The 112,304-nt window shown below is 73.2% G+C and carries 104 protein-coding genes (2 of these 104 cut by a window edge); 45 read left to right on the plus strand and 59 right to left on the minus strand.

Annotated features, from left to right (window positions below; genetic code table 11):
- The 6 genes from ACIPN7_RS05140 to ACIPN7_RS05165 form a co-directional block, all read left to right on the plus strand.
- On the plus strand, positions 1–138 hold the 3' portion of the coding sequence (locus ACIPN7_RS05140; RefSeq protein ID WP_400538655.1) for a pseudouridine synthase. 852 nt of this gene lie to the left of the window's left edge; only the last 138 of its 990 coding nucleotides appear in the window; its start codon lies beyond the left edge, outside the window; it ends in the stop codon at positions 136–138.
- Positions 139–158: 20 nt separating this feature from the next.
- Positions 159–1,394: an alanine racemase gene (alr, locus tag ACIPN7_RS05145; RefSeq protein WP_400538657.1), complete on the plus strand. Its 1,236-nt coding sequence runs from the start codon at positions 159–161 to the stop codon at positions 1,392–1,394.
- Positions 1,391–1,963 carry a tRNA (adenosine(37)-N6)-threonylcarbamoyltransferase complex ATPase subunit type 1 TsaE gene (gene tsaE, locus ACIPN7_RS05150; RefSeq protein ID WP_400538659.1) on the plus strand — a complete coding sequence of 191 codons (573 nt, stop codon included), beginning with the start codon at positions 1,391–1,393 and terminating at the stop codon, positions 1,961–1,963. The genes alr and tsaE overlap by 4 nt, the downstream gene beginning before the upstream one ends.
- 100 nt (positions 1,964–2,063) lie before the next feature.
- Entirely contained in the window at positions 2,064–2,834 is a 771-nt protein-coding gene (gene tsaB, locus ACIPN7_RS05155) for a tRNA (adenosine(37)-N6)-threonylcarbamoyltransferase complex dimerization subunit type 1 TsaB (RefSeq protein WP_400538661.1), read from the plus strand.
- Positions 2,831–3,391 carry a ribosomal protein S18-alanine N-acetyltransferase gene (rimI, locus tag ACIPN7_RS05160; RefSeq protein ID WP_400538663.1) on the plus strand — a complete coding sequence of 187 codons (561 nt, stop codon included), beginning with the start codon at positions 2,831–2,833 and terminating at the stop codon, positions 3,389–3,391. The genes tsaB and rimI overlap by 4 nt, the downstream gene beginning before the upstream one ends.
- 115 nt (positions 3,392–3,506) lie before the next feature.
- Positions 3,507–4,379 carry a sulfurtransferase gene (locus ACIPN7_RS05165; protein WP_400538665.1) on the plus strand — a complete coding sequence of 291 codons (873 nt, stop codon included), beginning with the start codon at positions 3,507–3,509 and terminating at the stop codon, positions 4,377–4,379.
- A gap of 22 nt (positions 4,380–4,401) precedes the next feature.
- Here ACIPN7_RS05165 and ACIPN7_RS05170 read toward each other — a convergent pair whose 3' ends face one another.
- Together ACIPN7_RS05170 and tsaD are read right to left on the minus strand one after the other, a co-directional pair.
- Positions 4,402–5,133 carry a hypothetical protein gene (locus ACIPN7_RS05170; RefSeq protein ID WP_400538667.1) on the minus strand — a complete coding sequence of 244 codons (732 nt, stop codon included), beginning with the start codon at positions 5,131–5,133 and terminating at the stop codon, positions 4,402–4,404.
- Between the two features lie 43 nt (positions 5,134–5,176).
- On the minus strand, positions 5,177–6,220 hold the full coding sequence (tsaD, locus tag ACIPN7_RS05175) for a tRNA (adenosine(37)-N6)-threonylcarbamoyltransferase complex transferase subunit TsaD (RefSeq protein ID WP_400538669.1): 1,044 nt from the start codon (positions 6,218–6,220) through the stop codon (positions 5,177–5,179).
- A gap of 122 nt (positions 6,221–6,342) precedes the next feature.
- On the opposite strand from tsaD, the gene ACIPN7_RS05180 reads away from it, so the two are divergent.
- Positions 6,343–6,960 (plus strand): malonic semialdehyde reductase, encoded by a 618-nt coding sequence (locus ACIPN7_RS05180; protein WP_377230365.1) that lies wholly within the window; start codon positions 6,343–6,345, stop codon positions 6,958–6,960.
- Between the two features lie 28 nt (positions 6,961–6,988).
- Here the strand turns inward: ACIPN7_RS05180 and ACIPN7_RS05185 are convergent, their stop codons facing one another.
- Positions 6,989–8,164 (minus strand): glutamate--cysteine ligase, encoded by a 1,176-nt coding sequence (locus ACIPN7_RS05185; RefSeq protein ID WP_400538671.1) that lies wholly within the window; start codon positions 8,162–8,164, stop codon positions 6,989–6,991.
- Positions 8,161–9,429 (minus strand): SAM-dependent methyltransferase, encoded by a 1,269-nt coding sequence (locus tag ACIPN7_RS05190; protein WP_400538673.1) that lies wholly within the window; start codon positions 9,427–9,429, stop codon positions 8,161–8,163. The genes ACIPN7_RS05185 and ACIPN7_RS05190 overlap by 4 nt, the downstream gene beginning before the upstream one ends.
- A gap of 336 nt (positions 9,430–9,765) precedes the next feature.
- On the opposite strand from ACIPN7_RS05190, the gene groES reads away from it, so the two are divergent.
- A complete protein-coding gene (groES, locus tag ACIPN7_RS05195) occupies positions 9,766–10,062 on the plus strand; it encodes a co-chaperone GroES (RefSeq protein ID WP_020016178.1) in 297 nt (98 codons plus the stop codon).
- A 198-nt stretch (positions 10,063–10,260) separates the two neighbouring features.
- Here the strand turns inward: groES and ACIPN7_RS05200 are convergent, their stop codons facing one another.
- Positions 10,261–10,548: a WhiB family transcriptional regulator gene (locus tag ACIPN7_RS05200; RefSeq protein ID WP_020016179.1), complete on the minus strand. Its 288-nt coding sequence runs from the start codon at positions 10,546–10,548 to the stop codon at positions 10,261–10,263.
- A gap of 190 nt (positions 10,549–10,738) precedes the next feature.
- Between ACIPN7_RS05200 and ACIPN7_RS05205 the strand changes: the two genes are divergently transcribed.
- Together ACIPN7_RS05205 and guaB are read left to right on the plus strand one after the other, a co-directional pair.
- Positions 10,739–11,995: a MerR family transcriptional regulator gene (locus ACIPN7_RS05205; RefSeq protein ID WP_400538676.1), complete on the plus strand. Its 1,257-nt coding sequence runs from the start codon at positions 10,739–10,741 to the stop codon at positions 11,993–11,995.
- Between the two features lie 67 nt (positions 11,996–12,062).
- A complete protein-coding gene (guaB, locus tag ACIPN7_RS05210; RefSeq protein ID WP_400538677.1) occupies positions 12,063–13,577 on the plus strand; it encodes an IMP dehydrogenase in 1,515 nt (504 codons plus the stop codon).
- A 117-nt stretch (positions 13,578–13,694) separates the two neighbouring features.
- Here guaB and ACIPN7_RS05215 read toward each other — a convergent pair whose 3' ends face one another.
- Positions 13,695–15,308: an FAD-dependent oxidoreductase gene (locus ACIPN7_RS05215; protein ID WP_400538679.1), complete on the minus strand. Its 1,614-nt coding sequence runs from the start codon at positions 15,306–15,308 to the stop codon at positions 13,695–13,697.
- Between the two features lie 350 nt (positions 15,309–15,658).
- Here ACIPN7_RS05215 and ACIPN7_RS05220 point away from each other — a divergent pair, with 350 nt between their 5' ends.
- A complete protein-coding gene (locus ACIPN7_RS05220; protein WP_400538681.1) occupies positions 15,659–16,297 on the plus strand; it encodes a Rid family hydrolase in 639 nt (212 codons plus the stop codon).
- A 48-nt stretch (positions 16,298–16,345) separates the two neighbouring features.
- Here the strand turns inward: ACIPN7_RS05220 and ACIPN7_RS05225 are convergent, their stop codons facing one another.
- Entirely contained in the window at positions 16,346–17,068 is a 723-nt protein-coding gene (locus ACIPN7_RS05225) for an exonuclease domain-containing protein (protein WP_400538683.1), read from the minus strand.
- 139 nt (positions 17,069–17,207) lie between these two features.
- On the opposite strand from ACIPN7_RS05225, the gene ACIPN7_RS05230 reads away from it, so the two are divergent.
- The 4 genes from ACIPN7_RS05230 to ACIPN7_RS05245 all read left to right on the plus strand — a co-directional run bounded on the left by ACIPN7_RS05230 (position 17,208) and on the right by ACIPN7_RS05245 (position 21,125).
- Entirely contained in the window at positions 17,208–18,332 is a 1,125-nt protein-coding gene (locus ACIPN7_RS05230) for a GuaB3 family IMP dehydrogenase-related protein (RefSeq protein WP_285101083.1), read from the plus strand.
- Positions 18,329–18,808: a GNAT family acetyltransferase gene (locus ACIPN7_RS05235; protein WP_400538685.1), complete on the plus strand. Its 480-nt coding sequence runs from the start codon at positions 18,329–18,331 to the stop codon at positions 18,806–18,808. The genes ACIPN7_RS05230 and ACIPN7_RS05235 overlap by 4 nt, the downstream gene beginning before the upstream one ends.
- A gap of 113 nt (positions 18,809–18,921) precedes the next feature.
- Positions 18,922–20,556 (plus strand): succinic semialdehyde dehydrogenase, encoded by a 1,635-nt coding sequence (locus tag ACIPN7_RS05240; protein ID WP_400538687.1) that lies wholly within the window; start codon positions 18,922–18,924, stop codon positions 20,554–20,556.
- An 86-nt stretch (positions 20,557–20,642) separates the two neighbouring features.
- Positions 20,643–21,125: a hotdog fold domain-containing protein gene (locus ACIPN7_RS05245; RefSeq protein ID WP_400538689.1), complete on the plus strand. Its 483-nt coding sequence runs from the start codon at positions 20,643–20,645 to the stop codon at positions 21,123–21,125.
- 1 nt (position 21,126) lies between these two features.
- Here the strand turns inward: ACIPN7_RS05245 and ACIPN7_RS05250 are convergent, their stop codons facing one another.
- Complete coding sequence (locus ACIPN7_RS05250; RefSeq protein WP_400538691.1) at positions 21,127–21,750, minus strand: vancomycin high temperature exclusion protein; 624 nt, start codon at positions 21,748–21,750, stop codon at positions 21,127–21,129.
- A 37-nt stretch (positions 21,751–21,787) separates the two neighbouring features.
- Entirely contained in the window at positions 21,788–22,699 is a 912-nt protein-coding gene (locus ACIPN7_RS05255) for a DUF4031 domain-containing protein (protein ID WP_400538693.1), read from the minus strand.
- A gap of 192 nt (positions 22,700–22,891) precedes the next feature.
- Between ACIPN7_RS05255 and ACIPN7_RS05260 the strand changes: the two genes are divergently transcribed.
- A complete protein-coding gene (locus tag ACIPN7_RS05260; RefSeq protein ID WP_400538695.1) occupies positions 22,892–23,329 on the plus strand; it encodes a hypothetical protein in 438 nt (145 codons plus the stop codon).
- Positions 23,330–23,368: 39 nt separating this feature from the next.
- Here the strand turns inward: ACIPN7_RS05260 and ACIPN7_RS05265 are convergent, their stop codons facing one another.
- The 3 genes from ACIPN7_RS05265 to ACIPN7_RS05275 are packed head-to-tail and all read right to left on the minus strand — an operon-like array spanning position 23,369 to position 25,583.
- Positions 23,369–23,830: a GNAT family N-acetyltransferase gene (locus tag ACIPN7_RS05265; protein ID WP_400538696.1), complete on the minus strand. Its 462-nt coding sequence runs from the start codon at positions 23,828–23,830 to the stop codon at positions 23,369–23,371.
- Positions 23,827–24,492, minus strand: a complete 666-nt coding sequence (locus ACIPN7_RS05270; RefSeq protein ID WP_400538698.1) for an NADPH-dependent F420 reductase — start codon at positions 24,490–24,492, stop codon at positions 23,827–23,829. Before ACIPN7_RS05270 ends, ACIPN7_RS05265 begins: the two co-directional genes overlap by 4 nt.
- Positions 24,489–25,583: an LLM class flavin-dependent oxidoreductase gene (locus ACIPN7_RS05275; RefSeq protein WP_400538700.1), complete on the minus strand. Its 1,095-nt coding sequence runs from the start codon at positions 25,581–25,583 to the stop codon at positions 24,489–24,491. Before ACIPN7_RS05275 ends, ACIPN7_RS05270 begins: the two co-directional genes overlap by 4 nt.
- Positions 25,584–25,647: 64 nt before the next feature.
- Between ACIPN7_RS05275 and ACIPN7_RS05280 the strand changes: the two genes are divergently transcribed.
- Complete coding sequence (locus tag ACIPN7_RS05280; protein ID WP_400538702.1) at positions 25,648–26,175, plus strand: MarR family winged helix-turn-helix transcriptional regulator; 528 nt, start codon at positions 25,648–25,650, stop codon at positions 26,173–26,175.
- On the opposite strand, the gene ACIPN7_RS05285 is transcribed toward ACIPN7_RS05280, so the two are convergent.
- Genes ACIPN7_RS05285 through ACIPN7_RS05295 form a run of 3 tightly spaced genes read right to left on the minus strand, consistent with a single transcriptional unit; the run spans position 26,172 to position 32,018 of the window.
- Positions 26,172–27,392 carry an acetate/propionate family kinase gene (locus tag ACIPN7_RS05285; RefSeq protein WP_400538704.1) on the minus strand — a complete coding sequence of 407 codons (1,221 nt, stop codon included), beginning with the start codon at positions 27,390–27,392 and terminating at the stop codon, positions 26,172–26,174. The two genes, ACIPN7_RS05280 and ACIPN7_RS05285, sit on opposite strands and share 4 nt — an antisense overlap.
- Entirely contained in the window at positions 27,389–29,494 is a 2,106-nt protein-coding gene (gene pta / locus ACIPN7_RS05290; protein WP_400538706.1) for a phosphate acetyltransferase, read from the minus strand. Before pta ends, ACIPN7_RS05285 begins: the two co-directional genes overlap by 4 nt.
- 34 nt (positions 29,495–29,528) lie before the next feature.
- Positions 29,529–32,018, minus strand: a complete 2,490-nt coding sequence (locus ACIPN7_RS05295; RefSeq protein WP_400538708.1) for a phosphoketolase — start codon at positions 32,016–32,018, stop codon at positions 29,529–29,531.
- 198 nt (positions 32,019–32,216) lie between these two features.
- On the opposite strand from ACIPN7_RS05295, the gene ACIPN7_RS05300 reads away from it, so the two are divergent.
- Entirely contained in the window at positions 32,217–33,119 is a 903-nt protein-coding gene (locus ACIPN7_RS05300) for an SURF1 family protein (RefSeq protein ID WP_400538710.1), read from the plus strand.
- A 78-nt stretch (positions 33,120–33,197) separates the two neighbouring features.
- On the opposite strand, the gene ACIPN7_RS05305 is transcribed toward ACIPN7_RS05300, so the two are convergent.
- From ACIPN7_RS05305 to ACIPN7_RS05315, 3 genes are all read right to left on the minus strand, one after another.
- Entirely contained in the window at positions 33,198–34,364 is a 1,167-nt protein-coding gene (locus ACIPN7_RS05305; protein WP_400538712.1) for a MalY/PatB family protein, read from the minus strand.
- A 70-nt stretch (positions 34,365–34,434) separates the two neighbouring features.
- Complete coding sequence (locus ACIPN7_RS05310; RefSeq protein WP_400538714.1) at positions 34,435–35,115, minus strand: YceI family protein; 681 nt, start codon at positions 35,113–35,115, stop codon at positions 34,435–34,437.
- Between the two features lie 21 nt (positions 35,116–35,136).
- Positions 35,137–35,544, minus strand: coding sequence for a DUF3817 domain-containing protein (locus tag ACIPN7_RS05315; RefSeq protein WP_400538716.1), 408 nt, complete (start codon positions 35,542–35,544; stop codon positions 35,137–35,139).
- 63 nt (positions 35,545–35,607) lie between these two features.
- Here ACIPN7_RS05315 and ACIPN7_RS05320 point away from each other — a divergent pair, with 63 nt between their 5' ends.
- The 4 genes from ACIPN7_RS05320 to ACIPN7_RS05335 all read left to right on the plus strand — a co-directional run bounded on the left by ACIPN7_RS05320 (position 35,608) and on the right by ACIPN7_RS05335 (position 40,669).
- On the plus strand, positions 35,608–37,479 hold the full coding sequence (locus ACIPN7_RS05320; RefSeq protein ID WP_400538718.1) for an ABC transporter ATP-binding protein: 1,872 nt from the start codon (positions 35,608–35,610) through the stop codon (positions 37,477–37,479).
- Complete coding sequence (locus ACIPN7_RS05325; protein WP_400538720.1) at positions 37,476–39,221, plus strand: ABC transporter ATP-binding protein; 1,746 nt, start codon at positions 37,476–37,478, stop codon at positions 39,219–39,221. Before ACIPN7_RS05320 ends, ACIPN7_RS05325 begins: the two co-directional genes overlap by 4 nt.
- 147 nt (positions 39,222–39,368) lie before the next feature.
- Positions 39,369–40,013, plus strand: coding sequence for a hypothetical protein (locus ACIPN7_RS05330; protein ID WP_400538722.1), 645 nt, complete (start codon positions 39,369–39,371; stop codon positions 40,011–40,013).
- The gene (locus ACIPN7_RS05335; protein ID WP_400538724.1) at positions 40,010–40,669 is read left to right on the plus strand and encodes an OmpA family protein; all 660 of its coding nucleotides are present in this window, start codon (positions 40,010–40,012) and stop codon (positions 40,667–40,669) included. The genes ACIPN7_RS05330 and ACIPN7_RS05335 overlap by 4 nt, the downstream gene beginning before the upstream one ends.
- Before the next feature lie 35 nt (positions 40,670–40,704).
- On the opposite strand, the gene ACIPN7_RS05340 is transcribed toward ACIPN7_RS05335, so the two are convergent.
- Positions 40,705–41,526: an IclR family transcriptional regulator gene (locus tag ACIPN7_RS05340; protein ID WP_400538726.1), complete on the minus strand. Its 822-nt coding sequence runs from the start codon at positions 41,524–41,526 to the stop codon at positions 40,705–40,707.
- 68 nt (positions 41,527–41,594) lie between these two features.
- On the opposite strand from ACIPN7_RS05340, the gene ACIPN7_RS05345 reads away from it, so the two are divergent.
- Genes ACIPN7_RS05345 through guaA form a run of 4 tightly spaced genes read left to right on the plus strand, consistent with a single transcriptional unit; the run spans position 41,595 to position 46,051 of the window.
- Positions 41,595–42,638 carry a 2-dehydro-3-deoxygalactonokinase gene (locus tag ACIPN7_RS05345; RefSeq protein WP_400538728.1) on the plus strand — a complete coding sequence of 348 codons (1,044 nt, stop codon included), beginning with the start codon at positions 41,595–41,597 and terminating at the stop codon, positions 42,636–42,638.
- Positions 42,635–43,246 (plus strand): 2-dehydro-3-deoxy-6-phosphogalactonate aldolase, encoded by a 612-nt coding sequence (locus tag ACIPN7_RS05350; RefSeq protein ID WP_400538730.1) that lies wholly within the window; start codon positions 42,635–42,637, stop codon positions 43,244–43,246. The genes ACIPN7_RS05345 and ACIPN7_RS05350 overlap by 4 nt, the downstream gene beginning before the upstream one ends.
- A gap of 10 nt (positions 43,247–43,256) precedes the next feature.
- Positions 43,257–44,405, plus strand: a complete 1,149-nt coding sequence (gene dgoD / locus ACIPN7_RS05355) for a galactonate dehydratase (RefSeq protein WP_400538732.1) — start codon at positions 43,257–43,259, stop codon at positions 44,403–44,405.
- Between the two features lie 53 nt (positions 44,406–44,458).
- Positions 44,459–46,051, plus strand: a complete 1,593-nt coding sequence (gene guaA / locus ACIPN7_RS05360) for a glutamine-hydrolyzing GMP synthase (RefSeq protein ID WP_400538734.1) — start codon at positions 44,459–44,461, stop codon at positions 46,049–46,051.
- 43 nt (positions 46,052–46,094) lie between these two features.
- Here guaA and ACIPN7_RS05365 read toward each other — a convergent pair whose 3' ends face one another.
- Positions 46,095–46,721 carry a prepilin peptidase gene (locus ACIPN7_RS05365; RefSeq protein WP_400538736.1) on the minus strand — a complete coding sequence of 209 codons (627 nt, stop codon included), beginning with the start codon at positions 46,719–46,721 and terminating at the stop codon, positions 46,095–46,097.
- Between the two features lie 131 nt (positions 46,722–46,852).
- Between ACIPN7_RS05365 and ACIPN7_RS05370 the strand changes: the two genes are divergently transcribed.
- Positions 46,853–47,563 (plus strand): DUF3800 domain-containing protein, encoded by a 711-nt coding sequence (locus ACIPN7_RS05370; protein ID WP_400538738.1) that lies wholly within the window; start codon positions 46,853–46,855, stop codon positions 47,561–47,563.
- Positions 47,564–47,674: 111 nt separating this feature from the next.
- Here ACIPN7_RS05370 and ACIPN7_RS05375 read toward each other — a convergent pair whose 3' ends face one another.
- Positions 47,675–48,829, minus strand: a complete 1,155-nt coding sequence (locus ACIPN7_RS05375) for a glycosyltransferase family 4 protein (RefSeq protein WP_400538739.1) — start codon at positions 48,827–48,829, stop codon at positions 47,675–47,677.
- A gap of 80 nt (positions 48,830–48,909) precedes the next feature.
- Here ACIPN7_RS05375 and ACIPN7_RS05380 point away from each other — a divergent pair, with 80 nt between their 5' ends.
- Positions 48,910–49,353 carry an aromatic ring-opening dioxygenase LigA gene (locus ACIPN7_RS05380; RefSeq protein ID WP_400538741.1) on the plus strand — a complete coding sequence of 148 codons (444 nt, stop codon included), beginning with the start codon at positions 48,910–48,912 and terminating at the stop codon, positions 49,351–49,353.
- On the opposite strand, the gene ACIPN7_RS05385 is transcribed toward ACIPN7_RS05380, so the two are convergent.
- Complete coding sequence (locus tag ACIPN7_RS05385) at positions 49,350–49,979, minus strand: hypothetical protein (protein WP_400538743.1); 630 nt, start codon at positions 49,977–49,979, stop codon at positions 49,350–49,352. The two genes, ACIPN7_RS05380 and ACIPN7_RS05385, sit on opposite strands and share 4 nt — an antisense overlap.
- An 11-nt stretch (positions 49,980–49,990) precedes the next feature.
- On the minus strand, positions 49,991–51,625 hold the full coding sequence (locus tag ACIPN7_RS05390) for a PspC domain-containing protein (RefSeq protein ID WP_400538745.1): 1,635 nt from the start codon (positions 51,623–51,625) through the stop codon (positions 49,991–49,993).
- A 136-nt stretch (positions 51,626–51,761) separates the two neighbouring features.
- On the opposite strand from ACIPN7_RS05390, the gene ACIPN7_RS05395 reads away from it, so the two are divergent.
- Positions 51,762–53,264 carry a PspC domain-containing protein gene (locus ACIPN7_RS05395; RefSeq protein ID WP_400538747.1) on the plus strand — a complete coding sequence of 501 codons (1,503 nt, stop codon included), beginning with the start codon at positions 51,762–51,764 and terminating at the stop codon, positions 53,262–53,264.
- Positions 53,261–53,956 carry a response regulator transcription factor gene (locus ACIPN7_RS05400; protein WP_285101140.1) on the plus strand — a complete coding sequence of 232 codons (696 nt, stop codon included), beginning with the start codon at positions 53,261–53,263 and terminating at the stop codon, positions 53,954–53,956. The genes ACIPN7_RS05395 and ACIPN7_RS05400 overlap by 4 nt, the downstream gene beginning before the upstream one ends.
- Positions 53,957–54,026: 70 nt before the next feature.
- Here ACIPN7_RS05400 and cobA read toward each other — a convergent pair whose 3' ends face one another.
- Genes cobA through ACIPN7_RS05415 form a run of 3 tightly spaced genes read right to left on the minus strand, consistent with a single transcriptional unit; the run spans position 54,027 to position 57,950 of the window.
- Positions 54,027–55,355 carry a uroporphyrinogen-III C-methyltransferase gene (cobA, locus tag ACIPN7_RS05405; RefSeq protein ID WP_400538749.1) on the minus strand — a complete coding sequence of 443 codons (1,329 nt, stop codon included), beginning with the start codon at positions 55,353–55,355 and terminating at the stop codon, positions 54,027–54,029.
- On the minus strand, positions 55,348–56,208 hold the full coding sequence (locus tag ACIPN7_RS05410; RefSeq protein WP_400538751.1) for a phosphoadenylyl-sulfate reductase: 861 nt from the start codon (positions 56,206–56,208) through the stop codon (positions 55,348–55,350). The genes cobA and ACIPN7_RS05410 overlap by 8 nt, the downstream gene beginning before the upstream one ends.
- Complete coding sequence (locus ACIPN7_RS05415; protein ID WP_400538753.1) at positions 56,205–57,950, minus strand: nitrite/sulfite reductase; 1,746 nt, start codon at positions 57,948–57,950, stop codon at positions 56,205–56,207. The genes ACIPN7_RS05410 and ACIPN7_RS05415 overlap by 4 nt, the downstream gene beginning before the upstream one ends.
- Positions 57,951–58,432: 482 nt before the next feature.
- Between ACIPN7_RS05415 and ACIPN7_RS05420 the strand changes: the two genes are divergently transcribed.
- Positions 58,433–58,786 carry a hypothetical protein gene (locus ACIPN7_RS05420; protein WP_400538755.1) on the plus strand — a complete coding sequence of 118 codons (354 nt, stop codon included), beginning with the start codon at positions 58,433–58,435 and terminating at the stop codon, positions 58,784–58,786.
- 31 nt (positions 58,787–58,817) lie between these two features.
- Here the strand turns inward: ACIPN7_RS05420 and ACIPN7_RS05425 are convergent, their stop codons facing one another.
- A complete protein-coding gene (locus tag ACIPN7_RS05425; protein WP_400538757.1) occupies positions 58,818–59,660 on the minus strand; it encodes an arylamine N-acetyltransferase in 843 nt (280 codons plus the stop codon).
- Positions 59,661–59,721: 61 nt separating this feature from the next.
- Between ACIPN7_RS05425 and ACIPN7_RS05430 the strand changes: the two genes are divergently transcribed.
- Positions 59,722–60,207, plus strand: coding sequence for a DUF456 domain-containing protein (locus ACIPN7_RS05430; protein ID WP_400538759.1), 486 nt, complete (start codon positions 59,722–59,724; stop codon positions 60,205–60,207).
- Positions 60,208–60,408: 201 nt separating this feature from the next.
- Here ACIPN7_RS05430 and ACIPN7_RS05435 read toward each other — a convergent pair whose 3' ends face one another.
- Positions 60,409–60,978 carry a PaaI family thioesterase gene (locus tag ACIPN7_RS05435; protein ID WP_400538761.1) on the minus strand — a complete coding sequence of 190 codons (570 nt, stop codon included), beginning with the start codon at positions 60,976–60,978 and terminating at the stop codon, positions 60,409–60,411.
- A 24-nt stretch (positions 60,979–61,002) separates the two neighbouring features.
- On the opposite strand from ACIPN7_RS05435, the gene ACIPN7_RS05440 reads away from it, so the two are divergent.
- From ACIPN7_RS05440 to ACIPN7_RS05450, 3 genes are read left to right on the plus strand one after another with little or no spacing between them, the layout of a single operon-like run.
- On the plus strand, positions 61,003–63,021 hold the full coding sequence (locus ACIPN7_RS05440; protein ID WP_400538763.1) for a S9 family peptidase: 2,019 nt from the start codon (positions 61,003–61,005) through the stop codon (positions 63,019–63,021).
- A gap of 34 nt (positions 63,022–63,055) precedes the next feature.
- Complete coding sequence (locus ACIPN7_RS05445; protein WP_400538765.1) at positions 63,056–63,535, plus strand: GNAT family N-acetyltransferase; 480 nt, start codon at positions 63,056–63,058, stop codon at positions 63,533–63,535.
- Between the two features lie 51 nt (positions 63,536–63,586).
- Positions 63,587–64,420 (plus strand): class I SAM-dependent DNA methyltransferase, encoded by an 834-nt coding sequence (locus ACIPN7_RS05450; RefSeq protein ID WP_400538767.1) that lies wholly within the window; start codon positions 63,587–63,589, stop codon positions 64,418–64,420.
- A 49-nt stretch (positions 64,421–64,469) separates the two neighbouring features.
- On the opposite strand, the gene ACIPN7_RS05455 is transcribed toward ACIPN7_RS05450, so the two are convergent.
- The 6 genes from ACIPN7_RS05455 to ACIPN7_RS05480 all read right to left on the minus strand — a co-directional run bounded on the left by ACIPN7_RS05455 (position 64,470) and on the right by ACIPN7_RS05480 (position 71,295).
- Positions 64,470–65,924, minus strand: coding sequence for a sugar transferase (locus ACIPN7_RS05455; RefSeq protein ID WP_400538769.1), 1,455 nt, complete (start codon positions 65,922–65,924; stop codon positions 64,470–64,472).
- Positions 65,925–66,340: 416 nt separating this feature from the next.
- The gene (locus tag ACIPN7_RS05460) at positions 66,341–66,973 is read right to left on the minus strand and encodes an acyltransferase (RefSeq protein WP_400538771.1); all 633 of its coding nucleotides are present in this window, start codon (positions 66,971–66,973) and stop codon (positions 66,341–66,343) included.
- A 10-nt stretch (positions 66,974–66,983) separates the two neighbouring features.
- The gene (locus tag ACIPN7_RS05465) at positions 66,984–67,277 is read right to left on the minus strand and encodes an acyl carrier protein (RefSeq protein WP_400538773.1); all 294 of its coding nucleotides are present in this window, start codon (positions 67,275–67,277) and stop codon (positions 66,984–66,986) included.
- Between the two features lie 44 nt (positions 67,278–67,321).
- Positions 67,322–68,566 (minus strand): pyridoxal-dependent decarboxylase, exosortase A system-associated, encoded by a 1,245-nt coding sequence (locus ACIPN7_RS05470; RefSeq protein ID WP_400538775.1) that lies wholly within the window; start codon positions 68,564–68,566, stop codon positions 67,322–67,324.
- A complete protein-coding gene (locus ACIPN7_RS05475) occupies positions 68,563–70,182 on the minus strand; it encodes an acyl-CoA ligase (AMP-forming), exosortase A system-associated (RefSeq protein WP_400538777.1) in 1,620 nt (539 codons plus the stop codon). Before ACIPN7_RS05475 ends, ACIPN7_RS05470 begins: the two co-directional genes overlap by 4 nt.
- Before the next feature lie 246 nt (positions 70,183–70,428).
- Positions 70,429–71,295: a hypothetical protein gene (locus ACIPN7_RS05480; protein ID WP_400538778.1), complete on the minus strand. Its 867-nt coding sequence runs from the start codon at positions 71,293–71,295 to the stop codon at positions 70,429–70,431.
- 175 nt (positions 71,296–71,470) lie between these two features.
- Here ACIPN7_RS05480 and ACIPN7_RS05485 point away from each other — a divergent pair, with 175 nt between their 5' ends.
- Both ACIPN7_RS05485 and ACIPN7_RS05490 read left to right on the plus strand, forming a co-directional pair.
- On the plus strand, positions 71,471–72,733 hold the full coding sequence (locus tag ACIPN7_RS05485) for a glycosyltransferase family 4 protein (RefSeq protein ID WP_400538780.1): 1,263 nt from the start codon (positions 71,471–71,473) through the stop codon (positions 72,731–72,733).
- Positions 72,734–72,765: 32 nt separating this feature from the next.
- Positions 72,766–73,743: a hypothetical protein gene (locus ACIPN7_RS05490; protein ID WP_400538782.1), complete on the plus strand. Its 978-nt coding sequence runs from the start codon at positions 72,766–72,768 to the stop codon at positions 73,741–73,743.
- 51 nt (positions 73,744–73,794) lie between these two features.
- Here the strand turns inward: ACIPN7_RS05490 and ACIPN7_RS05495 are convergent, their stop codons facing one another.
- The 5 genes from ACIPN7_RS05495 to ACIPN7_RS05515 form a co-directional block, all read right to left on the minus strand.
- A complete protein-coding gene (locus ACIPN7_RS05495) occupies positions 73,795–74,631 on the minus strand; it encodes a glycosyltransferase (RefSeq protein WP_400538784.1) in 837 nt (278 codons plus the stop codon).
- The gene (locus tag ACIPN7_RS05500; RefSeq protein ID WP_400538786.1) at positions 74,628–75,527 is read right to left on the minus strand and encodes a glycosyltransferase; all 900 of its coding nucleotides are present in this window, start codon (positions 75,525–75,527) and stop codon (positions 74,628–74,630) included. The genes ACIPN7_RS05495 and ACIPN7_RS05500 overlap by 4 nt, the downstream gene beginning before the upstream one ends.
- Positions 75,527–76,180: a polysaccharide deacetylase family protein gene (locus ACIPN7_RS05505; RefSeq protein WP_400538788.1), complete on the minus strand. Its 654-nt coding sequence runs from the start codon at positions 76,178–76,180 to the stop codon at positions 75,527–75,529. The genes ACIPN7_RS05500 and ACIPN7_RS05505 overlap by 1 nt, the downstream gene beginning before the upstream one ends.
- Positions 76,181–76,264: 84 nt before the next feature.
- The gene (locus ACIPN7_RS05510) at positions 76,265–77,578 is read right to left on the minus strand and encodes an O-antigen ligase family protein (RefSeq protein WP_400538790.1); all 1,314 of its coding nucleotides are present in this window, start codon (positions 77,576–77,578) and stop codon (positions 76,265–76,267) included.
- The gene (locus ACIPN7_RS05515; RefSeq protein WP_400538792.1) at positions 77,575–78,510 is read right to left on the minus strand and encodes a hypothetical protein; all 936 of its coding nucleotides are present in this window, start codon (positions 78,508–78,510) and stop codon (positions 77,575–77,577) included. The genes ACIPN7_RS05510 and ACIPN7_RS05515 overlap by 4 nt, the downstream gene beginning before the upstream one ends.
- 125 nt (positions 78,511–78,635) lie before the next feature.
- Between ACIPN7_RS05515 and ACIPN7_RS05520 the strand changes: the two genes are divergently transcribed.
- On the plus strand, positions 78,636–79,268 hold the full coding sequence (locus ACIPN7_RS05520; RefSeq protein ID WP_400538794.1) for a hypothetical protein: 633 nt from the start codon (positions 78,636–78,638) through the stop codon (positions 79,266–79,268).
- 13 nt (positions 79,269–79,281) lie between these two features.
- On the opposite strand, the gene ACIPN7_RS05525 is transcribed toward ACIPN7_RS05520, so the two are convergent.
- The 14 genes from ACIPN7_RS05525 to ACIPN7_RS05590 all read right to left on the minus strand — a co-directional run bounded on the left by ACIPN7_RS05525 (position 79,282) and on the right by ACIPN7_RS05590 (position 94,615).
- Positions 79,282–80,499 (minus strand): glycosyltransferase family 1 protein, encoded by a 1,218-nt coding sequence (locus ACIPN7_RS05525; protein ID WP_400538796.1) that lies wholly within the window; start codon positions 80,497–80,499, stop codon positions 79,282–79,284.
- A 31-nt stretch (positions 80,500–80,530) separates the two neighbouring features.
- Complete coding sequence (locus tag ACIPN7_RS05530; RefSeq protein WP_400538798.1) at positions 80,531–81,739, minus strand: glycosyltransferase family 2 protein; 1,209 nt, start codon at positions 81,737–81,739, stop codon at positions 80,531–80,533.
- Complete coding sequence (locus ACIPN7_RS05535) at positions 81,736–82,917, minus strand: DegT/DnrJ/EryC1/StrS family aminotransferase (protein WP_400538800.1); 1,182 nt, start codon at positions 82,915–82,917, stop codon at positions 81,736–81,738. The genes ACIPN7_RS05530 and ACIPN7_RS05535 overlap by 4 nt, the downstream gene beginning before the upstream one ends.
- Positions 82,914–84,455 carry an oligosaccharide flippase family protein gene (locus tag ACIPN7_RS05540; RefSeq protein WP_400538802.1) on the minus strand — a complete coding sequence of 514 codons (1,542 nt, stop codon included), beginning with the start codon at positions 84,453–84,455 and terminating at the stop codon, positions 82,914–82,916. Before ACIPN7_RS05540 ends, ACIPN7_RS05535 begins: the two co-directional genes overlap by 4 nt.
- Positions 84,452–85,501 carry a glycosyltransferase family 2 protein gene (locus tag ACIPN7_RS05545; protein ID WP_400538804.1) on the minus strand — a complete coding sequence of 350 codons (1,050 nt, stop codon included), beginning with the start codon at positions 85,499–85,501 and terminating at the stop codon, positions 84,452–84,454. Before ACIPN7_RS05545 ends, ACIPN7_RS05540 begins: the two co-directional genes overlap by 4 nt.
- Positions 85,498–86,142 carry an acetyltransferase gene (locus ACIPN7_RS05550; protein ID WP_400538806.1) on the minus strand — a complete coding sequence of 215 codons (645 nt, stop codon included), beginning with the start codon at positions 86,140–86,142 and terminating at the stop codon, positions 85,498–85,500. Before ACIPN7_RS05550 ends, ACIPN7_RS05545 begins: the two co-directional genes overlap by 4 nt.
- Position 86,143: 1 nt before the next feature.
- Positions 86,144–87,298, minus strand: a complete 1,155-nt coding sequence (locus tag ACIPN7_RS05555; protein ID WP_400538808.1) for a DegT/DnrJ/EryC1/StrS family aminotransferase — start codon at positions 87,296–87,298, stop codon at positions 86,144–86,146.
- Positions 87,295–88,350, minus strand: coding sequence for a dTDP-glucose 4,6-dehydratase (locus tag ACIPN7_RS05560; RefSeq protein WP_400538810.1), 1,056 nt, complete (start codon positions 88,348–88,350; stop codon positions 87,295–87,297). The genes ACIPN7_RS05555 and ACIPN7_RS05560 overlap by 4 nt, the downstream gene beginning before the upstream one ends.
- A complete protein-coding gene (locus ACIPN7_RS05565; RefSeq protein ID WP_400538812.1) occupies positions 88,347–89,441 on the minus strand; it encodes a Gfo/Idh/MocA family protein in 1,095 nt (364 codons plus the stop codon). The genes ACIPN7_RS05560 and ACIPN7_RS05565 overlap by 4 nt, the downstream gene beginning before the upstream one ends.
- Positions 89,442–89,641: 200 nt before the next feature.
- The gene (locus tag ACIPN7_RS05570) at positions 89,642–90,838 is read right to left on the minus strand and encodes a glycosyltransferase family 4 protein (protein WP_400538814.1); all 1,197 of its coding nucleotides are present in this window, start codon (positions 90,836–90,838) and stop codon (positions 89,642–89,644) included.
- Between the two features lie 215 nt (positions 90,839–91,053).
- Complete coding sequence (locus tag ACIPN7_RS05575; protein WP_400538816.1) at positions 91,054–91,989, minus strand: hypothetical protein; 936 nt, start codon at positions 91,987–91,989, stop codon at positions 91,054–91,056.
- A complete protein-coding gene (locus ACIPN7_RS05580; RefSeq protein ID WP_400538818.1) occupies positions 91,986–92,471 on the minus strand; it encodes a hypothetical protein in 486 nt (161 codons plus the stop codon). The genes ACIPN7_RS05575 and ACIPN7_RS05580 overlap by 4 nt, the downstream gene beginning before the upstream one ends.
- A 3-nt stretch (positions 92,472–92,474) precedes the next feature.
- Positions 92,475–93,689 carry a macrolide family glycosyltransferase gene (locus ACIPN7_RS05585; protein ID WP_400538820.1) on the minus strand — a complete coding sequence of 405 codons (1,215 nt, stop codon included), beginning with the start codon at positions 93,687–93,689 and terminating at the stop codon, positions 92,475–92,477.
- Positions 93,686–94,615 carry a patatin-like phospholipase family protein gene (locus ACIPN7_RS05590; RefSeq protein ID WP_400538822.1) on the minus strand — a complete coding sequence of 310 codons (930 nt, stop codon included), beginning with the start codon at positions 94,613–94,615 and terminating at the stop codon, positions 93,686–93,688. The genes ACIPN7_RS05585 and ACIPN7_RS05590 overlap by 4 nt, the downstream gene beginning before the upstream one ends.
- Positions 94,616–94,757: 142 nt before the next feature.
- Between ACIPN7_RS05590 and ACIPN7_RS05595 the strand changes: the two genes are divergently transcribed.
- The 3 genes from ACIPN7_RS05595 to ACIPN7_RS05605 all read left to right on the plus strand — a co-directional run bounded on the left by ACIPN7_RS05595 (position 94,758) and on the right by ACIPN7_RS05605 (position 101,135).
- A complete protein-coding gene (locus tag ACIPN7_RS05595) occupies positions 94,758–97,493 on the plus strand; it encodes a UvrD-helicase domain-containing protein (protein ID WP_400538824.1) in 2,736 nt (911 codons plus the stop codon).
- Positions 97,494–97,761: 268 nt separating this feature from the next.
- Entirely contained in the window at positions 97,762–99,741 is a 1,980-nt protein-coding gene (locus ACIPN7_RS05600; protein ID WP_400538826.1) for an acyltransferase family protein, read from the plus strand.
- Positions 99,742–99,797: 56 nt separating this feature from the next.
- A complete protein-coding gene (locus ACIPN7_RS05605; RefSeq protein WP_400538828.1) occupies positions 99,798–101,135 on the plus strand; it encodes a hypothetical protein in 1,338 nt (445 codons plus the stop codon).
- On the opposite strand, the gene ACIPN7_RS05610 is transcribed toward ACIPN7_RS05605, so the two are convergent.
- The 6 genes from ACIPN7_RS05610 to ACIPN7_RS05635 form a co-directional block, all read right to left on the minus strand.
- Entirely contained in the window at positions 101,116–101,856 is a 741-nt protein-coding gene (locus ACIPN7_RS05610; protein ID WP_400538830.1) for a hypothetical protein, read from the minus strand. The two genes, ACIPN7_RS05605 and ACIPN7_RS05610, sit on opposite strands and share 20 nt — an antisense overlap.
- Positions 101,853–102,473, minus strand: a complete 621-nt coding sequence (locus ACIPN7_RS05615; protein WP_400538832.1) for a hypothetical protein — start codon at positions 102,471–102,473, stop codon at positions 101,853–101,855. Before ACIPN7_RS05615 ends, ACIPN7_RS05610 begins: the two co-directional genes overlap by 4 nt.
- Entirely contained in the window at positions 102,470–103,273 is an 804-nt protein-coding gene (locus ACIPN7_RS05620; protein ID WP_400538834.1) for a hypothetical protein, read from the minus strand. The genes ACIPN7_RS05615 and ACIPN7_RS05620 overlap by 4 nt, the downstream gene beginning before the upstream one ends.
- Before the next feature lie 165 nt (positions 103,274–103,438).
- Positions 103,439–107,188 (minus strand): S8 family serine peptidase, encoded by a 3,750-nt coding sequence (locus tag ACIPN7_RS05625; protein WP_400538836.1) that lies wholly within the window; start codon positions 107,186–107,188, stop codon positions 103,439–103,441.
- A gap of 168 nt (positions 107,189–107,356) precedes the next feature.
- Positions 107,357–107,899 carry a Clp protease N-terminal domain-containing protein gene (locus tag ACIPN7_RS05630; RefSeq protein WP_400538838.1) on the minus strand — a complete coding sequence of 181 codons (543 nt, stop codon included), beginning with the start codon at positions 107,897–107,899 and terminating at the stop codon, positions 107,357–107,359.
- Positions 107,899–108,108 carry a helix-turn-helix domain-containing protein gene (locus ACIPN7_RS05635; RefSeq protein WP_285101212.1) on the minus strand — a complete coding sequence of 70 codons (210 nt, stop codon included), beginning with the start codon at positions 108,106–108,108 and terminating at the stop codon, positions 107,899–107,901. The genes ACIPN7_RS05630 and ACIPN7_RS05635 overlap by 1 nt, the downstream gene beginning before the upstream one ends.
- A gap of 240 nt (positions 108,109–108,348) precedes the next feature.
- On the opposite strand from ACIPN7_RS05635, the gene sucC reads away from it, so the two are divergent.
- From sucC to ACIPN7_RS05655, 4 genes are all read left to right on the plus strand, one after another.
- Positions 108,349–109,518, plus strand: coding sequence for an ADP-forming succinate--CoA ligase subunit beta (gene sucC, locus ACIPN7_RS05640; protein WP_400538840.1), 1,170 nt, complete (start codon positions 108,349–108,351; stop codon positions 109,516–109,518).
- A gap of 39 nt (positions 109,519–109,557) precedes the next feature.
- Positions 109,558–110,454 (plus strand): succinate--CoA ligase subunit alpha, encoded by an 897-nt coding sequence (gene sucD / locus ACIPN7_RS05645; RefSeq protein WP_285101215.1) that lies wholly within the window; start codon positions 109,558–109,560, stop codon positions 110,452–110,454.
- A gap of 139 nt (positions 110,455–110,593) precedes the next feature.
- Positions 110,594–110,884: a hypothetical protein gene (locus ACIPN7_RS05650; protein ID WP_400538842.1), complete on the plus strand. Its 291-nt coding sequence runs from the start codon at positions 110,594–110,596 to the stop codon at positions 110,882–110,884.
- A 76-nt stretch (positions 110,885–110,960) separates the two neighbouring features.
- Positions 110,961–112,304, plus strand: partial view of a DUF6350 family protein gene (locus ACIPN7_RS05655; protein ID WP_400538844.1) — the 5' portion only. It continues 300 nt past the right edge of the window; the window shows 1,344 of its 1,644 coding nt (coding positions 1–1,344); the start codon lies at positions 110,961–110,963; its stop codon lies off the right edge, out of view.

A 112,304-nucleotide genomic window follows, 5' to 3' on the forward strand; every position in this document is an offset into this window, starting at 1 on the left:
TTCGACCGGCCGCTGCAGCTCCTGTCCCGCTCCCTGGAGCTCACGGACCCGCTGTCCGGCCTGCCCCGCCGCTTCGAGTCCCGCCGGGCGCTCAGCGAATGGGCCCCTCGGAGCTCTGACACGTCCGCCAGGATCTGACAGGTGCAAGAATCGGTGCGATGAGTACCGCCCCCGACTATCCCGCCCGCGCGGTCGTCGACCTCGACGCGATCCGCGACAACGTGCGCGCCCTGCGGGCGACCGCCGCGACCGCCCAGGTCATGGCCGTCGTCAAGGCCGACGCGTACGGGCACGGGCTGGCCCCCGCGGCCCGGGCGGCGCTCGCGGGCGGCGCGACCTGGCTGGGGGCGGCGCAGAGCGTGGAGGCGCTCGCGATCCGAGCCGCCGTCGGACCCGGGCCGCGCATCCTGACCTGGCTCTACGCGCCTGGCGCGCCCCTGGCCGACTTGGTGCGCGACGACATCGACGTCGCCGTCGCCGCGGCCTGGGCCCTCGACGAGGTGGCCGACGGCGCCCGCGTCGCGGGCCGCACCGCCCGCGTGCACCTCAAGGTGGACACCGGGCTGGGCCGCAACGGGATCATGCCCGACGACCTGCCGGCCGTCCTCGACCGCGTCAAGGCGCTGCAGGCGGAGGGCGCGCTCGCGATCGTCGGCGTCATGTCGCACTACGCGCTCGCGGACGAGCCCGACGACCCGTCGGTGAAGATGCAGACCCACGTGTTCGACGACGCGGTCCGCACCGTCGAGGCGGCCGGGATCGACCTCGAGGTGCGACACATCGCCAACTCGGCGGCGACCCTGACCAACCCGGCCGCCCACTACGACCTGGTGCGCCCGGGCATCGCCGTCTACGGCCTCTCGCCGGTGCCGCAGCTCGGTGTGCCGGGCGACTACGGCCTGCGGCCGGCGATGACGCTGGAGGCGCGGCTCGCCACGGTCAAGCGCGTGCCGGAGGGCCACGGCGTCTCCTACGGGCACTTCTACGTCACACCGCAGGACACGGTGCTCGGCGTCGTCCCGCTCGGCTACTCGGACGGGATCCCGCGCCACGCGTCCGGCGGCTCGCTCGGCCCGGGCGGGCCGGTGCTGGTGGGCGGGGGCGTGGACGACGTCGCGAGCCCCGAGACCGGACTCGGCACCGCCCGCGTGCTGCGCGTCGCGGGCCGGGTGTGCATGGACCAGATCATGCTCGACCTCGGGCCCTATGCACCCGAGCAGGCCGGAGACGTGGTCACATTGTTCGGGGCGTCGGACGGCCTGGCCCGTGCCGGAGCGCCCAACGCCGAGGACTGGGCGCAGGCCGCCGGCACCATCAGCTACGAGATCGTGACGCGCCTCGGCGCGCGTGTGCCCCGTGTGTTCGTGGGCACGGCAGGAAGGGAGACCGCGTGAGCGGGGCAGTGAACGGACCGGGGGACATCTCGACCTCGGAGGCGGTGGTCATCGAGCTGCCCGACGCCGACACGACGCGCGCCTTCGGGGCCGCGCTCGCCGGGGTGCTGCGGTCCGGGGACCTGGTGATCCTCACCGGTGACCTCGGTGCGGGCAAGACGACCCTGACCCAGGGGATCGGGGCGGCGCTGAACGTGCGCGGCCAGGTGGCGTCGCCCACCTTCATCGTGGCGCGCGAGCACCCGCCGCTGCCGCGCGAGGACGGCACGCGCGGACCCGGGCTGGTGCACGTCGACGCGTACCGCCTCGGCGGGCTGGGCGAGCTCGACGCGCTGGACCTGGACTCGTCGCTGGAGGATTCTGTGACGGTCGTGGAGTGGGGGCGCGGCCTGGCCGAGACGCTCGCCGACGACCGCCTGGAGATCGACCTGGAGCGGCCGCGGGGTGCTGCACCGGCGTTCGACCCTGGCGTGGAGACGGCCGAGGACCCGGAGGCGGGGACGCGGAAGGTGACGATCCGCGCGGTGGGGCCGCGGTGGGCCGGCGTGGACTTGCGCTCCCTGGTGTGATCGGTAGTTCGTCACGTGATCGGCAGGGCGGAGTCATACGGTCACCTGACGAACTACCGATCACACCGGTACGAGGCACCCGCCGTAATACCCTGGTCGCGTGGCCGTTCTAGCTCTCGATACCTCCGCAGCCGTCGCCGTCTCACTCGTCGACGAGGACGGCACGCGCCTCGCGTCCCGCTCCTCCGACGAGCGCCGCAGGCACGCCGAGTCGCTCGCGCCCCTGATCACCGAGGTCCTCGACGAGGCCGGGATCGAGCGCACCGACCTGACCGCCGTTGTCGCCGGTACGGGGCCGGCCCCGTTCACGGGGCTGCGCGTCGGGCTGGTGACCGCCCGCACGCTTGCGCTCTCCCTCGGCATCCCGGTGCTCGGGGTACCCAGCCTCGATGCCCTGGCTGTGCAGGCCGTCAGCGACCTCGGGCTGCGCGCGGGTCAGGAGATCCTGGCCACCTCCGACGCCCGCCGCAAGGAGGTCTACTGGGCGCGCTACCGCGTGGTCGCGCACGAGGGGCCGCACGGCGTCCCCGTCGTGGAGCGGACCGCGGGGCCCGACGTCGACCGGGCCGGCTTCGTCGCACAGGGCCAGCTCCCGACGCCGGACGCCGGCGACACGCCGCTGCCCGTCGTGGTCGGCGAGGGCGCGATGCTCTACCCCGAGTTCCTCCCGGTGGCCGACGACGCCCCGCTGGTCCCCGACGCGACCGTGCTCGCCCGCCTGGCGCTCGTCCGTCGCGCGGCGGGTGAGGACCTGCCCACCGAGCCGCTGTACCTGCGGCGTCCGGACGTGCACGAGCCGGGCTCCCCGACGGGCACGGGCGCCGGCTCCGGCGCCGGATCGGCGACGGCTGCCACGGGTGGTGCCGCATGATCACTGAGGTGCGGCTGCGCCCGCTGCGCAACGCCGACTTCGACCGTGTGCTACAGCTCGAACGACAGCTCTTCGGCCGAGGCGCCTGGACCTACGGCATGCTCGCCGACGAGCTCGCCGGCCTGGGCCGCTGGTACATCGTGGCGGAGCCGGAGCGGCTCGACCGCGCGGGGGAGCAGCCCGTCGTCGGCTACGCCGGGCTGTGGTTCGACGGCGACGTCACGCAGATCATGACCATCGGCGTGGACCCCGACGTACAGCGCCACGGCGTGGGGCGGCAGCTCATGGACGCGCTCATCGAGCGCTCCCGCAAGGTCAAGGCCGAGGCTGTGCTGCTGGAGGTCCGGGTCGACAACCAGCCCGCGATCGAGATGTACCGGGACTTCGGCTTCCAGGTCCTGGGCGTGCGCAAGCGCTACTACCAGCCCGAGGACGTGGACGCGTACACGATGCGCCTGGAGCTGGCCGAGGCCGCGCACCCCACGGACGCCCCGGTGGAGTCGCCGGTCGACGCTCCGAACGACACCCCCGACGACGCCACGGGAGACGCGGCCTGAGGCAGCCGAAACTACCTACCCGAACCTGCTAAACGTACTAATCCGAGGCTCGGAATAGTACGTTTAGCAAGTTCGACCGTCCATATTGGTGACCGATGATGAGGGATGCCACGGCATGAGGGAACGAGTTCTGGTCGACGCCGCCACGCTGGCCGCCGACCTCCAGGTCGGCGCCGGCCCGGACCCGGTCGAGGGCCGACCCGTCGTGCTCGACGTCCGCTGGGCGCTCGGCATGACCGACGGCCACGACCAGTATCGCGCCGGCCACGTCCCGGGCGCCGTGTACGTGGACCTGGAGACCGAGCTGGCCGCGCACGGCTCGCCCGCCGACGGCCGGCACCCGCTGCCCTCGGCGTCGGCGTTCCAGCAGGCCGCGCGCCGCTGGAGCGTCTCGGCGGACTCGCGCGTCGTGGTCTACGACTCCGTGGGCGGCACGTCGGCCGCGCGCGCCTGGTGGCTGCTGCGGTACTTCGGCGTACAGGATGTCCGCATTCTCGACGGCGGCCTCGCCGCCTGGACGGCCCGGGGGAGCGCCCTCGAACCGGGTGACGTCACGCCCGAGCCGGGCGACGTCGTGGTGCAGCCGGGCGGGATGCCCGTGCTCGACGCTGACGCCGCCGGCGAGCTGGCCGACGGCGCGGGCCTGCTCCTGGACGCCCGCGCCGCAGAGCGGTACCGCGGCGAGGTGGAGCCCGTGGACCCGCAGGCCGGGCACGTGCCGGGCGCCGTCAGCGCGCCGACCACCGAGAACCTGGGTGCGGACGGCCGGTTCCTGCCGACGGGGGACCTGAAGCGGCGCTTCGGCGCGCTGGGGGTCTCGACGGGATCGACCGACGGCGGGACCGTCGGCGTCTACTGCGGCTCGGGCGTCACGGCGTCGCACGAGGTGGCGGCCCTCGCGATCGTCGGTGTGGACGCGGCCCTGTACCCGGGTTCGTGGTCGCAGTGGTCGAACGACCCGGCGCGGCCCGTCGCGACCGGGGCCTGAGCGCGCGGCGCGGACCACGGCGTCAGGACATGGCGTCCGGAGTCATCCGCCCCTCGTTGAGCACGAAGATCTTCTGCCACACCTTGCGCGACATGCCCATGGTGAGCGTCTCGATGGTCGACACCGTGGTGAGCACGACGTCGTCCTGCGACTCCTCCGCGCACAGCGCCGCGGCCTTGCTCACGATGGACAGGAGCTCGGTGCAGTACTCCAGGTAGTACTCGACCTGCTCGGCGGTGAGGTCGACGTCGTCGTCCAGGCTGCCCGCGAAGGCGTCCCGGAGGCTCTCCGGCTCCTTGGTGAGCTGGTGCATGTCGATGATGTGGGCCAGCGACCGCAGCCGGTGCAGCTTGGCCAGGAGGTCCGAGCGCTGCACGCGTTCGGGGAACGAGTGCAGCACGACGACCGCGATCGCGACGAACACCACGTCGTTCACCGCGCTCTCGATGAGCGGGAGCCAGTCCAGGCCGTTGTCGGGCGCCTCGGTGAACGCGGCCTCGACGGCAAAACCGAACGTGACCAGCGCGATTAGCACGACGACGGCGATCATGCCGCGCGACCCGGTCCGGACGAGGCGGCTGCGCCGGCGGGTCCCGGCGGAGGTGTCCGCCACCTGCTCGGTCAGAGCCACGAGCTCCTGCGCGACGCGGTGGATACCCCGGTCGGGGAACCGCGCGCCGATGCGGTCGCACAGACGGCGCGCGGTCTCGATGACGGGTACGGGCTCAAGCTTCCCGAGTGTGCTGACGGCCACGGGACGCAGCGTAGAGCCACCCGCCGACAGCGCGGCTTCCGGCTCAGACGGTGATCGTCGTCAGCGGCATCGACGAGTCCACCGGGATGTCCAGGTCGCTCGGTGCCACCCCGGCGCGCACCACGGCGGAGCCGAGCGCCGCGATCATCGCGCCGTTGTCCGTGCAGTAGCGGATCGGCGGGATGCGCAGGTCGATGCCGGCCTCGGCGCAGCGCTTGGCCGCCATCTCGCGCAGCTGGCTGTTGGCGGAGAACCCGCCGCCGACCACCAGCGTGTCCACACCGTGCTTGTGGCAGGCGGCGATCGTCTTGGCCGTGAGCACGTCGGCGACGGCCTCGGCGAACGACGCCGCGACGTCGTGCACGGGGATCTCCTGGCCGGTGTCCGTGCGGGCCTCGACCCAGCGGGCCACCGCCGTCTTGAGGCCGGAGAACGAGAAGTCGTAGGCGTGCTTGGCCTGGTCCTTCGCGGCGGTGAGGCCGCGGGGGAACCGGATGGCCGTGGGGTCGCCCTCGCGCGCGAGGCGGTCGATGTGCGGGCCGCCGGGGTAGGGGAGGCCCAGCAGTCGGCCGACCTTGTCGAAGGCCTCGCCCGCGGCGTCGTCGAGCGTGGAGCCGAGCTCGGTGACGTTCGTGGCGATGTCGTCCACCAGCAGCAGCGAGCTGTGCCCGCCGCTCACCACGAGCGCGATCGCCCGCTCCGGCAGGGGGCCGTCCACGAGCTGGTCCACGCACGCGTGGCCGATCACGTGGTTCACGCCGTACAGCGGCTTGTTCAGGCCGATGGACAGGGCCTTCGCGGCGGACGCGCCGATCGTGAGCGGCCCGACGAGCCCTGGCCCGGCGGTGACCGCGACGGCGTCGACCTCGGACAGGTCGACGTCGGCCTCGCCGAGGGCCTTCTGGATCGTGGGGATCATCGCCTCGAGGTGGGCCCGGCTGGCGACCTCGGGGATGATGCCGCCGTAGCGAGCGTGCTCCTCCATCGAGCTGGCCACGGCGTCGACCAGCAGGTCGTTTCCGCGGACCAGCGCCACGCCGGTCTCGTCGCAGGAGGTCTCGATACCGAGCACCAGTGGATCTGCCATGTGCTCCAGCCTAGTTCCCCGACGTCGGTGAGCGGGGAACCGGACGGGATGTGACACGCGGACGTGCGGGACGTCACGGTTGAATCTGGAACTATCGCTTGGAGCAACTTGTTGTCGCGCGTATGACCGACACCGTTCTTGAGGCCCAGGGCCTCGCCATCGACGACGCGACCGCCGACCGTCTGTTCCGCACCGCGCGGACCGTGACCACCTTCGCCGAGTCGGAGGTGACCGACGAGCAGCTCGCCGCCGTCTACGACCTCGTCAAGTGGGGCCCGACGGCCATGAACACGAGCCCGCTGCGCATGCTCGTCGTCCGCACGCCGGAGGCCCGGGAGCGCCTTGTCGCCCGGGTGCCCGAGGGCAACCAGGAGCGCGTGCGGAACGCGCCCGTCACCCTCGTGCTCGCGTACGACACCGACTTCCACGAGCACCTCGACCGGCTGATCCCGCACATGCCGGGCGCGCGCGACATGTTCGCCGGCGACGCCGGGGCGCGCGCCGAGATGGCGCGCACCAGCGCCCTCATCCAGGCCGGCTACCTGATCGTCGGCCTGCGCGCCGCCGGCCTCGCCGTCGGCCCGATGCACGGGATCTACGACCAGATCGACGCCGAGTTCTTCGCCGAGAACGGCTGGAAGGGCCTCCTCGTCGTCAACGTCAGCGCGGCCGACGGCGCCGACACCACCCGCCCCCGCGCCCCGCGCCTGAGCTTCGACGACGCCGCGCAGGTCATCTGACCGGACGCTGCGGGAGCGGGCGGCGTCGTCAGCCGGGCAACGGCCGGCCGGTCCGCATCTCCGCCAGCATGGCGCGGACCACCGGCACCAGGTCGCCGTCGTGCGCGGCGGCGACCTGCTCCTGCCGCCGGTACGACGGCCCGGTGCGGAGGATGTCCCGCACCCCGGCGAGCTCCGCCGCGCAGCCCAGCCGGTGCGCCACCGGCTCCAGCTCGACCAGCAGCTTGCCGATCGCGTCGGCGACCGGCCCCTGGTTGCCGTGGGCGTCGAGGATCACCGTGGCGTCCAGCCCGTAGCGGGCCGAACGGAACTTGTTCTCCGCCACGAACCACGGCGGCAGCTCAACCAGCTCCCGGCCGTGGTCCAGCTGCGTGGACAGGTGCTCCACGAGGCAGTGCACCAGCGCGGCCAGCGTGAGGGCTTCCGTGAGGTTGGTCGGGCCGTCGCACACCCGGACCTCGAGCGTGCCGAACTTCGGTGAGGGGCGGACGTCCCAGTGGACCTCGTTGAACGCCTCGACGGCTCCGATGTGCAGCATGTCGCCTGCGTACGCCTCGAGCTCCTGCCAGGTCTCGAACGCGACCGGCAGCCCGGAGCTCGGGATCTGCTGGAACAGCAGTGACCGGTTGGACGCGAATCCCGTGTGCTCACCGGCCCAGTACGGCGACCCCGCCGACAGCGCTTGCAGGTGCGGGAAGTACTTGAGCATCGCGCGCATCAGTGGCAGCGCCTTGTCCCGGTGCTCGATCCCGACGTGGACGTGCAGCCCCCAGATGATGAGCTGCGCGCCCCACACGCCCGTGCGCTCGCGGATGCGGGCGTAGCGCTCCTTCTCGCCGATCTCCTGGTCGGCTCCCTTTGCGAACGGGTGGGTGCCGCCGCCCATGAGCTCCAGGCCCATCGGGTCCGTGACCGTTCGCACGCGGTCGAGCGTGCGGCTGAGGTCCGCCCCGGCGTCGGCCACGGTCCGCCCGACCCCGGAGACCAGCTCGATGGTGTTCTTCATGAACTCGCCGGTGACGTGCGCGGTGTAGCCCGCGGGACCCTGCTGCTGGTTGCCGCCGCCGCGCGCGAGAGCCTCGAGCACCTCCGGACCTGCCTGGCACAGGTCGGCGGTGCCGGGCTCGACGAGCCCGATCTCCCACTCGAGGCCTACGGTCGATCGTGGGGATGCGCCGAAGCCGAGCCGTAGCGGCGAGCTCATACGGCTCCCAGCGGTTCGACGAGGAGTACCTGTTGGTTGCCTGCCACACGGGTGAGCACGATCGTCGCCTCCTCGGTTCCGGTGAGCACGAGCTGCTTGCGAAGTTGTTCAGGCACCACCGCGGTGCCCCGCTTCTTGATCGTGATGCGCCCGACGTTCCGGTCGCGGAGATAGGACTTGAGCCGCTTCAGGCCGAACGGCATGGTGTCGAGCACCCGGTACCCGGTCGCGATCGGAGCCTGCGCACCGGCGGCCTCGGCGGGCCGGGCCGGCGGCAGCGCGGCGGGGTCATCGGTCGTGACGTACGCGATGGTCGGGTCGACGAGGCGTCCGCCCAGCTCGGCGGCCGCCTCGCCCACGAGCCCGGCGCGGATCACCGCGCCGTCGGGCTCGTAGAGGTAGTGCCCGACGCCGCCGACGTCCGGCTGCGTGCCGTCGCCGCGCAGGGTGCGGCCGAGGGTGTGCTCCTTGCCGTCGTCGTCGGTGAAGGTGCGCAGCACGAGTGCCGAGCGGCCGGGGCCGTCGGGCGCGAGCGGGCCGAACCAGAGCCCGGCCTCGACCACGTCGCCGTTGACGGAGACCCACTGGGTCTCGGCGTCGTCGGGCAGGCCCTCGTGCGCGATGCCAGGACCCACCTTGATGCCGACGGCCGGCACCGACTCCCGCAGCGCCCAGACGGCGTCGAGCGGGGGCTCGTAGGCGCGCGGGTCGAAGATGCGGCTGCTGCGGCCGCCCCTGCCGCCGCGCACGCGCCGGGCGGGGTCGGCGTAGACGGCGTCGATGCCCTCGGCGCGCAGGTCGAGCGTGAGGCCGTCGGCGTGCCGCACCTCCGCCTCGGGGAAGTGGCGCAGGTTCCACTGCGCGATGGCGGCCGTGCACTCGTCGAGGTCGGTGGCGACGACGCGCAGCCCCGTCCCGGCGAAGGCGAGAGAGTCTGCGCCGATGCCGCAGGTGAGGTCGGCGAGGGCGGTCACGCCCGCGTCGAGGTACCGTCGGGCGTGCAGCGCCGCGACGACGAGCCGCGTCGCCTGCTCCAGACCGTCCGCGGTGAAGAGCATCCCGTCGGCGAAGTCACCGAACTTGGCCCGTGCCCGGGCGCGCAGCCGGGACTGGGTGACCACGGCGGCCGCGAGGTCCGCCGCCACGCCCTGGGAGCGCAGGGTAGTCACGGTCTTCATCGCGTCGCGCTCGTCGTACGGCGGAAGAGCCGCAAGCAGGGCCCAGCCGTCGGGGCTGAGGAGTTTGCTCAGAATCGCCGCATCCATGGGAAGATCTTTCCACGTTTGTCCAGGTCATGACGAGTGGCCGGACGCAACCTTTTCGTAGAGATGGCGAGATCTCGAAGTGCGGACGGCGCGTCGCGCGCCGGGCGTGTGAGGTGCTCCACGCGATTGGCACTCGCCTTGACCGAGTGCTAGCGCCGACCTAGATTTGGGGTTGTTCATCGCCGCGGATCCCGGTAACCGGGGCCTTCGGCGGAGGACCCAGACGTTCGTGCCCGCCGGCACCCGCGACGACGGCGGACCGTCGAACGTTCGAGCCCCTGAAGTCAACCATGCAGCTGATCACTCGATCCGCTCAACGAAAGAGGGAGGTCCGACGTGTCGGTCCCCATCAAGCCGCTCGAGGACCGGATCGTCGTCAAGGCTCTCGAAGCCGAGACCACGACCGCTTCCGGCCTGGTCATCCCGGACACCGCCAAGGAGAAGCCCCAGGAGGGCGAGGTTCTGGCCGTGGGCCAGGGCCGCATCGACGACAACGGCAACCGTGTGCCGCTGGACGTCGCCGTCGGTGACAAGGTGATCTACTCCAAGTACGGCGGCACCGAGGTCAAGTACGCGGGCGAGGAGTACCTGGTGCTCTCGACCCGCGACGTCCTCGCGGTGGTCGTGGGCTGATTCCAGCCCGCGCCAGATAGGCGAAGGCCCCGCACCAGATCGGTGCGGGGCCTTCGTCTTGTCCGGAGACCGTTGTGGCCACTACTGGTTACCGCTTCGGCGTCGAAGCGGCCATGCGTTCGAAGCGGGCGTCCATCAGAAGCGGGCGTGCGGCAGAAGCGCGTCACGCCGCACGCGTCAGAAGTTGTGCACCCGGGGTCAGGCGGAGACGGACTTGCCGGCGAGGATCGCCGACCGCTCGTCCTCGCTGAGCCCGCCCCACACGCCGTACGGCTCGCGCACGCGGAGCGACTGCTCGCGGCACTGCATCATCACGGGGCAGGAGCGGCAGATCGCCTTGGCGGCCTCGGCGCGCCGCCGGCGGGTCGATCCACGCTCACCCTCGGGGTGGAAGAAGAGGGTGTCGTCCGCGTCGCGGCACGCGCCCTGGTACTGCCATTCCCACAGTTCCATCACCGGACCGGGAAGCCTCGAGATCTCCGTCATGGCGAACAACTTACAAGTTGTGCAGAAGTTGTTCAAGGGGCAGTTTCGCGTCATCGGGTTCAATCGGGTCAACGAGAAGCAGGTCGGCACTGACCGGATTTGTATGATTGTGAACCGAAATCCACCGAGATCGGCGGCACGCCGGGTTTCGCAGTGGCGCGGAGAGGGCCGGGTCGGCAGAATCGAGTCCATGACTTCTTCGCGACCCGCCCAGAACTCGGGCGGGTCACGTGCATCCAGCCCCGGACTGGCTGTCGCCGCCGTTGCCCGGCGCCTCGGGGTCGCTCCCGCGACCCTGCGCACGTGGGACCGCCGCTACGGCCTCGGGCCCTCGGGCCGCACCGCCGGATCGCACCGCCGCTACACGCCGGACGACGTCGCCCGGCTCCTGGTGATGCGCCGACTGACCCTGGAGGGCGTGGCGCCGGTGGACGCCGCCCGCGCCGCCGTCGAGGCGGGGGATGCCGAGCTCGAGGTCGCCACCCGCACCGCCCCGGCGCTGCCCGCGGTCCAGGTCGAGGGCGGGGCGGACGCCGACGAGCACGACTTCGCGGAGCGGTTCGTCGGCACCGTCGAGGTTCCGGCCGGCCCCGAGGACGAGGCCGCCCCGGCGGACACGACGCCGCCCGGCTCCGGGGACGAGGCCGACGACCCCGCCCCGGCGTCCGGCGACGAGCGGACCGAGGAGCCTCGTGGCCGTGCGCGCCTGCGTGCGCTGCCCGGCGGCGCGACCGGCGGCGGTGCTCCGGCACCGGCCGGCGGGCCGCGGTCCGCAGCCGCCCCGGCGCCGACGTCGGGCCGGGTGTCCGCCCTGGTCGATGCCGCCCTGGCGTACAGCCGGACCGCCTGCGACAACCTGCTCGTGCTCGGCCCGGACGGCGACCCCGCCACCTGGTGGACCGAGCTCGTCGAGCCGGCCTGGCTCCGGCTGTCCGAACGGACGGTCCTCGCGGGCCCGGGCGAGATGCCCGAGGTGGTGCTCGCGACGGCCGCGCTGCGCGCGCTGCGCAACTACATCGAGGAGTTCGAGCGGGTCATGGTCGAGGCGGGCGGTCCGCCGGCCAACCACCCGAGCCGGATGCGCAAGATCGTGCTGGTCTTCGCCGCGCCCGACGAGGTGGTGCCGCTCTCGGCGCACGCCCTCGCGGCCGCGCTGGCCGCCCAGGGCTCGATGGCGCGGATCGTCACGGGTCCCGCGAGCACCCACCGCTCGGTCGAACTGGTCACGATGGTCCGCCCGACGGCGGTGGTGCTGGCGACGACGCAGAACAAGCCGGACCTCGACGTCGTGCACGCGGTGAACGAGAGCTATCCGGAGCTGCCGATCTTCGTGGGACTGCGGGCCGACGCGGCCGCGACGGAGCTGCCGTTCGGGCCCACGGTGCAGCGGGTGCGCTCGTTCACGGGGCTGCTGCACGAGGTGCTCGCCGTCATCAAGGCGAGGTGACGCACGCCTCGGGCCGGTACCACGGCCCGGCCGAGATCTGCGGTCGCGGCGGCCGTAGACTTGCTGCATGACGGACCAGACCTCGCCGGGCGACCCGTTCGGTTTCCTCGGGCTCACCTATGACGACGTCCTGCTGCTGCCGGGTTACTCCGACCTGGCGCCGTCGGACATCGACACGACGTCTCGCCTCACGCGCGAGATCTCGCTCAAGATCCCGCTGATCTCAGCGGCGATGGACACGGTCACCGAGTCGGCCATGGCGATCGCCATGGCGCGTCAGGGTGGCCTCGGCGTGCTGCACCGCAACCTCTCCATCGAGGACCAGGCCACCCAGGTCGACCTCGTGAAGCGGACGCAGACCGGCATCATCACGAACCCCGTCACGATCGGCCCGGACGCCACGCTCGAGGAGCTCGACACCCTCGCGGGCCAGTTCCGGATCTCCGGCTTCCCGGTGGTCGACACCGAGAACAAGCTCATCGGCATGGTCACCAACCGCGACCTGCGCTTCACGCCCGTCGCCGAGTGGGCCACCACCAAGGTGGACGAGGTGATGACGCCGCAGCCGCTCATCACCGGCCCGGCCGGGATCTCGCGGGACGACGCCACGCTGCTGCTGCGCAAGCACAAGCTGGAGCGGCTCCCGCTGATCGACCCCGACGGCCGCATCACGGGGCTCATCACGGTCAAGGACTTCGTGAAGTCCGAGCAGTTCCCGAACTCGTCCAAGGACGGCCAGGGCCGCCTCATGGTGGGCGCGGCGATCGGCTACTTCGGCGACGCGTGGCAGCGTGCCACCGCCCTGATCGACGCCGGCGTGGACGTGCTCGTAGCCGACACGGCGCACGGCAACGTGCGCATGCTGATCGACATGGTCAAGCGGCTCAAGACCGACCCGGCCACCAAGGACGTCCAGGTGATCGGCGGGAACGTCGCCACGCGCCAGGGCGCGCAGGCGTTCGTCGACGCCGGGGCCGACGCCGTGAAGGTGGGCGTGGGACCGGGCTCCATCTGCACCACCCGCGTCGTGACGGGCGTGGGCGTGCCGCAGATCACCGCCGTCTACGAGGCGTCGCTCGCGTGCAAGCCGGCGGGCGTGCCGGTCATCGCCGACGGCGGCCTCAAGCACTCCGGCGAGATCGGCAAGGCCATCGTGGCCGGCGCCGAGTCCGTGATGCTGGGCTCGCTGTTCGCGGGCTGCGAGGAGACCCCGGGCGACCTGGTGCTCGTCAACGGCAAGCAGTTCAAGACCTACCGCGGCATGGGCTCGATGGGTGCCATGTCCTCGCGCGGCAAGAAGTCCTACTCCAAGGACCGGTACTTCCAGGCCGAGGTCACCAGCGACGACAAGATCGTGCCCGAGGGCATCGAGGGCCAGGTCGCGTACAAGGGGCCGCTGGCCACCGTGGCGCACCAGCTCATCGGCGGTCTGCACCAGACGATGTTCTACACCGGTGCGCGGACCGTCCCGGAGCTGCAGCAGAACGGCCGGTTCGTCCGCATCACGTCGGCGTCGCTCAAGGAGAGCCACCCGCACGACGTGCAGATGACGGTCGAGGCGCCGAACTACAGCGGGTTCTGACCTCGCAGGTCCGCCGAAGGAGAACGGTGGCGAGATAGAACCGGGGGCCGGAGCGCTGATCAGCGCTCCGGCCCCCGTTCTATCTCGCCACCGTTCTCCTTCGGCGAAACGCCCTCGTCAGCTCGACATGACGCGCGCGTGCAGGGACTGCACCGCGTAGCGGGCGGACCAGAAGGCGCCGTGCTGCCACGCGGACACCTCTGACATCCAGTCGCCCGCGAAGTACACGTTGCCCGCGCCCTGCTGCAGCAGCCGGAAGCCCGCCGAGGAGGTGTTCGGGTAGGCCCAGGCGCCCTCGATGTACGGCACCTTGTGCCAGGCGATGGAGAACGAGCTCTCCAGCTCGCTGCGGTACTTCTCGCCGTGGATCTTCACGCCCTGCTCGACGGCGCGGAGCTCGCGCTGCTTGGGCGTCAGGTCGGCGTACGTGCGGGCGTTGGTGCCGGTGTTGTAGTAGCCCACGACCAGGCCCTTGCGCTCGCCGTACCCGTAGGACGGGTACCAGACGTGGGCCAGGTCCATGTCGGTCTCGGTGATCCCGCCGAAGATCCGGTGGTCGTCCTCCCAGAACCGCGACCGGTACTGCAGGCCGATCTTGCCCGCGGGGGAGCCGACGGCGAACTCGCCGAGCGCCGCGTCGATCTCCGGGCCCCAGTTGGTGTCCCACCGCCGCATGAGGCCCGCCGGCGCCGCGACGACGGCGAAGTCCGCCTCGATCTGCCGCGCCCTGCCGTTCTTGGGCGTGTACGTGACCCTGACCCCGCGGCCGGTGTTCTCCACCCCGGTGACGGGCGACTCGAACTGCACGTTGTGGGAGCCGATGGCCCGCACCAGGTACTGGTACGTCGTGTCCATGCCGCCCTTGGGCTGGAACATGAGCATCGACTGTTCCCAGTTGATCTCGAACGGGAAGTACTGGCCCACCTTCGAGGCCAGCACCTCGGAGACCGTGCCCGGTCCCGGCAGGGGAGTGCCGTGCTCGTTCCAGGCCGACGGGTAGACGTCGAAGCCGCGGTTGCTCCCGCCGGCGTAGGTGCCGTCGGGCTTGAGCGAGCCCCAGCTCCGCAGGAAGGAGCGCAGGTTGTCCTTGTCCGCGGCGGTCAGCTTCTGGTCCAGGGCGCCCTGGTCGGTGGCGTGGTGCAACAGCTCCGAGGTGTAGCCGAAGACGTCCGCCTTGGCGGTGCGGTACCGCACGGGGTTGCCCGGCGTCGCACCGGACCGTTCGTTGTAGAGGTAGGCGTCGGCGTTCGCGTTGGTGAACACCTCGTACGGCACGCCCAGCTCGCGGATGTAGTCCATGGTGACCATCCACTGGGCGATGCGGCCCGCGCCCGCGTTCATGTAGATGCCGTCGGGGAATCGCGCGGTCTGCCGCACGCCGTTGACATCGGTCTCGCTGTCGCCGCCGCGGATCGTCAGGGTGCGCCCGCCGGGGCGGTGCCGCGCCTCGAGCACGGTTACCCGGTAGCCGGCCTTCTGGAGCTCGTAGGCGGTGGCGAGGCCGGCGGGACCGGCCCCGACGACGACGACCTTCTTGGCGGACCGGCCGGTCAGCGTGAAGTCGCCGCCCCGCGGGGGGACCCAGGACTCGGCCCTGGGCTGGGCGGCCGCGGTGGGGGCCAGCCCCATCGCGCCCATCGTCGCGAACATGACGCCGGCGCTGGACCCCGCGCCGACGGCCTGCAGGAAGTTGCGGCGGGAGACGCCGGAGGTGCTCTTCTCGGTGACCACGGTCCCTACCCCTCGTGTCGACAGGCCTGACGGGCGGCTTGCCCTGGTGGGGGAGCCAGGAACCGCCGTCAGCGCCGAGCCGGACGCTAGGGAGCGCAGGTCACCACTGCGAGTCTCCGTCGTTTCTGCGCAGTTGCGCCTAGTAACCATGTTGTTTCCGGATCTCGCCGCAGGTCGGCGTTTGTGCAGGAACGATTCGATCAGCGGGGCGAAGGCGTTCCCGATCCGACCCGAAGCGGACATCCCTCGGAAACTCCCCGTGGCTAGCGTCCGCGCCACCCGGTGCCGACCGCCGGGCCACCACGTCCGGGCGCCGTCGCCGCACCCGGCCGGCCAGATGGAGGAGCACCATGAAGAACCGTGCCGCGCTGATCACCGCCGTCGTTCTCACCGCCGCGATCGCGGTCCCCGGGACCGCTTTCGCCGCCGCCCACGCCTTCCGGCCCGATCCCACCCGAGCCCACTCCTTCGTCACGGGAGACACCCCGCTCATCGCCGACGGCGTGGCCATCGGCAAGAACGTCTCCTGGTACAAGTCCTCCGGCCTCGGCCCGGCCGCCCGCAACACGACGCCAGGGGTGACTGCGGAGCAGAGGTACATCCCCACCGACGTCTTCCCCGGTGGTGAGCTGCCCGCCGGCGTCACCCTCACGGAGGCGCAGAGCATCAACGCCCTGATGCGGATCGGCGAGAACCTGGACAAGGCCGGGCTGTCCTACGACGACGTCGTCTCGATGCGCGTGTTCCTGCAGAACCCGGCGGGCGCGGAGAAGATGGACTTCGCCGGGTGGAACCGGGCCTACCGCCAGTTCTTCGCCAACACGAACCTGGCCACCGGCGAGACGCTCGACGTGCAGCTCGGGTCGGCCACGACCGAACCGATGGTCGTCAACGAGGCCCGGCCGTCGCGTTTCGCACTGGAGGTCGAGAACCTGCCGGTGGACGGCTGGCTCGTCGAGGTCGAGGTCGACGCCGTCTACCCGCGCTGAGCAGGGCCGCGCCCCGGTGTCCCGGGGCGCGGCTGCCCTTCTGCCCGGTCAGGCGATCGACGCGTGCTGCACCGGCCAGGCGCCGGACGCGTCGGGTCCGGTCAGGCCCTGCTCGCGGCGCCACTCGTTGAAGCTCACCGCCCACTGGCGGTGCGCGCCGATCTGCTGCTGGTGCAGGTCCGCGAGCGGCATGCGCGCGAGCTGCGGGAACCGGCGGGCCAGCGCCTCCAGCACGTCGAGCGTGGCGAGCACGTCCACCTCGGCGGTGTGCAGGTCGCCCTCGGAGGTGACGCCGTACCACTGGGACAGGTCTCCGAGCCGGCGCTTGCCCGGCCGGTACCGGTCCAGCCAGCGGTCGATGACCAGCGGGTCCACGACGGGCTCGACCGCGCGGCCCAGGCGCTGGGGCAGGGTCTTGAGCCCGTGGCGCTGCAGCTCGGCGTCGAGCAGCGAGAGGTCGAAGGCCGCGTTGTAGGCGACGACGGGGACGCCGTCGGCCAGGTGCGTGGCGAGCTCGGTCGCGATCTCCTCCAGCGCCTCCAGGGGCGCGACGCCGTGGGCGCGCGCGTGCTCGGTCGAGATGCCGTGGATGGCCGCGGCCTCCTCCGGGATCTCGACCCCCGGATCCATCAGCCACGTGCGGACCTCGGTGCCCGCTCCGGGCGTGCGCAGCACGAGGGCTGCCGTGACGATGCGGTCGCCCGTGACGTCCACCCCTGTGGTCTCGGTGTCGAAGCCCAGCAGCGGCCTGTGGATCCAGGTCTCGTTCATGGTGTCCTCCCTGCTCGTCCGGGTTTCCCGGTGCGTCCAGGGAGAACCCTGCCACCGGTCACTGACACTGTGGTTCGTGCCACCCCGCACATCACGAGACACTGCGCGCCGGGTCAGCAGCGATGGGTAGGCTTGGCGGGTGAGCAACGAGATCGAGATCGGACGCGGCAAGCGTGGGCGGCGCGCCTATTCCTTCGACGACATCGCGGTGGTGCCGTCCCGGCGCACACGCGACCCGAAGGACGTCTCGGTCGGCTGGCAGATCGACGCGTACCACTTCGACCTGCCGATCGTCGCGGCCCCGATGGACTCCGTGATGACGCCGGACAGCGCGGTCGCGCTGGGCCGGTTCGGCGGGCTGGGCGTGCTCGACCTCGAGGGCCTGTGGACCCGGTACGAGTCGCCCGAGCCGCTGCTGGCCGAGATCGCCGAGCTGCCGGCCGACGAGGCGACGCACCGGATGCAGGCGATCTACTCCGAGCCGATCAAGCCGGAGCTGATCACGCAGCGCCTCAAGGAGATCCGGTCCGCGGGCGTCACGGTCGCCGGCGCGCTCACCCCGCAGCGCACGCAGGAGTTCTACAAGACGGTGGTCGACGCCGGCGTCGACCTGTTCGTCATCCGCGGCACCACGGTCTCGGCCGAGCACGTGTCGGGCAACGCCGAGCCGCTCAACCTCAAGCGGTTCATCTACGAGCTGGACGTGCCCGTCGTCGTCGGCGGGGCCTCGACGTACACCGCGGCGCTGCACCTGATGCGCACCGGCGCGGCGGGCGTGCTCGTCGGCTTCGGCGGCGGTGCCGCCCACACCACGCGGGTGAGCCTCGGCATCCACGCGCCCATGGCCACCTCGGTGGCCGACGTCGCCGCGGCCCGCCGCGACTACCTCGACGAGTCGGGCGGCCGGTACGTGCACGTGATCGCCGACGGCGGCGTGGGCCACTCCGGCGACATCGTCAAGGCCGTGGCCTGCGGCGCGGACGCCGTCATGCTCGGTGCCGCGCTCGCGCGGGCCGCCGAGGCGCCCGGGAAGGGCTTCCACTGGGGCCCCGAGGCGCACCACCCGCAGCTCCCGCGCGGCGAGCGCGTCGAGGTGGGCACGGTCGGCACGCTGGAGGAGATCCTCTTCGGGCCGGGCAAGCAGGCCGACGGCACCCTCAACCTCGTGGGTGCCCTGCGCCGGGCCATGGCCACGACCGGCTACTCCGACCTCAAGGAGTTCCAGCGGGTCGAGGTCGTCGTCTCCCCGTACCAGCCCCGGTGAGCGCCGTGCGGAGCGGCGAGCCGCTCGCCCCGGTCCTCGCCGCCGCGCCCGCGGCCGACGGCGAGTTCGTCGAGATCACCGACGCCGACGTCGACCAGGTGGTGGAGCTCTGGCGGGAGTGCGGGCTGACCCGGCCGTGGAACGACCCGCACCGCGACATCGCCGACGCCCGCGCGGGCACCGGCTCGACGGTCCTCGTCGCGCGGGTCGACGGCCGCGTGGCGGCGTCCGCGATGGCCGGGCACGACGGGCACCGCGGCTGGCTCTACTACGTGGCCGTCGCGCCCGGCCTGCAGGGCAGCGGGCTGGGCCGGGCGGCCGTCGTGGCCGCCGAGGCGTGGCTGGTGTCGCAGGGCGCGCGCAAGATCCAGCTCATGGTGCGCACCACCAACACGGACGTGCTCGGCTTCTACGAGCGGCTCGGTTACGCCGACCAGGAGTGCTCCGTGCTGGGCCGCTGGGTCGAGCCGAACTGAGCCGCTGACGCGGATCGAGGCGAGATCGCGGCCGTTGCGAGCAACCGCTATGAAAGTCAGTTTCACACATCTATCAATACGTGGTGCAGGGTTTTGCGCGTAGGGTGGCCGCCATGATCGACGACACAGCAGCCGACGCAGCCGCGAGTGGTGCCGTCGGCGGGGTGCTCGACCCCGAGCACCCGCAGGGAACCTTCGTCCTCGAGCCCGGCGTGATGGCGCCGCTCGTGGCGCGGATCGCGACGTCCGAGGCTTCCGGCACGCACCGCTCGATGTGCCCGTTCACGGGTGCTCCCCTCGTGACCTTTCCGATCTCCTCCGCCGACGACGTGGCCGCTTCCGTCGTCCGCGCCCGGGTGGCGCAGCGCGGCTGGGCGCGCCTCTCGGTGCGCGATCGTGCCGGGGTGCTCCAGCGGCTCGGCCGCATCGTCCTGGAGAGACAGTCCGAGGCGCTCGACCTGATCCAGCTCGAGACCGGCAAGTCGCGCCGCGCCGCCTTCGAGGAGATCGCGGACATCGCGCAGGTGGCCCGGCACTACGCCGTGCGCGGCGAGCGCTACCTCGCGTCCCGCCGGTCCGGGGGCATGGTCCCGCTGCTCACAGGCGTGCAGGTGCACCGCCGGCCGGTCGGCGTCGTGGGCGCCATCGCGCCCTGGAACTACCCGCTGGTGCTCGCGCTCTCGGAGGCGCTCCCCGCGCTCCTGGCCGGCAACGCCGTGGTGCTCAAGCCGGACCCGCAGACCACGCTCACCGCCCTGTGGGCGGCCGAGGCCCTGGACGACGCCGGCCTGCCGGCGGGCCTGTTCCAGGTGGTCGCCGGCGGCCCCGACGTGGGCGAGGCGCTCGTCGAGCACGTCGACCACGTCGCGTTCACCGGGTCCACCGCCACGGGGCGCAAGGTCGCGGCGCGGGCCGGCGAGCGGCTGATCGGGGCCACACTGGAGCTCGGCGGTAAGAACGCGCTCTACGTGGCGGAGGACGTCGACGTCGACGCGGTGGTGCCCGGCATCGTTCGGGCCTGCTTCTCGAACGCGGGCCAGCTGTGCGTGTCCGTCGAACGTCTGGTGGTGCACGAGGCGATCGCCGACGAGTTCGTCGCGAAGTTCGTGCGCGCGGTCCGGAACCTGCGGCTCAGCCCGGCCCTCGACTACTCCGCCGACATCGGCTCGCTCACCTCCGCGGCGCAGCTCGACAAGGTGACGGCGCACGTGGACGACGCGCTGGCCCGGGGCGCCCGGGTGCTCGCCGGCGGGGTGCACCGCGCCGACGTCGGCCCTTACTTCTACGCGCCCACCGTGCTCGACGATGTGCCGGCGCAAGCCGTGGTGTCCCGCGAGGAGACGTTCGGGCCGGTCGTCACGATCACGCGGGTCGACTGCGACGAGGACGCCGTCACCGTCATCAACGACACCGAGTACGGACTGCACGCCGCGGTCTGGTCCAGGGACGTGGGCCGGGCGCGCCGGGTGGCCGCGCGGATCGAGACCGGGTCGGTCGCGATCAACGACGGCTACACGATGACCTGGGGCTCGGTCTCCGCGCCGCTCGGCGGCTGGAAGGCCTCGGGGCTCGGCGGGCGGCACGGGGCGGCGTCGATCGCCGGCCTGACCCGGCAGCAGACCGTGGTGACGTCGCGTGGCGCCCGCATCGGCGCCACGTTCGACAACCTCTACGGCCTGGGCGGGGACACCCCGAGCCGGGTGCTCACCACGGCGCTGGGGGTCATGCGCAAGCTGCGCATGTCCTGAGCGATCGTGTTGGCCGTCGGGGGCGGCGACCGAACTGGTCGTCGAAGGAGTGAACGGTCGTCACCGGGGCGAGTACGCTCACCCGCATGACGACGCAGCTCCACGCCTTCTGGAAGTCCGCCAACTCGCTGCCGGTGATCGGCGGGCTGCTCGGGAAGCGGATCTTCAGCGTGGCCTACAGCCTCAAGGCCCCGTACTTCGGCACCATCGCCCCGCGCGTGGTCGACATGCGGCCGAACTACGGCGAGGTGGTCGTCCCCAACCGGTGGCGCAACCGCAACCACATCGGCACCGTGCACGCGATCGCCGTCTGCAACGGGCTGGAGATGGCCATGGGCTCCCTCGCGGAGGCCACCGTGCCCGACGACAAGCGGTGGCTGCCCAAGGGCATGGAGGTGTCCTACCTCGCCAAGTCGACCGGTGACGTGACCTGCGTGGCCGAGACCGACCAGGCGCAGTGGGACGGCGACGACAAGGACCTGCCCGTGCGCGTGCGCGGCGTGCTCGCGGACGGGACCGTGGTGGTCGAGGGCACGATCCACCTGTGGGTCACCCCGAAGAAGAAGTGAGTCAGCGGAGGCGGCGTCGGCCCAGCGAGCGGACCGCCGCCTTCCAGCTCGCCGGCAGCTCGCGGACGTGCCACCAGGCCCACTGCACCGGCTGGACGCTCGTGGCGCTCACGCCGACACCCACGGCGTCCAGCCCGGCCTCCACGCAGGAGTAGAGCGTGCGGCGCAGGTGGTAGTCCTGCGTGACGACGACGGCGGTGCGTACCCCGTACAGGTCGTGCGCGCGGCGGCAGGTGGCCGTGGTGTTGAAGCCCTCGCGGTCCAGCACGATCGCGTCGTCGGGGACGCCGAGGTCGTTGTCGAGGAGCCAGGCACGCATCGAGGCGGGCTCGTCGTAGCGGGTGCCGTCGGGGTTGTCGTGCGCGTCGCCGCTCAGGATCACCGTGGGCGCGACGCCCGCGCGGTACAGCTCGGCGCCGCCCTCGACCCGGCGGCGCAGGTAGGTCGACGGCGTGCCGTCGCTGCGGAGCCCGGCCCCGAGCACGATGACGGCGTCGGCCTTCTCGATCTCGCTCGCGTCGTTGCGCACGCGGGCGTTCCCGGTGGCCTGAACTGCGACGACAGGGACGGTGAAGGCGACGGCGAGCACGCCCGCGACGATCGCGGAGACCTTGAGGGGAGTCACGACGGGAACGGTACCGTCTCCGGTGCCGGTCCTCGGCTCACGCCGCGAGGGACGCCAGCTCGGCCGTCAGGTTGGAGTGCGCGGCGTCCTGCCAGCGGGCGGTGCCCGGGGCGGTGCGGAACAGGGGGCCGCCCGCCAGCAGGGTGCGGAGCACCTCGGACCGGCCGGCGCGGAACAGCGGGTCGGGCACGTCGCAGTACTCGGCGCGGACCTGGTGGGTGTAGCGCGTATAGACGACGGGGCTGCCGCCCAGCACAGCGAGGTCGGCGTCGCTGACCAGGCCGCCGATGACGTCGTCGTCGGCCGGGGCGTGGTCGGCGGTGACCATGACCAGGCGTGCGGTCTCGTCGATGTCCTCGGTGGTGACGCCCGCTTCAGTGAGCGGGCCGAGCAGCTCGGCCACGAGCTCGGCGGAGCGTTCCTCGTCCTGCTGGGCTACGCCGTCGTGCACCGCGTCGTGGAACCAGAGGGCGAGGCGGGCGCGCCGGTGGTCGTGCTCGGACACGGTGGTCTCGGCCGCCACGACGTCGAGCGCGTCCAGGGCCGCGGCCAGGTGGAACGTCGTGTGGTAGACCCGGTGTGGCTCGCGCCAGCGGTCGACGAGTTCCTCGCCGGCCTTGCGTGCCAGGCCCGGGTCGGGCCAGAGGGCCTCCCAGCGAGTCAGGAGGGTGGCCCGCTTCGCGCGGTTGCGCTCGGCACCCGAGACGCGCAGTCCGGAGGCAGCCAGGCGTCGGGCCAGGTCGCCGCCGTCGACGGGCACGGCACCCGCCGCGACGAGGTCGTCGTAGCGCGACGCCGGGACGTCGTAGTGGTCGAGGTCGAGCGCCCGGTCGGGGATCTCGGCGGCGCGGGCGAAGAGGCGGAGCTCCTGCAGCGACCCGTCCGAGACCAGGTGGGAGAAGAGCGTCCCGTGCGCGGGCCAGGCCGGCGGGTCGATGAAGAGGGTCACGGGGTGAGGCTAGCGCTCCGGGGAGGGCGGGGCGGACGTCGGCGGTGGCGGCGCGGCACCGCGGGTGAACTTCCGGAGGAACACCCGTCGGGCGGCCGATCTGGTCGGCGTGACCCCCGCTCACGCCTTAAGGTCCTCCAGGCCGCTGATGGCTCGCGGCGCTACCCCCCCGTACTACGTGAAGGAACGATCGTGCCTGACGAAGCTGTTGGCCCACTCTTCATCATTCTCGGCATCGTGCTCAGCGGCCTGGTGGCGCAGTGGAGCTTCCGGCACCGCGCGGTCAGGCGCACCGGATCGGGCACCGCGGAGATCGTCGTCTGGGCCCGCTCCGGTCACGTTCCCGGGCTCGCCCGAAAGAAGAAGTGGGTCAAGGCCAAGGCCGGTGTGGACGAGTCCGGTCGGCTGGTGTGGGTCAAGCCCGCCGGCGAGGCCGTGACGTTGACGCTACGCAGCCGGGAGTCCCGTCCGCGCGACAAGGGCGACCTCTGGTTCCTCGACCCGGGCACCCCGATCTGGGATGCCGTCACGGCCGACGGCCAGGAGCTGGGCATCGTCATCCCGCAGGCGCGTGAGCACTGGTTGGTCGAGAAGCTGCCGGTAGGCGGCCTGTCGGTGATGAAGCCGTAGCTGGGTGACGCGGCCGAGGACGCCTGCGGCGAAGCGCCGCTACCCCTGGTCGCTCGGCCGGTCCGCTCGCCTCGACGCCGCGCGGTGCTCCCGCACCGCCTGGGTGACCTGCGCGATGTCGTCCTTGGTCGGCTGGCGGAACGCCCCGCCGTCCGCCACGTACTCGTCGCCGTGCTTCTCCAGGTGTGCCGCGAACACCGGGCACACCGGGACGACCACGATGTTCCTGCGGATGCTGTCGGCCAGGGCCTCGCGCACCAGGATGCCCGCGAGGCCGCGTCCGCCGTACGCCTCGTCGACCTCGGTGTGGAAGAAGATCCGGTCGTGGTCGACGCCGCCCTCGTCGCCCACACCCACACCGCCGTCAACGCCGTCCTCGCTCGGGTCGACGAAGTCGGCCCTCCCGACCACGGGCCCACCCTCGACGTGCACGGCGTACGCCCCGATCGGCCCACCCGTGTTCAGTGTGACGGTGACGGACTCGCCGGTCCTGTCCTTCATGAGACCTCCAGAACGGTCGTGGGCGCGGGTGTCCCGGTCAGCGTACGCAGTTCGTCGAGGCCCACGTTCGCGCCGAACGCCGGAGTGCCGGGCTCGAGCCGGGCACCCGCCGCGAGGTCGCCGATCACGAGCGGGTCGAACCCGAGAGCGTCGATGACCGAGGCGACGGCCGCGAGGTCGTCGGCGGAGTCCCCGGCGAGCGCGATGGCCTTGCGCTCGACGGCGCCCGCGGGGCGGGAACCGTCTTCCAGGTCGTGATAACCCATGTGGTTGAAGGCCTTCACGATCCGCGCGCCGGGCAGCATCCGCGCCACGAACTCGCTGGACGAGACGTCGGGCGGGACGATCTCATCGCGCGGACCGTCGATCTCCCACCAGTGGTTCATGGCGTCGACGACGAGCCGGCTCGCCAGCTCCGCGACCGGCAGGCCGTCGTGCTTGCCGAGCGGGAGCGCGAGGACGACGACGTCGGCGGCCGCGGCCTCGGCGGGCCACACCGCCGTCGCTCCGGGGGTGAGCACCTCGATGGTCAGCGCGATCTTCTCCGGATCGCCCGACCCCGAGATCAGCACGCGGTAGCCGGCGGCGACGGCGAGCCGCGCCAGGACGGTGCCCACCTTGCCGGCCCCGAGGATCCCGATGGTGGTCCCCGCGGGGTTCAACGCGCCGCCCCGGCCGTGCTCGGCTGCTCGGCGAGCAGCTCGCGCACCCGCGGGATGACCTGCGTGCCGTACAGCTCGACCGACCGCAGCCGCGCCTCGGCGGACACCGCGCCGGCCGAGGAGTAGATCATGTCGAACCGGCCGACATCCAGGACGCGGATCGCCCGCGCCATCTTGCGCGCGACCGTGTCGACCGACCCGACGTACAGCGAACCCTGCTCCACGTCGGCCTCGAACTCGTCCCGGCGCAGGGGCGGCCAGCCGCGCAGCGCGCCGATCCGGTCGCGGATCTCCCGGTACCCGGGGTAGAACAGCTCCTTCGCCTCCTCGTCCGTGGCGGCGACGAAGCCCGGCGAGTGCATCCCGACCGGCTGCGGCGTGGTGCCGAGCTTCTCGTGCGCCCGCCGGTAGAGCTCCACGTACTGCGCGAACCGGTCGGGCGGCCCGCCGATGATGGCGAGCATGAGTCCGAACCCGTAGTAGGCGGTGCGAAGCACCGACTGCGGCGTCCCGCCCACGCCGACCCAGGTCTTGAGCCGCCCGGACTCGGTCTTCGGGAAGACGTCGGCCTCCTGCAGCGACGCGCGCATGGTGCCCTCCCAGGTGACCGGCTTCTCGTCGAGGAGGTGGCTGAAGAGGTCGATCTTCTCCTCGAACAGCGTGTCGTAGTCCTTCAGGTCGTACCCGAACAGCGGGAACGACTCGGTGAAGGAGCCGCGGCCGAGGATCACCTCGGCGCGCCCGTTCGAGAGTGCGTCGACGGTCGCGAAGCGCTGGAAGACCCGGACCGGGTCGTCCGACGACAGCACCGTCACGCCCGACGCGAGCTTGATGCGCTTTGTCGCTGTCGCGATGCCGGCGAGGACGGTCTCCGGGCTCGAGATCGCGTACTCGGGCCGGTGGTGCTCGCCCAGCGCGATGACGTCGATGCCCACCTGGTCCGCGAGGACCGCCTCGGCGACGACAGCCCGGATCGCCTCCGCGTGCGAGACGACGTCGCCGTGCTCGTCGCGCGGCAGGTCGCCGAAGCTGTCGATACCGAACTCGATCTGCGAGACATCCACCATGACCAGCCCCTTCTGGGTGCTCATTTGATTGACACGTGAATCATCTCGCCATATAGTTCACATGTCAATAACTCACCGAGGAGGGTCGATGACGACGTCGAAGCGCCGCATGCCTACGCGACGTGAGCTCGCGATCTGGCGGGGGTACATCGAGACCTACGACATCCTCCGCAACCGCCTCGAGGCGCGCCTGCACCAGGACTCGGAGCTCTCCAACGGCGACTACCGGGTGCTGCTGGCGCTGAGCGAGGCGGAGGAACACACGCTCCGCTCGTCCGCCCTGGCCGCGCACATCGAGTGGGAGCGCAGCCGGCTCTCCGGCCACCTGGGCCGGATGGAGAAGCGCGGCCTGGTGCGGCGCGAGCCGTGTGCCGAGGACGCCCGCGGGTCGCAGGTGGTGCTCACCGACGAGGGGGCGCGCGCATTCCGGGCGAGCACGGTGCCGCACCTGCAGGCGATCAAGGAGACCTTCCTCGACGCGTTCACCGACGAGCAGCTCGACGTCCTGGGCGAGGCCACCGTGGCGTTGCGTGCGCACCTCGGGCTTCCCCCGATCGCTTCCGACGGGAAGGCCTCGGCGTCGGGGACGCCGACGGCCGCGCCGCCCGCGTCCTAGCCGGCCGCGACCAGCGCGGCCGCCTGCCGGGCGATCGCCAGCTCCTCGTTGGTCGGCACCACCATGACCAGCGGCGCCTCCGCGCCCGCTCCGGCCGAGACGACCCGCGCCTCGCTCGAAGCCGCCTCGTTCGCCGCCGGGTCGATCGTGAGCCCCAGGAACTTCAGGTCCCGCACCACGCCCGACCGGACGGTGTGGTCGTTCTCGCCCACGCCCGCGGTGAACGTCAGCACGTCGATGCCGCCGAGCACCGCCGCGTACGCGCCGACGTACTTGCGCAGCCGGTGCAGGTAGACGTCGCGCGCGAGGCGCGCGTCGGCGTCGCCCGCGGCGACGAGGTTGCGCAGCTCGCGCATGTCGCTGACGCCGGACAGGCCGAGCACGCCGGACTTCTTGTTGAGCAGGGTGTCGACGTCGCTGCCGGACAGCCCGCCCCGCATGAGGTGGAACACGACGCCCGGATCGATGTCGCCGGAGCGCGTGCCCATGACGAGCCCCTCCAACGGCGTCAGGCCCATCGAGGTGTCCAGGGGCCGCCCGCCCAGGATCGCCGACGCCGACGCGCCGTTGCCCAGGTGCAGCACCACCTGCCGCAGCGTCTCCGGGTCGCGCCCCTCGGCCTCCAGCTTCGCGACCACGGCGGGGTGCGCGGCCACCGCCGTCGACACGAACTGGTGCGACGTGCCGTGGAAGCCGTACCGGCGCACGCCGTGCTCCGCGGCGACCTTGCGGTCCAGCGCGTAGGTCGAGGCGGCGGCCGGCAGGGAGGCGAAGAACGCGGTGTCGAACACCGCGACGTGCGGCACGTGCAGCAGCTCGCGCGCCACCTCGATCCCGGTCACGTTCGCGGGGTTGTGCAGCGGCGCGAGGGGAATGAGCGCGCGGATCGCCTCGACGGCGTCGTCGTCGAGCAGGGCCGGGGCCGAGAAGACGTCGCCACCGTGCACCACCCGGTGCCCGACCGCGACGACGTCCGCGTCCGCCAGCCGCGGCCCCACCTCGTTGAACATGCCGGCGACGATCCGCAGCGCCTCGCCGTGGTCCGGCACGGCCAGGTCGCGCACGACCTTCTCACCGCCCGTCTCGTGCTTGACCGTGCCCGAGGACTGGCCGATCCGGTCGACGATGCCGCCCGCCACGGCCTCGCCCGAGTCGGGGTCGACGAGCTGGTACTTGAGCGACGAGGACCCGGAGTTGAGGACGAGGACGGTGCTCATTCAGCTGTCTCCTTGCTCTGCGCCTGGATGGCCGTGATCGCCACGGTGTTCACGATGTCCTGCACCAGCGCCCCGCGCGACAGGTCGTTGACCGGCTTGTTCAGGCCCTGCAGCACCGGCCCGACGGCGACGGCGCCCGCCGACCGCTGCACCGCCTTGTACGTGTTGTTGCCCGTGTTCAGGTCGGGGAAGACGAACACGGTGGCGCGCCCGGCGACGTCGGACCCGGGGAGCTTGGACGCCGCAACGGAGGCGTCCACCGCGGCGTCGTACTGGATGGGGCCCTCGACGTCCAGCTCGGGCGTGCGCTCGCGGACCAGGCCCGTGGCCGTGCGCACCTTGTCGACGTCGGCGCCCGTGCCGGACTCGCCCGTGGAGTAGGACAGCATGGCGATGCGCGGCTCGACGCCGAACTGGCGGGCGGTGGCCGCCGAGGAGACGGCGATGTCGGCGAGCTCCTCCGACGTCGGATCGGGGATGACGGCGCAGTCGCCGTACACGAGCACCCGGTCCTCCAGGCACATGAGGAACACCGACGACACGGACGAGGTGCCCGGCTTGGTCTTGATGATCTCGAACGACGGCCGGATGGTGTGCGCGGTCGAGTGGGCCGCACCCGAGACCATGCCGTCGGCCAGCCCCAGGTGCACCATCATCGTGCCGAAGTAGGAGACGTCGGTGACGATCTCCCGCGCCCGCTCGACCGTCATGCCCTTGTGGGCGCGCAGCCGGGCGTACTCGGCGGAGAACTTCTCGACGTGCTCGTGGTCGTGCGGCGACAGGACGCGCGCGGCCTCGATGTCCAGGCCCAGCTCGGCGGCGCGGGCACGGATCGGCTCCTCGTCGCCGAGGATCGTGAGGTCCGCGATCTGCCGGGCCAGCACCGTGGAGGCCGCGCGCAGGATCCGGTCGTCGGAACCCTCGGGGAGCACGATGTGGCGTCGGTCGGCGCGCGCCCGCTCGATGAGCTGGTACTCGAACATGAGCGGCGTGACCACCTCCGGCCGGGGCAGGTCCAGGCGCGCGGCCAGCGCGGCGGAGTCGACGTTGCGCTCGAACAGGGCGCGCGCCGTCTCGACCTTGCGCACCGAGTTCTTGTCGACCCGCCCGCGGGTGGTCGCCGCCGCGCGGGCCGTGCGGTAGGTGCCGAGCTCGGTCGTGATGATCGGCAGCTTGGGGCGCATGGCCTCCAGGAGCTGCGCCGGCCGACCCTGCGGGTAGAACCCGCCGTTCAGGATGATCCCGGCCAGGGAGGGGAACGACGGCGTCATGTGCGTCGCGAGCAGCCCGATCAGCAGGTCGGTGCGGTCGCCGGGCGTGATGACCACGCCGCCGTCGGTCAGCCGCTCCAGCAGGTGCTCGAAGCTCATGGCGCCCACCTGCACGTCCAGGGCCTCGCGGCCCAGCAGCTCCGGGTCGCCCAGCACGAGCGTGCCGTCCACGGCCTCCAGGAGCTGGCCGACGGTCGGGGCCTGGAGGAACGGCTCCTCGGGGATGGTCCACACGGGCAGGTCGGGCTGGGCCTCGGCCAGCACGGTCCGGATCTCTCGCGCGCTGTGGGTGTCCGAGCGGTTCACGACCAGGCCGATCGCCTGGGCGTGGTGCGCCGCCAGCTCGGCCAGGCTCACGTCCGCCAGCGCTCGCACGCCGTCCGGGGTGCGCTCGCGGCCCGAGACGACCAGCAGCACCGGGGCGCCCAGGTTCGCCGCGATGCGCGCGTTGAACGAGAGCTCGGTAGGCCCGGCGACGTCGGTGTAGTCGGTGCCGAGGATCACCACCGAGTCGCAGCGCGCGGCCAGGTCGTGGAACCGGGACACGATGCGGCTCAGCGCGTCCTCGGGGTCGGTGTGCAGGTCGGCGTACTTCACGCCGACGGCGTCGTCGTAGGAGATGTCGACGCCGTCGTGCTCCAGGAGGAGCTCCAGCACGTGGTCGCGCTCGCCGCTCGAGTCCTCGGCCTCGGTCGCGCGCGAGACGGGCCGGTAGACCCCGACCCGCTGGCCCTTGCGGACCAGCAGGTCGAGGACGCCGAGTGCGACGGTCGACTTTCCGCTCTCGCCCTCCGGGCTGGCGATGACGATGCTGCGGGTTGCGCCGGTCACGTGTCGCTCCGTGTTCACTTCGTGGGATTTGCTGCTACTCGTTGTCTCCACCGGTGCCGAGCGTAGCGTCAACCTGACCGGCGTCGGACTGGTCCTGCGCGTCGGGCCACACCCAGTCGCGCACCTCGGGGAGGTCGTCCCCGTGCTCCCGGGTCCATGCACGTGCACGAAGCCGCGCGTCCTGCATCCGCTGGCGCAGCCCGGCCTGGGCGCTGCCGAGCTGCGGCACCCGGTCGATGACATCGATCACAAGGTGGTACCGGTCCAGGTCGTTCAGCATGACCATGTCGAACGGCGTCGTCGTCGTGCCCTCCTCCTTGTACCCGCGCACGTGCCAGTTGACGTGGCCCGTGCGCCGGTAGGTGAGGCGGTGGATGAGCCACGGGTAGCCGTGGTAGGCGAAGACGACGGGCCGGCCGGCCGTGAACAGGCCGTCGAACTCGGTGTCGGTGAGGCCATGCGGGTGTTCCTTGGCGTCCTGCAGCCGCATGAGGTCCACGACGTTGACCACGCGCACCTTGAGGTCGGGCAGCTCCCGGCGCAGGATGTCGGCCGCGGCGAGCACCTCCAGCGTGGGCACGTCGCCCGCACAGCCGAGGACGACGTCGGGCTGCTCGCCCGCCACCTCCGTGCCCGCCCACTCCCAGATGCCGAGGCCGCGCGTGCAGTGCTCGATCGCGGTGGGCATGTCCAGGAAGTTGGGCGCGGGCTGCTTGCCGGCCACCACGACGTTCACGTACTGCCGGCTGCGCAGGCAGTGGTCGTAGGTGGACAGCAGGGTGTTGGCGTCCGGCGGGAGGTAGACCCGCACGATCTCCGCCTTCTTGTTCACCACGTGGTCGATGAACCCGGGGTCCTGGTGGCTGAACCCGTTGTGGTCCTGCCGCCACACGTGGCTGGACAGCAAGTAGTTCAGCGAGGCGATGGGCCGCCGCCACGGGATGTGGTTGGTGACCTTGAGCCACTTGGCGTGCTGGTTGAACATCGAGTCGACGATGTGGATGAACGCTTCGTAGCTGGTCAGCAGCCCGTGCCGGCCGGTCAGGAGGTAGCCCTCCAGCCAGCCCTGCACCTGGTGCTCGCTCAGCATCTCCATGACCCGACCGGCGCGGGCCAGGTGCTCGTCCACCTCGGGCCCGATGTACTCGGCGTTCCACTGCTTGTCCGTCACCTCGTACACGGCCTGCAGGCGGTTCGACGCCGTCTCGTCCGGCCCGAAGATCCGGAAGTTGTCGGGGTTGAGCCGGATCACGTCGGTCAGCCACTGGCCCAGCACGCGCGGCGCCTCCGACGTCGACCCGCCGGGGACGGGCACGTCCACCGCGTAGTCGCGGAAGTCCGGCAGGCGCAGGTCCTTGAGCAGCAGCCCGCCGTTCGCGTGGGGGTTGGCGCTCATCCGCAGCGCGCCGGTCGGGGCGAGCTCGGTGATCTCGGGCAGCACGCGGCCGTCGGCGTCGAACAGCTCCTCCGGCCGGTAGGACCGCAGCCAGTCCTCCAGGACCTTCAGGTGCTCCTGCGTGTCTCGCGCGTTCGCGAGCGGCACCTGGTGCGCACGCCACGACCCCGTCGTCTTCTTGCCGTCGATCTCCGCCGGACCGCTCCACCCCTTGGGCGTGCGGAACACGATCATGGGCCACATCGGGCGGCTGAGGTCGCCTTCCGCGGCGCGGGCCTTGATCGCCGCGATCTCGTCGAGCACCTCGTCCAGCAGCGCCGCGAACCGGCGGTGCGTGTCCAGCGGCGACTCGTTCTCGTCGTACCCGCCGTCGAAGAAGTACGGCTTGTGGCCGTAGCCGACCATGAGGTCGTTCAGCTCGTGGTGCGAGATGCGCGCCAGGACGGTCGGGTTGGCGATCTTGTACCCGTTGAGATGCAGGATCGGCAGCACGACGCCGTCCTGGGCCGGGTTGACGAACTTGTTCGAGTGCCAGGAGGTGGCCAGCGGGCCGGTCTCGGCCTCGCCGTCGCCCACCACCGCCGCGACCAGCAGGTCGGGGTTGTCGAAGACCGCGCCGTAGGCGTGGCTCAGGGCGTAGCCGAGCTCACCGCCCTCGTGGATCGACCCCGGCGTCTCGGGCGCCACGTGGCTCGGGATGCCGCCCGGGAAGGAGAACTGCCGGAACAGGCGCTTGACGCCCTCCGAGTCCTCCGTGATGTCGCTGTAGACCTCGGAGTACGTGCCGTCCAGGTACGCGGAGGCGACCAGCCCCGGGCCGCCGTGGCCGGGGCCCGTGACGTACACCGTCTGCTGCTCGCGCTCCTTGATGGCGCGGTTCAGGTGTGCGTACAGGAAGTTCAGCCCCGGCGTGGTGCCCCAGTGGCCCAGCAGGCGCGGCTTGACGTGGTCCGCGGTCAGGGGCTCGCGCAGGAGCGGGTTGTCCAGGAGGTAGATCTGGCCCACCGAGAGGAAGTTCGCGGCCCGCCACCAGGCGTCGATGCGCTCCAGGTCGGCGGGGGCTAGCTCGGCGACACCGGTGGTGCGCCATCCGGTGGCGGGGGAGTCGGGGACTGTGGTCGTCGTCATCACTCACGCTCCTACTGCGGTTTGCGTGTGAACCCTGCGGTTACGTGTGGATCCGTGCCGGTCTGCTGCCCGTTCATTCGAACGCACAACCGCCGTACACGCGAGACGACCGCCCGGCCCGGTCATCTGTGACGCGTCCGACAGAACGACCGGGTGACCTGTGCCGCGGACCCGCCGACGGCGGCTACCGTTGAGGCTATGCCCGTCAGTGCCCCCAGCACATCCCCGTCGAAGGTGATCGACGTCGAACCCACCACCGAACGTCGCACCTTTCTCCAGGTGGCCACGCAGCCCCGGATGATCGGGCTGCTGCTCGTGTTCGTGCTGGCGGCGTTCGTGTGCGGCCGGCTGGGCGCCTGGCAGCTCGACCGCGCCTACGAGCGGGCGGAGCTGGCCGCGCAGCAGGAGGCGGCCGAGACCGCCGCCGCGGGCCCGGCCTGGCTGGGCGACGTGCTGACGCCGCAGGAGAGCTTTCCCGGCGAGCTCGTCGGCCGCGAGGTGCGCGTGACCGGCGAGTACGAGCCGTCCGGCACGCTGCTCGTCCCGGGCCGCGTGCTGGAGGGCCGCGTCGGCTACCTCGTCCTGACCCCCTTCCGGGTGTCCGACGACGGGACCGACGGCGCGTCCTGGGCCGACCTGTCCGGCGCGCCGGTGCTCGCACTCGTCGAGGGCTGGGTGGCAACGCCCGCGGACGCCGAGACGCTGGCGCTGCCCGCCGGCGAGGTCGAGGTGACGGGCTGGCTGCAGGCGGGCGAGGCGACGGCTGGCAGCGCCGCCGTGGTGGACGGGCAGACCGAGCAGATCGCGCTGAGCGCGCTGGTCAACGAGTGGGGCGGGCCCATCTACACCGGGTACGCCGTCCTGACGTCGGGCCCGGGGTCACCCGAGGAGGGCGGGGTCGCCGCCCTGCCGCGCCCCACGATCGACGGCGGCTCGGGGGCCAACCTGCAGAACATCTTCTACGCGCTGCAATGGTGGCTGTTCGGCGGGTTCGCCGTGCTGCTCTGGGTGCGCCTCGTGCGGGACGAGATGGCGGGCGGACGCCGCGGCGGCGCCCCGACCGACGCCGACACGGGCATCGCGGGGCTGCCGGCGGCGTGAGCCTCCCTTTGAGGCCCGGCTTTCTCCGCTTTCGGGCTGCTGAAAGCGGAGAAAGCCGGGCCTCAAAGGTGAGGAGCCTCAGCGGTTGAGAGCCGCCAGCATGCGGCTCGCCGCCTCCTCCACCAGCGGGCGCGGCATGCCCGCGTTGAACCGTACGAAGCCGCGGCCCGCGTCCCCGCACTCGGCGCCGTCGACCAGGACGACGCCCGCGTGCTCCCGGAACCAGGCGGCGGCGCTCGCGGGCGCGCCCGGCAGGTCGAGGCCCCGGCAGTCCAGCCAGGTCAGGTACGTGCCCTCGGGCGCGCGGTAGCCGATCCCCGTCCCCTCGAGCAGCTCGCCGAGCCGGGTGACGTTGCCGCGCACGTAGGCGACGACGTCGTCCAGCCAGTCGCGGCCGTCGTCGTACGCGACCTGGTTGGCCAGGATGCCGAGCGTCGAGGGCCCCTCCTCGACGCGCTCGCCGACCTGGTGCCACAGCCGCGCGTCGGCCTCGTTCGAGAGCACGAGCTGTGCGCACTTCAGGCCCGGCAGGTTCCACGCCTTCGACGCGGACGTGGCGGTGACGGTGTGCCCAGCCGTCGTCTCGTTCAGCGACGCGTACGGGACGTGCCGGCGGCCGGGGTGGACCAGCGGGGCGTGGATCTCGTCGGCGAAGACACGGCCGCCGTGCCGGTCGACGACCTCGGCCACGGCCAGCATCTCGGCGGGTTCGAGCACCCGGCCGATCGGGTTGTGCGGGTTGCACAGGATCATCAGGTGCCCGCCCGCGCCGAACGCGGCGTCCAGCGCGTCGAGGTCGTAGGTGTACCGGCCCTCTGCGTCCCGCAGCATCGGGACCTGGATCACCTTGCGGCCCAGCTCGCCCGGCAGGGTGTGGAACGGCATGTACGACGGCGTGGGCACGATCACCGGCGAACCGGGCCGGGAGAAGTGCTTGATGACCTCGTCCAGCGCGGTCAGCACGTCGGAGACCGGCCGGACCCGCGCCGGGTCCACGGTCCAGGAGTAGCGGTCGGCCGCGAACCGCGCGTACGCCTCGGACATCCCCGTGACGAGCGCCGGCGGGAGATAGCCGAGCAGGCTGCGGTCCACGGCGTCGTGCAGCGCGGCGGCGATCGGCGGGGCGGTCGGGAAGTCCATCTCCGCGACCCAGGCCCCGATCGTGCCGGGAAAGGCCGTCCACTTGAGGCTGCCGTTCGCGCGGAGGCGGTCGGCGGTGAGGGCGTCGAAGGGGTGGGCGTTCACGCTCGCATTGAACCAGGTACGGCGCGGGCGTCGTCCGGGTGCCCGGAGGTCGAACGGGAGCGGTCCGCGCTCAGTGCGTGAGGGTCAGCTCGGCCTCGACCAACCCGTCGTCCTCCACCGTGACGAAGCCCAGGTCGGGGGCCTCGACGCCGTAGTCCGCGAACGTGACGGGCACGGTCGCGGCGAGCTCGGCGACGACGTCGCCGCCGTCGTCCGCCAGCCGGATCTCCAGGCCCGCAGTGACCTCCTGGGCGATGCCCTTGATGGTCATCGTGCCGCGCGCGTCCACGGTGACGGTCCCGCCGTCGGCCACCGCGGTGATGTCCACGGGGTCCGTGAGCTCGAAGGTCGCCGTGGGGTGGGTGCGGGTGTCGAGGATGCCCTGGAACTGGCCGTCCCGGGCGGACTCGTCGGTGGTGATGCTCGCGAGGTCGACCTCGACGGTCGCGGCGGTGAGCTCGCCGTCGGCCACGGTGCCGGAGCCCGTCACCTGCTCGGTGCGGCCGACGACGGTGACGTCCTGGCCGGACAGCACCTCGTCCACGCGGTAGCCGGCCTCGGAGTCGTCGGCCACGGTCCAGTCGCCGTCGAGGTCCGCGACGTCGGCCGTGGCCGCGGGCGCGGACGAGCCGACGGCGGGCGCGGGCACGTCGTCGCCCGTCTGCATCGAGGCGTAGATGCGCGTGGCAAGGAACCCGAGGGCGGCCAGGACGACGAGCACGGCCAGCGCGACGGCGATCTTGCGACCCATGGCTCTACGGTCTCACGCGGGTCAGGAGAGGTAGCGCGCCTCGAGCGTGGCGAGCTTCGCCTCGGCCTCGGCGTGCACCTTCTTCTCCAGCACGAACGACATCACCGGGATCACGCCCGCGATCACCATGGTGACCAGGCGGCCGAAGCCCCAGCGCATCTTGGACCACAGGTCGGCGACCGTGATCAGGTACACCACGTAGATCCAGCCGTGCGCGAACGGCACCCACGCGATGAACGGCATGATGCCGTCGACGTCGGTCAGCGCGCCGAGGCCGTACTTGATGCCCAGCTCGACGCAGAGGATCAGCAGCATGACACCGGTGACCAGAGCCATGAAGCGGTAGCGGGACATCGCGCCGCGGGCCTTGCGGATCGCGGTGGCGGCCGCCTCGGCGGAGATCTCGGGAGTGGTCTGAGGGGTGCTCACAACCAACGAGGATATGCCGTCCGCGGGGGTGCCATCCGCACCCTGTGGATAAAGCGTGGATCAATGTCAGTGGTGCTCCGTACGGTGGTTGTCGTGCGCCCCCTCCCCTTTGCCGATCCCGGCACCCCGCCGCTGCGCGGTCCGCTCACCCTGCTCCTGTGGCTCGCCCGGAAGCAGCTGCGCGTGCTGCTCGTGGCGATGTTCTTCGGCGTGCTCTCGTTCACCTGCAGCGCCTTCCAGCCGTTCCTGCTGGGCCGCATCATCGACAGCGCCTCCGCGTCCGGGCTCGACCGCACCACGTGGACGTGGGCGGCCGTCATGCTGGGCGTCGGTCTCGTCTGGATCGCCTCGAACGCGATCGGCCACCGGTGGGACATCACCGCGTGGATGCACGCCGCGTTCCGCACGTCACAGCTCGTGACGCGCACCGTGGCCCGGTCGGGGCACAACATCACCAAGGAGCTGCCCACCGGCGAGGTGGTGTCCTCCGTCGCGAACGACACCATGCGCATCGGCGAGGTCTTCGGCATCGCGGCGCAGACCATCGGCAGCGTCGCCACCTACGGCATCGTGGTGGTGCTGATGCTGAACCAGTCGGTCACGCTGGGGCTCGTCATCGCGCTCGGCCTGCCGGTCGTGGCGGCGATCCTCGCCCTCCTGGTCAAGCCGCTCCAGAAGCACCAGAAGAACCAGCGCGACGCGCAGGGCCGGCTCACCACGCTCGGCGCGGACACCGTCTCCGGCCTGCGCATCCTGCGCGGCATCGGCGGCGAGAAGGTCTTCACCGGCCGCTACCAGGACCAGTCGCAGAAGGTCCGGCAGGCGGGCGTCGCGGTCGCCGGCACGCAGTCGATCCTCGACGCCCTGCAGGTGCTGCTGCCCGGGCTGTTCATCGCGCTGGTGGTCTACCTCGGCGCGGCGGAGGCCATCGCGGGGCGGATCTCCACGGGTCAGCTCGTCGCGTTCTACGGGTACGCGTCCTTCCTGTCGTGGCCGGTGCACCTGCTGGTGCAGTCGGTCAACGTGGTCACCAAGGCCCACGTCGCGGCGGGCAAGGTCGTCAAGGTGCTGCAGGTGGTGCCCGCCACCGGCGCCGAGGTGTCGACCGCCGACATGCCGCCGGCCGGCGTGCCGCTGGTCGACGAGACCACGGGCGTCACGCTCCGGCCCGGCCGGGTCGTCGCGCTGGTCAGCGCGGACCCGGACGAGTCGGCGCAGGTCGCGGTCCGGATGGGCCGGTTCGACGACGACGCGGAGACCGCCACCCCGGTCACGCTCGGCGGCGTCCGGCTGGCCGACCTCGACAAGGCGGAGCTTCGCGAGCGGATCGTGGTCGCGGACGCGACCCCGGCCCTGTTCTCCGGCCGCCTCGCGGGCGAGCTCGACGTGCGCGACTCCGCGAACTCCGAGGCGCTGCTGCGGGCCATGCACATCGCCGACGCGCACGACGTGCTGGAGTCCCTGCCGGACGGCATCGAGGGCGAGATCCCCGAGAAGGGGCGCTCGCTGTCGGGCGGGCAGCGGCAGCGCGTGGCGCTCGCGCGGGCGCTGCTCACGGACCCGGAGGTCCTGGTGCTCGTCGAGCCCACCTCGGCGGTCGACGCCCACACCGAGGCGCGGATCGCGCAGCGGCTCACGCAGTGGCGCCGGGGCCGGACCACCCTGATCGTCACCGCGAGCCCGCTGGTGCTCGACCATGTGGACGACGTGATCTTCCTGGACGACGGGAGTGTGGTCACGCACGGCACGCACCGCGAGCTGCTGGACCTGCCCACGAACGCGCCGGGCGGGCGCGAGGCGGCCCGGTACCGGCGGGTGGTCGGCCGCTCGCTGGACGACGACCTGGACGCCGAGCTCGACGAGCTGCTGGGCGGCACGAACGCGGGCACCACCAACGCAGGCACCACGAACGCAGGGGAAGGAGGCAAGGCATGAGCACGGGAAAGATCCTGCCGATCGCCGACGCCGCCGAGACCTGGCGGTACACGCGCACGCTGCTCGGCCGGCACCGCAGGCCGCTGATCATCATCACCGTTGCCAACACGGTGGCTGCGATCGCCGGGCTGGCCGGGCCGTTCGTGCTGGGCAGGCTGGTCGACGCCGTCACCGACGGCACCACCCTCGAGGTGGTGCGCAACCTGGTGCTCGCCGCCGTCGCGGCCGTGGTGCTGCAGTCGCTGATCACCCGGTTCGCGCAGCGCCGCGCCATGGTCTTCGGCGAGACGGTGTTCGCCGACATGCGCGAGGAGTTCGTCGAGACCGTCACGGCCCTGCCGCTGTCCACGGTCGAGACGGCGGGGACCGGCGACCTCATCGCGCGCACCACCCGCGACGTCAGCCGCATCCAGAACGCCGTGCGCTTCGGTGTGCCGCGGCTGGTCATCGCCGTGGTGACGCTCGTGCTGACGTCGGCGGTCAGCCTCCTGGTCTCGCCCCTGGTCGCCATCGCGATGTTCGTCGGCGTGCCGGTGCTCGTCGCGGTCGCCCGCTGGTACCTGAAGCGGGCGGCGCCCGCCTACCAGCGCGAGTCCGCGGCGTACGCGCTGCTCGACGGCACCGTGACCGAGTCCGTCGAGGGTGCGCGCACGATCGACGCGCTCAAGATCGGGCGCCGGCGCACCGCGCGGGGCGACGACGACCTGCGCGAGGCCTTCCAGGCCGAGCGCGGGACGCTCAACCTGCGCACCGTGCTGTTCCCGGGCGTGGACTTCGCGTTCATGGTCGCGCCGCTCGCGGTGCTCGTGTGGGGCGTCTTCCTGGCCTCCGAGAGCGTGGTGACCATCGGCGTGGTGGCGACGATCGTCATGTACACCTACCAGCTCCAGGGTCCCGTGTGGGAGCTCATCTTCTGGCTGGACGAGATCCAGGTGGCCGCGACGTCCCTGTCCCGCATCATCGGGGTCCGGCTCGTGCCGGCGGACCGCACGGCGGGCGACGCCGAGCCCGACGACGAGGAGGTGCGTGGCACCGATGTCCGCTACGCCTACCGCGCGGGCACGGACGTGCTGCACGGCATCGACCTCGACCTGAAGGTGGGGGAGCGGCTGGCGATCGTGGGGCCGTCCGGCTCCGGCAAGTCGACCCTCGGCCGCATGCTGGCCGGCATCCACCCGCCCACGGGCGGCCGGGTCGAGGTCGGCGGCGTGCCGCTGGTGGACCTGCCGCTGGAGGACCTGCGCAAGCACGTGGCGCTCGTGACCCAGGAGCACCACGTGTTCGTGGGGTCGCTGGCGGACAACCTGCGGCTCGCCAAGATCGAGGCCGACGACGACGAGCTGATGTCCGCGCTGCGCGCCGTCGACGCCCACGGCTGGGTGGAGGCGCTGGAGAACGGCCTCGCCACCGAGGTCGGCTCCGGCGGGTACAAGCTCACCCCGGCGCAGGCGCAGCAGGTCGCGCTCGCGCGGCTGGTGCTGCTCGACCCGCACACGCTAGTGCTCGACGAGGCGACCTCCCTGCTGGACCCGCGCGCGGCCCGCCACCTGGAGCGCTCGCTCAACGCGGTGCTCGACGGGCGCACGGTCGTGGCGATCGCCCACCGCCTGCACACGGCGCACGACGCCGACCGGGTGGCGGTGCTCGACGGCGGCCGCATCACGGAGATCGGCCCGCACGACGAGCTGGTCGCCGCGGGCGGCGAGTACGCCAAGCTCTGGCACAGCTGGCAGCACGAGTAGGGCAGCGGACGACGACCGCCAGCACGAGTGGTCCCCGGTGTCCAGGGGTAGAGGTCCCCAGGAATTATGTGTGCGTTGGGGACCAGTGCTGTGGCACGTTCGCCTCGGTCGGCCTCGACGAGGTCGATTTCCGCGAGAGGGAGACGCATGAGGCGAACGTCGGGTCGGGTTGTCGCACTGGTCGTGGCGGGGGTGCTCGCGCTGAGCGCCTGCACCGGTGAGCCGGGAGACGGGCCGGCCGGTGCCGCAGCGGCAGCCGGTGACGGAGCCGGAGGTGCGGCCGCTGGTCCTGTGGAGGCCACAGGGTCGGCGCGCACCGTCACCGGGTCCATGGCCGAGACGACGTCGGACGTCCCCGGCGACGCGGGGGTGAAGGGCACGATCACGCTCACGCTGCGCTCGGTGGACGTCTCCGAGCAGACCATGACGGTCCGGTGGGCCGTGCGCTTCGACAGCGAGGACGCCGAACCGGATGCGGCGCTCTCCTACTACGACATGGGCCTGGGGACCGCGGCCAGCGTGATCGACGCGACCAACCTGAAGGTCTACCGGCCGTTCTGCACCGACGGCTCGTGGAAGGGGGACGTCGCGGACGCGACGCGGTGCAAGGCCTCGATGCTCGCCTCGGCACGCGACGAGGTCTTCACCAAGTTCCCCAACCACGGCACGGTCGAGGGCTGGGCCTCCCTTCCGGCCCCCGAGGGCAAGCCCAGGACCGTCGACGTGATGCCGATCGAGGGTCTGCCCGGGTTCACCCAGGCGGACGTGACCTACCTGGACGGCGACTCGTGACGCTCGGTTCCGGGGCGCTGGCGGCGGCGCTCGCCGTCGGCGTGGTGCTCGGCTCGGCGCCGCCGTCGCCCCCGTCCTCGCCGGACCCGGCGCTCATGGCGGAGATCGCCGAGCAGCAGCAGGCGGACGTGGAGCGGCTGGAGTCGGTGACGATCACCGACACCATGCGGGCCGACGCCACCTTCGATCTGCTGCCCGACGACGCCTGGTGGGACCTGGTGCCCGCGGACGCCACCTGGGACCTGCGGCCCGATGACTCCACCACCCCGCTGGAGACGGTGGTCGAGGAGGACGAGGCGACCACGGTCCGCCTGACCTCCGACCTGCTCTTCCGGTTCGGTGAGCACGAGGTCACCGAGAGTGCCGACGAGGCGATCCGCGGCCTGCTCGACGACATTCCGCAGGGCGCGAAGGTGGCTGTCGACGGTCATACCGACTCGATCGGCGACGACACGTTCAACGACCAGCTGTCTCAGCGGCGGGCCGACGCGGTCGCGGACATCCTCCGGGACGCCCGGCCGGACCTGCGGCTCACGGTGAAGGGCCACGGCGAGAAGCAGCCGATCGCCGAGAACGAGGTCGAGGGGAAGGACAACCCGGCAGGCCGGGCCAAGAACCGGCGGGTCGAGGTCGGTTACGACCGCCCCGCCGGCTGACTGTCCCGCCGGCTGACTGTCCCGCCGGCTGACCGTCACCCCAGCGCCGGCCGCCGGCCGAGTCCCGCCGAGATCCGGCCGGCGGCGTCGCGCACCACCGGGGCGAGTGTCTCCAACCGCTCGGGCGGCATGTACGGGCGGGTCGCCGTGACGCTGATCGCGGCAACGATCGCGCCCGAGATGTCGCGTACCGGCGCGGCGACGCAGAGGATGCCCGGCTCGTTCTCCTCCAGGTCGAAAGCGACGCCCCGCTCTGCGGAGGTCTCCATGACCTGCACGAACGCCTCGACGGTGAGCACGTCCTGCGCCAGGCCGTGCCCCGCGCCGGCGGGCCGCTCGGCCACGAACCGCTCGCTCCAGCGCCCGGGCGAGTCCAGCAGCAGCGCCTTGCCGATGCCCGTGCGGGTCAGCGGCATCCGGTGCCCGATCTGCGAGCGCATCACCGCCCCGCGCGTGCCCGGGATCTTGTCGAGGTAGAGCACCTGCCCGCGGTCCTCGATGGCCAGGTGCACGGTGTCGTGCACGCGTTCGGCCAGGGTTCGCAGCACCGGGGCGGCCACCCCGGTCACCGGGTTCTCCTGCAGGGCCTGGTAGCCGAGCTCGATGAGGGCGGGGCCGAGCGCGTAGGCGCCGTCGTCGTGCTGGCGCAGGTAGCCGGTGGCGAGGAGGAGCTGGAGCAGGCGGTGGGTGGTGCTGCGGCCGACGCCGGTCTCCGCCGAGATCTCCCGCAGGCGGGTGCGGCCGCGGGCGACGGCGTTCACGACAGCGATGCCCCGCGCGAGGGTCTGCGTGCCCGGTGGAGCGGCGGCGATCTCGTCCCGGGCGCGGGGCGCGGGGGCCTCGGACGGGGCGGTCATCGGCCCACGGTATCCCGATAATAGGGATGCAGTTCGGATTATCGGGACCACGGACTAGCGTCCAGCACATGGCTGACGACGCACCGAGGCGCGACGCCGCGCTGGTGGCCCTCGACTGGGGCACGACGACGTTCCGTGCCTGGCTCGTGGACGCCACGGGTGCGGTCGTGGACGGCATCCGGACGGCGGACGGCGCGCTCTCGCTGTCGGAGCGGGCCGACTCGGCCCGGGCGCGGGCCGCCGTCTTCGAGGCGACGTTCTCCCGCCTGTGCCGGCCCTGGCTCGACGAGCACCCCGGCATCCCCGTGCTGTGCTCCGGGATGGCGGGGTCGAACCTCGGCTGGGCCGACGCCGGGTACCTGGACGTGCCGGCGGAGCTCGGCGGCCTCGCCTACCGCCTGACGGTCGTGCCGGCCGGCGACTCCGTGGTCCACCTCGTTCCCGGGCTGCGTGCCACGGGACCCCTCCCGGACGTCATGCGGGGTGAGGAGGTGCAGCTCGTCGGCGCGCTGGCCGCGATCGCTCCGGAGCACCAGACCCCGGCCGGGCACCCGGCCGCCCCCGACCGCCGGCAGACCGTCGTGCTCCCCGGCACGCACTCCAAGTGGGTGCGGCTCGACGGCGGCTGCGTCGCGGGCTTCACCACCGCCATGACCGGAGAGCTCTACGGCCTCCTGCTGCGCGACAGCATCCTCGGGCGGCTCGTGGAGGGGGAGCCCGGCACGGAGGCCTCGGACGCCTTCACCTGGGGCCTGGAGGCGGAGGCCGAGCACGGGGACGCGCGCGGCCTGCCGGCCCTGCTGTTCACGGCGCGCACGCTCGTGCTGGCCGGCCGCCTCGCCGGCCAGGACGTGGCCGACTACCTGTCCGGGCTGCTGATCGGTGCCGAGGTGCGGCACGCGCTGCGCGCCGAGCGGACCGGCGTCGTCGTCCTCTGCGGGTCGCCGTCCACCACGCACCGCTACCGCCTCGCCCTGGAGCGGAGCGGCGTGACCGTCCGCGTCGTCGGCGAGGACGCCACCGCCCGTGGCCTGTGGCGCGTCGCCCTCGACGCCGGCCTGGCCTCGCTCGACACCACCTCGCTCGACCCGACCCAGGAGCAGCTCGCATGAACACCCGGTCCACCGGCCTGATCGCCATCCTGCGCGGGGTGACGCCCGACGACGCCGTCGCCGTCGCGGAGGCCGTCTTCCAGGCGGGGTTCGACGCCGTCGAGGTACCGCTCAACTCGCCGGACCCGCTGGAGTCCGTCCGCCGCATCCGCGCGGCCGGCCCGCCCGACCGCCGCGTCGGGGCGGGCACCGTGCTCAGCCCGGACGACGTGCGCCGGGCGGCCGACGCCGGGGCCTCGCTCATCGTCTCGCCGAACACCCGGCCCGACGTGATCGCCGAGACCGTGCGGCTCGGGCTGGAGAGCTACCCCGGGGCGGCGACGCCGACCGAGGCCTTCGCGGCGCTGGACGCGGGCGCCCGGGCGATCAAGCTCTTCCCCGGCTCGGCGGTCGGCATCGGCGGCATGCGGGCCTGGGCGAGCGTGCTGCCGAGCGGCACCGCGCTGGTCCCCGTGGGCGGCGTCGACGCCGGGAACCTCGCCGACTGGGCGCGGGCCGGCGCGGCCGGGGCCGGCATCGGGACGTCGCTCTACCGCCCGGGCGACCAGCCCGCGACGGTCGCCGCGCGGGCCGCCGAGCTGGTCCGCATCTGGCACCAGAACAACTGAGAGGCAAGCCGTGAAGATCACGTCGATGACGACATTCGTCCTGCCGCCCCGGTGGCTCTTCCTCAAGATCGAGACCGACGAGGGGATCGTCGGCTGGGGCGAGCCCGTCCTGGAGGGCCGCGCGGCCAGCGTCGCCGCCGCCGTCGAGGAGCTGTCCGACTACCTGATCGGCAAGGACCCCCGCCGGATCGAGGAGCACTGGACCGTGCTGTACCGCTCCGGGTTCTACCGCGGCGGCGGCATCCACATGAGCGCCCTGGCCGGCATCGACCAGGCGCTGTGGGACATCAAGGGCAAGGCGCTCGGTGTGCCCGTGCACGACCTGCTCGGCGGCCGGCTGCGCGACCGGATCAAGGTCTACTCGTGGATCGGCGGCGACCGGCCCGCCGAGACCGCGGCCCAGGCGAAGGACGCCGTCGAGCGCGGCTTCTCGGCGGTCAAGATGAACGGTCCGGAGGAGCTGCAGTACGTCGACTCCCGCGACAAGGTCGAGAAGGTGGTCGCCAACGTGGCGGCGGTCCGCGACGCCGTCGGGCCGAACATCGGCATCGGCGTCGACTTCCACGGGCGGGTGCACCGGCCGATGGCGCGGGTGCTGCTCGACGCCCTGGCGCCCTACCACCTGATGTTCGTCGAGGAGCCCGTGCTCTCCGAGCACGTCGACGGCATCGCCGACGTGCTGCGGAACTCGACCACGCCCATCGCGCTCGGCGAGCGGCTGTACTCCCGGTGGGACTTCAAGAACGTCATCACGACGGGCGTCGTCGACATCATCCAGCCCGACCTGTCGCACGCCGGCGGCATCACCGAGGTGCGCAAGATCGCCGCGATGGCCGAGGCCTACGACATCGCCGTGGCGCCGCACTGCCCGCTCGGCCCGATCGCGCTGGCCGCCTGCCTGCAGCTCGACGCCGTCGCGTACAACGCGGTGATCCAGGAGCAGAGCCTGGGCATCCACTACAACAAGGCGAACGACCTGCTGGACTACATCGTCGACCCCGGCGTCTTCGCCTACGAGGACGGCTCCGTCGCCATACCGCAGGGCCCCGGCCTGGGCATCGAGGTGAACGAGGACTACGTCCGGGAGCGCGCCGCGGAGGGGCACCGCTGGCGCAACCCGGTCTGGCGGCACGACGACGGGTCGTTCGCCGAGTGGTGAGCCCAACTCCGCCGTGGGGCGCCGGGCCGCCGTCGGGCACTTAGACTTGCCGCGTGTCGTCCACTGCCCCTGAGAACCAGCCGCAGACCCCCCGCCCGGTCATCGTCGTCGACTTCGGCGCGCAGTACGCCCAGCTGATCGCGCGCCGCGTGCGCGAGGCCAAGGTGTACTCGGAGATCGTGCCGCACACGTTCACGGTCGAGCAGATGCTCGCCAAGGACCCCGTGGCCATCATCTTGTCCGGCGGCCCCTCGTCCGTGTACGCGGCAGGCGCCCCGTTCGTGGACCCCAAGCTCTTCGAGGCCGGCGTGCCCGTCATGGGCATCTGCTACGGCTTCCAGGCCATGGCGCAGGCACTCGGCGGCGAGGTCGCGCAGACCGGGCTGAGCGAGTTCGGCGGCACGGAGGTCGAGGTGTGCGCCTCGGGCGTGCTGCTCGCCGACACCCCCGAGCACCAGACCGCGTGGATGAGCCACGGCGACGCCGTGCACAAGGCGCCCGTCGGCTTCGAGGTCCTCGCGACGTCGGAGGGTGCGCCCGTCGCCGCCTTCGAGGACACCCGCCGCCGCCTGTTCGGCGTGCAGTGGCACCCCGAGGTCAAGCACTCCGCGCACGGTCAGACGGTGCTGGAGCACTTCCTCTACGAGGGCGCGGGGCTCAAGCCCGACTGGACGCCCGGCAACGTCATCGCCGACCAGGTCGCCGCCATCAAGGCGCAGATCGGTGACGCCCGCGTGATCTGTGCGCTGTCCGGCGGCGTCGACTCCGCGGTCGCGGCCGCGCTCGTGCAGCAGGCCGTGGGCGACCAGCTCACCTGCGTGCACGTGGACCACGGCCTCATGCGGGCCGGCGAGGTCGAGCAGATCGAGACCGACTTCGTCGCCTCGACCGGCGTCAACCTGGTGATCCGCGACGAGAAGGAGCGCTTCCTGACGGCGCTCGCCGGCGTGAGCGACCCGGAGACCAAGCGCAAGATCATCGGCCGCGAGTTCATCCGCGTGTTCGAGGACGCGCAGCGGGACATCGTCGCCGAGGCCGGCGCGCACGGCGAGGAGGTCAAGTTCCTCGTGCAGGGCACGCTGTACCCGGACGTCGTGGAGTCCGGCGGCGGCGAGGGCGCGGCCAACATCAAGAGCCACCACAACGTGGGCGGCCTGCCCGACGACCTGGACTTCGAGCTGGTCGAGCCCCTGCGCACCCTGTTCAAGGACGAGGTCCGCGCGGTGGGCCGCGAGCTCGGCGTGCCCGAGGAGATCGTCTCGCGCCAGCCGTTCCCCGGCCCGGGCCTCGGCATCCGGATCGTCGGCGAGATCACGGCCGAGCGCCTGGAGATCCTGCGCCGCGCCGACGCGATCGCCCGCGAGGAGCTGACGAAGGCCGGCCTGGACAACGAGATCTGGCAGTGCCCCGTGGTGCTGCTCGCCGACGTCCGCTCGGTGGGCGTCCAGGGCGACGGCCGCACCTACGGCCACCCGATCGTGCTGCGTCCGGTCTCGTCCGAGGACGCGATGACGGCGGACTGGACGCGCCTGCCGTACGACGTGCTGTCGGTCATCTCGACGCGCATCACCAACGAGGTGCGTGAGGTCAACCGCGTGGTGCTCGACGTGACGAGCAAGCCGCCGGGCACCATCGAGTGGGAGTGACGTCCTGCGGCCCCGTCCCTCTGCGGGGCGGGGCCGCGGTCGTTCACCAGCCGGTCAGGCGGGCCCAGGTCAGGCCGATCGCGGTGCCGAGCAGCAGGTACGGGCCGAACGCGATGCCCGACTTCCAGCCGGCGCGCCGGCCGAGCAGCAGCACGATCGCGACCAGGCCGGCCACCAGGTGCGCGGCGAAGACGCCGACCAGCAGCGTGGCCCACGAGTGCCACGTCAGGAACGCGCCCAGGCTCAGTGAGAGCTTGACGTCGCCGTACCCGATCCCGCCGCGCGGGGAGACCCAGTAGAGCACCTGGTAGAGGGCGAAGAAGGCGAGCCCGCCCAGCACGGCCCGGCCGAGGTCGCCCCACGACCCGGTGCCGAGGGCGGCCACGGCGAGCAGCACCGCCGTCGCCCAGGTCAGGGGGAACACCAGCGCGTCGGGCAGCCGGTGGGTGTGTGCGTCGATCACGCCGAGCGCCGCGCCCATGACCGCGAGCACCAGATAGGCGGGCGTGAGCCAGCCCGGCCCGCTCGCCCAGAGCGCCCACGCCGCGGCGATCACGGCGACGACTCCGACGGTCCGCGCCCAGGGCGCCACCTCGGCCCGCGCCCGCCGGTAGTGCCGGACGGCGAAGGGTTCCACCGGGCTCGTCGGGGCCGGTTCGGAGGGGCTCACCCGGGGAGGCTATCGGCGCGCGCCAGACACTGCAGTGGAACCGGCCGTCGAAGTTGCCCGGACGACGTGGTTGTCCACAAGCAATACCCAGCCGACGCGCGTCGCCTGGTGATCTGCCCTACGGTCGTCGCGTGCTCCTCGCTTATGTAGATGAGTCCTACTCCAAGGGCTACTTCTTTCTCGCCGCCGTCATCGTGAACTCCGACTCCGCTGTTGCCATCGAGAAGGGGTTGGATGCGATCGTCCAGGAGTACGCCCGGACGACGGCGCTCCCCGCCAGCGCCGAGCTCCACGGGCACGAACTGTTCAACGGGCACGGCGAGTGGGGTGCACTGCAGATCCGTCAGCAGATCAATGTCTATGCGCGTGCTCTGGAGGTGATCGGGAAGTCCGGCGCTCATGTGGTGCTCCGGGGCATGAACGTCGCCAAGCAGAAGGAACGCTACGGAGAGGCCGCCTGGCCCCCGCACGACGTCGTGCTGGGGCACCTGTTGGAGAACGTCGACTCCGTGGCGACGGAACTGGGTGATCGGCTGGTCGTCGTCGCGGACGAGATCCATTCGTCCGAGCGTCACCGGGAGAGCTTCCGCGGCTACCGGACGAACGGGACCCCGGGCTACCGGAGCTCAAGACTGCCGTCGCTGCTGGACACGATCCATTTCGGCCCGTCCCGGCACAGCAGGCTGCTGCAGGCGGCTGACCTTGTCGCGTTCATGCATCACCGTCGGTCCGCCATCACCGAGACGGATGACCGGCAGTTGCGCGCCATCGAGCGCATGTGGGTCCACATCGAGCCATGCGTCACACGGTGCTGGACGTGGGAACCGTCCCCTCTCCCGTAGAAGCACAAAGACCCTCGCCGTCGGCGAGGGTCTGAGGCATTGCGTAAGGCCCTTGGGCGTCACGCGTTGCCAGGCTAGCACGGGAACCGCGCGGAGAACGGGGTCCGGCCGTCACGCCTGCGCCAGCGTCGCCGCCTCCGCGTAGACCCGGTCCGTCGTGGCCAGGACGTCCGGCCAGTCCACGCCCGACGGCGGTGTCGCCGCGGCCACCAGCAGCCCGTCGAGCAGGCCGGGCTCGGCCGCGAGCCGCACGAGCGCGGCGGTCAGCGCCACGTCGTCGGGCACCAGCAGGCCGTTGGCGCCGTCGACCACGCGCTCGGCCAGGCCCGACCGGGAGTGGGCGATCACGGCCAGCCCCGCGGCCTGTCCCTCCAGGGCGGCGATCCCGAAGGCCTCGTCGGAGGAGGGCGCGGCGTACACGTCGGCGCGCGCGTACAGGCGCTTGAGCTCGGTGGCGGTGAGGCGGCCGGGCAGGGAGACGACGTCGCGCAGGCCGTGCTCCGCGACGAACTTCCGCGCTGCGCCGCGTTCCGGGCCGTCGCCGGCCAGCGTCACGAACAGCGAGCCCTCCGGGAGCCGGCCCACGGCGTCGGCGATCGCGGCGAGCAGCGGCAGCATGCGCTTGCGCGGCGCGAACCGTGCGGCCGAGACCACGTGCACGGCCGAGCCCTCGGGCCGGTTCGCGCGTTCGGTGCGCGGCACCCGCCAGGAAGCGAGATCGAGGCCGTTGGGCAGGATCGCGACGTCGGCCCCGGGGCGCAGCAGCCGGCGCAGGGGTTCCGCCGTCATCCCGCTGACCGCCGACCAGCGCACGGGCCAGCGGGACCAGCCCGCCGCGGCGTCGGAGGCGGCGAAGAGGCGCGACGCGTTGCCCCACACGCTGTGCACGGTCAGCACCGCGGGCAGCCCCAGCCGGGTCACCGGCCGCAGCGCGGCCTGCGCGGTGGGGGCGAGCACCCCCATGTGCAGGTGCACGACGTCGGGTCGCTCGCCCCGGGCGATCGCCGCTCGCAGGCGGGCGGTCACGTGCGCGGTGGAGCGCGGGTGGATCGGCCAGCCGCCCGGGATGCGCGCGGCGATCCGGTGCACGACGACGCCGTCCACGACGGCGGTGCTCACCCCGTGCGCGCCGGGCGCCGCGGGGGTGGTCGTGATGACCTCGACGTCGTGCCCCGCCGCGACCTGCTGCGCGGCCAGGCGGCTCACCTGGGACTCGATCCCGCCCAGCAGCGGAAGGTAGGTGTCGGACACGTGGGTGATGCGCACGCCCGCCATCCTCGCACCGGCGGGCCTCCTGCCTGGCGCTACGCCGCGCGCGGCGCGGGGTCCGTACTTAGCGTTGCAGGATGAGCGACTACACGAAAGTCCCCGTCAAAGGGGTCAAGGGTGCTGGTGTGTTCGTCATCGTCGCCGCGATCATCATGATCGTGGCGGGGATCGCCGTGTGGATTCTCGTCGCGACCCAGCTCTCCGCCGAGAAGATCACCGTCTCCGACGACTCCACGTTCATGGGAGGCGTCTTTGCAGGTCAGCCGGTGCAGGGACCGCTCACGGCCTACGCCCAGGCGGACATCATCAACCACCACGCCCTCGAGGCGTCCGGCGGGGCGACGTACGCCGAGCTGGAACAGGACGACCCCGTCCGCGACACCGTGATGGACGCGTCGTTCCTGCGTGCGTCGCTGTTCACCTCGGTGGTCGCGTTCGGGGTCTGTGCCCTGGTGGTCGGGCTCGGGATCGTCCTGGGCGTGATCGGGGGAGCACTGCAGAGACTGGCCCGGATCCCTTAGCGCCGTCGGACGCTGGAGATCACGGAACCGGCGACGAGGATCACGCCCGCGGCGCCGAGCAGCACGATCAGGGCCACGCCCAGGTCGAACACCACGCCGGCCGCCACCGCGAGGATGCCCAGCCCGACCGCGATCACGATCAGGCCCCACACCGCCGTCCCCACGCGCGGGCCCCGCTTGGGGGCGGCGGGAGCCGCCGGCTGCACGGGCTGGACCGCCTGGGTGGGGCGGGCCGGCGCGGGCAGAGCCGGGTTGCCCGACGGCGGAGGGGTCGCCCCCGGCGCCGAGGTCGCCCCGGGTGCCGGCTCGCGCAGGGGCGCGAGGGGGTCGGAGTCGTCCCGCACGGGGGCGTCGTGGACCTCCGCCGCGGCGGCCTCCGCCTCGACCCGCGCCGCAGCGATGCCGTAGGCGGGGTGCACCTCGCCCTCCGGTGCGGACGTCGCGGGAACGTGCTGCGTGTCGTCCACCGCGATCTTCTGGGTCGGTGGGGTGGCCTGGGCCGGCAGCACCTCGGTGGTGTCCGGGTCGTTCGTGGTCGTGTGGTCCATGTTCTCGCTCGTGTCCTGGCCCTCGGGCCCGCCGGGGATCTCGCTCGGGTTCTTCCGGTCGTTCGTCTGGTCGGTCATGGCGTGCTCCCTCAGTTGCTCTCGGAGACGATGACCTCGCCCGCGCCGGCCTCGATGTCGAGGCTGAGCACGGCGCCCTCGTCGCCGACTTCGTCACTCGCGAAGTAGTTGTCGGAGCCGACGCCGCTCGTGGAGCGGTCCTGGTCGTCGACGTTCCACTGGACGACCCCGGCGGCGACGTAGGCGTTCGCGTCGACCGCCACGTCCTTCGGCACGATCACGGAGGTCTGGCCCGCGCCGAGCTGGATGGGCACGACGACCGGGTCGCCGGGCTCGACCCGGGACAGGTTGAGCTCCGACAGGTCGATGGTCGGGTCGCCCCACTGCACGTAGAAGCCGTTCTCGGCCTCGCGCAGCGTCTGGACGGCGATCGTCCCCTCGGTGATCGAGGCGGCGTCCGGGTTGTCGTTCTCGGTGATGATGCCCTCGATCTCCTGCCCGCTCACCACGGCGTCGTCCACCCAGTCACGGGTGGTGGTGCCGGCGATGCCCACGTACGTGACACCGAACAGCAGGGCGACGATCGCGAAGAAGCCGAGCACGCCGCTGGTGCGGCCGCGCAGACCCGAGACGAGGATCGCGACGCCGAGCGCCACGGTGCCGAGACCCAGCCAGGCGGCCAGGAACGTCACGCCGCCGTCGAGCACGTAGCTACCGCCGTTCAGACGCTCGGCCGCCAGCAGCAGGGCTCCCGCCAGCAGGATCACGCCGAGCGTGATGCCGACGGCGGCGCCGCCCGGGCCACGCGAGGTACGCACCGGGGGTGCGGTGTAGACCGGCTGCGGCGGGTGCGTCGCGGCCGGGGCCGGACGGTACGCGGACTGGAGCGACTGGCCCTGGTGCCGGGGACCGGCGCCGGTCGCGTAGACCAGGCCCTCGTTCCGGCGGTAGTCGACCTGGGGTGCCGGCGTGAACGGCGCCGTCGTGCCGGACGGCGCGCCCGGGGTCGGCGCGCCCGGCGTCGGGATGCCGACGGGGGTACCCGGCGTGGGCGCACCCGGCGTCGGCGTACCGGTCGGCGTGCCCGGGGCGTTGCCCTGGCTGCGGGCCACGTTGTTGTCCCGCGACCGCTGCACGCCCTGGACGATGAGGTAGAGCACCACCCCGACGACGGCGAGCCAGAAGATGACGGCGAGCCACTCCCAGCCGCCGTTGTCCCACCAGCCCAGCGGGCCGCCCCAGGCGAACCCGACCAGGAAGACCGCCACCGCACCGAGCATGGCGACGTCGAAGTTGCCGCGCATCGCCTCCTGCAGGTGGATCCGCCCGTCACGCTCGGGGAGCAGCGCCCAGGCGACGCCGTACGCGACGAGGCCGAGGCCGCCCAGGAAGAAGCTGATGATCAGCAGGCCGCGGACCAGCAGCGGGTCCCAGCCGATCCGCTCGGCGACGCCGCCGGCGACGCCGCCCACCCAGCGCTGGTCGGAACGCGGGAACAGGCCGCGGCGGATCGAGGCGAAGAAGCCCGTCTCCGGGTACGGCCGCTGGCCGGGGGCGGCGGGTGCAGGGCCGGCGTTCGGGTCGGCGGCTGCGTCGGGTGTGGGGGTGGACGCGGGGTCCACAGGGTCCGGGCCGACAGACCTGGCGTCGGCCGGGCCACCCGGTTCTCTCGTGGCGTCCTCGGGACGCGTCTCGTCGGTGCTCATGACATCCATGCTTGTCGACCCGCGGCGGATGCGGCATCGGGACCTGCCCTGAACCGACCCTGGTTACCCCCGCGCAGCACCCTGAGATCCAGGCTCAGCCATGTTCAGGGGCTCGGGGACATGTGACGATCAGGGTGTGAACCAAAGACTCACCCTCCGCAGACCCGGCAAGGCCGGGCCGGGACACAGCGGCCGCTGGCTGGCCGGCGTGGCCGCCGGCCTGGCGGCGCACACCGGCCTGCCGGTGTGGCTGGTCCGGCTCGCGTTCGTCGTGCTCAGCGGCTTCGCCGGGGCCGGGGTGGTCGCCTACGTCTTCTGGTGGGTGACGATCCCCGCTGGCGTCCCGACCGTGCCCGTGGCCGCCGTGCCCACCGACCGCGCCCGGCTCGCGCCGCGCCTGACCACGGACGCGGACGCCGACGCCGGCGCGCAGGAACGCAACGCCGCCTCCCTCGCCGAGCGCATGCGGCTGTCCGGGCCGGTCTCCCGGCTCGCGGCGCGCGACATCTGGCTCGGCGTGGCCCTGCTGTCCGGCGCCGCGCTGCTCGTCGCGTACCGCGCGGGCTGGGACCCGGTCGCCTCCTGGGTGCTGCCCGCCCTCATCGGGCTCGGCGGCGTGGCCCTCGCCTGGAGCCAGATCGACGTGACCGACCGGGACCGCTGGGTCGGCGGGTCGGGCACCGGCTCGCTCCTGCGCTCGCGGACGGCGCTGCTGCGGCTCGCCGGCGGCGTGGTGCTGACGATGCTGGGCGTGCTGATGCTCGTGGGGCAGGACACGCCCGTGACGGTGCTGATGCAGGCCACCGTCGCGTCGGTCGCGATGGTGGCGGGCCTCGTGCTCGTGTCGGTGCCCTGGTGGATCCGGCTCGTGCGGCAGCTCGGCGACGAGCGCGCCGCCCGCGCCCGCGAGTCCGAGCGCGCCGACATCGCCGCCCACCTGCACGACTCGGTGCTCCAGACCCTCGCCCTGATCCGGGCCCAGGCCAACGACCCCGAGGCGGTCGCCCGCATGGCCCGGGCCCAGGAGCGCGAGCTGCGCGGCTGGCTCTACGACGACCGGCAGGAGCCGGGCACGTCCGTGGCCGCCGAGCTGAAGGACCTGGTCGCCGAGATCGAGGACGCCGTCGCGCCGCTCACCGTCGAGACGGTCATCGTGGGCGACTGCCCGCCCACCGAGTGCACCGCGGCGCTGCTGCAGGCCGCGCGCGAGGCGATGCTCAACGCGTTCAAGCACGGCAAGCCGCCCGTGTCCGTGTACCTGGAGGTCACCGACTCCGTGGCCGAGGTGTTCGTCCGCGACCGGGGCGACGGGTTCGACCTCGACGAGATCGCGGTCGACCGGTTCGGGGTCCGCGAGTCGATCCTCGGGCGGGTCCGACGGCGTGGCGGCACCGCCGAGGTCGTCAGCCGGGAAGGATGGGGCACCGAGGTACGGCTGCGGATGCCGCTGGAGAAGCCCGCGAACGGCGACCGCCGTCCGGCCAACGGCGACCGGAAGCCCGGGAACGGCGACCGGAAGCCGGCGAACGGCGACCGCAAGCCCGCGGGCGGCGAGAAGAAGACCGAGAAGAACGGCAGGACGCGGGCCGAGACGGCCCCCGACGCCGTGCCCACCACAGCGGAAGGTGCGACGAGATGACAACCCAGGCGACGGCGTCGGGCGGCGGGCTGGTGCCGCTCCCGGTACCGGTGGTGCTCGTGGACGACCACCACCTGTTCCGCACGGGCGTGCGCGCCTCGCTGGACGACCGCGTGACCGTGGTCGGCGAGGCCTCCGACGTGGACACCGCCGTGGCGCAGGTGCACGAGCACCGCCCGCCCGTGGTGCTGCTCGATGTGCACCTGCCCGGCGGCAACGGCGGTGGCGGCGCCGAGGTGGTGCAGCGCTGCGCCGACCTGCTCACCGACGGCGTGCGGTTCCTCGCGCTCTCCGTGTCCGACGCCGCGGAGGACGTCGTCTCCGTGATCCGGGCGGGCGCTCGCGGCTACGTCACCAAGAACATCGCGCCGTCCGAGCTGTCGTCCGCGGTGGTGCAGGTCGCGGGCGGCGACGCCGTGTTCTCGCCGCGGCTTGCCGGGTTCGTGCTGGACGCGTTCGGCGCCTCCGCGAACGACATCGCGGTGGCCGACGACGAGCTGGACCGCCTCTCGAAGCGCGAGCAGGAGGTCATGCGGCTCATCGCGCGCGGGTACTCCTACCGCGAGGTGGCGAGCGAGCTGTTCATCTCGATCAAGACGGTCGAGACGCACGTGAGCGCGGTGCTCCGCAAGCTGCAGCTCTCTTCGCGGTACGAGCTGACCCGCTGGGCGGTGGCTCGCCGGCTGCTCTGAGGTTCCGTTGAGTGCTGGGTATTTGTGGGTTGATGGCCTTCGCGCCAACGAATACCCAGCACTCAACGAGCTAGGGGACCGGCCAGGCCGGGCTGAGGCGGACCACGTCGCCGACCACGATGATGGCCGGGGGCTTCACGCCCGCCTCGGCGGCGCGGGCCGCGATCGTCGCGAGCGTGCCGACCGTGACCCGCTGGCGCGGGCCGTAGCCGTCCTCGACCACGGCGGCCGGGGTGTCCGCCGGGCGGTCGGCGGTGATCAGCGCCGCCGCCGTGTCGGCCAGGTGGGTCACACCCATGAGCAGCACGAGCGTGTGGTCCGGTCCGCCTGGGACGGTCGCGGCGCCGTCGTGACCGGTCAGGACGCTGAAGCCGCGGGCGAGGCCGCGGTGCGTCACCGGGATGCCGACGGCGGCCGGGACCGAGACCGCCGACGTCACGCCCGGAACGACCTCGACCTCGACGCCCGCATCGCGGCAGGCCGCGAGCTCCTCACCGCCGCGGCCGAACACGTACGGGTCGCCGCCCTTGAGGCGCACGACGTCGCGCCCCGCCCGGGCGTGCTGGACCAGCAGCGCGTTGATCTCGTGCTGCGGCACCGGGTGGTTGCCGCTGGTCTTGCCGACGTCGATCACCTCGACCTCGGGCGCGAGCTCGTCGAGCAGGGCGCGGGGGCCGAGCCGGTCCACGACGACGACGTCGGCCTGGGCCAGGACCGCGCGGCCGCGGGCCGTGAGGAGGCCCGTGTCGCCCGGGCCGCCGCCGACGAGCCAGACGCGGCCGGGCGTCGCGCCGCCCCGCGCCCGCTGGCGCCGCAGCGGCAGCGCACCCGACTGGAGCTGGCCCGCGACCGCGTCCCGGATCGCCCGCGCACGCCGCGGGTCCCGGCCGGCGGTCACCGCGACGGTCACCTCGGCGCCGTCGGTCAGGGTGGTCCGGGCGACGGCCGGGACCCACGCGCTGCCCACGGACGCGTCGCCCGCGGTGACGCAGAAGATCCGGGCACGCTCGGCGTCGTCGGCCACCTGCTGGTCCGTCGCGGCCGAACCCGTGGCCGTGTGCGCGAGCCAGGCGCCGTCGAGGTCGCCCGTGCGGTACTCGCGCCGCACCCACTGCACGGTTCCTGGTGCCGGCTCGCCGTCCACGGGGTCGGGCGTCTCCGACGCGACGGGGATCCCCTGCTCGCCGAGCACGACATGCGGCGCGATCACGCGCACCCGCGCCCCGGCGTCGAGCAGGGAACGCACCCGGCGCGCGGCCACGGGACCGCCGCCGACCACGACGACGAGCCGTCCGGTGACCTGGAGCCCCAGCGGGTAGATCTGGCCGGCGTCAGACCGTGCGGCATCAGACCGTGCGGCGTCAGACCGTGCGGCGTCAGACTGCGCGGCGTCAGACATGGAGACCACACTCGTCCTTGTCGCGCCCGGCCCAGCGGCCCGAGCGTGCGTCCTGCCCCGGCAGCGGGCGCGCGGTGCAGGGCTCGCAGCCGACCGACGGGTAGCCGTCGGTCAGGAGCGGGTTCACGATCAGCCCGTGCCGGTCCGCGTAGTCCGCGACCTGCTCGTCCGTCCACGCCGCGATCGGGTTGATCTTCACCACGCCGTTGCGCTCGTCCCAGGACACGAGCGGCGCGTTGGCCCGCGCCGCCGTCTCCTCGCGGCGCACGCCGGTGGCCCACGCCTCGTAGCCCTCCAGCGCCTTCTTCATGGGCGCGACCTTGCGCATCGCGCAGCAGGCCTCGGGGTCGGTGTCGTGCAGCCGGGGTCCGTAGGCGGCGTCCTGCTCGGCCACGGTCAGCTCGGGGCGCACGTCCACGACGTTCACGTCCAGCTCGATCTCGACGGCGCCCCGGGTGCCCAGGGTCTCCGCGAAGTGGTAGCCGGTGTCGCCGAACAGCACGTCCACGAACGGGAGCTGCTGTGCCACCAGGTGCGACAGCACGGTGTCCTGCATCGAGGAGGCCACGGCCAGCCACGGCCCGAACTCGCGCACGGCCCAGGCGATGACGGCCTCGGCGTCCGCCTCGGGGCTGCCGGCCGAGGCGTGCAGCTGGGCCTGCCCGCGCTCCACGACGGCCCGCAGCTCCTCCGGCGTCCGACGGCGGCGCGTGGCCCGGGCGGCCCGGCGCGCGTCACGGGTGCTCTCGCGGGCCGCGGCGCGGGCGCGGACCCGCGCCAGGCGCGGGTTCTCGCCCGGGCCGAGCCCGGAGAGCGCGAGAGAGGAGGCGGGCGCCTCGTCGGTGGCCGTCATCGGAGGGCCTCCTCGTCGGCGTGGTGCGCCCACTGCGCGAACGTCTCGTCGCCGTCGTGGTCGGCCTCGTACCGGCGCACGACCCGCTCCACGTAGTCGCCGATGCCGTCGGCGGTCACCTTGAGCCCGCGCACGGTGCGGCCGAGCCCGGCGTCGTCCCGGTCCGTCGAGGCCAGGCCGCCGCCCAGGTGCACCTGGAATCCGGGCACCTGGTTGCCGTCGTCGTCCATCACGAGCTGGCCCTTGAGGCCGATGTCGGCGGTCTGGATCCGCGCGCACGAGTTGGGGCAGCCGTTGACGTGCAGGCTCAGCGGCTTGAGGTTCGTGAGGTCGCCGAGGCGTTCCTCGAGCTGCGTGATCGCCGCGGCCGACGTCGCCTTGGTCTCGACGATCGCGAGCTTGCAGTACTCGATGCCGGTGCAGGCGATGGTGTTGCGGCGGAACGGGCTCGGTCGCGCCTGCAGGCCCAGCTCGGCCAGGCCGGCCACCAGCGGCTCGACCTCCTCCTGCGCGACGTCGAGGACCAGCAGCTTCTGCTGCGGCGTCAACCGGACTCGGCTGCTGCCGTGCGCCTCGGCGAGGTCGGCGAGAAGCGCCAGCGTCTCGCCCGAGACGCGGCCGACCGTCGGCGCGGCGCCCACGTAGAACCGGCCGTCGTGCTGCTCGTACACACCCACGTGGTCGCCACGCTCGTCCAGCCCCAGCGAGGCGGGCGACGGCGGGGCGACGCCCTCGGGCAGCTCGTAGCCCAGGTACTCGTCCTGCAGCACCTGGCGGAACTTCTCCACGCCCCAGTCGGCGAGCAGGAACTTCAGGCGCGCCTTGTTGCGCAGCCGGCGGTAGCCGTAGTCGCGGAAGATCCGGACCACGCCGTGCCACACGTCGGGCGCCTGCTCCTCGGTGACGAACACCCCCAGGCGCTCCGCGAGGCGCGGCGCCGTGGACAGCGCGCCGCCGACCCACAGGTCGTAGCCGATCCCGAGGTCGGGATGGTCCACGGCGACGAACGAGATGTCGTTGATCTCGTGCACGACGTCGAGGCTCGGGTGGCCGGTGATGGCCGACTTGAACTTGCGCGGCAGGTTGGCCAGGGCGGGATCGCCGATGAAGCGCTCCTGGATCTGCTCGATCACGGGCGTCGGGTCGATCAGCTCGTCCTTCGCGACGCCCGCCACCGGGCTGCCGAGGATCACGCGCGGCACGTCGCCGCAGGCCTCGGTGGTGCTCAGCCCCACGGCCTCCAGCCGCCGCCAGATCTCCGGCACCGACTCGACCTCGATCCAGTGCAGCTGGAGGTTCTGCCGGTCGGTGATGTCCGCCGACCCGCGGCCGAACTCCGTGCTGATGCCGGCGATGGTGCGGAGCTGCTCGGTGGTCAGGGCGCCGCCGTCGATCCGCACGCGCAGCATGAAGAACTTGTCCTCGAGCTCGTGCGGCTCCAGCGTGGCGGTCTTGCCGCCGTCGATCCCGGGCTTGCGCTGCGTGTACAGGCCCCACCAACGGAACCGGCCGTGCAGGTCGTCGCCGGGGATGGCGTCGAAGCCCTCCTTGGCGTAGATCCGCTCGATGCGGTCGCGGACCTCCAGGGGGTCGGACTCCTGCTTGAACTCCTCGTTGTGGTTCAGCGGAGCGGTGCCGTCGACCTTCCACTGGCCGTTCGGCCGGGCCGGGCGCTTCGACGTCGTGGGCGTGCGCCGTGCCGGGGTGCGGGTCTCGGGCGGGGTGGGGGCCGTGTTCACCATGTGCGGGGTCCTGTTCCGGTGCGGGGCGCGCGGGCGTGGAGCGTGCTGGGGGAGTGGTGCGCGTCGTGCGGGCACAGGAGGCCGGTTCCCGGGGATGACCAGGGACTCAGCGCTGCGGGCCGGCGGCGCGCGCTGACCTTGCAGGGGGCGAGGGGCGCGTCAGGGCTGACAGCTGCGACAGCGGTCGCAGGCACAGGTCGGCATGGCACACATGGGCATCTCGTGACGCGTTGTCACGAGGGAGATGCGCGCTGCCTTGGTCATGGCGAAGACCGTAACCGCGGCTTCGGACGGGTGGAAGACCATGTCCATATAGTGGATATCTATCGAGTGCATCAATGTTGCCTATGCATTTCCCGACCTAAACGGTCGGGAAATCCGGTCGGGGCCCGTTCCGGTCGACCTTGTGAAAATTGTCACGACCGCGCGCGTCGCGCGGTATTCGGGCGATTCGAACCCCTGCCGCGGATAGGCTGCCGACCATGGAGTTCCTTTACAACGTCTTCGTGTTCCTGCACTTCGCGAGCTGGGCTCTCGTCTTCGGCGGCTCGATCGCGTCGCTGCGGACCAAGGCCCTCTACAAGGGTGTCTCGCACGGTGCCATGGGAGCCGTCGTCGCGGGCGTCATCATGGTCGGCATCGCCGAGATGGGCGGCCTCTGGGACGACGGTGGCCCGTCGATGGCGAAGATCGGCGTCAAGCTGGTCATCGCGCTCGCCGTCGCCGTGCTGGCCGTCATCGCGGTGCGCAAGGGCGAGAACGTGTCGCAGGGCCTCAAGGGCTCCGTGCTCGGGCTCACCCTGGTGAACATCGCGGTCGCGGTGTTCTGGAACTGACACCCGGGGCGCACCGGGCAGGCCGACGCCGCTAGCGCGTCGCCAGCCAGTCGCGGTGCGCCGCCAGGCTGCGGTCGAACAGCGCGCGCAGGGCGTCGTCGTCGATGCCCCGCAGCGTGATGCCGAGCGTCCGCAGGCCGTCGCGCCAGTCGTCGTACGCAGTGAGCTCGACCTGCTCCGCGCGTGACCCGGTCCGCGTGAACTGGCAGCCGCGCAGCGTCTCCGCGGCACTGGGCAGGCGGCGCTGCACCACCAGCTTGCGGGCGTACGACCCGCCGTCCGGCGCGGTCAGCCGGCGGTGGGCGGCGTCCGCCTGCTCGGGCGTGAGCGCCTCGTCGAAGATGTCGACGGCGCCGAAGCTGCCCTGGGCGTCGTGGTGGAACGTCCAGCCGTCGTCGCGCACGTCGAGCCGATAGGTGAACGGGCCCTGCCGGTACTCGCCCGCGGCCAGGGGCAGCGGCTCGTGCAGCCCGTCGCCGCAGCCGACGTCGGGCCACCAGGCGCCGCCCGGGTTCTCGTCGGTCGGCAGGCCGCGCACCGACAGCGCCAGGTGCCCCACGTGCAGGTCCCGCCGCTCGGCCTCGTCGTCCCAGTTGTGGCCCCACGCCGGGACGACGTCGAAGCCGAGCGCCCGGAGCGCCGTCGTCATGACGCCGTTGTGGTGGAAGCAGTAGCCGGCGTTGCCGCCCGCGGCCACGCGCGCCAGGGTCGACGTCGCGTCGATGGGCGGCGGGTCGCCGAGCATGGTGTGCAGGTTCTCGTACGGGATGCGCTCCGCGTGCCGCCGGTGGATCTCGAACAGCGTCCCGACCGTCGCCGGGGGCCGCGCCTCCAGGCCCAGCCGGGCGAGGTAGCCGGACGCCTCGTGCTTCATGGCGAGCAGGATATACATCTGGCTCGGTGTCCGATTTGCACCAGCAGGCTAGTGTGCGGCCGTGGACGTTTGGGCAGAGGTACTCGTCGGTGTCGTAATCCTGGCCGGGCTGATCGGCATCGTCGTGCAGGTGTTGCCCGGCGCGGTGCTCGTGCTGGGCGGGATCCTCGTGTGGGCCATCTTCACGGGCGGCGTCCAGGCCTGGGTCGTGTTCGGCATCGCCGCGGTGGCCATCGCCGTCGCCGAGGTGTTCCAGTGGATCCTCGCCGGCAAGCACATGCGCAAGGCCGAGGTACCCGTGCTGACCCTCGCCGTGGGCGGCATCGCGGGCATCATCGGCTTCTTCGTGGTGCCCGTGATCGGCCTGTTCCTGTTCTTCGTCGCCGCGATCTTCCTGCTGGAGTGGGCGCGCCGCAAGGACGTGTCGGCCGCCTGGGGCGCCACCAAGGCCGCCGTCCAGGCCACGCTGATCACCATCGGCGTGCAGCTCGTGGGCTCGCTGATCGCGACGGGCGCGTGGGTGGTCGGCCTCTTCATCACGGGCTGACGCCGCGTACATCACGGGCTGACGCCGCGGCCGGACAGGCCGCACGGGGGCGGGCGTCGGGCCCGGCCGCAAAGGTGCGCTTCTACCCAGCCATTGGGCCCGAAAACAGCATGGTTACGGGCCCGATGACTGGGTAGAAGCGCACCTTCGGCGGGCGGGCGGACGGGCCCAGCGGGTCCGTCCGTCGGGGGGCCGACGGCGTCAGGCCGTCGGCGTCGGGAGGTCGAAGATCAGCAGGGTGCTCGACGCCGTCGCGACCACCGCGCCCGTCGCGTCCCGCACCACGCCCTCGGTGAAGCCCACGCGGGAGCCGGCCTTGACGACCGTGCCCTCGGCGGTGAGCGGTCCGCCGCCGCCGCGCACGGCCTTGACGTAGCTCACCTTGATCTCGATCGAGGTGTAGCCCTTGCCCTGCGGCAGCACCGACTGGATGGCGCAGCCGCACACCGTGTCGAGCAGCGTGCAGAGCACACCGCCGTGGATCGTGCCGATCGGGTTGTAGCCGGACTCGTCGGGCGTGCACCGGAAGGTCACGCGCCCCTCCTCGACCTCGTCGATGTCGAGGCCGAAGTGGGAGGCGATCGGCGGGGGCGGGATGAGGCCGTCGCGCATCCGGCGCAGGAACTCGACGCCGGACGTCAGCGGCGCCTGCGCCGCGGTCTGGATCGGGTCGTACCAGGTCAGGTCGCGGCTGCGCGGTGCGCCCCAGGCCTCGTGCGCGCTCGTCGCCTCGTGAGCGCCGGGCGCGTCGGTCTGCTGTGTTTCGGACATGTTCGCAAGGGTAATGTCCGGGTCATGCAGGCAGCCGACCTTCCCCTGATCCGCACCGTCTCCCGGCCCGCCGTCCACCCGGACGGCACCTGGGCCGTCGTCGCCGTGACCCGGCCCGACCTGGAGGCCGACGCCGTCGTGGGCCAGCTCTGGCGCGTCCCGCTGGCCGCCACGAACGTCGCCCCCGGCACCGCCCCGGACGCCACCGACGCACCCCGCCGCCTCACCCGCGGCTTCCGCGACACCGAACCGCGCTTCTCGCCCGACGGCGCCCTGGTCGCCTTCCTGCGCGCGCAGCCGCAGTGCGCCCCGCAGCTCTGGGTGCTCCCGGTCGCGGGCGGCGAGGCCGTGCAGGTCACGGACCGCACGCTCGGCGTGAGCGGGTTCCGCTGGTCGCCCGACGGCAAACGTCTCGCGTTCCTGAGCCGCGAGCCCGAGCCGGGGCGCTACGGCTCGGTCGAGGGCATCACGCCGGCGGCCGAGGGCCCGCGCCGCATCACGGAGTGGAGCTGGACGCGCAACGGCCTGGGCTACCACCGAGACCGCCCGCAGCACGTGTACCTCGTCGACCTGCCCGACGTCGACGCGGAGCCCGTGGTCCAGCCCGTCGCGACCCCGCAGGGCCCGGCCGAGCCGCGCCCTGCGGTGCCGGAACCGCGCCGGGTGACCACGGACGACGTCGACCACGGCGGGATCGCCTTCACGCCCGACGGCCGCTCGATCGCCGTGCTCGCCGAGCGCGAGCAGGGCGCGGGCCAGGTGGGCCGCAGCATCCTGCGGGTGCTGCCGCTGGGCGCGGGCGCCGCCGGGGGCGGCTCCGAGGTGGAGCTCGGCACGCTCGGCCCGCAGGCGGTCGCGTTCGGCCCGGGCGGCGAGCTGTACGTGCTCGCCCAGGACCACGGCCCCGAGGGCAAGGACTTCGTGGCCCGCAACGCGGCCCTGTACGTGGTGTCCGCCTGGGCCGACCCCGAGCCTCGCCGGCTCACCGACCCGGAGACGCAGGAGCTGGGTCACGAGCCGGTGCCGCTGGCCGACGGCGGCGTGCTGCTCGTGCTCGCGACCCGCGGCACCCAGCACGTGGTCCGCATCGCCGACGACGGCACGACAACCCAGCTGACCAGCGGAGACGTGCTCGTCTCCGACATCGGCGTCGGGGGCGGCACGATCGCCGTCGCCTACGGCGACCCGGGCACCTACGGCGAGGTGGGCGTCGTCGCGGGCGGCGGGATCAGCCCCCGCACGGACTTCTCCGCACCCCTGCGCGCGGCCGGCGTCGTCACCCCCACCGGGCTGATCGTCACGGGGCGCGACGGGTATCCCGTGCACGGCTGGGTCGCGGTGCCCGAGGGGACGGGCACGCACCCGACCCTGCTGATGATCCACGGCGGCCCCTACGCGTCCTACGACGTGCGGCTGTTCGACGAGACGCAGGTGCTGGTCGACGCCGGGTACGCCGTCGTCTACTGCAACCCGCGCGGCTCGGCCGGCTACGGGCAGGCGCACGGCCGCACGATCAAGCAGGCGATGGGCACCGTGGACCTGCACGACGTCCTGGACTTCCTGGACGGCGCGGTCGCCGCGGACGGGCGGCTGGACGGGTCCCGCGTGGGCGTGCTCGGCGGCTCGTACGGCGGGTACCTCACGGCCTGGACCGTCACCCACGACCACCGCTTCGCGGGCGCGGTCGTGGAGCGCGGGTTCCTCGACCCCGAGGTGTTCTTCGGCACGAGCGACATCGGCTCGTTCTTCGGCCTGGAGTACGTGGGCGAGAAGCCCGAGCAGGTGGCCGCGCAGTCGCCCCAGGCCGTGGCCGGGCAGGTGACGACGCCCACGCTCGTGCTGCACTCCGAGCTGGACCTGCGCTGCCCGCTGTCGCAGGCGGAGCGCTACTACTCGACGCTCAAGGGGAACGGGGTGGAGACGGAGCTGGTGGTCTTCCCCGGCGAGAACCACGAGCTCTCCAGGTCGGGGCGCCCCCGGCACCGGCAGCAGCGGTTCGAGATCATCCTCGACTGGTGGCGGCGGTACCTGCCTGTCGGCTGACACAGCGGGGAGCGGGGCGTGCGAGGATCGATCCGTGCAGATCATCACCGCCCCGCTCGCCCAGCTCGACAGCACTATCGCCTACGGGGTCTGGAAGCTGCGTCAGGACGTCTTCGTCGTCGAGCAGGACTGCCCGTACCACGACCTCGACGGGCGCGACGTCGAGCCGGGCGCCGTGCAGGTCGTGCTGCTGGCCGAGGCCGCGCCCGACTCCGTGTCCGACGGCGGGACACGCGTGCTCGGCACGGCCCGCGTGCTGGACGACGGCGACGTGTGGCGCATCGGCCGGGTCGCGCTGGCCAAGGAGGCCCGCGGCAAGGGCCTGTCCGACGACGTCATGCGCTCGGCCCTGAAGTACATCGCCGACGCCGGCGACGACCGCGACGTCGTGCTGGACGCCCAGTCGCCGCTCACGGGCTGGTACGGCAAGCACGGGTTCGTGGCGGACGGCGACGACTTCCTCGACGACGGCATCCCGCACACGCCGATGCGGCTGGCGCGCGTCCCCGCCTGAGGACCCCAAAAGAGCTGGGCCGGCACCGCCGCCGGGCATAGCGTCGGTCGCGTGACCGACGACGCCCACCCCGCAGAGCACACCCCTGACCTCCGCGCCCACCACCCCGGCGACGATCCGGCCGACGGCCAGTTCCCCGAGAGCGTGGCCGCGGACTACGACGGCCCGGGCGGTGCGAACGACCCGGCGGTCGTGACCCCCGCCGTGGACCTGCTGGAGGAGCTCGCGGCCGGCGGCCCCGTGCTGGAGCTGGCGGTCGGCACCGGGCGAGTCGCGACCCCGCTGGCCGCGCGCGGCGTGCGGGTGGGCGGCATCGAGCTGAGCCGGGCCATGGCCGCGCGGATCGCCGGCAAGCCGGGCGGGGACGCCGTGGGCGTGACCATCGGCGACATGACCACCACCCGGTTCGACGGGTTCGACGGCGCCGTCCGGCCGGGCGACTTCTCCCTCGCCTACCTGGTCTTCAACACGATCAGCAACGTGACCACGCAGGACGGGCAGGTCGACGTCTTCGTCAACGCCGCCGCGCACCTGCGGCCCGGCGGGCTGTTCCTGATCGAGGTGGGTGTGCCGGGCCTGCGCCGTCTGCCGCCCGGCCAGGACACGGTCCCGTTCACTGTCGCCCCCGCCGCGGGGGACACCGGCTACGTGGGCTTCGACCGGTACGACGTGGCGACCCAGCTCTTCACGTCGAACCACGTGACCGTGCGGCCTGACGGCACCGGGCAGTTCCGCTCGGTGCCGTTCCGGTACGCCTGGCCCGCCGAGATGGACCTCATGGCGCGGATCGCCGGCCTGCGGCTGCGGCACCGCTGGGCGGGCTGGGACCGGTCGCCGTTCACCGCGGACTCCGAGAACCACGTCTCGGTGTGGGAGAAGGTCTGACCGGGCGGGAGGCCCTGCCCCGGCCGGGGCAGGGCCTCCCGCGGGCGACTCAGTACGCCCCGCGCCCCGAGACCACGGCGCGGGCGGTCTGCCCGAGGATCGCCAGGTCCTGCATCGGCGTCCAGTTCTCGGCGTAGTACACGTCGAGCCGGACGGCCTCCTCCCACGGCAGGTCGGACCGCCCGGAGACCTGCCACATGCCCGTCATCCCGGGCTTGACCAGCAGCCGGCGCCGCATGCGCTCCTCGTAGGCCGCGACCTCGTGGGGCAGGGCCGGCCGGGGGCCCACCAGGCTCATGTGGCCGACGAGCACGTTGAGGAGCTGGGGCAGCTCGTCGAGCGAGTACCTGCGCAGCACGCGGCCCACGCGGGTGATGCGCGGGTCGGTGCGCACCTTGAACAGGGGGCCCGCCGCGTCGTTGTCCGCGGTCAGGGCCTTGACCTCCCGGTCGGCGCCCACGCGCATGGTGCGGAACTTGAACATCCGGAAGATCTTGCCGTCGCGCCCCACGCGCTCCGACAGGTAGAACAGCCCACCCTTGCTGGTCAGCGCGACGGCCAACCCCACGCCGAGCAGCACCGGGGACACCAGCACCGTGATCGCGGCGGCCAGCACCCAGTCGATGGCCTGCTTCACGCGGAACTTGTGCCCGCGGAAGCGGGGCGCGGCCACGTGCAGCAGCGAGAGGCCCGACGTCGGCGAGACGCTGACGCGGGCCGCCGAGACGTCGGCGAGCTCCGTGGTGAGCATGAGGTCGACGCCGACCCGTTCGAGCTGCCAGCCGAGCTGGCGCACCAGGTCCGTGGTGATGTTGCCGGACGCGCTCACCGCCACGGCGCTCGCACGGACCAGGGCCGCGGCCTCGCCGACCCGGGACAGGTCACCGAGCACGGGCACGCCGCCCACCTCGTCGCCGGGCAGCTCGTCGCGCTGCGACGTCTCCCCGGGGGCCGTCTCGCCCGCCGGCGTCTCGTCGGACGGCAGGCAGGCGCCGACCACCACGAAGCCCTTGTGCGGCGCGCCGTTGAGCCGGTGGATCACGCGCTCGGCCTGCTCGCGGTGCCCGACGACGAGCACGGGCGTCATGCAGCCGGTACCGCGCCGCCGGGTGCGCGCCACCCACTGCCGCCAGGCGTACCGCGAGCCGATCAGCCCGGCGAGGCCGAGCGGCAGCACCACGGCCTGCGCGAGCACGTCCTGCGGCTCGACCGACCCGGTGAGCCAGGCGGCGAGCACGAGCAGGCTCACGGCCGTGCAGGTGGCTCCGAAGATGCGCCGGTACTCCGTGTGGTCGCGGCCCACCACCCGCAGGTCATACGAGCTGCGCGCGGCCACGGCCCCGATCCAGACCGCCGCCACCAGGGCCGACACGGCGAGGGACCGGAGCGGTCCGGGGTGCCCGGGGGAGCCTGCCAGGAGGGTCGCGTCGAGCACGGACGCGAGGATCACCGAGGCGAGGACGACGGCTGTGTCCGTGAAGCGCAGCCGTGCGCGATATCGCACCTGCCACTGCGGGTGAGCGCGCCGCGCGCGGACGTCGTGAAAACCACGCGACGTCGCATTCTTCACCCTTTTCTCGGTGGTCTGCGGGCGAATTTCGAAACCGCCACCTATCGTCTGGCTCGCCACGTCGATTCCTTCCTTCGCTCTGGCCAGGAATGAGTTTCAGGGCGCAGTCGATCGCGACGCGTCGACGCGCCCTGGTGGAGCCGGGGGGTGGTGTTCCGGGCCTTGCAACCGCAGCCTCGGGGCGTTGTGTGTGCCCGGTTCTCGTTGCTATTTCTTGATCACAATAATATGAGCGTCATCGCATTCTGTCGTCCGCCGGACGGCCTTTTTCGGGGCCTTCACCCGGCAGTTCACCCGTTTGGATGAATAGGGTGAGAGACTGGTGCTGGAAAGAAATAACTGATTATCGTTCAGTGGCGAAAAGACGCGTTCGACGGCGCCTCGTGCAGCACTCCGTCGGACTCCGTGAACTCGTCGCCGGTGACGGGACATCGCCAGCCGTCCCCGGCGGTGCGCTCCAGCGGCACGCCGGCGCGGCCGACCCAGCGGATGCGCTTGGCGGGCACCCCGGCCACGAGCGCGAAGTCCGGCACGTCGGCGGTCACGACGGCGCCCGCCGCGACGGTCGCCCACCGGCCGACGGTCACCGGCGCCACGCACACCGCCCGGGCGCCGATCGCGGCGCCGGTGCGGATCGTGACGCCGACGGCCTGCCAGTCGTCGGTGGTCTTGACGGTCCCGTCCGGGGTGATCGCCCGCGGGTACAGGTCGTTGGTCAGCACGGCGGCGGGTCCGACGAAGACGCCGTCCTCCAGGACCGCCGGCTCGTAGACGAGGGCGTAGTTCTGCAGCTTGCAGCCGTCACCGATGTGGACGCCAGGCCCCACGTAGGCGCCGCGCCCCACGATGCAGCCGGACCCCACGACGGCGTCCTCGCGCACCTGGGCCAGGTGCCAGACGGTGGTGCCGGCGCCGATCGTGGCGCGCTCGTCGACGTCGGCCGACGCCTCGACGCGGGCCCCGCTCAGCTCGCCGGTGCTCATGGCGTGCTCCTCACCGCGCCCGCGCGCCGACGAACGCGTGCAGGCTGCCCGCGGTCTCCAGCAGCCCGCCGGCGAGCTCGTCGTCGTCCACGGTGATGCCGAACCGGTCCTCGAGGGCGGTCACCAGCTCCAGGACGGCCAGGGAGTCGAGCTCGGGCAGGTCGCCGAAGAGGGGGGTGCCGGCGTCGAACGCGGCCACGCGGTCCTCGATCCCGAGCACCTTGCCGAGCACCTCGAGCACGTCGGAGAGGGTCACCTCGCCGGTCGTGCCGCCCGCGGGGCCGTCTGTCACGTCGCTGCTCATCATGTCTCCAGTCAGGGGGTCGGTACCGGGCCGCGGGCCAGGCGTCACACCAGGACCTCGGCGGGTGCCGGGTGGCCCAGGAAGGCGGTCGGGCTGGCGGTCAGCCCGTAGGCCCCCGCCTGGAGCACGACCACGAGGTCGTCCGGTTCGGCCCGGGGCAGGGGGACGTCGTCCGCCAGCAGGTCGAGCGGGGTGCAGAGGCAGCCGACGACGGTGGCCTGCTCGCTCTCGGCCGACGCCATCCGGTTGCCGATCAGCACCGGGTAGTTGCGCCGGATGACCTGCCCGAGGTTCCCGGACGCGGCGAGCTGGTGGTGCATGCCGCCGTCGACCACCAGGTAGGTGCGGCCGCGGGAGACCTTGCGGTCGATCACGCGGGTCACGTAGCTGCCCGCCTCGCCGACGAGGTAGCGGCCCAGCTCGATGTGCACGTCGGCATCGGGCAGCGCCGGGGCGATCTGCCCGGCGACCACGGCCGCGAGGCTCTCGCCCACCCGGGCGAGGTCGACGGGCCGGTCCTTGGGGAAGTACGGGATGCCCAGGCCGCCGCCCAGGTTCACGTACCGCACCGGCCCGGGCGCGTGCTCGGCGAGCGCGACGATCAGGTCGGCCGTCGCACGCTGCGCGCCGGCGATGAGCTCCGCGTCGAGGTTCTGGGACCCCGCGAAGACGTGGAACCCGGCCAGGTCGACGCCGGTCGTGCCGAGGTACCGGAGCAGGTCGGGGACCTGCTCGGCGTCCACGCCGAACTGCTGCGGGCCGCCGGACATGCGCATCCCCGAGCCGCGCACGGCGAAGTCGGGGTTGACGCGGATCGCCACCCGGGGGACGACGCCGAGCGCCTCGCCGGCCGCCACGACCCGGCGGGCCTCGGTCTGCGACTCGAGCTCGACGAGCACGCCGGCCGCGACCGCCGAGCGGATCTCGTCCGGCGTCTTGCCGGGGCCCGCGAAGCTGATCCGGTGCGGGTCCGTCCCGGTGTCCAGGGCGGTGTGCATCTCGTGCGCGGAGGCGACGTCGAGCGCGTCGACCAGCCCGGCCAGGTGCTGCACGACGGCGGGCATCGGGTTGGCCTTGACGGCGTACCCGAGCCGCACCGCGTCGCCGAGCGCGGCGCGGACCTCGCCGACCCGGTCGGTGATGCGCTGCCGGTCGTACGCGAAGAACGGCGTGGACCCGACCCGGGCGGCGAGTCGCGTCAACGGCACCCCGCCCACGAGGATCTCGTCGCCCGAGACGGGGACGGCCGCCACGGCGGGGTGCGGCGCGACCAGCGGCTGCGCGGTCACCCGGCCACCTCCGCGACCAGCTCCGCACGGATCGCCGGGCGGTCCAGCTTGCCGTTGGGGTTGCGGGGGAACGCGGCGGCCACGTGGACCTCCGCCGGCAGCATGAAGGTGGGCAGCGTCTGCCGCATCTCCTTGAGCAGCCGGTCGGTGTCGACGGGCTCCGGCGCCAGCACGGCGAGCGCGATCCGCTGCCCCAGCCGGGCGTCCGGCACACCGACGGCGACCGCCTCGCGCACCAGGCCGGTGGCCAGCGCCGCCTCCTCCACCTCGGTGGGGCTCACGCGGTACCCGGAGGTCTTGATCATCTCGTCGGCGCGGCCCACGAAGTACAGGTAGCCGTCGGCGTCCCGCACCACGGTGTCGCCCGACCACACGGCGGGTTCCGGCACGGCGCGCCACGGCTCGTCGTACCCGGGTACGGGGCGGAACCGCGCCGCCGTCCGCTCCGGGTCGTTCCAGTAGCCGAGCGCGACGAGGCTGCCGCGGTGGACCAGCTCGCCCGGTTCGTCGGGCGCGCAGGGAGTGCCGTCCGGGCGCAGCACCAGCACCTCCGCGTTCGGGATGGCCTGCCCGATCGAGTCCGGGCGTGCGTCGACCTGCGCGGGGTCGAGGTAGGTGGACCGGAACGACTCGGTCAGCCCGTACATCAGGTACGGCGCGGCCGCGGGGAACAGGTCGCGCAGCTCGTGCAGCAGCGCACCGGACATCCGCCCGCCCGTGTTGGCGAAGTAGCGCAGCGCGAAGCGGGCGCCCGACGGCCACTCGACCGCCGCGAGCTGCGTCCACAGGGGCGGCACGCCGGTGATGCCGGTGACGCCGTACTTCTCGCACGCGGCGGTGACGTTCCGGGGGAGCAGGTAGTCGAGCAGCACCGCGTGGGCGCCGACGGCGAACGCGGTGGTGAGCTGGCTCAGGCCGGCGTCGAAGCTCAGCGGCAGCACCGCGAGCAGCACGTCGTCGGCCGTGTTGTGCAGGTAGCCGGACACGCTGGTGGCGCCCACGACGAGGTTGCGGTGCGACAGGACGACGCCCTTCGGGGCGCCGGTGCTGCCGGACGTGTACAGGATCGCCGCGATGTCGGTGTCGGGGCCGGACGGCGTGGGCTCGTCGGGCAGCGGCTCGCCGTCGGCCTCGTGCTCGCCGTCGGCCACCTGCTCGCCGTCGGCCCACCGGTGCACCGTGAGCCCGGGTACGTGGGGCAGGTCGTCCGGCATGCCGCCGTCGGCCGGGTCCACGAGCAGCACCGTGGTCAGGCCGGTGTCGCCGAGGTGGTCGCGGACGGCGTTCAGCCGGCCGGGCGAGGTGACGAGCACCCGGGCGCCGGAGTCGCGCACGACGTGGGCGACCTGCCTGCCCTTGAGCAGCGGGTTGACCGGGACGAAGACGCCGCCGGCCAGGGAGGTGCCCCACAGGGCCTCGACCGTCTCGAACCGTTTCTCCAGGAAGACGGCCACCCGGTCGTGCCGGGCCACGCCGAGCCCGGTGAGCCGGGCCGCGGCCCGGCGCACGCCCTGCCACAGCCGCGTGTACGTCAGGGTCGCGTCCCGGGCCGACAGCGCGGGGGCGTCGGGCCGCCGGCGCGCCTGTTGCTCGAGGTGCTGATGGATGGTCGTCACGAAGATCACGGTAAAGCGCGCGCGACGATTTTCGTCAGGTGGGCGACGGGTGAATAGGGCCGAAAAGCGGGTGAACCCTGAATGGGTGAAGAGGCCGCCGTCGCGCGCCGGGCGTGCCGAGGACCAATCGTTTCGTATTAGGTGCGAGGTGAATTACCGTGCATCCAACAAAAGTCATCCCCGCCCGGCGTCGAAGCATTGGTGAATTGCCTCCCGCGGCGCCGGTTTCACCTCACCGCACGCCGCTCACCACGGCACCTGGGTCAGCTCGCTGTAGAGGTAGCTGACCGACTCCGGCGGCTGGTCGGTGCGGCTCAGGTACATCGTCGGCCGCTGCGCCGACAGCGGCACGGAGTGCCACGGGCGGGGTCCGCTGACCCGGTCCTGCAGCAGGGTGAACGGCAGCCCGTGCGCGAGCAGGACGTGCCGGTACACCGCGGGCGCGGCGGCGCGGAACAGCTCGCGGTCGCTCACGTGGAGCACGGAGGCGAACAGGCGCATCCGCTTGCGCCGCACGGCGCGGAACACCACCCAGCACGGCTTCCCGTCGACGACCGCCACCACGTGCCGCGCGGCGGCCGAGTCGGCGTGGTCGCGGTAGGCGGCCAGGTCAGGGCCGGAAAGTACGGCCTCGATGTCGGCCCGGCCGGTCAGCAGGCGCACGCCCGGCGCGGGCAGCGGCAGGTTGACCACGAGCGCGCCCGCCGTGTCGAGGTGGTGGAACCCGAGCCGTTCGTTCAGGGGCACCACGGTGCCGCTGGGGGACAGGTCGATGAGCTCGCGGTCGCGCTGGGCGAGCATCGCGCGCAGCAGCCGCAGCGAGTGGTGGCGGAACTCGTCGAGCACGCACCAGGCCGCGACGTTGCACACGGCGCGCGGCCCGCCGGGGCCGTCCTGCTCCGAGTAGAGGGCCGCGTACACGCCCACGACCCGGCCCTCGGACGTGAGCAGGAACCCGTGGTCGGGGTGGCTCGTGGTCCAGGTGGGACGCAGGGAGCGCGCCCACTGCCCCGGGGTGAGGGAACCGTCGAGATAAACGCTCAGGAATTCGCCCACACGCGGCAGGTCGTCCGTCGTGACGGGGGCGAGCTCGACATCTTTCGAATGTGCCACGTCGGCGAGTATGACCCCGGGAAAGGGTGCCGGACGGCGTCAGCCGGGGTGAAAGGACCGGCGCTCGTGAATTTCATCCGGTCATTCCCCGGTGGTTGCCGGCGGCGCATTTCTCACCCCTGTATCACCCGGCCCGGGGCTGCATTCGGCACGCGACAGCGGTCACTATCGGTTGGTGGCTGTCAACGAACCTGCCGGATCCTCTCGCGTGGCCAGCGTGCTGCTGGTCGCCCCCGCGTGCGACGGCAACGACGTGGGCGAGTCCTGGCTCGCCCACCAGTGGGCGAGCCTGCTCTCCGAGCGGTTCCGGGTGACGCTCCTGTCCACGTACAAGAAGGGCCACGTGCCGCCGTCGCGGCAGCTTCCCGGCGTGCGCGTGGTCGAGTGGCCGGAGCCGCCGCTGGTGCACCGCGCGGAGCGGCTCAACAGCCTGCTCCAGCCGGCGTACGTGCCGTTCTACGTGCGGGCCCGGCGCTGGGTCCGCGGACGCCTCGCGGCGGGCGAACGGTTCGACGTGGCGCACCAGCCGGCGCCCGTGGCGATGCGCTATCCGTCACCCGCCGCCGGCCTCGGCATCCCCCTGGTGGTCGGGCCGGTCGGCGGCAGCCTGGAGTCCCCGCCCGCGTTCGCCCGTCAGGAGGTGGTCCCGTGGTACCAGCGGCTGCGCGCCCTGGACCGGCTGCGGCTGCGGTACGACCCGCTCCTGCGCTCCACCTACGAGTCCGCCGACTGCGTGGTGGGCATCGCCCCCTACGTCCAGGAGGTCCTCGGCGACGTGCGGCTGCGGCGGTTCGAGACCCTCCGCGAGGTGGCCCTGCACGCGGTCCGGCCCGTGATCGACCGCAGGGGCCGCTCCGGCCCGGTGCGGCTGCTGCACGTCGGCCGGCTGGTGCGGACCAAGGGCGCGCGCGACGTGATCCGCGCCATGGCCGCGCTGCGCGACCTGCCGGTGGTGCTCGACGTGGTCGGGGACGGCAACGACCGTCAGGCGTGCGCCGACCTGGTGCAGGAGCTGGGGCTGGCCGAGCGGGTGACGCTGCACGGGGCGGTGCCGCGCGCCGAGGTCGACCGCTTCTACGAGCGGGCCGACGTCTTCGTCTTCCCGAGCTACCGGGAGCCGGGCGGCGCCGTCGCGCTCGAGGCGATGTCGCACGGGCTGCCGCTCGTGGTGTGCGACCGCGGCGGCCCGGGCGCGAACGTGACCGACGCCTGCGCGTTCCGGCTGCCCGCCGACTCTCCGGAGCAGCTCGCCCGCGACGTGGCGTCCGCGGTGCGCCGGCTGGTCACCGAGCCGGACCTGCGGCTGCGCATGGGCGAGGCGGCCCGCGCGCACGCGGTGGCCGAGCACCTGTGGGACCGGCGGGTCGACCGCATGGTGGAGCTCTACGAGCAGGTCGCCGCGGCGCGGCCCGCGGCCGGGGCACAGGCCACGGGATGAGCGACGACGACCGGCGTGCCAGGATGACTCGCATGGGCCGATCGTCCTGGTGGGTGCCGCTCCGATGGGTCGTCGGAGCGCTGGTCGCCGCCGCGCTGACCACGGTCGTGGTGTCCCAGGGCACGCCCCCCGACGACCCGGGCGCCTCCTCCGGCGGCACGGGGCAGGACGCCGCGCCCACGCCGTCCGGCGAGGCCCCGGACCCCGTCGTGGAGGCCGCGGCCCTCACGTTCCCCACGCCCGAGACCGCCGGGCTACCCGCCGGGTGGACGCCGCGGCGCACCCACACCGGCGACCTCCGGATCAGCGAGCCGGGCACCGTGGTCAGCGACCTGCGGATCACGGACGGCACCATCTACGTCGACGCCCAGGACGTGACGCTGCGGCGCGTGCAGGCCGTCGGGTCCAAGGTGGTCAACGACGACAGCTCGGTCTGCGGGTCCGGCCTGCTGGTCGAGTCCTCCGAGTTCGTGCGGAGCGACGTCCGGACCGGCGACGGCGACCGGCAGGTGATCGGCAACGGCGGGTTCACGGTGCGCGACGTGGTGATCGACGGCGTGCCCGAGGGCATCCGTGTGGGCGCCAAGCAGTGCGGCGACGTGGTCGTGGAGGACTCGTTCATCCGCGTGGTCCCGCCCGACGTCTGCACCGACTGGCACGGCGACGGCATCCAGGGGTACGGCGGCGGCAGCCTGACCGTCCGGAACACCCGGATCATCATGCGCGAGACGGCGGACTGCTACGGCACCGCGCCCTTCTTCTACCCGAGCGGCCAGGGCAACACGTCGCTGACCGTCGACGGGCTCCTGGTCGAGGGCGGCGGCTACGCGTTCCGGGCCGGCACCGAGGGCAGCGTGCGCAACCTGCAGGTGGTGCAGGACACCTGGGGCTACGGGCCGGTCGACGTCCTGTGCCCCGCCCTGACGACCTGGCAGGCGCACACCGTGACGGTCGACGAAGGCCGCACCACGCCCGTGGACCCGATCGAGTGCGGCGGCAGCGGCAACTGAGCCGCCCCGCCGTCGGCCCCGCCGCCGCCAGCCCCGGCCGTCGGACCCGCGTCAGACCCGCGAGCTCGCGTCCCGCTCCCACGTGGTGAAGTCGCCCGCGCGCACCGCCGCACGGGCGCGCAGGCGCCCGGCGAGCACCACACCGAGGAACACGGGTACCCGGGGCGCCAGGCCCGGCCGCTCCCGGACCACCCGCCAGAGGTCGCCGAGCGACGTCCGCGCCTCGGCGCCGCGCAGGCCCGCCCGGTCCGCCTGGACGTTCCCGGTGGTCACGCGCGCCCGGCGGCGCACCAGGTCGCGCAGGGTGCGTGCCGGGTGCACGACGACGGCGACGTCCGCCACCACGACGCGCTCGTGCGGGGCGAACGCCTCGGACAGCACCAGGTCGTCGGCCATCACCTGGGGCAGCGCGGCGATCCGGCCGGCCGCGGCCCGGGACACGGCCAGCACCCCGCGCCCGAACAGGCCCGACCGCACGGTGGGCAGCGCTTCCCAGACGTCGTAGTACCAGCGCGCGAGCAGGGACACGCCCGTGCGGGGCATGGTGCGCGACGGCGCCGCCACGGCGGCACCCCCGGGGCCCACCGCGGCCGCGAGCCGGGCCACGCCGTCGGCGGTGATCTCGACGTCGGCGTCCAGGTACACCCGCGGGAACGTGCGGGCCACCCGGTCGGCCGCACGCAGCGCGCGGGCCTTGGAGGGCTCGGGCAGGTCGAGGACGGTCACGGGATACTCCCCGGCCACGGCCGCCGTCCCGTCCGTGCACCCGTTGCAGGCCACCACGACCTCCAGCAGCCCCGGGTCGGCGCACAGCGCGTCCAGGAGGCGGCCGATCGTGCGCTCCTCGTCGTGCGCGGGCACGACGACGGACGCCACCGGCCCGCTCATCGCGGCAGCACCTCGTCGCTCGCGCCGAGCGCCGCCGGGCGCCGGGCCGGGCGGACCAGGGCCCGCAGCGTGGGCCACGACGCGCGGTGGCCCAGCAGGCCGCGCCGGAGCTCCACGAACAGGGTCACCCCGTAGTACGTCCAGGCCGCGCGGGTGCCGCGCCGGCGCCGGATCAGGCGCACCCGGTTCAGCATCAGCATGGTGTGCGTCTCGTGGCTCGTGCCCGAGCCGCCGCCGATGTGCATGGCGCCCGCCGTCGGCGTGTAGAAGGAGCGCCAGCCACGGTCCCGCGCGCGGAGCGCGAAGTCCGTCTCCTCGGAGTAGAGGAAGTACGACTCGTCGAACCCGCCCAGGGCGTCGAAGCACGCCCGGTCGACGAGCCAGATCGCGCCGACGGCCCAGTCCACCAGGTGCTCGGCCGTGTAGGCCCGTGGGTCTTCGATCCGCTCGGCGAAGGCCGCCAGGCGCGTGAAGCTCAGCCCGCCGGCCCGCGCCACGGTGGGTGTGCGGCGCAGCGTCGGGGACAGGCTCCCGTCCGCCTCGCGCGTGCGCGGCACCACGATGCCGACCCCCCGCCGGCGCAGCACGTCCAGCATCCGCGGGACGGAGTGGGCGTCGAGCTCCACGTCCGGGTTGAGCACGAGGATCGCGGCCGACTCCGGGGCGTACCGCACCGCCTTGTTCATCCCCGCGCCGTAGCCGTCGTTGACGCTCTCCACCACGCTGCAGTCGCCCCGGCGTCGCAGCAGCGTGAGCGTCTCGTCCGTGGACCCGTTGTCGACCACCACCGTGGTGTACGGCACGTCGCCGAAGGCCGCGGGCAGGCTGTCGAGCAGGGCGTCGATGTGCCGGGCGCTGTTGTAGGTCACGACCACCGCGGCGACCTCGGCCCCCATCAGCGCAGCCCCTTGACGAACGTCCGGGCCCGGTCCGCCGCGCGGACCGTGTAGCGGTCCCCGTGCCGCAGCCACGCGGCGACGTCGTCGGCCGTGTCGGTCGCGCGGAGGCTGAACCGGGCCTGCCGCCAGGACCCGGGCCCGGCCAGCGCCCGGTCGCTGGTGTAGACCCGCGTGTAGCCCAGCTTCCGCAGCGCGGTCAGGGTGGTCCGGTCGTAGCGGCCCAGCGGGCAGGCCGCGGTGCGCACCGGCTCCTCCAGCACGTCCTCCAGGCGCTCGCGGGCCAGCACGAGCTCCTCGCGCAGCTCCGGCGGGCGCAGCCCGCGCCAGACCCGGTGGTGCATGCCGTGCGAACCGACGCCCATCCCGGACCGGCGCAGCGCGCGCACGTCCCCGGCGGACAGCGAGCCCGCGTGGCCCAGGCGGCCGGCGATGACGAAGAAGTCGGCCACCCGTCCGCGCTCGACCAGCTCCGGGAGCGCCACCTCGACGTCGGAGGCGTTGCCGTCGTCGAGGCTGAGCCGCACGTCCGGCCGGACGGCGACCACGTCGAGCACGCGCCGGAACGTGTCCGTGCCGATCCAGTAGGCGGCCTCCTCGGCCGGGGCGTCGTGCGGCGGCGTCCCGATGCCGTGAAAGCAGAGATTGATCATTTGTTTATCGTGAACGACGACTCCCGGCCGTGGAATGCATTCCCGGGTGATTCTCCGGGTGATTCTCGGGGTATCTCCGCAGGGCTATGCCTGGGCGCGCAGCGAACCCGCGACACCGACCAGGAGAAAGAGCGCGCCCATCGTCATCGGGAACGCGAAGGCGTCGAAGAAGAGCAGGCTGACGAACCCGACGACCACCGAGGCCATGAGGGCCAGGGCGAGGTCGTAGGTCCTGGCGTCGGTGCCCGCGCTGCGCCTGCGGACCCGCAGGAGCACCCGGACCGTGGCCGCGCAGATGCCGAGGAACAGGACGGTGCCCACCAGGCCGACCGTCACCAGGAGCAGGAGGTACTGGTTGTCGAAGATCCGGTAGGTGGGCAGGAAGGTGCCGAGCCCCCGCCCGAACAGGGGGTCGCGCGCGATGAACTCGCCCGCCAGGTCGAACGAGCCGGTCCGCGAGGTGACGCTCGGGTCCTCGGCGGCGCCGGTGAACAGGCCGAGGATCGAGGACAGCATGCCCGGCGCGACCACCAGGCCCGCCAGGGCGCCGACGGCGGTCACGCCGAGCATGATCCGGCGCCGGGTGCCGTGCCAGCCGAGGAGCAGGATGACCAGGCCGATGGCGGCGCCCACGTAGGCGGACCGGGAGCCCGACAGGGGCACCAGCACGAGCGTCGCCGCGGCGGGCGCCCACCGCACCAGCGGCCTGCGCTCGGTGTGCTCGAAGCCGACGTGCAGGGTCAGCGGCAGCAGCATGGTCACGAGCACGCCGTACTCGATCGCGTGGGTCGCGGTGCCCTGCGGGCGGATCAGGCCGTTGCGCTCGCCGAGCTCGTAGGGCGCCGTGAGGGTCAGGCCCGGCAGGGCGAGCCGGTCCACGAGCAGCTCGCCGAGCACGAACTGTGCCAGCCCGAGCACGGCCAGGGCTCCGCTCGCGAGGGCGAGCCGCCAGACGAGCACGTCGCGCCGGGCGGTCGAGGTGATGCCGTCGTGCGCCAGCAGGAGCACGCCGGACCAGGCGAGCAGCGCCAGGATCGCGACGTCGGCGGGGCTCATCTCGTTGGACACCACGGGCCGGGACATGGCGATGACGTACGTGATCCCGACGCTGAACAGGAACAGGGCGAGCGAGACCCGGATCAGCCGGGGCCCGCTCAGCCTCGGGCGGGCGGCCCCGACGCCGGTGAGCACCCACAGCAGCAGACTGGCGAGGCCGACGACCATCGACGGCGCGCCCGCGCTGCCGAGCGGACCGATCACCAGCTTGGAGGGGATGGCGAACAGCAGGAGCAGGTAGACCGAGAGCCAGGTGACGACGTCGGGTCGCAACCGCCGCCGCGGCACCGGCCGCGGTGGCGAGGCGTGCCGCTGGACGGCGGCAGGCCGGGTCTGGGTCACCGGGACTCCGCGGAGGACGCTCGCGCGGCCGCGTCGTCCCTGCGCCGGTCACGGGAGTCGAGCGGGAGGTTGGGCCAGGACGGCAGGGCCCGGTCGTCCGCCGGCCGGCTCGCCGGCGGCTGCACCGACGGCGGTCGCACGGCGGGCAGCCGGACGGTCGGGGGCTTGGCCGGCTTGGTGGCGGGCGACCTCGGGTCCGCCGGCTGGGCGTCGGCCTTGGCGTCCGGGTTCGGCCCGGCCGGCTTGGACCCCGTGCCGGCGGGCCCCGCCGTGGCGGGCGCCGGCGCTTCCGGGTCCGACCCCGCCGGGTCCGTCGGGCCCTGCTTGCGGCCCCGCGTCCGGCTGCGCACCAGCCCGTCGACGGCGACGGCCGCGACCACGGTGGCCACCAGCCCGATGCCCCCGGCGGCGATGACCATGCGCACCGTGCCGCTGTTGTCGATCGTCGCCCGCTCGTCCTTGGCGAGGACCAGCGTGGACACGACGGTGTTCTTCGGCGCGTCGACCTCCTCCTGCAGGCGCTCGAGCTCGACCGGGATCGACGAGGTGAGCAGCTCCAGCGTCTCGAGGGTGGCCGCCGCGCTGGCGTCCGTCACGTCGACCGAGATCACCGGGCCACGGGTCGACTCCTCGATGGCCACGACGTACTCGGCGTCGGGCGAGCCCGAGCTGAACCGCTCCTTGGCCACGTCGCTCTCGTAGTACGCGACCACCACGCGGGCGGGCAGGTCGAGGCCGCCGAGGGCCAGGAACGGGTTGCCGCCCTCGCCGACCACCTGCTCGGACGGCACCAGCAGGACCAGCGCGCGTGCGGTGTAGACCGGGGGCTCGATGGTGCTCGCGCCGTACACGAGGCCGGCGGTCGCGAGCAGGCCCACGACGGTGACGATCCACCGGCGGCCCAAAGCTGCAATCACGTCGAGGAATGACATTTGTTCACCCTTTCCGGGCGTATCACGCCGCGCTCGACAAAGGTATCGTGCCGAGGGCGGGTAAAGGAACGGGTCGCGGAACTCCGGCGCGAATTTCGCCCGCTCCAGGAAATCGCGGAGACGCTATGACGTTGTGGGACCTGATACGTGCGGCGCTGCGGCGCTGGCCCGTCCTGCTCGCGGGTGCCGTGGCCACGCTCGGGCTCGTGTACACCACCACGCTGGACGACGGCGTGTACTGGAGCCGTACCCAGGTCGTCTTCCTCGCGCCCGCGAGCAAGGCCTACCCGAACGCGCTGCGCACCACGTCCGAGGACCTGATCATCACGGCCGGCGTGGTCGCCAAGGCCGTGGCCGGACCCGACAAGGTCACCAAGTACGCCTCGCCCGACGCGACGCTGGTGGGCGAGGGGACGCGCGACGGCTGGTCGATCCGGCTGCCCGACACGGGCGGCCAGTGGGCCCCCAACTTCGCCGAACAGGTGCTCTACGTCGAGGTCGTCGCGGCCACCGCCGAGGAGGTCGAGGCCCGGCAGGACGAGATCGTCGCGCAGATCGCCGACGAGCTGGACCGGCTGCAGCGCGACGCCGGGGTGGTGCCCGTCAACGCCATCACCGTGACGGTCGCCCCGGAGTCCCTGGTCGTGCACCAGGTGGGGGGCTCGACCGTCCGGGCCGCCGGGATGGCGGGCCTGCTCGGCGCGAGCGCCACGTTCGCGCTCATCGCCGTGCTCGAGACGCGCGCCCGGCGCCGCTGACCCGGGCCGGGCGTCAGCCGTGCGCCGCGCCACGGACCTCGTCCTCCACGATGCGGGCCACCGCCTCCTGTGCCGGCCCCCAGGACCGGCCCACGACGCTGGCGGCGGCCTTGGCCGCGTACGCGGCGGCGTCGGGCCGCCCGACGGCGGTGGCGAGCCCGGCGGCGATCCCGGCCGCCGTCGGCTCGGCCCAGCCCACGTACGGGTTGGGCAGGTCGGCGCGGGCCAGCGGCGAGTCGTTGACGACGGGCACGACGCCGGCGGCCAGCATCTCCTCGGCCACGAGCGAGATGTTGGTGAACGACATCGCCAGCCCCGCCACGACCCGCCCGTACAGCGCGTTGAGCTCCGCCGGGGTGAGGCGGCCGTGGTACGTCACCGGGAACGTCAGGTCGGCCGGGCGCGAGCCGTAGACGTGGATCTCCTGCTCGGGGTGCGCGCGGTGGAAGCGTTCGAGGGCGAGGCGGGCGAGGAGGTAGCCCCGGCGCCCGACGTCGGGCTTCGCGTAGAACACCACCCCGGACCGGGGCACCTCGACCTCGGGGAGCCGGTACGTGTCGGTGTCGCAGCCGAACGGCACCACGTCGCTGGCCTGGCCCAGCTCGGCCGTGAGGCAGCCGGCCACCATGTCGCCGAGCGCGATGCGCCGGAACGGGAACCGGTAGGTCATCGCGGCCAGCTCGTACTCGGACCCGCGCGGGTAGAAGTACGGCTCGTAGTCCTGGATGAAGTACAGGCGCCGGGTGGGCCGCCGGGTCCGGGCCACGATGACGTGCGCCGACTCCCACGACGACGCGACCACGGCGTCCATGCCGGTGATGCCCGCGCGCGCGTCCCGCACCTCGGCGCGCACGCCGGGCCAGCCGTGCCGCAGCTCGGCGGTCCGCTGGACGATGTCCAGGCCGTGCCGGTCGTAGAGGAACACGACGCACTTGTGCCCCCGCGCCTCCAGCCCCTCGACCATGCGGAACAGGGTGGTGTGGCCGCCGGAGCCCGCCGCTGGCGGCGACGTCACCCAGCCCACGGTGAGCGGGCGGTCGCCGGGCACGGGCTCCGGCGTCGGGAGCGTCTCCGGGACGTCGTCCGCGATGTCCGCGGCGTCGAGCTGGAAGCCGAGCGACGCGGCGGCCGTGGTCCGGTAGGCGCGCGCCGCGACGCGCTGGGCCAGCCCGCGCGCGCCCACGCGGCGCAGGCGGCGCAGCCGCGCCGTGGCCTTGGTCAGCCGGTTCATCGATGGTCCCCCTCGTGGTTCACGGGCGCGGTCACAGGCCGGACGTGGCCCAGCGCAGGTACATCAGCTCGGTCCGGGCGCGGCGGGCCATCCGGCGGACGACGGCGCCGGGGCCGGTCCGTCCCGTCCGCCCGGCCCGCGCCGCCCGGCGGAAGGCCCGCGCGGCCGAGGGCCACGCGACAGACGCCGGCCAGACCTCGGTCGCGAGCTCCAGGTAGGGCGCCGGCGACTCCGCCCGGTCGGCCGCCGCCGCCGCGTACCGCAGGGCGTCCTGGGCGAGAGCGGACCTGGCCCGGTCGTGCAGCCCGTGCGCGCCGGTGAGCCGGTCGCCGACGTTCGCGAACAGCCGGTCGTACGCGTCCGCGCGGGCGCGCAGGTCCAGCAGCGCGCCGGAGCCCTCGTTCACGCTCAGGCTCCCCGCGTGCTCCCTGTGCAGCGCCTGGTCGGCGCCGCCCACGTACGCGACGTCGCCGACGGCGGCGAGGCGCAGCCACATCTCGACGTCCATCGTGAACCGCAGGTGCGGGTCCAGCGGGCCGACGTCCTTGAGCAGGTCGGACCGCATGACCACCTCGGGGGAGGTGATGCAGCTGACGCCGGTGCGGCACCGCTCCGCCAGCCACGCGCGGCCGTCCCACACGGTCCAGGACAGCTCGCCGAGCGCGGGGACGGGCGGGGTGCCGTCGTCGAAGTGCTGCGGGTGGCCGTAGACGAGCCCGACCTCCGGGTGCTGCTCCAGCAGCGCCGTCGCCCGCGCGAGCGCGCCGGGCGGCAGCATGTCGTCGGCGTCGAGCCGCACCACGAACTCGCCCGTGCTCTGCTCCCAGCCCCGGTTGAACGACTCGACCTGCCCCAGGTTGCGCTCGTTCGCCAGCACCGTCACGCCCGGGTGCTCGGCCGCGAGGGCGCGTGCGACGGCGAGGCTGTCGTCCGTCGAGGCGTCGTCGACGAGGATCACCTCGACGTCGACCCCCTCCTGGGTCACGAGGCTGCCCACCGTCTGCGGCAGGAACCGGCCGTAGTCGTAGCACGGCACCACCACCGAGACCCGGGGCCGCAGCTGCGGGGCCGACGGCGGCCGCCGCCGGAACGACCGGGGCGCCAGCGGCGACCGGACCCAGGAGCCGAGCGTGCCCACGACCCGGGCGCCGAGCCCCGGCCCGCCCGTGGCGTCGCGGTCCACCCGGGCGCGCCACGCCACGGCGACGCGGTCGAGGGGCCCGGCCCCGGCGGCGCTCACCCGGCCACCCCCGCAGGTGCGGCCCGCCCGGTCACGGCGTCGCGCAGCGTGCGCACCACGTGCTCCTGCTGGTCGGCGGTGATCCCCGGGAACATCGGCAGCGAGAGGATCTGGCCGGCGTGCGCCTCGGCCCGCGGGGCGGTGCCGGGGCGGAAGCCCAGGTGCGCCGTCGCGGGCAGGAGATGGACCGGGGCGGGGTAGTGGATGCCGTGCCCGATCCCGGCCGCCGACAGCGCCGCGGACACCGCCGGCCGGTACGGGGTGCGCACCACGTACAGGTGCCACACGTGCGTGGCCCCCGGCAGCTCGCGCGGCGCCGCGAGCTCCGGCACCTCCGCGAACGCGTCGGCGAGCAGGGCCCCGTACCGGGCCGCGGCCTCCGACCGCCGCAGGTTCCACGCGTCGAGCCGGGTCAGCTTCGCCGACAGCACGGCGGCCTGGAGGGAGTCGAGACGCGAGTTGGCGCCCACCTCCAGGTGCTCGTAGCGGTTGACCCCGCCGTGGTTGCGCAGGCGGCGAGCCCGCTCGGCCACGTCGTCGGACGACGTCAGCACCGCGCCGCCGTCGCCGAACGCGCCCAGGTTCTTGCCCGGGTAGAAGCTGGTCGCGGCCACGTCGCCCGCCCCACCCGAGCGGAAGCCGTCCCGGCTCGCGCCCTGCGACTGGGCGGCGTCCTCGACCAGCAGCACGTCGGGGCCCACCAGCTCGCGCAGCTGCGTCACCGGCGCCATCTGCCCGTACAGGTGCACGCCGACGACGGCCCGGGTGCGCGCCGACAGCCGTCCGGCCACGTCCTCGGGGTCCAGCAGGAAGTCGTCGTCGACGTCGGCGGGCACGAGCAGCGCGCCGCAGCGCAGCACCGCCTCCGCCGTCGCGAAGAACGTGTTGGCCGGGACGACCACCTCGTCGCCCGGGCCGATCCCGGCCGCCCGCAGGGCGATCTCCAGGGCGTCCGTGCCGTTGCCCACGCCTACGGCGTGCTGCGCCCCGCTGTAGGCGGCGAACTCGCGCTCGAACCGCTCGACGTCCGGCCCCAGCACGAACCCGGACGTGCGCAGGATCTCGTCCCAGCGCTCGCGGACGTCGCCCTCCACCTCGGCGGTCTGCGCCCCCAGGTCCAGGAAGGGCACAGGCTCTCGCAGCTGCGCGGGGGAGGTCGTGGTCGTGGTCTCGGTCATCGGGTCGTTCCTCTCGGTGGGGCAGCCGGGACGGTGTCCGGCAGAAGATCCAGGGCCACGTCCGGTGTCGCAGCGGGCGCGGCGTCCGGCACGTCGGCCGGCGAGTCGTCCGGACCGTCGAGGGCCGTGCGGGCGGCGCGCCAGCGCGGCCGCACCCAGGCGAGCGTGGTGGCCGCGTAGAGCGCGAACGTGACCGCCCCGGCGAGCAGGCCGCCGATCAGCGGGTCCTCGACCCGGCCGGCGGCCAGCATGCCCGCGGCCACGGCGCCCGCTCCGGCCAGCCCCGGCACGGCCAGCGCCCAGGTCAGCGCGCCGACCTCGTCCCGCGACCGGCGCAGCAGCACCAGGTAGGCGGGCACCAGCACGCCCACGGAGACGGCGGCCTGCGCGACCGCGACGCCGATGCTCCCGGCCACCCGCGCGCCGAGCACGACGGCGGGGACCAGGGCCACCAGCCAGACCACCTGCACCGCGAGGACGCCGCGCGAGCGGCCCAGGGCGTAGAGGTAGCCGGCCAGGACGTCCGAGACGACGCGCACGGCGCCGACCACGGCGAGCGGTACGAGGATCTGCGCGGCCGGCTCCCACCGGGCCCCGTAGACGACCACGACCACGGGGTGGGCCAGCGCAGCGAGCATGGCCGCCGCCAGCACGACGGCCCACCAGACGGGCCCGAGCAGCGGCACGAGCGCGGCGCGGGCGCGCTCGCGCACCTGGGAGAAGGCGGGCAGCGTGACCGACCGCAGGGCCTGGCCCACCAGCGTCATGGGCCACGTCGAGATGTTCGCGGCGAGCACGTAGAAGCCGAGCTCGACGGCGCCCGCCATGTTGCCGAGCACCACGCGGTCGACCGAGAGCAGCACCCAGGACAGCAGGTTCGCGGCCGCGACGGGCAGGCCGAACGCGAGCACCGACCGGGCGACCGGCGGGTCCCACGAGAACCGCAGCACGGTCCGGGTGAGCCAGAACTGCATCGCGACGCCGCAGGCCTGGCCGACGACCCGGCCCACCGCCAGGCCGATCAGGCCGTAGCCGAGCACCGCCAGCACGAGGGTCACCACGGCGCCCACGCCGAAGTCGACGGCGTTGGAGCGGAACAGCCCCTGCTGGTCGAGCTTCCGCTGGAGCGTGGCGAACGGGACGACGCCGACCCCGGCCAGCAGGAACGTCGCGGCCAGGATCGCGATGGGACCGGCCGCGCCGGGACCGCCCATCGCCGACGCGAGCGCGGGCGCGGACAGCGCGGTGACCAGGGTGAGCGTGCCGCCGGTCACCAGTCCGAGCACCGCGACGGGGCCGGTGCGCCGCTCGAAGTCGGGGCTGCGCACGAGGTCGGCGCTCAGGCCGAGGTCCGCCAGGGCCATGACCACGCTCTGCACCGTCAGGGCGATCGCGTACAGGCCGAACTCCTCCGGCGACACGATGCGGGCGATGACGATGCCCAGGCCGAGATTGCCCAGCCGCACCACGACGGTGCCCGTGGTGCTCCAGCGCAGGGCGGTCCCGACGCGGCCGCTCAGGGTGGCGCCCGTGCTCATGTCCCGAACCTCGCGAGGAGCTGGCCGCGGACCTTCCAGCGCAGCGACTCGACGGCCTCGACGCCGAGCCGCGACCGGTGCGCCGCGCGCCCGGCGAGGCGGGCCCACTGCCAGGCGGGCGACCGGACGACGGCGGGGTCGGCCTCCCGGGCGAGCCGCAGGAGCTGCGCGCGGTGCTCGGCGCCGTCCGGCCCCGGGGGCAGCAGCGTGGAGGCGAGCACCACCTCGCGCGCGACGGCGGCGTCGGCCCGCGCGCGGAGGCGGTCGGGGCGGCGCAGCAGGTGGCCGTCCTCGCGGAAGAACAGGTCGAACGTCTCGAGCACGGAGCGCCAGTTGTCGAGGTTCCCGCCGAACTGGACGTTGTGCATGTTCGTGTCGTGCTGCCGGTAGTAGGCCTGGACCGGCCCGTTGACGCGGCCGATCCGGCCACGGGCGGCGGCCTGCAGCCACATGTACATGTCGGCGGCCTGCGGCAGCGCGGCGTCGTAGCCGCCGATCGCGTCGTAGACGGACCGCCGCATCACGACCTCGGGGTTGGTCGGGATGTTCCGCCCGCGGCGGGCGACGTGGCCCACCCACTGCTCGCCCTCCCAGACGGTCCACCAGCTCCGGGTCGGCGTGAAGGCGGGCGGCGCGCCGTCGAAGTCGGTCACGAGGCCGTAGACGAGGGAGATCCGCCGGTCGTGCTCCAGCAGGGCGGCGGCACGGGCCAGCGCGCCGGGCGCGAGGGCGTCGTCGGCCGACAGGAGCACCACGTAGTCCCCGCGGGCCCGGCCGAGCCCGTCGTTGTACGTGCGGATGTGCCGCATGTTCTGCTCGTGCTCGACCAGTGTCACGCGCGGGTCCGACGCGGCGATCTCGCGCGCGACGGCGACGCTCCCGTCGGTCGAGGTGTCGTCGACCACGATGACCTCGACGTCCACGCCCTCCTGGGCGAGCACGGAGCCGACAGAGGTCGGGAGGTACTGCCCGTAGTTGTAGTGCGGCACCACCACCGAGACGAGCGGGCGCGTGCGCAGGGGGAGCGGGGCCCGGACCGTGGTCATCGCGCCACCTCCCGGACCAGCCGCCGGGCCGGCACGCCGGCCCAGGTCTCGCCGTCCGGCACGTCGGAGAGCACCACGGCGCCCATGCCGACCACGGCACCCGCGCCGATCCGGACGCCGGGGTGCACGGAGGCATTCATGCCCAGGTAGGCGGCGCGGCCCACGCGCACGCCTCCGCCGAGGGAGACCCCGGCGGCGAGCGTCGCGAAGTCGTCCAGCACGCAGTCGTGCGTGACCGTCACCCCGGGCATCGCGACCACGTGCGCGCCGAGCACGGCGTCCGCGGTGATCGTCACGCCGGCCAGCAGCACCGAACCCTCCCCGACCGGGCACCCGGCGGGGTTGCGCACCGACGGGTCGACGACGCGCGCGTAGTTGGCGCCCGCGTCGAGCCGCGCGTGCACGGCGGCGCGGGCGCGGCTCGGGCCGACGCAGAGCAGCAGGCGGGCGCCGGGGTGCTCCGCGGCGGCGCTCACCGGCCCCAGCACCGGCGCCCCGCCGAGCGCGGGCGGCAGGTCGGCGTAGCGGTCGTCGAGCACGCCGAGCACGTCGTGCCCGGCCTCGGCGACGACGGGAAGCACCTCGCGGGCCAGCCCGCTCGCCCCCACCAGCAGCAGCGGCCCGCCCCAGCTCGCCGCCACCTCACTGCCCCCCGTACCCGCGGAGCACCTCGACCACGCGGCCCAGCTCCGCGACCGTCATCTGGTGGAACAGGGGCAGGATCAGCGTGCGGTCCGTGAGTCGCTCGGTCACGGGCAGCGGCACGCGGCCGCGGTCGGCGTGGGCCGGCTGCCGGTGCGCGGCCATGATGCCGCGGCGCGCCGAGATGCCCGCCGAGGCGAGCGCCAGGAGCAGCCCCTCCCGGTCCAGGCGGTACCCGGGCAGCACCTCGGCCCACAGCGACTGCACGTTGGCGCGGCCCCAGGCCGGGTCCTCGACGAGGCGCAGGCCGGGCACGTCCGCCAGCTCGGCGCGGTAGCGGGCGGCGAGCTCGCGCCGTCGGGCGACGATCTCGGGGAGGCGGCCGAGCTGCACCAGGCCGACGGCGGCCTGCAGGTCGGTCATCCGGAAGTTGAACCCGACCTCGTCGTACTCCTCCGGCGGGGAGACGAGGGCGGTGTGCCGGTCCGCCGCGGAGACGCTCATGGCGTGCTCACGCAGGCGCCGCGCGCGGGCGGCCCAGTCCGGGCGGCTGGTGGTGATCATCCCGCCCTCACCGGTGGTGAGGATCTTGCGGGGGTGGAAGGACCAGGCGGCGATCTCGGCGCCGGCCCCGACCGGGCGGTCGCGGTAGGTCGAGCCGGCGCCGCACGCGGCGTCCTCGATCACCACGATGCCGAGCGGGTCGCACAGCTCGCGGATCGCGGCGAGGTCGACCGGCACGCCGGCCTGGTCCACCGCGATCACCGCGCGGGTGGCGGGCGTGAGGGCGGCGGCCACCGTCTCGGCGGTGAGGTTGCCGGTGGCGGCGTCCACGTCGGCGAAGACGGGGCGCGCGCCCACGTAGGTGGGGGCGTTCGCGGTGGCGACGAACGAGAACGACGGCACCACGACGTCGTCGCCGGGCCGGATGCCCGCGACGACCAGGGCGAGGTGCAGCGCCGTGGTGCAGCTCGACGTCGCGACGGCGGCGCGGGCGCGCATCGTGTCCGCGAACGCCGTCTCGAACGCGGCGACCCGCGGGCCCTGGGCCACCCAGCCGGACTCGATCACCTCGGTGACCGCGGCGATCTCCTCGGCGCCGAGCCACGGCTTCATGACGTCGACGCGGTGCAGGCCCTCCTCCACGGCGGTCATGCGACCACCCCCGCGGGGGTCGTCGCGTCGGCCGGCGCGACCCAGTTGCGGTCCTCGATCCGGCTCAGCATCTCCTCGGGGCTCTCGGGCCGGCTGCGGAACCAGTCGACCAGGTCGGCGACCCCTTGCTCGAAGGTGGTGCGCGGCTCGAACCCGGTCAGCTCGCGCACCAGGGTGTTGTCCACCAGCAGGCGGCGCACGTCGCCCGGGCGGGCCTCCAGCCGCTCCGGCTCGAGGTCGGGTCGCCCGGCGAGCCGGGCGACCGTGGTCACCAGCTCGTTGATCGTCACCTCGGCGCCCGAGCCGACGTTCACGGTGCGGCCGACGGCGGCGTCGCACACCGCGATGTCGGCCAGGCCCCGCGCGGTGTCGCTGACGTGCAGGAAGTCGCGCGTCTGCTCGCCGTCGCCGTAGACGAACGCGGGCAGGCCGCACAGGGCGCGCACGATCGTGCGCGGCAGCACCTCGCCGCTGTCGCCCTCGAAGTGGCTGCGCGGGCCGAAGGTGTTGAACGGCCGGACCACCACGACGGGCATGCCGTGGGTGCGGAACGCGGCTCGCGCGTACGCCTCGCCGGCCAGCTTGGACCCGCCGTAGACCGTCTCGGGCCAGGTCGGGTGCCGCTCGTCCATCGGGGCGTACTGCGCGGTGCCGAACACCTCGCTGGAGCTGACGTGGACGAACCGGCCCACGCCCGCGGCGCGCGCCCGTTCGAGCAGCTCCAGCGTGGCGGTCGCGTTGACCTCGTGGTTCTCGCGCGGGTCGTGCAAGCTGTGCCGCACCCCCAGGCAGGCCAGGTGGAAGACGACGTCCGCGTCGTCGACCAGCGCGAGCGCGGCCTCGCTGCGGATGTCGTCGGCGACCAGGCGCACGGTGCCGTGCCCGTCGGTGTCCTCCAGGTGGTGGGCCAGGTTCTCGCGCCGGCCGTTGACCAGGTTGTCCACCACGGTGACCGACGCCGCGCCCCGGCGCACCAGCTCGTCGACCAGGTGGCTGCCGATGAATCCCGCGCCGCCCGTGACCAGCACGCGCGTCCCGCTCAGCGCGCTCATGCGGCCGCTCCGTTCCCGGTCGGCCCGCTGGCGAGCACCGGCGTGCGTGCGCCGGTCTCGACCCGGGTCACGCCGCCGCCCGTGGCGAGGCTGCGGTCCGCGGCCTCCAGCACGTCGAGCACACGCAGGCCCGCGGCGCCGTCGGTCAGGGCCGGGCGCTCGCCCTGGATCGCCTCGGCAAGCTCGCCCACCATGGACCCGAGCGCCTCGCGCTCCTCCAGGGCCGGCGACCAGGTGTCGCCCAGGCGGTAGGAGATCGTGGCGGCCCGGCGCTCCAGGCTGTCGAACGCCTGGGTCTCCAGGTCCACGCCGCGGTCGTAGACGCTGATCCGCTGCTGCGGGTTCAGGTCGTCCCACACGAGCGTGCGGCGTGACCCGCCGATGGTCATCCGCCGCACCTTGGTGGGGCTGAGCCAGTTCACGTGCACGCTCGCCACGGCGCCGCCCGGCAGGGGCAGCACCAGGTAGCCCACGCAGGACTTGCCCGCGCCGATCGGGTCGGCGCCGTGCGCCGCCACCGACTCCGGCTGCAGGCCGCCGGGCAGGATGAAGTCGATCACCGAGAGGTCGTGCGGCGCCAGGTCCCAGAACACGTCGACGTCGGGCTGGACCAGGCCCAGGTTGATCCGGACGGAGTCGATGTAGAGGATCTCGCCCAGGTCGCCGTTCGCGACCAGCTCGCGGATCTTCCGGGCCGCCGGGGTGTAGCAGTAGGTGTGGTCGGTCATGAGCACCAGGCCGCGGTCCCGCGCCTCGGCGACCATCTCGGTGCCCGCTGCTGCCCGGTCGGCGATCGGCTTCTCGACCACCACGTGCTTGCCGGCGCGCAGTGCGGCCAGCGCGATCGCGTGGTGCGTCCGGGCGGGCGTGGCGATGGCCACCGCGTCCACGTCGTCCCGGGCGAGCAGTGCGTCGAGCGACGTCTCGACGTCGGCCCGGCCGTTCGCGCGGGCCACCCGGGCGGCGCGGTCCGCGTCGAGGTCGCAGACGGCGGCCAGCTCCCAGCGGTCGGACGCCGCGAAGTTGCGTGCCAGGTTGGGTCCCCAGTAGCCGGCGCCCACCACGGCCGCCCGCAAGAGTCTCTGGTCCATGCTGCCTTCTTCCGGTATCAGCTCGGATCGGCCCGGAGTGTTGTCATCCTGGCTCCGATCAATGTACGTCCCGGCCTCACGGCGAACTGGCCGGGGCCTTTCGAAATCACCCGTACTCGACGTTTATTCACCCGGAGCGGGTTTCACCCAGGGGTGAAAGAGAATTGCGCGAAGGGCGCCGGAAATGCCGCGACGAGCATTCATCCGTGCTTCTCGGACAATGCGCGCGAGTGGCCCGTCACCGTGTCGAACACCCGCACGTAGGTCTCCGCCTGCAGGCGCCAGGACAGCTCGCCCTCGATCCGGGCGCGGCCGGCCAGGCCCATCCTCCGGGCGCGGTCGGGGTCGTCGAGGATCTCGAGGATCGCGTCGCCGAACGCCGCGGGGTCGCTCCCGGCGACGTACCGGCCCGCGTCGCCCGCGCTGCGGCGGGTCTCGGTCAGGTCGGTCGCCACGACGGGCAGCTCGTGCGCCATGTACTCCAGGGTCTTGTTCATGGTGGAGCGGTCGTTGAACTCGTTCGGCGGGTCCGGCGTGACGCCCAGGTCCGCGCTGGACAGCCACCGGCCGATGGCGACGTGGTCGACCCGGCCGGTGAAGTGCACCCAGAGGTCCAGCCCGCGGCGCGTGCAGTCCGCGCGCAGCCCCTCCAGCGCGTCCCCGAAGCCGAGCAGCGCGAAGCGCACGTCGGTGCGGCCGCGCACGCGCACCACGTGCTCGATGGCGGCCAGCAGCCGGTCCACGCCGTCCTGCGAGCCCATGATCCCCACGTAGCACACGAGGTGCTTGCCCAGGTCACGGGCCCCCGGCTCGGGGTCGCCGCGGCGCATCAGGTCGGCGTCGGGCGTGCTGAGCACCACCGAGCTGCGGCTCAGGTCGACCTTCCCGCGCTCCAGCGCGATCTGCCGGTACGAGCCGTTCGTCGAGATCACGTGGTCGGCGGTGCGGTACGTCGCGCGCTCCAGGAGCAGCAGCGCCCTGTACAGCAGGTCCTGCCGGCCGAACTTGGCCAGGTACACCTCGGGGCACAGGTCGTGCTGGTCGTAGACGAAGCGCACCCCGCGCCGCAGCCGCCAGAGCAGGGCGAGCAGCCAGTAGGTGTCCGGCGGGTTGCACGCCTGGATCACCTGGAACGGCGCGTCGCGGTGCACGCGGGCCGAGGCCCGCGCCGTCCGCCACCAGCAGACGAGGAACTCGCGGACGTAGCCCAGGACCCCGCGGGAGTCCGGCGGCGGGGCGTACGAGTAGACCGTCGTCTCGTCCACCTGGAACCGGGCGGGCTCGTCGGGGTTCTCCTGCGGGCAGACGACGCTCACGCGGTACCCGGCGTCCGTCAGCGCGCGGCACTCGGACCGGACCCTGCGGTCGATCCTGAACGGCAGGTTCTGGATGATCACCAGAACGTGTGGAGCGTCGGAATGCATAAGGAAAGTGTTGCCCCCGCAGCGCCCTCCAGAAACCCGGGGAGCGGGTGAACACATCGATTCACCCGCGGCGCCGGGTGATATCCCGGGCGTGGAACATCACCCGAACATCACCCTGTCCCGAGGTTGATGTCCTTGGCCTTTTCCGGGTGGGCCCAGGAACGTCGCACAAAGCCGTTCCCGGTATTTCATCCGGTGGTTCGGCGGGCCTTTCGGCACTCCTCGCGGATGATCCCGACGACCGTCTCGGTGGTGCGGTCGAGGTGGCTGCTGCCGTCGTCCAGCCGCGCCGTCGGGCTGATGTAGCTCAGCGGCCCGACATGGGTCGCGGGGTCGAGCCGGTGCACGCGGACCTTCCCGGCCGCCAGGGCCCGGTTCCAGGGGCTGCGCCGCAGCAGCCGCCACCGCTCGGGGAACAGCCAGGTGCTGACCTGTTCGATCCAGTCGTTCCCGCTGGTCAGCCGGTGCAGCCCGGCCGCGTGCGTGAGGTCGTTGGCGCCGTTGTGGAACCCGCCGAGCGTGATGAGCCAGACCGGGGCGCGCAGCTGCGTCCAGAGCTCCTCGACGGCCCCGAGGGCCACCTGGGCGCCGCCGCTGTAGCCGAGCAGCACCACCGGGATGCCGCTGCCGGGCGCGTAGCCGGCGAGCCGGAGCTGCTCGGCGGTCTGCCCGCCCACGGCGCGGTTGTACAGCGGGCGGTAGCGGCGGTCGGCCGCGACGAAGGTCTGCATCACGTTGTGCAGGAACAGCGTGATTCCGATGTGCCGCCGCAGCCAGTCCCACACCGGCCGCCCGACCAGCGGGTCGGCCAGCGGGGAGTACGGCTGGACCTGGCCCAGCACCCGCAGCTCGGGCGCCCCGGCGATCACGGCCTGGACGAGCTGGCCGCCGTCGCGCGTGTCGGTGAAGCGGCGCTTGCCGATGCCGTCGAGGTAGACCAGGTAGGCGTCCGGCGGCCGGTCGGGGTCCGCGCCGCGCGCGTAGGGCAGGTTCGCGGGCAGCACCGGGACCTGGGTGCGCCAGCCGACCGTGTAGACCATCAGCTCGTAGCGGGCGAGCAGGCCCTCGGCGAGCAGGAACGGCCCGATCGCGAGCACGAGGAGCAGGGGGAGCAGCTCGGTCATGCGGGCACCTCCCGCGCGCCGGCCATGAGCCGTGCGGTCAGCCGCCGGACCACCTCGACGGTCGCGGCGAGCCCCAGCCCGGCCCCGGCGACGCACGCGGCCGCGGCCCACCAGCCGAGACCGGACGCGGTGGCGAGCGGCCCGGCCAGGCCCGCCCCGACCCCGACCACGAGCAGCAGGTGCAGGAACGGCCCGAGCAGGGGGAACGCGAGGATCGCCGCGAGCAGCATCGGCGCGACCAGCGCGGGCGTCCAGGCCAGGGTGGGCCCCGGTAGCGTGCCCGGCTGGACCCAGCCGGCGAGGGCCCACGCGGCCGGCGGCCACAGGGCGACGACCACCCCCTCGACCACGGTGCCGGTGGTCATCAGCGCGACCAGGAGCCGCGGGGAGAGCCGGGGCCGGCGGGCCACCAGGGGCAGCACCCGCCCGGCGCTCTCGGACAGCCCGGCGAGCACCAGCAGCACGACGACGGCGGTCGGCACGCCTCAGCCCTCCCGTCCGGGGCCGGCCTGCGCGTCCCCGTGCGCTCCGGCGAGGTACCGCTCGAGCTCGTCCGCGGCGCGCAGCGCGCCGCCCGCCTCCTCCTGGGCGTCCCGCTGCACGCCGGCGGCCGCCCGGAAGCGGGGCTCCCGGAGCAGCCGCCTGGCCAGGACGTACACGGACTCGGGGGTCGCGTCCTCGGTGCTGAGCGCGAGCCCCGCGCCGAGCTCGACCACCCGCTGGGCCACGAGCGGCTGGTCGGCGCCCTGCGGCACCACGAGCGTCGGCACCCCGGCCAGCATCGCCTCGTTCACGCTGTTCATGCCGCCGTGGGTGACGAAGAGCGCGGCCTGGGCCAGCACCTGGAGCTGCGGCACCGACGGGCGCGCGAGCACGTTGGCCGGCAGCTCGCCCAGGTCGGCGGGGTCCGTGTGCCCGGTGGAGACCACGACGGTGCCGCCCAGCGGCGCCAGCGCGGTGGCGAAGGTACGCAGCAGCCCCGGGCCGGCGTCGAACACGGTGCCCAGCGACGCGTACAGGACCGGGCTCTCGAGCCGGTCCGCCGCGAACGCCGGGTCCGGCAGTCGGGAGCCCACGCTCGCCCCGACGAACCGGAAGGACGGGTCGAAGGCGTCGGCGCCCGGCTGGAAGGCGCGGGAGGTGAAGACGAGGTTCAGCGGCTCGCGCGCGTCCATCAGGTCGGTCAGCGGCAGGCCGCCGGTGTCGTAGCCGCGGCGCAGGGCCCAGCGGGCCCCGGCGTAGTCGCGGGCGAGGCCGGGATGCGCCGCGGCCGCGGCCAGCAGCTCCGTGGACAGGCGGCCGGGGCTGGGCACCTGCCGGTTGAACGCGAACGTGGTGAACGTCGCGGCCGCGGGCACCCCGAGCTCGCGCGCGGCGACGGCGCCCCACGGGCAGGCCGCGCCGTGCACCACGAGGTCGGGCCGGGCGGCCCGGAGGTCGGCGAGCACCGAGGGCAGCAGGCCGACGGCGGCGTGCGCGAGCCCCGCCATCATGGCCAGCGGGATGGGCGGGTCCGGCAGGGGCAGGTCGCCCCCGGGGTACAGGTGGACCCGGGCCCCCGCGGCCTCGATCTGCGCCGCGAACGCGGGGGTGGTGTGGTAGGTCACCGTGTGGCCCCGGCGGACGAGCTCGGCCACGACCGGGAGCGTCGGGTTGACGTACCCGTGCATGCCGATGTTCAGGAAGGCGACGGTGCTCATCGGCCGCCTCCGGCTCGCCGTCCGGGGATGCCGGCGGGCGCCGCCGCGACGGGCTCGCGCCGGTACAGGCCCGGGCCGGTGATGACCAGCTCGTCGAGGAACCGGCTCGCCGAGTCCAGCGCCGCGTCGATCAGCCGCCGGGAGTGACTGAAGTCCCACATCGCCGGCCAGGCCGCCACACCTGTCGGCAGCACGACGGTCGGGATCTCCCGCGCCACCTCCCGCAGGTCGCGCTCGATCTGGTGGTGCATCATCAGCAGCCCGGCGCGGGCGGCGACGGCCTCGGCCCGCCGTGGCGGGGCCGTGGTGCCCAGCGGCAGCGCCTCCCGCCCGGTCACCACGACCACGACGCTCGCGGCCCCGGCCTGCCGGGCGGCGAGGACCGGGACGTGCGCCACGGCGCCGCCGTCGACCAGCGTCTGCCCGTCCCGGACCACCGCGGGCAGGACGCCGGGGATGGCCGCACTGGCGAGCAGGGCGGACTCCAGGTCGCCGCGCTCCAGCAGCACCTGCTCGCCGCTGGCCAGGTCGGTGGCGACGGCGATGAAGCGGACGGGCAGGTCCTCGATCCGGGCCGGCAGCCCCGCGCGCCTGATCAGGCGGCGCAGCCCGGCGTCGGCGAACAGGCCCGCCCGGAACGAGCGCAGGCCGAAGGGGAACACCTCCCGGCGGCGCAGCCCCGTCCAGGTCAGGGCCAGCGACCGCGCGGCGCTGCCGGGGTGCGCGGCGGCCACCGCGCCGTTGAACGCGCCCACGGACGTGCCCACGATCAGGTCGGGCACGAACCCGTGCTGCTCCAACGCGTAGCCCACCCCCACCTGCGTGGCCCCGTACACGCCGCCGCCGCCCACGACGGCGGCGACGGGGCGCGGGAGGCCGCGCAGGCCCCGGGGCGGATCGACCGGTTCATCTGGTGCGAACCTCATGTCGGCGACTCCTTGCTGATCCGACGGACTGCCCCGTCGACACACTTGTCCACTGCCTCGACCGCGAACCCCTCCAGTTTGTGACGACCTGGACCGCGCGGCCCGTCGGCAGTGTCGGTGAGCCCGCCTAGGCTTAGGGGCGATGACTTCCCTCTTCGACAGCCTCTCCCTGCCCGGCCTCGACCCGGCGGCGCCGGGTGACGAGGCGCGCCTGCCGCGCACCGCCCCGCGGTGGGACGACGGCGGGGGCGCCGCCGACCCCGGCGAGGCCGCCGTGCCGGCCGAGCCGGAGTGGCTCGCGGGCCTGCCGCACGAGTCCGAGGCGCCGCGCGCCCGCGGGGCCTACGCGCACCTCGACCCCGACGAGCTGCTGGACGGGCTCAACCCGAAGCAGCGCGCCGCCGTGGTGCACGAGGGCGGGCAGCTGCTCATCGTGGCCGGCGCCGGGTCGGGCAAGACACGGGTGCTCACGCACCGCATCGCCTACCTGCTGGCCACGGGCCGGGCGCGGGCGGGCGAGATCCTGGCGATCACGTTCACCAACAAGGCCGCGGCCGAGATGCGAGAGCGCGTCGAGGGCCTGGTGGGCCCGGCCGCGAACCGCATGTGGGTGTCCACGTTCCACTCGGCGTGCGTGCGCATCCTGCGCCGGGAGGCGACCACGCTCGGGCTGCGGTCGAGCTTCAGCATCTACGACGCCGCGGACAGCCAGCGCCTCATCACGCTGGTGACGCGCGAGCTCAACCTCGACCCCAAGAAGTACCCGGCGCGCGGGCTCTCGAACAAGATCAGCGACCTCAAGAACGAGCTGATCGACCCGGAGACCTACGCGCGGCAATCCATGGCGCACGCGGAGCAGGAGGCGCAGGCGGAGGCCGCGTCCGCCGCGGCGGGCGGCATCCGGCGGCCGTGGGGCGGGCAGTCGGCCGACGAGCGCAACACCACCACACCCAAGTTCGACCAGGTCCTGGCCGACGTCTACACCCGTTACCAGGCGCGCCTGGCCCAGGCGAACGCCCTGGACTTCGACGACATCATCATGACCACGGTGAATCTGCTCCAGGCGTTCCCGAACGTCGCGGAGCACTACCGCCGCCGGTTCCGGCACATCATGGTGGACGAGTACCAGGACACCAACCACGCGCAGTACACCCTGGTCCGGGAGCTCGCGGGGGTGGGGGCCGACGACGACTCCGGGCTGGACCCGGCCGAGCTCACCGTGGTGGGCGACTCCGACCAGTCCATCTACGCGTTCCGTGGTGCCACCATCCGCAACATCCTGGAGTTCGAGAAGGACTACCCGGACGCCACCACGATCCTGCTGGAGCAGAACTACCGCTCCACGCAGAACATCCTGAGCGCCGCCAACGCGGTGATCTCCCGCAACGCCGGCCGCACGCCCAAGCGCCTGTGGACGGACTCGGGCGCCGGGGCCAAGATCGTGGGCTACGTCGCGGACGACGAGCACCAGGAGGCCCGGTTCGTCGCCGACGAGATCGACAAGCTCGGAGACAGCGACGATGTGCGCCCCGGCGACGTCGCGATCTTCTACCGCACCAACGCGCAGTCCCGTGCGCTGGAGGAGGTGCTGGTCCGCGTCGGCCTGCCGTACAAGGTGGTGGGCGGCACCCGGTTCTACGAGCGCCGCGAGGTCAAGGACGCCGTCGCGTACCTGCGAGCCCTGGCCAACGAGGACGACGACGTGAACCTGCGCCGCATCCTCAACGTGCCCAAGCGCGGGCTCGGTGACCGCGCGGAGTCGCTCGTCGCGTCGTTCGCGGAGCGCGAGCGCATCTCCTTCGGCGCCGCCCTGGAGCGGGCCGACGAGATCCCCGGCATGACCAACCGCTCGCTCAAGCCGTTGCTCGCCTTCCGCGACCTCATGCGCGAGCTGCGCGGCCTGGTCGACGACGGCGCGGCGCCGGCCGTGGTGCTCGGCGCGGTGCTCGACCGCACCGGCTACCTCGCCGAGCTGCGCGCCAGCGAGGACCCGCAGGACGAGGGGCGGGTCGAGAACCTGGCCGAGCTGCACGCCGTCGCCGTCGACTTCGGGGAGACCGACCCGGAGGGCTCGCTCGCGGACTTCCTGGAGCGGGTCTCGCTGGTCGCGGACAGCGACCAGATCCCCGACGAGGACGTGGCCGACGGCGCGGCGGAGGAGGCGCCGAAGGAGAACCAGGGCGTCGTCACGCTCATGACGCTGCACACGGCCAAGGGCCTGGAGTTCCCGGTCGTCTTCCTCACCGGCATGGAGGACGGCACGTTCCCGCACATGCGCTCGCTGCACGACGACACGGAGCTCGCGGAGGAGCGCCGCCTCGCCTACGTGGGCATCACGCGGGCGCGCGAGCGGCTGTACGTCACGCGGTCGTCGGTGCGCGCGGCCTTCGGCATGGCGAACGAGTTCCCGGAGAGCCGGTTCCTGCAGGAGGTCCCCGAGGAGCTGTGGGACTGGCGGCGGCGCGAGTCGTCGACGGCCGCGATCCGCGCGGGCCGGGGCGGCTGGAGCGGCGGGTACGGTTCCGGCGGGTACGGTTCCGGCGGGCGCTCGGGTTCGGGCGGGCGCGGGCAGGGCTCGGGCTCCTCGTGGTCCTCGGGACGGTCGGGGTCCTCGCGCACCGGCACCACGTCGTCGTCGGGCGGCGGGCAGGCCAACCCGTTCTCCCCGCAGAAGAAGGCGGGCGCCACGGGCGGGTTCGGCGGCATCAACGTGCAGAAGGACATCCCCAGCCTGGAGATCGGCGACCGCGTGACGCACGACTCCTACGGCCTGGGCACCGTCGTGGACGTCGAGGCCAACGCCGTGGTCAAGATCGACTTCGGCACCAACGGGACCAAGCGCATCGCGCTGAAGTACACGGCGGTCACCAAGCTCTGACCGAGGGGCCCGGCATCGCCCGGCCCGGCCAGAACCGCCCGGCCGTGCCCGCCCAGTCGCGGCCCATCATCTTCTTCGAGGCCCGAGTTTCTTCGCTTTGACGAGGCTCAAAGCGAAGAAACTCGGGCCTCGAAGGGGAGTGGGCGGTCCCGGGGAACCTCCGGCAGCCCCGGTTCTGCAGCGCGGCCTGGGACGTCGGACCGCTGGCGCGTCGCCCGCTTCACATTCCGGACTTTTTCGGTCCACGGAGGTTCGGTACCGTCCGCTCATGGTCCTGACCGACGACGCCCGGCCCGGTCTGGTCGCCGGGACCGGCGCAGTCCCCGCCGCCCCGGCAGCCACCCCGGCCCACCAGGCCCACCCGGCCACGCTCCGGGAGCCCGGAGCCGGTCCGACGGCGGCGCACGGCCCCCGGATCCCCGGCCTCGACGGGCTGCGGGCCGTCGCGGTGGTCGCCGTCGTCGCGTTCCACCTGGCGCCCGCGTGGGTGCCCGGCGGGTTCCTGGGCGTGGACGTCTTCTTCGTGGTCAGCGGGTTTCTCATCACCACGCTGCTGCTGCGCGAGGTCGCGGGCACGAGCTGGATCCGGCTCCCGCGGTTCTGGGTGCGCCGGGCCCGCCGGCTGCTGCCCGCCCTCGCGCTGGTGCTCGTCACGAGCATCCCGGTGGCGCGGCTGGTCGAGCCGGACCTCACGGTCGGCATCGGGCGCCAGCTCCTGGGGGCGGTGACGTTCAGCACCAACTGGGTGGAGATCGCCGCGGGTACCGACTACTTCGACGAGTCCCAGCCGGAGCTGTTGCGCATCCTGTGGTCGCTGGCCATCGAGGAGCAGTTCTACCTGGCCTGGCCGGTGCTGCTGGTGCTCCTGCTGATCACCGTGCGTTCGGCCGCCTGGCGGGTGCGGATCGTGGTCGCGTGCGCGTTCGTGTCGGCGGCGGCCATGGCGCTCCTGCTCATGCCCGCGTACGGGACCGGCGTCGACCCCACCCGCGTCTACTACGGCACCGACACCCATGCGTTCGGCCTGCTCCTGGGCGCGGCGGTGACGCTCCGCTGGGCCAAGGCAGGCCCGGCGCTGTGGGGCGCGCGGGCCCGCGTGCTGCCGCCGCTCGCGCTGGCCGGGCTGGTCGCCCTCTTCCTGCTGCTGCGCGGCGACTCGCCGCTCACCTACCCGCTCGGGCTGCTGGCCGCGTCGCTGCTCGCCCTCGTCCTGGTGCAGGCGTGCGGCGCGGCCCGCGCCGAGCCCACCTGGTTCACCGCCGCGCTGGAGGCCCCCGCGCTGCGCTGGGTGGGGGAACGGTCGTACGGGATCTACCTGTGGCACTGGCCGGTCGCCTGCGTCGTCAACGCCGCGGTCGGGGCGCAGCCGGGGACCGCGTGGTGGGGCGTCGGCACCGGCCTCACCGTGGCGCTGACCGTCGTGCTCGCGGCGGCGTCGTACCGGTGGGTGGAGATGCCGGTGCGGCGGCTCGGCTTCCGGGGCGCGCTCCGGGCGCTGCTCGGCGCGGTGCGGACCGCCGCCGTCGTGCCCAAGGCCGCCGTGGTGGTCGCGGTGCTCGCGCTGGTCGGGACGGGTGCGGCGGTCACGTCGGCCCCCGGCCGGACGGCGACCGAACTCGCCATCGCCGCCGGCGTCCAGGCCGCGGCCGGGCAGGCCGCCGGGCAGGACGCCAGCACCCCCACGGCCGACGGCGCGGGCGAGCCCGCCCCGACGTCGCGCACCGGCGGGGCGGCGCCGGACCGCCTGCCCTTCGGGGCGCGGCGGGGCGCCCAGGTCTCCGCCTTCGGCGACTCCGTGCTGGCGGCCGCCGCGCCGGCGATCCTCGCCCGCTACCCGCGCGCCCAGGTCGAGGGCGTGGTGAGCACGGACTGGCTCGACGCCGAGCGGATGATCCGCACGGCGAAGCTCGAGGGCCGCCTGCGCCAGACGGTGCTGCTGAACTTCGGCACCAACGCGGGCTTCCAGCTCGAGGGCTCGGCCGACGCCGCGCGGCACGTGCTCGACATGATCGGGCCCGACCGCCGCGTGGTGCTCGTCAACAGCGTGGGGATCAGCTACTGGGTGCCGGACGCGAACAAGACCCTCGACCAGGTCGCCGGGGGCCGCGAGAACGTCGCGGTCGCCGACTGGCACACGCTGGTCGACGAGCATCCCGGCCTGCTGCACGCCGACGCGACGCACCCGAACCTGGACGGCGTCGAGGCCTACACCGACCTGGTCGAGGAGTCGTTCGCGGCGCTGGAGTGACGCCGGGATGACACGGCTTGGCGTACCGCGCCCGGTTTAGGCCACTATGTGTCGCCATGAGGATCCTGGTCTCCGCGGGTCGCCTGTTCGTGGCGCACTGGCCCGCGCTCCTGACGCTCGGCCTGCTCGGCGTCGCCGTCCGGAACGGCGCGATGTGGGGTGCGGTCGAGCTGAGCCAGTGGAACTCGTTCGTGGCGCAGCTCCTGCTGATCCTGAGCCCGCTCGGGTACCTCGTGCCGGTGGTCGGGATGCTGTGGGTCTGCCGGCACAGCCTGCCGAGCCTGGGCGGCAACGACCTCGGCCGCCAGGAGCGCGCCGCGCAGTCGGCGATCCCCGGCATGCTGCCCACCCGCCGGGCCCCGATGATGCCCTCGGAGCGCCGCGAGCGGCGCCTCATCGACATCGCGCTGTCCGTGCTGGTGCCGTTCCTGGTGGTCTACGAGGTCGAGGGCCTCATGGACGCCGACCAGATGAGGTTCACCAACGAGGCGGCGGCCGACGAGCTGTTCAACGACCTGTTCAGCGCGGAGGGCGTCGACTTCATGTCCCGCCTCGGCGTCTGGTCCGGCTGGACCGTCGTCGCGATCGTGGCCGGGGCCTTCGTGCTGCGCTGGCTGCTCGGCCGGCTCGAGGGCAATCTCCAGTTCCTCGGCATCGCGGTGCTCGGCGGCTGCCTCGAGATCTACTGGACCAGCCAGGTCGCCAAACAGGTCGAGTCGATCGAGCTCGGGCTGTGGAACCTCGCCGCGGACCGGGAGCTCGTGGCGGCCGCCGTCGGCACCGTCGGCGCGGCGCAGGAGAGCGTGGGGGAGGCCGGCAACGACGCCGCGACCTTCGTGGCCGACGGCTTCGTCACCGTCCTCGAGTCGCTCGACGTCGTCCTCGTCGCGCCCCTGGCCTGGCTCGCCATCGGCGCCGTGGTGCTGGGGCACAAGCTCATGGAGCCGCCGTCGTCCGAGCACCGCTGGCTCGACCGCATGACCTGGATCCCGGCCGGGCTGCGCTCTCTCCTGGAGTCGCTCACCGAGGACCTGCGCGCCCGCTTCTCCGCCCTGTGGAACGGGCTGAAGATGATCGTGCACGGCGGTCTCGGCCCCATGCTGGTCTTCTGCCTGGGCTACCTCGTGGTGATGCGGGCGCCCCACGGGGTCGGCTGGCTCGTGCGGGCCGTCACCGGACCTGTCGAGACGAACACGTGGATCGCGTTCAGCCCCTTCGAGGCGGCCGCGGGGCTCGTGGTCTCCCTGGCGCTCGCCGCCGCGCTGATCGCGGCGACCGTCGAGGTGCTGGTCGAGCGCGGCCTGGCGGTCCGCGAGCTGGACGACGACGCCACGCCCGTGGCCGGGAACCGCGCCGTCCCGGCCGCGGTCCCCGCTACGGCAGCTCGACCGTGAGGTAGTCCGGACCCCCGAACGACAGCCGGGCCTCCGTGATCGTCGCGTCGGGGTCCACCAGCACGAACGAGCTGGCGTCCCACTCGGGCTGCTCGCTCACGAACCCCTCGGCGTCCGGGGTGGAGCACCGGTTGGAGTTGCCCAGCACGTCCGGCGAGGCCTCCCCGTACCGCGTGCCGTCGTCGGCCACGAGGGCGATCTGGCACAGCGACAGGTCGGTCTGCGGCTCGGCCGCGAAGTGGACCCGCACCTCGTACGCGACCGACCCCTCGGGGATCGGCACGGGCATGCCGTACTCGGGCGCGGGCAGCTCGTCCACCTGCTCGACGCCGGTCACCGTCGCGTCGATCTCGCGCACCACCCAGGTGTCGGCGCGCTCCGGCACGTCGTACCCCATGTCGAAGTATTCGTCCTCCAGGTGCGCCGGCTCGCCGAGCGCGACCCGCTGGGACTCGTAGTGCAGGCCGTCCGGCCACCAGTAGGCCCACACCCGGAACGACGACGCCCCCGTGGCCACCGCGAGCGCGAGCGGCAGCAGCACCAGCCAGACGGCGTTGCGCCGCCACCAGCCCCGGGGCCGCCCTGCCCGCGGGGAATCGGGTGGCAGCGAACCGGGCAGCAGACCCGGCCGCAGGCTCGGCGCCCCGCCCGGGTACGCGCCCTGACCGGGGCCCTCGTACGAACCCGGCCCCGGCACCGCCGGGGTCACCAGCGTCGTCATCCCGCACTCCCTCCCGCACTCGCCGTGGCGTAGCCCGGCGCCTCCGTCTGCACCGTGTCGGTCGCCGCCCACAGCTCCTTCGCCTGCTGGGCGGAGATGCCCAGGTCGACCATGGCGGCGGCGTCGCGCCGCTGCTCGGCGTAGTCCTCGGTCTGGTCGCCGCGCGCGAGCCGCACCGTCGCCCCCGCGAGCGCGTCCTGCGGAACGTCGAAGCAGTAGGTGATGCGCCACGCGTACCCCGGCTGGGCATTGGCCGAGATCGAGCACTCGGCCTGGTCGGTGGGCCAGAACCGGCGGCCCTCGGCGTCGGTGATCTCGGCGCCCCGGAAGACGGTGGCGCCCTGCGTGGCCCGCCAGGTCGCGTCGACCACCACGAACGTCCCGTTCGCCACGGCGGTCTCCGAGAAGCTCTCCACGGTGTCGGCGACCCGCACGTCGGTGACCGTGAGGTCCGCGTAGGTCAGGTCGAGCGTCTCGCCGACCGCGCCCTCGACGACGAACGGCGTCTCCACGACGGTCTCCTGCGGCACGGCGGTGACGAGCGCGCAGCCCGCGACCACGCCGCCGACGACCAGGGCCGAGCCCTGCCACGTGATCCGGCGCCGTCCGTGCCTCACGCCTGCCCCTCCTCGGCCGTGCTCATGCCCCGGTTGTCCTTGACCCGGATCGGACCCTCGAAGGCGACGTCCGCGGGCAGCCAGTACCCGTTGTCCAGGGTCAGGCGGCTCTCGTCGATCCAGGACAGCTCCAGCATCCGGAGCGGGATCTCCTTGCCCGTCCACTCGCCGCTCTGCTCCCAGATCAGCGCGATCTGGTAGGTGACGCCCGGGTTGAGGACGCGGGTGCTGGTCGCGTCCTTGACGTTGAGGATGTTCGCGGACGGCAGCTCGGGCTCCCCGGCCTCCTCGCTGCCGGCGGACGGGTCGGCGCTCGGGTCGGCGCTCGGGTCGGCCGACGGGTCCGCGGACGGCGCGGCGCCGGCCCCGGGCTCGGCGCCCAGGTCCGTGTCGAGGCCGGCGAACGGGTCCACCGCCACGATGCCGACGCCCTCGGGGGCGGGGACGGCGCTGCCCAGCGTCGCGGTCAGCTCGGGCACGTCGCCGGTGTTCACGACGTCCGCGACCACGGCGAGCATGTGGTTCCCCGGCGCGGGCACGAGGTACCCGAGCTCGTCGGCCATCACGGCCCGCAGCACCGTGACGTCGAACGGGCCCACCTCGACCGCCGTCCCCGCCACGATCGGGTCGGCCTGCGCCTCGACCTTGTTCCACGCCCCGAACGGGGAGACGGCCACGAGGGCGGCGACGACGCCGGCACCGACGCGCTGCATCGTCGACATGTCGTCGGCGACGGCCGAGACGACGCGGCGGCCGACCCGGAACGCGATGTCGGGGCCGCCGGTACGGGCATGCTTCATGGCGCACGATCGTAGCGGTGCATCCCGGACCAACCGGGCGAAAGTCCACGACCGCGACAGGCCGAGGACGGGCAACCTTTCGAGGCCGGGGTTTCTCCGCTCTCAGCAAGCTGAAAGCGGAGAAACCCCGGCCTCGAAGAGGAGCCGATCAGCGGCGGTCATCCGTCAGCGCAGCCCGAACGCCCGGGTCAGCGTCATCGACACGGTGTTGCCGTCGCTGTCCTCGACCGCCGTCCGCAGGGTCGCGAACTGCGCGCCCCGCGGCGCCGACAGCCGGGCCGACCAGGCGTCCGGCCCCTGCGACTGCCGGTCCCGCGTCAGGTCGAGCCGCTTCCAGGTGGCCCCGTCGTCGTACGACACCTCGACCGTCGGCCGGCCCACGCGGGCCTCGACCCCGGGCAGGTGCGACGGCGTCACCGACAGCCGGGCGGTGCGCGCGGCACGGCCCGCCGTGTCGGTGTCCACGGCGTAGTCGAGCTGGATCAGCGGCAGCGGCTCGACGGCGTCCGGCCCGCTCGCCTCCGACGTGAAGTCCCACTCGGTGTGCGTGTGCGTCGAGTACGGCCCGGCCCAGTCGGCCCGGTCGTTGTCGGCCACCACGCGGTAGGGCAGCCGCTCGGCGGGCAGCCCGCCGTCGACGGGCAGGAACTCGGCGTTGCCCCACAGGAGCTCCGTGTCGCCCTGGTAGAGCGTCGCCCGGTTGCGGACCTCGAAGTTCCCGCCGCCGGTGCTGCCGACGTGCCCGCTGCCGGAGTCGCCCCAGCCCGGCACCGGCACGTACATCTGGTCCAGGTACCGGATCGGCTGGGAGCCCAGCCCCATCCGCGGACGCAGGACCGGCCCGAACCACGTCACGTCGCTGGTCGTGCGGGCCCCGTACCGGAGCACGTCGACCGACGACTGCCCCATCTCGCCCGGGAGGAACGCGCTCTGCGTCCACGAGACGTCGGCCGCGACCCAGTCGGTCCGCTCGCCCTGCGCGGGCGCAATGAGCTGGTTGCCCGCCGTCCAGCCGTGCCAGACGTCGTACCGGGCCTCGTTCGCGGGACCCTGGCGGTAGTGGCGGAACGACATGTCCACCCGGGCCAGGTCACGCTTCGTCGAGGTCCACGTGGGCCGGGCCGGCACGGCGCCGGTCCAGTGGTGCACCACGTCGTAGGTGTACTCGGTCGTGGGGTGCGACGAGACCGTGACCTCCGGCCGGCGGCTGTCCAGCGACCGGAGCAGCTCGGCGCCTTGACCGGACGTGAGCGTGGCGACGGTGAGCGGGGCGGGCTCGCCCGGGAGCCACGGGGCCTCGTCCCACGGCGCCAGCCGGCCGGCGCCGTCGTTCACCACGAGCAGCAGGCGCGCCCCGGCGTCGGCCGCCGACTGCGCCAGCGCCGCGATCTCGTCCGTTTCGGTGGCGCGCACGACGACGGCGGCGTCCTTCAGGCCGTGCCGCGCCAGGCCGGACGACCCCTCCACCTCGACCACCCGCAGCGAGCGGGTGCCCGCCGGCAGCGGCGTGGCGCCGCGCTTGACCCGCAGGTCGCCCAGGCCGTCGAACCCGCCGCGGCCCTTCTCCACCGTGAGGGCCGGCTGCTCCAGCCGGAACTGCGCCCCGAACTCGAACAGGCCCTCGGTGACCTTCTTGCCCGTGGGCAGCGCCCACAGGCTGTCGTACTCACCCGGGGGGAGCATGGAGCTCGACGTGTAGCCGCCGTTCGGGAACTGGCGGATCACGTCGAGACGCATCGCCGCCGGGTCCGTGTCCTGCGGCACCTCGGCCCGCACCTGGACCGCCTCGCGGGCGTCCAGCACGACCGCCCGGTCCTGGCTCAGGTCCACGTCCACGAAGCTCAGCAGCGCCGTGCCGAGCGAGCCCGCGCCGTTCGCGCCCTCGACGTCGACCGACAGCCAGCCGCTGTAGGTGCCCACGGGCAGGCGCAGCACGGCGGTGCCGTTCTCGTCCAGGTCGGCCGCGCTGAAGATCGTGTCCGACGTGACGAGCACCTTGCCGGCCGCGGGGCGGCCGTCGTCGCCGGTCACGGTGAGGGTCAGCTCCTGGCGCTGCCCCTCGCGGGTCGCACCCGTCAGGGTGCGGGCCCGCACCGTACCGGCGTCGTCCGTCGCCACCACCGTGGCGCTCAGGTCGGCGTCCGCCGGCAGCAGCGAGAGGTCGGCCGTCAGGTCCACCGACACCGTGCCCTGCGCGGGCACGGTCACCGTGCCCGACGACAGCGTGAGGAAGCCCGCCGGGACCGCACCGTCGACCGCCAGGTGCAGGTCGACCGGGGTGTCACCCAGGTTCGTGTACGTGATCGGCTTCGACACCGGTTCGTCCGTGCCCGAACCGAACGTGTGGAAGCCGAAACCGGCGCTCGCGGTGCCGAACACGGTCGCGGCCACGGCCGCGGGCGCGTCGAGGCGGCCGCTGCCGGCCTCGTAGGCGGTGTAGGCAGGGGTCGGCACGGCGGTGCTGACGATCGCCTCCTTGATCTGCTCCGCCGTCCAGTCCGGGTGGGCCGCCGCGACGAGCGCCGCGGTGCCCGCCACGTGCGGGGTCGCCATCGAGGTGCCGCTCATCGTCGTGTACATCCCGGAGCCGCGCACGAGCTGCGAGCGGGCCGCGAGCACGTCGACGCCGGGCGCGGTGATCTCGGGCTTGACCCCGCCGTCGATGGCCGGGCCGGTGCTGGAGAAGTCCGCCAGGGTGTCCGTCGCGTCGACGGCGCCCACGGCAAGAGCCGAGTCCGCCAGGGCGGGCGTGCCGATGGTGCGCGGGCCGCTGTTGCCGGCGGCGGTCACGAACAGCGCGCCGGTCTCGGCGGTGAGCTCGTCGACTGCCGTCGCCATCGGGTCGTCCGCCCCGGCGGGCTCGCCACCGAGGCTCATGCTGACCACGCGGGCGTCCTGGTCGCGCGCGGCCCACTCCATGCCGGCGATGATCCAGGACTCGTGGCCCTGGCCGTTGCTGTCGAGCACCTTTCCGACGTGCAGCCGGGCGCCGGGGGCGACGCCCCGCTCGAGCCCGTCGGAGGCCGCGCCGGTCCCGGCGATCGTCGAGGCGACGTGCGTGCCGTGCCCCTGGTAGTCCTCGACGTACTCCTCGGTCGGCACGAACGTCGCGCTGGCAGCGATCTGGTCGGTCAGGTCGGGGTGCGTGGGGTCGATGCCCGTGTCGAGCACCGCGACGTCGACGCCCCCGCCGGTGTTGCCGTCGGCCCAGACGTCGGGCGCGCCGATCTGCGCGGTCGACTCGGCGAGGTCGGCGGTCACCGGTCCGTCGAGCCAGACCTTCTCGATGCCGCCCGCGAACGAGGGGGCGCCGCCGCCACGGCGGGCTCCGGCCGAGGCCGCGTCGTCGGTCAGGGCGGTCCAGAAGGCGGCGGCCTCGTCGCGGTCCTGCGCGACGGCGGCACCGTCCACGCTCGGCAGCGTGCGGACGACGTCGGCGCCGTCCAGCGGCGCCGTGCCCCGCGACCGGGCGGCGTCGTCGGTGTAGCGCACGATCAGCGGCAGCGTGTCCGTGCTCGCGTCGTCGTAGCCGTTCGCGAGGAGCCGCGTGACGTCGAACAGGCGGTCGTCGAGGGTGCCGGCCGTCACGTAGGGCAGGGCGGCGTCCGGGTAGACGAACGTGCTGCCGTCGCGCTCGGTGCGGTGGTAGGACGACGTCGTCCCGCCGGGGCCGGTGACGTCGGTGACGCTCGTGCCGTCGGCCGCCGTGGTGATGGTGACCGTGTCACCGGTGATCAGGGTGACGCTGCGCGATCCCGCCGCCGATGGCGGGAGCGCGGCGGCCGTGCCGCCCGGTGGGACCGGGCCGGCGGGGCTCGCCGGGGCCGCGGCGGACGCCGTCGCGGACCCGACGGCCAGAGCCGCGGCCACGCCGGCGGCGACGAACGCCCCGGCGCGGGTGGAGATGGTGAACACAGGTGTCCCTTTCGACAGTGGTGTCCTTTTCCTAGCCGCCGCGCGCGGTGCGCTGGGTTTCTCCCGTGTAACGTCCGGGCCATTTTCTGGCCAACTCCGGACAGGTGGCAGGGAACGGACACGCCCCGCGCCCCGGAGGGGGCGCGGGGCGTGCTGTCGACGTCGCGGCTACGCCGCCTTGCCCGACCCCTCCGCGAGGTGCCGGACCCGGTCGAGGTCCGCGCCGGCGTCGGACAGGATGCCGCGGGCCGGGGACTCGGCCCGGGTGAGGCCGAGCAGCAGGTGCCCGCCGTGGATCTCCTTCGAGCCCAGGCGGATCGCCTCGCGCAGCGCGAGCTCCAGCGACTTCTTGGCGTCCGGCGTGAACGGGATGTGCTTGCGGCGCCCGCGCAGGGTGCGGCCGGCACGGGCGAGGGCGCCCTCGCCGAAGGTGGCCTCGGTGCGCCGCGTCACCTCGTCGAGGTCGATGCCGACGGCGGCCAGCGCGGCCGGGTCGAGCGCGTCGCCCGCGGCGATCCGGGCGCGGGCTCCCTCGACCAGGGCGGCGGTGTCCACCCCGCCGTCGGTCAGGGCGGTCCGGGCCGGGCCGCCGCTCTCGGCGAGGGCGACGAGCAGGTGGCGGCTGTCGATCTGGTCGCTGTGCGCGTCGCGGGCGACCTGCTGGGCGTCGACGACGGCGGAGCGGGCGTCCTTCGTGAACCTCTCGAACATCAGATCCTCCTGTTGTGCTTCTTGTGCACGGCCTGCCGGCTGACGCCGAGCGCGTCGGCGATCTCCTGCCACGACCAGCCGAGGCGCCGCGCCCGCTCCACCTGGAGCGTCTCGAGGCGGTCGGCCAGCTCGCGCATGGCTCGGACGGCGCGCAGTCCTTCGGCGGGGTCGTCCCCGGCGGCGGACGCGGCGAGTGCTTGCTGGGTCATGTGTCAACTATGGTTGACAGCGCGGCCGTATGTCAACCCTGGTTGACAGAATTTACCGATCGAGACGTGTACCACACACCCGTGCCGAAGAAGCCCGGAATACCGCCGCTCTCGTTCGGAACCACGGGCGATCCAGGGCTACCCTGTACGGGGATGTCTTGACGTCGAGACATCGCTTCAGCCGGGCTCCGGGCGACTACGACGTCCGAGGGCCGCATCCCGATGGAAGGACGCAGCAGGGTGGACCTGTTCGAATACCAGGCGCGCGACATCTTCGAGAAGCACGGCGTGCCCGTGCTGGGCGGGGTTGTCGCGACGACCCCCGAGGAGGCTCGCGAAGGCGCCGAGAAGCTGGGCGGCGGCACTGTCGTCGTGAAGGCCCAGGTCAAGACCGGTGGCCGCGGCAAGGCGGGTGGCGTCAAGCTGGCCCACTCGCCGGCGGAGGCCGCCGAGAAGGCCGGCGAGATCCTCGGCATGGACATCAAGGGCCACACCGTGCACCGCGTGATGATCGCCCAGGGTGCCAAGATCGCCGAGGAGTTCTACTTCTCCGTGCTGCTGGACCGGTCCAACCGCAACTACCTCGCCATGTGCTCCGTCGAGGGCGGCATGGAGATCGAGCAGCTTGCCGTCGAGCGCCCCGAGGCGCTGGCCCGCGTCGCCGTCGACCCCGCCGTCGGCATCGACGAGGCCAAGGCCGCCGAGATCGTGGACGCCGCCGGCTTCGCCGACGACATCAAGGGCAAGGTCGCCGAGGTCATCCAGGGCCTGTGGACCGTGTTCAAGGCCGAGGACGCCACGCTGGTCGAGGTGAACCCGCTGGTCCGCACCGAGGACGGCGCGATCGTCGCTCTCGACGGCAAGGTCACGCTCGACGAGAACGCGGGCTTCCGCCACGCGGACCACGCCGAGCTCGAGGACTCCGCCGCGGCCGACCCGCTGGAGGCGAAGGCCAAGGAGAACGACCTCAACTACGTGAAGCTCGACGGCGAGGTCGGCATCATCGGCAACGGCGCGGGCCTGGTCATGTCCACCCTCGACGTTGTCGCCTACGCGGGCGAGAAGCACGGCGGAGTCAAGCCCGCCAACTTCCTCGACATCGGCGGCGGCGCCAACGCCCAGGTCATGGCCAACGGCCTCGACGTGATCCTGAACGACGAGCAGGTCAAGTCGGTCTTCGTGAACGTCTTCGGCGGCATCACCGCGTGCGACGAGGTCGCGAACGGCATCGTGGGTGCGCTCGACATCCTCGGCGACGAGGCGTCCAAGCCGCTGGTCGTCCGCCTCGACGGCAACAACGTCGAGCTCGGCCGCCAGATCCTGAACGAGCGCAACCACCCGCTCGTCACCCTCGCCGACACCATGGACGGCGGCGCCGACCTTGCCGCCGCCAAGGCTGCCGCCGCCTGATCGCCCGCTGAAGACTTCGAAAGCAGAGACAAGAAGACAATGTCGATCTACCTGAACCAGGACTCGAAGATCATCGTCCAGGGCATCACGGGCGGCATGGGTGCCAAGCACACCGCCCTGATGCTGGACTCCGGCGCGACGATCGTCGGCGGCGTGAACGCCCGCAAGGCCGGCACCACGGTGACCCACAAGGACGCCTCCGGCGCCGACGTCACCCTCCCGGTGTTCGGCACCGTCAAGGAGGCCATGGCCGAGACCGGCGCGGACGTCTCCGTCGTCTTCGTGCCCCCGGCCTTCACCAAGGACGCGGCCATCGAGGCCATCGACGCGGGCATCGGCCTGCTCGTGGTCATCACCGAGGGCGTGCCGGTGCAGGACACCGCCGAGGTGTGGTCGTACCTGCAGGGCAAGGAGACCCGGATGATCGGGCCGAACTGCCCCGGCATCATCACCCCGGGCGAGTCGCTCGCCGGCATCACCCCGCACACCATCACGGGCAAGGGCCCCATCGGCCTCGTGTCCAAGTCGGGCACGCTGACCTACCAGATGATGTACGAGCTGAAGGACTTCGGCTTCTCGACCGCCATCGGCATCGGCGGCGACCCGATCGTCGGCACCACGCACATCGACGCGCTCGAGGCCTTCGAGAACGACCCGGAGACCAAGGCGATCGTGATGATCGGCGAGATCGGCGGCGACGCCGAGGAGCGCGCGGCCGCGTACATCAAGGAGCACGTCACCAAGCCGGTCGTCGGCTACGTCGCGGGCTTCACCGCCCCCGAGGGCAAGACGATGGGCCACGCCGGCGCGATCGTGTCCGGCTCGTCCGGCACCGCCGCGGCGAAGAAGGAGGCCCTCGAGGCCGTCGGCGTCAAGGTCGGCAAGACGCCGTCCGAGACCGCCGACCTCATGCGGGAGATCCTGCAGGCGCTCTGATCCTGATCGACGACGGCGGTTCCCTCGCACGGGGAGCCGCCGTCGTCGTCACGTCCGGCGGCTGAGCCTCGATGTCTCTGGCTCTGACCCGCCCGGACGAAGATGACCGTGCGAGCGACCAACTGAGCGGGGTGAGTCCGTGGACAGCGGTGAGATCGTGAACAACAAGGAATCGAAGCTTCGTGTCCGTCCGTACTGGGGATCCCTCGCAGCTGCCGGAGTCGTGACAATCCTCGGGATCGTACTTCTCCTGGCGTTGGGTTACAGCGCTGACGCAAGTGCTGAAAGCCTGCCCGAATGGCGGTACTTCATCCCTTGGGGAGTTTTCGGCACCGGGGTGATCGGACTCATTGCGCTGGGGGTGGCCGCCGCTTCGCAAAGCGGGCGTTCCTACACCAGATCCCACGGCGAACTCCATACTCGGCAGTGATTTTTCCCGAAGTTCACCCGGGCCACGCCGAGGGAGGTCCCCGGGCTGACGCCGCGTCGCGGGTGAAGATTGCCGGGTGAGCGCACCACCCCGCCCGAGCACGGCCAGCCGTACTTCCGGCGCCCGTACTTCCGGCGCCCGCACGTCCCGCCCGGCCGGCAACCGCCCGACGGCCCGCCGCGGCCGCCTGGTCGAGCAGGCGCCCGTCCCCGAGCAGCGGTCGTTCGCGGTGTCCCACGTCGTCGCCGGCGTGCTCTCGGCCGCGCAGGCGCTCGTCCTGTCCCTTGCCGTCGTGGTGCTCCCGGCGGTGGTCGCCTACCTCGTGGGCGCGGCAACGCTGACCTCCGCGACGGACGCCCCGGACGGCGGCGTCCAGGTCCGCTCCGCCATCGACGTCGCCACGGGGCTCTGGCTGCTCGGGCATGGCGTCCGGCTGACCGCCGACGACGTGACCGTCACCCTCGCGCCGCTCGGCATCGCGGCCCTCGCACTGTTCGCCACGTACGCCTCCGCCAAGCGGTTCGCCGCCACCTCGGTCCCCGCCTGGGCGGCGGGCACCGTGACCTACGGCCTGTGCACGACGGCGGTGGCCGCCCTCGCGGGCAGCGCCCCCGGCTGGTCCCTGGTCCTGGCGGTGCCGGCCGGCCTGGTCATGGGCGGGCTCGGCATGGCGCTGGGCATCCTGGCGCGGCCGGACGCGCCGACCCCGGCCGAGCTCGGCGAACGGGCCGAGGTGCTGGCCCAGCGGCTCACCGGCTTCGACCTGGTCCCTGCCACGCTGCGTCTCGGGCTCCGTGGCGGCGCGGTGGTGGTCGCGCTGCTGACGGGCGCGGCCGCGCTCCTGGTCGTGGCGTGGGCGCTGGCGGGCCGGGCCACGTCGTCGGACATCGTCACCGCCCTCGAACCGGGCTGGACCGGCGGGATCGTGTTCGCCGTGGCACAGCTCGCGCTGCTGCCCAACCTCCTGCTGTGGGCGGTCGCCTGGCTCGCGGGGCCGGGCTTCGCCGTGGGCGAGGGGACGAGCTTCACGGTGTTCGGCACGGTCTCCGGGCCGCTGCCCGCGGTGCCGCTGCTCGGGGCGCTGCCGGGGGAGGACTGGGCCAACCCGGTCAGCGCCTGGGCACCCCTGCTCGTGGTCGCGTGCGGCGTCGTGGCGGCCCTGTTCGTGTGGCGCCGGCTGGAGCCGACGCTGGTCCGCTGGTCGGACGTCGGCCGGGTACTCGCCGGCATCGTCGTCGTGCCCGGCGTGTTCGTGCTGCTGGGCCAGCTCGCGGCCGCGGGCGCGGTCGGCCCGGAGCGGCTCTCCGAGATCGGCGCCGACCCGCTCGTGACCGCGGGTCTCGTGGCCGCCGAGGTCGGCGGGGGTGCGGCGGCCGTGCTGCTGGGCGCCAAGCTGGACGTGGTGGCGCGGCGCGGCGAG

Origin of the sequence: Promicromonospora sp. NPDC090134 (assembly GCF_044746965.1) — a bacterium.
Classification (GTDB): Bacteria; Actinomycetota; Actinomycetes; order Actinomycetales; family Cellulomonadaceae; genus Promicromonospora.

What these genes read in the sequence shown, in the direction of transcription:
- ACIPN7_RS05560 (WP_400538810.1), bottom strand. Translation starts at nt 88,350, where the DNA reads ATGAGCGCGCTGAGCGGGACGCGCGTGCTGGTCACGGGCGGCGCGGGA.
- ACIPN7_RS05505 (WP_400538788.1), bottom strand. Translation starts at nt 76,180, where the DNA reads ATGATCAATCTCTGCTTTCACGGCATCGGGACGCCGCCGCACGACGCC.
- ACIPN7_RS05610 (WP_400538830.1), bottom strand. Translation starts at nt 101,856, where the DNA reads ATGACGACGCTGGTGACCCCGGCGGTGCCGGGGCCGGGTTCGTACGAG.
- ACIPN7_RS05180 (WP_377230365.1), top strand. Translation starts at nt 6,343, where the DNA reads ATGACCGACACCGTTCTTGAGGCCCAGGGCCTCGCCATCGACGACGCG.
- ACIPN7_RS05400 (WP_285101140.1), top strand. Translation starts at nt 53,261, where the DNA reads ATGACAACCCAGGCGACGGCGTCGGGCGGCGGGCTGGTGCCGCTCCCG.
- ACIPN7_RS05295 (WP_400538708.1), bottom strand. Translation starts at nt 32,018, where the DNA reads ATGACGACGACCACAGTCCCCGACTCCCCCGCCACCGGATGGCGCACC.
- ACIPN7_RS05600 (WP_400538826.1), top strand. Translation starts at nt 97,762, where the DNA reads ATGGTCCTGACCGACGACGCCCGGCCCGGTCTGGTCGCCGGGACCGGC.
- ACIPN7_RS05190 (WP_400538673.1), bottom strand. Translation starts at nt 9,429, where the DNA reads ATGGATGCGGCGATTCTGAGCAAACTCCTCAGCCCCGACGGCTGGGCC.
- ACIPN7_RS05635 (WP_285101212.1), bottom strand. Translation starts at nt 108,108, where the DNA reads ATGACCCAGCAAGCACTCGCCGCGTCCGCCGCCGGGGACGACCCCGCC.
- ACIPN7_RS05460 (WP_400538771.1), bottom strand. Translation starts at nt 66,973, where the DNA reads ATGAGCACCGGCGAGCTGAGCGGGGCCCGCGTCGAGGCGTCGGCCGAC.
- ACIPN7_RS05605 (WP_400538828.1), top strand. Translation starts at nt 99,798, where the DNA reads ATGAGGATCCTGGTCTCCGCGGGTCGCCTGTTCGTGGCGCACTGGCCC.
- ACIPN7_RS05410 (WP_400538751.1), bottom strand. Translation starts at nt 56,208, where the DNA reads ATGACGGCCACCGACGAGGCGCCCGCCTCCTCTCTCGCGCTCTCCGGG.
- sucD (WP_285101215.1), top strand. Translation starts at nt 109,558, where the DNA reads ATGTCGATCTACCTGAACCAGGACTCGAAGATCATCGTCCAGGGCATC.
- tsaD (WP_400538669.1), bottom strand. Translation starts at nt 6,220, where the DNA reads ATGGCAGATCCACTGGTGCTCGGTATCGAGACCTCCTGCGACGAGACC.
- ACIPN7_RS05495 (WP_400538784.1), bottom strand. Translation starts at nt 74,631, where the DNA reads ATGAGCGGGCCGGTGGCGTCCGTCGTCGTGCCCGCGCACGACGAGGAG.
- ACIPN7_RS05165 (WP_400538665.1), top strand. Translation starts at nt 3,507, where the DNA reads ATGAGGGAACGAGTTCTGGTCGACGCCGCCACGCTGGCCGCCGACCTC.
- ACIPN7_RS05385 (WP_400538743.1), bottom strand. Translation starts at nt 49,979, where the DNA reads ATGACCGACCAGACGAACGACCGGAAGAACCCGAGCGAGATCCCCGGC.
- ACIPN7_RS05285 (WP_400538704.1), bottom strand. Translation starts at nt 27,392, where the DNA reads ATGAGCACCGTCCTCGTCCTCAACTCCGGGTCCTCGTCGCTCAAGTAC.
- ACIPN7_RS05420 (WP_400538755.1), top strand. Translation starts at nt 58,433, where the DNA reads ATGGAGTTCCTTTACAACGTCTTCGTGTTCCTGCACTTCGCGAGCTGG.
- ACIPN7_RS05590 (WP_400538822.1), bottom strand. Translation starts at nt 94,615, where the DNA reads ATGAGGTTCGCACCAGATGAACCGGTCGATCCGCCCCGGGGCCTGCGC.
- ACIPN7_RS05425 (WP_400538757.1), bottom strand. Translation starts at nt 59,660, where the DNA reads ATGAAGCACGAGGCGTCCGGCTACCTCGCCCGGCTGGGCCTGGAGGCG.
- ACIPN7_RS05300 (WP_400538710.1), top strand. Translation starts at nt 32,217, where the DNA reads ATGCCCGTCAGTGCCCCCAGCACATCCCCGTCGAAGGTGATCGACGTC.
- ACIPN7_RS05380 (WP_400538741.1), top strand. Translation starts at nt 48,910, where the DNA reads ATGAGCGACTACACGAAAGTCCCCGTCAAAGGGGTCAAGGGTGCTGGT.
- ACIPN7_RS05325 (WP_400538720.1), top strand. Translation starts at nt 37,476, where the DNA reads ATGAGCACGGGAAAGATCCTGCCGATCGCCGACGCCGCCGAGACCTGG.
- ACIPN7_RS05535 (WP_400538800.1), bottom strand. Translation starts at nt 82,917, where the DNA reads ATGACCGAGACCACGACCACGACCTCCCCCGCGCAGCTGCGAGAGCCT.
- ACIPN7_RS05280 (WP_400538702.1), top strand. Translation starts at nt 25,648, where the DNA reads ATGACGACGTCGAAGCGCCGCATGCCTACGCGACGTGAGCTCGCGATC.
- ACIPN7_RS05205 (WP_400538676.1), top strand. Translation starts at nt 10,739, where the DNA reads ATGACTTCTTCGCGACCCGCCCAGAACTCGGGCGGGTCACGTGCATCC.
- ACIPN7_RS05525 (WP_400538796.1), bottom strand. Translation starts at nt 80,499, where the DNA reads ATGAACCGGCTGACCAAGGCCACGGCGCGGCTGCGCCGCCTGCGCCGC.
- ACIPN7_RS05595 (WP_400538824.1), top strand. Translation starts at nt 94,758, where the DNA reads ATGACTTCCCTCTTCGACAGCCTCTCCCTGCCCGGCCTCGACCCGGCG.
- ACIPN7_RS05245 (WP_400538689.1), top strand. Translation starts at nt 20,643, where the DNA reads ATGACGACGCAGCTCCACGCCTTCTGGAAGTCCGCCAACTCGCTGCCG.
- guaB (WP_400538677.1), top strand. Translation starts at nt 12,063, where the DNA reads ATGACGGACCAGACCTCGCCGGGCGACCCGTTCGGTTTCCTCGGGCTC.
- cobA (WP_400538749.1), bottom strand. Translation starts at nt 55,355, where the DNA reads ATGTCTGACGCCGCGCAGTCTGACGCCGCACGGTCTGACGCCGCACGG.
- alr (WP_400538657.1), top strand. Translation starts at nt 159, where the DNA reads ATGAGTACCGCCCCCGACTATCCCGCCCGCGCGGTCGTCGACCTCGAC.
- ACIPN7_RS05540 (WP_400538802.1), bottom strand. Translation starts at nt 84,455, where the DNA reads ATGAGCACGGGCGCCACCCTGAGCGGCCGCGTCGGGACCGCCCTGCGC.
- ACIPN7_RS05275 (WP_400538700.1), bottom strand. Translation starts at nt 25,583, where the DNA reads ATGAGCACCCAGAAGGGGCTGGTCATGGTGGATGTCTCGCAGATCGAG.
- ACIPN7_RS05350 (WP_400538730.1), top strand. Translation starts at nt 42,635, where the DNA reads ATGAACACCCGGTCCACCGGCCTGATCGCCATCCTGCGCGGGGTGACG.
- ACIPN7_RS05500 (WP_400538786.1), bottom strand. Translation starts at nt 75,527, where the DNA reads ATGGGGGCCGAGGTCGCCGCGGTGGTCGTGACCTACAACAGCGCCCGG.
- ACIPN7_RS05555 (WP_400538808.1), bottom strand. Translation starts at nt 87,298, where the DNA reads ATGACCGCCGTGGAGGAGGGCCTGCACCGCGTCGACGTCATGAAGCCG.
- ACIPN7_RS05390 (WP_400538745.1), bottom strand. Translation starts at nt 51,625, where the DNA reads ATGAGCACCGACGAGACGCGTCCCGAGGACGCCACGAGAGAACCGGGT.
- ACIPN7_RS05620 (WP_400538834.1), bottom strand. Translation starts at nt 103,273, where the DNA reads ATGAAGCATGCCCGTACCGGCGGCCCCGACATCGCGTTCCGGGTCGGC.
- ACIPN7_RS05465 (WP_400538773.1), bottom strand. Translation starts at nt 67,277, where the DNA reads ATGAGCAGCGACGTGACAGACGGCCCCGCGGGCGGCACGACCGGCGAG.
- ACIPN7_RS05225 (WP_400538683.1), bottom strand. Translation starts at nt 17,068, where the DNA reads ATGAACGAGACCTGGATCCACAGGCCGCTGCTGGGCTTCGACACCGAG.
- ACIPN7_RS05200 (WP_020016179.1), bottom strand. Translation starts at nt 10,548, where the DNA reads ATGACGGAGATCTCGAGGCTTCCCGGTCCGGTGATGGAACTGTGGGAA.
- ACIPN7_RS05330 (WP_400538722.1), top strand. Translation starts at nt 39,369, where the DNA reads ATGAGGCGAACGTCGGGTCGGGTTGTCGCACTGGTCGTGGCGGGGGTG.
- ACIPN7_RS05220 (WP_400538681.1), top strand. Translation starts at nt 15,659, where the DNA reads ATGAAGAACCGTGCCGCGCTGATCACCGCCGTCGTTCTCACCGCCGCG.
- ACIPN7_RS05435 (WP_400538761.1), bottom strand. Translation starts at nt 60,978, where the DNA reads ATGTCCGAAACACAGCAGACCGACGCGCCCGGCGCTCACGAGGCGACG.
- ACIPN7_RS05490 (WP_400538782.1), top strand. Translation starts at nt 72,766, where the DNA reads ATGGGCCGATCGTCCTGGTGGGTGCCGCTCCGATGGGTCGTCGGAGCG.
- ACIPN7_RS05520 (WP_400538794.1), top strand. Translation starts at nt 78,636, where the DNA reads ATGACGTTGTGGGACCTGATACGTGCGGCGCTGCGGCGCTGGCCCGTC.
- ACIPN7_RS05415 (WP_400538753.1), bottom strand. Translation starts at nt 57,950, where the DNA reads ATGGTGAACACGGCCCCCACCCCGCCCGAGACCCGCACCCCGGCACGG.
- ACIPN7_RS05575 (WP_400538816.1), bottom strand. Translation starts at nt 91,989, where the DNA reads ATGACCGAGCTGCTCCCCCTGCTCCTCGTGCTCGCGATCGGGCCGTTC.
- ACIPN7_RS05310 (WP_400538714.1), bottom strand. Translation starts at nt 35,115, where the DNA reads ATGGGTCGCAAGATCGCCGTCGCGCTGGCCGTGCTCGTCGTCCTGGCC.
- ACIPN7_RS05240 (WP_400538687.1), top strand. Translation starts at nt 18,922, where the DNA reads ATGATCGACGACACAGCAGCCGACGCAGCCGCGAGTGGTGCCGTCGGC.
- ACIPN7_RS05185 (WP_400538671.1), bottom strand. Translation starts at nt 8,164, where the DNA reads ATGAGCTCGCCGCTACGGCTCGGCTTCGGCGCATCCCCACGATCGACC.
- ACIPN7_RS05545 (WP_400538804.1), bottom strand. Translation starts at nt 85,501, where the DNA reads ATGACCACGGTCCGGGCCCCGCTCCCCCTGCGCACGCGCCCGCTCGTC.
- ACIPN7_RS05440 (WP_400538763.1), top strand. Translation starts at nt 61,003, where the DNA reads ATGCAGGCAGCCGACCTTCCCCTGATCCGCACCGTCTCCCGGCCCGCC.
- ACIPN7_RS05320 (WP_400538718.1), top strand. Translation starts at nt 35,608, where the DNA reads ATGTCAGTGGTGCTCCGTACGGTGGTTGTCGTGCGCCCCCTCCCCTTT.
- rimI (WP_400538663.1), top strand. Translation starts at nt 2,831, where the DNA reads ATGATCACTGAGGTGCGGCTGCGCCCGCTGCGCAACGCCGACTTCGAC.
- ACIPN7_RS05345 (WP_400538728.1), top strand. Translation starts at nt 41,595, where the DNA reads ATGGCTGACGACGCACCGAGGCGCGACGCCGCGCTGGTGGCCCTCGAC.
- ACIPN7_RS05565 (WP_400538812.1), bottom strand. Translation starts at nt 89,441, where the DNA reads ATGGACCAGAGACTCTTGCGGGCGGCCGTGGTGGGCGCCGGCTACTGG.
- ACIPN7_RS05265 (WP_400538696.1), bottom strand. Translation starts at nt 23,830, where the DNA reads ATGAAGGACAGGACCGGCGAGTCCGTCACCGTCACACTGAACACGGGT.
- ACIPN7_RS05340 (WP_400538726.1), bottom strand. Translation starts at nt 41,526, where the DNA reads ATGACCGCCCCGTCCGAGGCCCCCGCGCCCCGCGCCCGGGACGAGATC.
- ACIPN7_RS05630 (WP_400538838.1), bottom strand. Translation starts at nt 107,899, where the DNA reads ATGTTCGAGAGGTTCACGAAGGACGCCCGCTCCGCCGTCGTCGACGCC.
- ACIPN7_RS05585 (WP_400538820.1), bottom strand. Translation starts at nt 93,689, where the DNA reads ATGAGCACCGTCGCCTTCCTGAACATCGGCATGCACGGGTACGTCAAC.
- ACIPN7_RS05515 (WP_400538792.1), bottom strand. Translation starts at nt 78,510, where the DNA reads ATGTCATTCCTCGACGTGATTGCAGCTTTGGGCCGCCGGTGGATCGTC.